At 37.8% G+C, this 115343-nt stretch carries 109 protein-coding genes, 6 tRNA genes, 4 rRNA genes and 1 other RNA gene (2 of these 120 cut by a window edge); 105 read left to right on the forward strand and 15 right to left on the reverse strand.

Annotation, left to right across the window (positions count from 1 at the left end; all coding sequences use genetic code 11):
* The 5 genes from QBE53_00515 to QBE53_00535 all read left to right on the forward strand — a co-directional run.
* Positions 1 to 974 carry the 3' portion of a diguanylate cyclase gene (locus QBE53_00515; protein WZL81624.1) on the forward strand. It extends 478 nt beyond the left edge of the window, so only the last 974 of its 1452 coding nucleotides appear in the window; its start codon lies off the left edge, out of view; the stop codon is at positions 972 to 974.
* A gap of 93 nt (positions 975 to 1067) precedes the next feature.
* Positions 1068 to 1985: a TerB family tellurite resistance protein gene (locus QBE53_00520; protein WZL81625.1), complete on the forward strand. Its 918-nt coding sequence runs from the start codon at positions 1068 to 1070 to the stop codon at positions 1983 to 1985.
* Between the two features lie 8 nt (positions 1986 to 1993).
* The gene (locus QBE53_00525) at positions 1994 to 2974 is read left to right on the forward strand and encodes a DMT family transporter (GenBank protein ID WZL81626.1); all 981 of its coding nucleotides are present in this window, start codon (positions 1994 to 1996) and stop codon (positions 2972 to 2974) included.
* On the forward strand, positions 2946 to 4007 hold the full coding sequence (pdaA, locus tag QBE53_00530) for a delta-lactam-biosynthetic de-N-acetylase (protein WZL81627.1): 1062 nt from the start codon (positions 2946 to 2948) through the stop codon (positions 4005 to 4007). Before QBE53_00525 ends, pdaA begins: the two co-directional genes overlap by 29 nt.
* A gap of 101 nt (positions 4008 to 4108) precedes the next feature.
* Positions 4109 to 5524 (forward strand): glucose-6-phosphate isomerase, encoded by a 1416-nt coding sequence (locus QBE53_00535; protein WZL81628.1) that lies wholly within the window; start codon positions 4109 to 4111, stop codon positions 5522 to 5524.
* A 114-nt stretch (positions 5525 to 5638) separates the two neighbouring features.
* Here QBE53_00535 and QBE53_00540 read toward each other — a convergent pair whose 3' ends face one another.
* On the reverse strand, positions 5639 to 5917 hold the full coding sequence (locus QBE53_00540) for a hypothetical protein (protein ID WZL81629.1): 279 nt from the start codon (positions 5915 to 5917) through the stop codon (positions 5639 to 5641).
* Positions 5918 to 6160: 243 nt separating this feature from the next.
* Here QBE53_00540 and QBE53_00545 point away from each other — a divergent pair, with 243 nt between their 5' ends.
* Positions 6161 to 7081 carry a hypothetical protein gene (locus QBE53_00545; protein WZL81630.1) on the forward strand — a complete coding sequence of 307 codons (921 nt, stop codon included), beginning with the start codon at positions 6161 to 6163 and terminating at the stop codon, positions 7079 to 7081.
* Positions 7082 to 7132: 51 nt separating this feature from the next.
* Here the strand turns inward: QBE53_00545 and QBE53_00550 are convergent, their stop codons facing one another.
* The gene (locus tag QBE53_00550; protein WZL81631.1) at positions 7133 to 8005 is read right to left on the reverse strand and encodes an aldose 1-epimerase family protein; all 873 of its coding nucleotides are present in this window, start codon (positions 8003 to 8005) and stop codon (positions 7133 to 7135) included.
* Positions 8006 to 8147: 142 nt separating this feature from the next.
* Here QBE53_00550 and QBE53_00555 point away from each other — a divergent pair, with 142 nt between their 5' ends.
* The 12 genes from QBE53_00555 to QBE53_00610 all read left to right on the forward strand — a co-directional run bounded on the left by QBE53_00555 (position 8148) and on the right by QBE53_00610 (position 22350).
* A complete protein-coding gene (locus QBE53_00555; protein WZL81632.1) occupies positions 8148 to 9158 on the forward strand; it encodes a LacI family DNA-binding transcriptional regulator in 1011 nt (336 codons plus the stop codon).
* 53 nt (positions 9159 to 9211) lie between these two features.
* Complete coding sequence (locus tag QBE53_00560; GenBank protein ID WZL81633.1) at positions 9212 to 10822, forward strand: alpha-glucosidase; 1611 nt, start codon at positions 9212 to 9214, stop codon at positions 10820 to 10822.
* 33 nt (positions 10823 to 10855) lie between these two features.
* Positions 10856 to 12163 (forward strand): sugar ABC transporter substrate-binding protein, encoded by a 1308-nt coding sequence (locus QBE53_00565; protein ID WZL81634.1) that lies wholly within the window; start codon positions 10856 to 10858, stop codon positions 12161 to 12163.
* 66 nt (positions 12164 to 12229) lie between these two features.
* On the forward strand, positions 12230 to 13111 hold the full coding sequence (locus QBE53_00570) for a sugar ABC transporter permease (GenBank protein ID WZL81635.1): 882 nt from the start codon (positions 12230 to 12232) through the stop codon (positions 13109 to 13111).
* Complete coding sequence (locus QBE53_00575; GenBank protein WZL81636.1) at positions 13104 to 13928, forward strand: carbohydrate ABC transporter permease; 825 nt, start codon at positions 13104 to 13106, stop codon at positions 13926 to 13928. The genes QBE53_00570 and QBE53_00575 overlap by 8 nt, the downstream gene beginning before the upstream one ends.
* Positions 13928 to 15766 (forward strand): hypothetical protein, encoded by a 1839-nt coding sequence (locus QBE53_00580; protein WZL81637.1) that lies wholly within the window; start codon positions 13928 to 13930, stop codon positions 15764 to 15766. Before QBE53_00575 ends, QBE53_00580 begins: the two co-directional genes overlap by 1 nt.
* Positions 15756 to 17678 (forward strand): glycoside hydrolase family 31 protein, encoded by a 1923-nt coding sequence (locus QBE53_00585; protein ID WZL81638.1) that lies wholly within the window; start codon positions 15756 to 15758, stop codon positions 17676 to 17678. The genes QBE53_00580 and QBE53_00585 overlap by 11 nt, the downstream gene beginning before the upstream one ends.
* Positions 17679 to 17811: 133 nt before the next feature.
* Positions 17812 to 18291, forward strand: coding sequence for a winged helix DNA-binding protein (locus tag QBE53_00590; GenBank protein ID WZL81639.1), 480 nt, complete (start codon positions 17812 to 17814; stop codon positions 18289 to 18291).
* A complete protein-coding gene (locus QBE53_00595) occupies positions 18281 to 19063 on the forward strand; it encodes a hypothetical protein (GenBank protein WZL81640.1) in 783 nt (260 codons plus the stop codon). The genes QBE53_00590 and QBE53_00595 overlap by 11 nt, the downstream gene beginning before the upstream one ends.
* A gap of 96 nt (positions 19064 to 19159) precedes the next feature.
* Positions 19160 to 20377 (forward strand): stalk domain-containing protein, encoded by a 1218-nt coding sequence (locus QBE53_00600; protein ID WZL81641.1) that lies wholly within the window; start codon positions 19160 to 19162, stop codon positions 20375 to 20377.
* A 30-nt stretch (positions 20378 to 20407) separates the two neighbouring features.
* Entirely contained in the window at positions 20408 to 21058 is a 651-nt protein-coding gene (locus QBE53_00605) for a sigma factor (protein WZL81642.1), read from the forward strand.
* A 14-nt stretch (positions 21059 to 21072) separates the two neighbouring features.
* Entirely contained in the window at positions 21073 to 22350 is a 1278-nt protein-coding gene (locus QBE53_00610; GenBank protein WZL81643.1) for a hypothetical protein, read from the forward strand.
* On the opposite strand, the gene msrB is transcribed toward QBE53_00610, so the two are convergent.
* On the reverse strand, positions 22347 to 22802 hold the full coding sequence (gene msrB / locus QBE53_00615) for a peptide-methionine (R)-S-oxide reductase MsrB (GenBank protein WZL81644.1): 456 nt from the start codon (positions 22800 to 22802) through the stop codon (positions 22347 to 22349). The genes QBE53_00610 and msrB overlap by 4 nt on opposite strands.
* 164 nt (positions 22803 to 22966) lie before the next feature.
* On the opposite strand from msrB, the gene QBE53_00620 reads away from it, so the two are divergent.
* Both QBE53_00620 and QBE53_00625 read left to right on the forward strand, forming a co-directional pair.
* Positions 22967 to 23461, forward strand: coding sequence for an N-acetyltransferase (locus QBE53_00620; GenBank protein WZL81645.1), 495 nt, complete (start codon positions 22967 to 22969; stop codon positions 23459 to 23461).
* A 17-nt stretch (positions 23462 to 23478) separates the two neighbouring features.
* Positions 23479 to 24186 (forward strand): SprT family zinc-dependent metalloprotease, encoded by a 708-nt coding sequence (locus QBE53_00625; protein ID WZL81646.1) that lies wholly within the window; start codon positions 23479 to 23481, stop codon positions 24184 to 24186.
* On the opposite strand, the gene QBE53_00630 is transcribed toward QBE53_00625, so the two are convergent.
* From QBE53_00630 to QBE53_00665, 8 genes are read right to left on the reverse strand one after another with little or no spacing between them, the layout of a single operon-like run.
* The gene (locus QBE53_00630; GenBank protein WZL81647.1) at positions 24183 to 25781 is read right to left on the reverse strand and encodes a proton-conducting transporter membrane subunit; all 1599 of its coding nucleotides are present in this window, start codon (positions 25779 to 25781) and stop codon (positions 24183 to 24185) included. The genes QBE53_00625 and QBE53_00630 overlap by 4 nt on opposite strands.
* The gene (locus tag QBE53_00635; protein WZL81648.1) at positions 25781 to 26131 is read right to left on the reverse strand and encodes a cation:proton antiporter subunit C; all 351 of its coding nucleotides are present in this window, start codon (positions 26129 to 26131) and stop codon (positions 25781 to 25783) included. Before QBE53_00635 ends, QBE53_00630 begins: the two co-directional genes overlap by 1 nt.
* A gap of 4 nt (positions 26132 to 26135) precedes the next feature.
* Entirely contained in the window at positions 26136 to 26522 is a 387-nt protein-coding gene (locus tag QBE53_00640) for an MnhB domain-containing protein (protein ID WZL81649.1), read from the reverse strand.
* On the reverse strand, positions 26522 to 26785 hold the full coding sequence (locus QBE53_00645) for a hypothetical protein (protein ID WZL81650.1): 264 nt from the start codon (positions 26783 to 26785) through the stop codon (positions 26522 to 26524). The genes QBE53_00640 and QBE53_00645 overlap by 1 nt, the downstream gene beginning before the upstream one ends.
* Positions 26772 to 27353 carry a DUF4040 domain-containing protein gene (locus QBE53_00650; GenBank protein ID WZL81651.1) on the reverse strand — a complete coding sequence of 194 codons (582 nt, stop codon included), beginning with the start codon at positions 27351 to 27353 and terminating at the stop codon, positions 26772 to 26774. Before QBE53_00650 ends, QBE53_00645 begins: the two co-directional genes overlap by 14 nt.
* Positions 27350 to 27658: a monovalent cation/H(+) antiporter subunit G gene (gene mnhG, locus QBE53_00655; protein ID WZL81652.1), complete on the reverse strand. Its 309-nt coding sequence runs from the start codon at positions 27656 to 27658 to the stop codon at positions 27350 to 27352. Before mnhG ends, QBE53_00650 begins: the two co-directional genes overlap by 4 nt.
* Positions 27658 to 27912 carry a monovalent cation/H+ antiporter complex subunit F gene (locus QBE53_00660; GenBank protein WZL81653.1) on the reverse strand — a complete coding sequence of 85 codons (255 nt, stop codon included), beginning with the start codon at positions 27910 to 27912 and terminating at the stop codon, positions 27658 to 27660. The genes mnhG and QBE53_00660 overlap by 1 nt, the downstream gene beginning before the upstream one ends.
* Positions 27905 to 28402: a Na+/H+ antiporter subunit E gene (locus tag QBE53_00665; GenBank protein ID WZL81654.1), complete on the reverse strand. Its 498-nt coding sequence runs from the start codon at positions 28400 to 28402 to the stop codon at positions 27905 to 27907. The genes QBE53_00660 and QBE53_00665 overlap by 8 nt, the downstream gene beginning before the upstream one ends.
* A gap of 131 nt (positions 28403 to 28533) precedes the next feature.
* On the opposite strand from QBE53_00665, the gene QBE53_00670 reads away from it, so the two are divergent.
* From QBE53_00670 to hydE, 4 genes are read left to right on the forward strand one after another with little or no spacing between them, the layout of a single operon-like run.
* Entirely contained in the window at positions 28534 to 29208 is a 675-nt protein-coding gene (locus QBE53_00670) for a response regulator transcription factor (GenBank protein WZL81655.1), read from the forward strand.
* On the forward strand, positions 29209 to 30618 hold the full coding sequence (locus QBE53_00675; GenBank protein WZL81656.1) for a HAMP domain-containing sensor histidine kinase: 1410 nt from the start codon (positions 29209 to 29211) through the stop codon (positions 30616 to 30618).
* Between the two features lie 5 nt (positions 30619 to 30623).
* The gene (locus QBE53_00680; protein ID WZL81657.1) at positions 30624 to 31169 is read left to right on the forward strand and encodes a transcription repressor NadR; all 546 of its coding nucleotides are present in this window, start codon (positions 30624 to 30626) and stop codon (positions 31167 to 31169) included.
* Complete coding sequence (gene hydE, locus QBE53_00685) at positions 31153 to 32217, forward strand: [FeFe] hydrogenase H-cluster radical SAM maturase HydE (GenBank protein ID WZL81658.1); 1065 nt, start codon at positions 31153 to 31155, stop codon at positions 32215 to 32217. Before QBE53_00680 ends, hydE begins: the two co-directional genes overlap by 17 nt.
* 2 nt (positions 32218 to 32219) lie before the next feature.
* Here the strand turns inward: hydE and pepF are convergent, their stop codons facing one another.
* Positions 32220 to 34019 (reverse strand): oligoendopeptidase F, encoded by a 1800-nt coding sequence (pepF, locus tag QBE53_00690; protein WZL81659.1) that lies wholly within the window; start codon positions 34017 to 34019, stop codon positions 32220 to 32222.
* A 152-nt stretch (positions 34020 to 34171) separates the two neighbouring features.
* Here pepF and glgA point away from each other — a divergent pair, with 152 nt between their 5' ends.
* From glgA to atpC, 51 genes are all read left to right on the forward strand, one after another.
* On the forward strand, positions 34172 to 35593 hold the full coding sequence (gene glgA / locus QBE53_00695; protein ID WZL81660.1) for a glycogen synthase GlgA: 1422 nt from the start codon (positions 34172 to 34174) through the stop codon (positions 35591 to 35593).
* A 103-nt stretch (positions 35594 to 35696) separates the two neighbouring features.
* Positions 35697 to 36836: a DUF5711 family protein gene (locus tag QBE53_00700; GenBank protein ID WZL81661.1), complete on the forward strand. Its 1140-nt coding sequence runs from the start codon at positions 35697 to 35699 to the stop codon at positions 36834 to 36836.
* A gap of 5 nt (positions 36837 to 36841) precedes the next feature.
* Complete coding sequence (locus tag QBE53_00705) at positions 36842 to 37549, forward strand: CvpA family protein (GenBank protein ID WZL81662.1); 708 nt, start codon at positions 36842 to 36844, stop codon at positions 37547 to 37549.
* A 322-nt stretch (positions 37550 to 37871) separates the two neighbouring features.
* Positions 37872 to 39398 (forward strand): 16S ribosomal RNA (locus QBE53_00710).
* A gap of 281 nt (positions 39399 to 39679) precedes the next feature.
* Positions 39680 to 39797 (forward strand): 5S ribosomal RNA (rrf, locus tag QBE53_00715).
* A gap of 60 nt (positions 39798 to 39857) precedes the next feature.
* Positions 39858 to 39931: transfer RNA gene (locus QBE53_00720), tRNA-Ile, on the forward strand.
* An 18-nt stretch (positions 39932 to 39949) separates the two neighbouring features.
* Positions 39950 to 40022 (forward strand) — tRNA-Ala (locus QBE53_00725).
* Positions 40023 to 40197: 175 nt separating this feature from the next.
* Positions 40198 to 43095: ribosomal RNA gene (locus tag QBE53_00730) — 23S ribosomal RNA — on the forward strand.
* Positions 43096 to 43173: 78 nt separating this feature from the next.
* A tRNA-Asn gene (locus tag QBE53_00735) sits at positions 43174 to 43245 on the forward strand.
* 8 nt (positions 43246 to 43253) lie between these two features.
* Positions 43254 to 43325: transfer RNA gene (locus QBE53_00740), tRNA-Glu, on the forward strand.
* A 1-nt stretch (position 43326) separates the two neighbouring features.
* Positions 43327 to 43444, forward strand: a 5S ribosomal RNA gene (rrf, locus tag QBE53_00745).
* The 16S, 23S and 5S rRNA genes sit together here with 6 tRNA genes alongside, the layout of an rRNA operon.
* 29 nt (positions 43445 to 43473) lie before the next feature.
* A tRNA-Cys gene (locus QBE53_00750) sits at positions 43474 to 43544 on the forward strand.
* 10 nt (positions 43545 to 43554) lie between these two features.
* A tRNA-Met gene (locus tag QBE53_00755) sits at positions 43555 to 43628 on the forward strand.
* 76 nt (positions 43629 to 43704) lie between these two features.
* Positions 43705 to 43890, forward strand: a complete 186-nt coding sequence (locus QBE53_00760) for a DUF951 domain-containing protein (GenBank protein ID WZL83248.1) — start codon at positions 43705 to 43707, stop codon at positions 43888 to 43890.
* A 114-nt stretch (positions 43891 to 44004) separates the two neighbouring features.
* Positions 44005 to 44292: a 30S ribosomal protein S6 gene (gene rpsF, locus QBE53_00765; GenBank protein WZL81663.1), complete on the forward strand. Its 288-nt coding sequence runs from the start codon at positions 44005 to 44007 to the stop codon at positions 44290 to 44292.
* A 21-nt stretch (positions 44293 to 44313) separates the two neighbouring features.
* Positions 44314 to 44772 (forward strand): single-stranded DNA-binding protein, encoded by a 459-nt coding sequence (locus QBE53_00770; GenBank protein ID WZL81664.1) that lies wholly within the window; start codon positions 44314 to 44316, stop codon positions 44770 to 44772.
* A gap of 36 nt (positions 44773 to 44808) precedes the next feature.
* Entirely contained in the window at positions 44809 to 45048 is a 240-nt protein-coding gene (gene rpsR, locus QBE53_00775; GenBank protein ID WZL81665.1) for a 30S ribosomal protein S18, read from the forward strand.
* A 153-nt stretch (positions 45049 to 45201) separates the two neighbouring features.
* Positions 45202 to 47241: a DHH family phosphoesterase gene (locus QBE53_00780; protein WZL81666.1), complete on the forward strand. Its 2040-nt coding sequence runs from the start codon at positions 45202 to 45204 to the stop codon at positions 47239 to 47241.
* Positions 47238 to 47684, forward strand: a complete 447-nt coding sequence (gene rplI / locus QBE53_00785; protein ID WZL81667.1) for a 50S ribosomal protein L9 — start codon at positions 47238 to 47240, stop codon at positions 47682 to 47684. Before QBE53_00780 ends, rplI begins: the two co-directional genes overlap by 4 nt.
* Positions 47685 to 47705: 21 nt before the next feature.
* Positions 47706 to 49043, forward strand: coding sequence for a replicative DNA helicase (gene dnaB, locus QBE53_00790; GenBank protein WZL81668.1), 1338 nt, complete (start codon positions 47706 to 47708; stop codon positions 49041 to 49043).
* 154 nt (positions 49044 to 49197) lie between these two features.
* Positions 49198 to 50235: a hypothetical protein gene (locus tag QBE53_00795; GenBank protein WZL81669.1), complete on the forward strand. Its 1038-nt coding sequence runs from the start codon at positions 49198 to 49200 to the stop codon at positions 50233 to 50235.
* Positions 50222 to 51385, forward strand: coding sequence for an ATPase, T2SS/T4P/T4SS family (locus QBE53_00800; protein ID WZL81670.1), 1164 nt, complete (start codon positions 50222 to 50224; stop codon positions 51383 to 51385). Before QBE53_00795 ends, QBE53_00800 begins: the two co-directional genes overlap by 14 nt.
* Positions 51386 to 51421: 36 nt before the next feature.
* Positions 51422 to 52162, forward strand: a complete 741-nt coding sequence (locus tag QBE53_00805; protein WZL81671.1) for a hypothetical protein — start codon at positions 51422 to 51424, stop codon at positions 52160 to 52162.
* Between the two features lie 8 nt (positions 52163 to 52170).
* The gene (locus QBE53_00810; protein ID WZL81672.1) at positions 52171 to 53418 is read left to right on the forward strand and encodes a hypothetical protein; all 1248 of its coding nucleotides are present in this window, start codon (positions 52171 to 52173) and stop codon (positions 53416 to 53418) included.
* Positions 53419 to 53447: 29 nt separating this feature from the next.
* The gene (locus QBE53_00815; protein ID WZL81673.1) at positions 53448 to 53648 is read left to right on the forward strand and encodes a Flp1 family type IVb pilin; all 201 of its coding nucleotides are present in this window, start codon (positions 53448 to 53450) and stop codon (positions 53646 to 53648) included.
* Between the two features lie 20 nt (positions 53649 to 53668).
* Positions 53669 to 54229: a DUF6382 domain-containing protein gene (locus QBE53_00820; GenBank protein WZL81674.1), complete on the forward strand. Its 561-nt coding sequence runs from the start codon at positions 53669 to 53671 to the stop codon at positions 54227 to 54229.
* An 82-nt stretch (positions 54230 to 54311) separates the two neighbouring features.
* The gene (locus QBE53_00825) at positions 54312 to 55064 is read left to right on the forward strand and encodes an ABC transporter ATP-binding protein (GenBank protein WZL81675.1); all 753 of its coding nucleotides are present in this window, start codon (positions 54312 to 54314) and stop codon (positions 55062 to 55064) included.
* Between the two features lie 238 nt (positions 55065 to 55302).
* Positions 55303 to 56655, forward strand: a complete 1353-nt coding sequence (locus tag QBE53_00830; GenBank protein ID WZL81676.1) for a histidine kinase N-terminal 7TM domain-containing protein — start codon at positions 55303 to 55305, stop codon at positions 56653 to 56655.
* Positions 56652 to 57302, forward strand: coding sequence for a response regulator transcription factor (locus tag QBE53_00835; GenBank protein WZL81677.1), 651 nt, complete (start codon positions 56652 to 56654; stop codon positions 57300 to 57302). The genes QBE53_00830 and QBE53_00835 overlap by 4 nt, the downstream gene beginning before the upstream one ends.
* 10 nt (positions 57303 to 57312) lie before the next feature.
* The gene (locus tag QBE53_00840) at positions 57313 to 59022 is read left to right on the forward strand and encodes a histidine kinase N-terminal 7TM domain-containing protein (protein ID WZL81678.1); all 1710 of its coding nucleotides are present in this window, start codon (positions 57313 to 57315) and stop codon (positions 59020 to 59022) included.
* Between the two features lie 137 nt (positions 59023 to 59159).
* Positions 59160 to 59612 carry an Hsp20/alpha crystallin family protein gene (locus QBE53_00845; protein WZL81679.1) on the forward strand — a complete coding sequence of 151 codons (453 nt, stop codon included), beginning with the start codon at positions 59160 to 59162 and terminating at the stop codon, positions 59610 to 59612.
* Between the two features lie 135 nt (positions 59613 to 59747).
* Positions 59748 to 60374, forward strand: a complete 627-nt coding sequence (locus tag QBE53_00850; GenBank protein WZL81680.1) for a hypothetical protein — start codon at positions 59748 to 59750, stop codon at positions 60372 to 60374.
* A 15-nt stretch (positions 60375 to 60389) separates the two neighbouring features.
* Positions 60390 to 62138 (forward strand): glycosyl hydrolase family 18 protein, encoded by a 1749-nt coding sequence (locus QBE53_00855; GenBank protein WZL81681.1) that lies wholly within the window; start codon positions 60390 to 60392, stop codon positions 62136 to 62138.
* A gap of 66 nt (positions 62139 to 62204) precedes the next feature.
* Positions 62205 to 63260: an L-threonylcarbamoyladenylate synthase gene (locus QBE53_00860; protein WZL81682.1), complete on the forward strand. Its 1056-nt coding sequence runs from the start codon at positions 62205 to 62207 to the stop codon at positions 63258 to 63260.
* 14 nt (positions 63261 to 63274) lie between these two features.
* The gene (locus QBE53_00865) at positions 63275 to 63715 is read left to right on the forward strand and encodes a low molecular weight protein arginine phosphatase (GenBank protein WZL81683.1); all 441 of its coding nucleotides are present in this window, start codon (positions 63275 to 63277) and stop codon (positions 63713 to 63715) included.
* On the forward strand, positions 63712 to 64140 hold the full coding sequence (gene rpiB / locus QBE53_00870) for a ribose 5-phosphate isomerase B (protein ID WZL81684.1): 429 nt from the start codon (positions 63712 to 63714) through the stop codon (positions 64138 to 64140). The genes QBE53_00865 and rpiB overlap by 4 nt, the downstream gene beginning before the upstream one ends.
* Positions 64141 to 64169: 29 nt before the next feature.
* Positions 64170 to 64799: a uracil phosphoribosyltransferase gene (upp, locus tag QBE53_00875; GenBank protein ID WZL81685.1), complete on the forward strand. Its 630-nt coding sequence runs from the start codon at positions 64170 to 64172 to the stop codon at positions 64797 to 64799.
* A 9-nt stretch (positions 64800 to 64808) separates the two neighbouring features.
* Entirely contained in the window at positions 64809 to 65270 is a 462-nt protein-coding gene (locus QBE53_00880) for a cytidine/deoxycytidylate deaminase family protein (GenBank protein WZL81686.1), read from the forward strand.
* A 13-nt stretch (positions 65271 to 65283) separates the two neighbouring features.
* The gene (locus QBE53_00885) at positions 65284 to 66363 is read left to right on the forward strand and encodes an MraY family glycosyltransferase (protein ID WZL81687.1); all 1080 of its coding nucleotides are present in this window, start codon (positions 65284 to 65286) and stop codon (positions 66361 to 66363) included.
* 57 nt (positions 66364 to 66420) lie between these two features.
* Positions 66421 to 67527, forward strand: coding sequence for a UDP-N-acetylglucosamine 2-epimerase (non-hydrolyzing) (gene wecB / locus QBE53_00890; protein WZL81688.1), 1107 nt, complete (start codon positions 66421 to 66423; stop codon positions 67525 to 67527).
* Positions 67528 to 67579: 52 nt separating this feature from the next.
* The gene (locus tag QBE53_00895) at positions 67580 to 67816 is read left to right on the forward strand and encodes an AtpZ/AtpI family protein (GenBank protein ID WZL81689.1); all 237 of its coding nucleotides are present in this window, start codon (positions 67580 to 67582) and stop codon (positions 67814 to 67816) included.
* Positions 67813 to 68253 (forward strand): ATP synthase subunit I, encoded by a 441-nt coding sequence (locus QBE53_00900; GenBank protein ID WZL81690.1) that lies wholly within the window; start codon positions 67813 to 67815, stop codon positions 68251 to 68253. Before QBE53_00895 ends, QBE53_00900 begins: the two co-directional genes overlap by 4 nt.
* A gap of 78 nt (positions 68254 to 68331) precedes the next feature.
* The gene (gene atpB, locus QBE53_00905; GenBank protein ID WZL81691.1) at positions 68332 to 69060 is read left to right on the forward strand and encodes a F0F1 ATP synthase subunit A; all 729 of its coding nucleotides are present in this window, start codon (positions 68332 to 68334) and stop codon (positions 69058 to 69060) included.
* A 23-nt stretch (positions 69061 to 69083) separates the two neighbouring features.
* Positions 69084 to 69653 carry an ATP synthase F0 subunit C gene (atpE, locus tag QBE53_00910; protein WZL81692.1) on the forward strand — a complete coding sequence of 190 codons (570 nt, stop codon included), beginning with the start codon at positions 69084 to 69086 and terminating at the stop codon, positions 69651 to 69653.
* Between the two features lie 37 nt (positions 69654 to 69690).
* Positions 69691 to 69960 (forward strand): ATP synthase F0 subunit C, encoded by a 270-nt coding sequence (gene atpE, locus QBE53_00915; GenBank protein WZL81693.1) that lies wholly within the window; start codon positions 69691 to 69693, stop codon positions 69958 to 69960.
* A 44-nt stretch (positions 69961 to 70004) separates the two neighbouring features.
* A complete protein-coding gene (atpF, locus tag QBE53_00920; protein ID WZL81694.1) occupies positions 70005 to 70598 on the forward strand; it encodes a F0F1 ATP synthase subunit B in 594 nt (197 codons plus the stop codon).
* A complete protein-coding gene (gene atpH / locus QBE53_00925) occupies positions 70586 to 71122 on the forward strand; it encodes an ATP synthase F1 subunit delta (GenBank protein ID WZL81695.1) in 537 nt (178 codons plus the stop codon). The genes atpF and atpH overlap by 13 nt, the downstream gene beginning before the upstream one ends.
* Before the next feature lie 39 nt (positions 71123 to 71161).
* Positions 71162 to 72679, forward strand: coding sequence for a F0F1 ATP synthase subunit alpha (gene atpA / locus QBE53_00930; GenBank protein ID WZL81696.1), 1518 nt, complete (start codon positions 71162 to 71164; stop codon positions 72677 to 72679).
* A gap of 10 nt (positions 72680 to 72689) precedes the next feature.
* A complete protein-coding gene (gene atpG / locus QBE53_00935) occupies positions 72690 to 73559 on the forward strand; it encodes an ATP synthase F1 subunit gamma (GenBank protein ID WZL81697.1) in 870 nt (289 codons plus the stop codon).
* A gap of 45 nt (positions 73560 to 73604) precedes the next feature.
* Positions 73605 to 74993 carry a F0F1 ATP synthase subunit beta gene (gene atpD / locus QBE53_00940; GenBank protein ID WZL81698.1) on the forward strand — a complete coding sequence of 463 codons (1389 nt, stop codon included), beginning with the start codon at positions 73605 to 73607 and terminating at the stop codon, positions 74991 to 74993.
* An 11-nt stretch (positions 74994 to 75004) separates the two neighbouring features.
* On the forward strand, positions 75005 to 75415 hold the full coding sequence (atpC, locus tag QBE53_00945) for an ATP synthase F1 subunit epsilon (GenBank protein ID WZL81699.1): 411 nt from the start codon (positions 75005 to 75007) through the stop codon (positions 75413 to 75415).
* A gap of 102 nt (positions 75416 to 75517) precedes the next feature.
* Here atpC and QBE53_00950 read toward each other — a convergent pair whose 3' ends face one another.
* Genes QBE53_00950 through QBE53_00960 form a run of 3 tightly spaced genes read right to left on the reverse strand, consistent with a single transcriptional unit; the run spans position 75518 to position 77618 of the window.
* Positions 75518 to 76900, reverse strand: a complete 1383-nt coding sequence (locus QBE53_00950; protein ID WZL81700.1) for a DUF4173 domain-containing protein — start codon at positions 76898 to 76900, stop codon at positions 75518 to 75520.
* Positions 76897 to 77112: a helix-turn-helix transcriptional regulator gene (locus QBE53_00955; GenBank protein ID WZL81701.1), complete on the reverse strand. Its 216-nt coding sequence runs from the start codon at positions 77110 to 77112 to the stop codon at positions 76897 to 76899. The genes QBE53_00950 and QBE53_00955 overlap by 4 nt, the downstream gene beginning before the upstream one ends.
* A gap of 11 nt (positions 77113 to 77123) precedes the next feature.
* The gene (locus tag QBE53_00960; GenBank protein ID WZL81702.1) at positions 77124 to 77618 is read right to left on the reverse strand and encodes a DUF2975 domain-containing protein; all 495 of its coding nucleotides are present in this window, start codon (positions 77616 to 77618) and stop codon (positions 77124 to 77126) included.
* A gap of 216 nt (positions 77619 to 77834) precedes the next feature.
* On the opposite strand from QBE53_00960, the gene QBE53_00965 reads away from it, so the two are divergent.
* From QBE53_00965 to dnaX, 30 genes are all read left to right on the forward strand, one after another.
* Positions 77835 to 80138, forward strand: coding sequence for a helix-turn-helix domain-containing protein (locus QBE53_00965; GenBank protein WZL81703.1), 2304 nt, complete (start codon positions 77835 to 77837; stop codon positions 80136 to 80138).
* 211 nt (positions 80139 to 80349) lie between these two features.
* Positions 80350 to 81321, forward strand: a complete 972-nt coding sequence (locus QBE53_00970; protein ID WZL81704.1) for a sugar ABC transporter permease — start codon at positions 80350 to 80352, stop codon at positions 81319 to 81321.
* 16 nt (positions 81322 to 81337) lie between these two features.
* Positions 81338 to 82240 (forward strand): carbohydrate ABC transporter permease, encoded by a 903-nt coding sequence (locus tag QBE53_00975; GenBank protein ID WZL81705.1) that lies wholly within the window; start codon positions 81338 to 81340, stop codon positions 82238 to 82240.
* A gap of 59 nt (positions 82241 to 82299) precedes the next feature.
* Positions 82300 to 83853: an extracellular solute-binding protein gene (locus tag QBE53_00980; protein ID WZL81706.1), complete on the forward strand. Its 1554-nt coding sequence runs from the start codon at positions 82300 to 82302 to the stop codon at positions 83851 to 83853.
* 241 nt (positions 83854 to 84094) lie between these two features.
* The gene (locus QBE53_00985) at positions 84095 to 86527 is read left to right on the forward strand and encodes a rhamnogalacturonan lyase (GenBank protein WZL81707.1); all 2433 of its coding nucleotides are present in this window, start codon (positions 84095 to 84097) and stop codon (positions 86525 to 86527) included.
* Complete coding sequence (locus QBE53_00990; GenBank protein ID WZL81708.1) at positions 86520 to 87329, forward strand: polysaccharide deacetylase family protein; 810 nt, start codon at positions 86520 to 86522, stop codon at positions 87327 to 87329. The genes QBE53_00985 and QBE53_00990 overlap by 8 nt, the downstream gene beginning before the upstream one ends.
* Positions 87330 to 87339: 10 nt before the next feature.
* Positions 87340 to 90123, forward strand: coding sequence for a glycosyl hydrolase (locus tag QBE53_00995; protein ID WZL81709.1), 2784 nt, complete (start codon positions 87340 to 87342; stop codon positions 90121 to 90123).
* Positions 90120 to 91241 (forward strand): glycoside hydrolase family 88 protein, encoded by a 1122-nt coding sequence (locus QBE53_01000; GenBank protein WZL81710.1) that lies wholly within the window; start codon positions 90120 to 90122, stop codon positions 91239 to 91241. The genes QBE53_00995 and QBE53_01000 overlap by 4 nt, the downstream gene beginning before the upstream one ends.
* Before the next feature lie 106 nt (positions 91242 to 91347).
* Positions 91348 to 92211 carry a pirin family protein gene (locus QBE53_01005; GenBank protein WZL81711.1) on the forward strand — a complete coding sequence of 288 codons (864 nt, stop codon included), beginning with the start codon at positions 91348 to 91350 and terminating at the stop codon, positions 92209 to 92211.
* Positions 92212 to 92273: 62 nt separating this feature from the next.
* Positions 92274 to 92816 (forward strand): signal peptidase I, encoded by a 543-nt coding sequence (gene lepB, locus QBE53_01010; GenBank protein WZL81712.1) that lies wholly within the window; start codon positions 92274 to 92276, stop codon positions 92814 to 92816.
* An 84-nt stretch (positions 92817 to 92900) separates the two neighbouring features.
* A complete protein-coding gene (locus QBE53_01015) occupies positions 92901 to 94376 on the forward strand; it encodes an alpha-L-arabinofuranosidase C-terminal domain-containing protein (GenBank protein ID WZL81713.1) in 1476 nt (491 codons plus the stop codon).
* Entirely contained in the window at positions 94376 to 94627 is a 252-nt protein-coding gene (locus QBE53_01020; GenBank protein WZL81714.1) for a DUF6171 family protein, read from the forward strand. Before QBE53_01015 ends, QBE53_01020 begins: the two co-directional genes overlap by 1 nt.
* Positions 94628 to 95033: 406 nt before the next feature.
* Complete coding sequence (locus QBE53_01025; GenBank protein WZL81715.1) at positions 95034 to 96371, forward strand: HD-GYP domain-containing protein; 1338 nt, start codon at positions 95034 to 95036, stop codon at positions 96369 to 96371.
* Positions 96368 to 96886, forward strand: coding sequence for a DUF5317 domain-containing protein (locus tag QBE53_01030; GenBank protein WZL81716.1), 519 nt, complete (start codon positions 96368 to 96370; stop codon positions 96884 to 96886). The genes QBE53_01025 and QBE53_01030 overlap by 4 nt, the downstream gene beginning before the upstream one ends.
* A 127-nt stretch (positions 96887 to 97013) precedes the next feature.
* Positions 97014 to 98792, forward strand: coding sequence for a histidine kinase (locus QBE53_01035; protein ID WZL81717.1), 1779 nt, complete (start codon positions 97014 to 97016; stop codon positions 98790 to 98792).
* A gap of 9 nt (positions 98793 to 98801) precedes the next feature.
* Positions 98802 to 99665 (forward strand): response regulator, encoded by an 864-nt coding sequence (locus QBE53_01040; GenBank protein ID WZL81718.1) that lies wholly within the window; start codon positions 98802 to 98804, stop codon positions 99663 to 99665.
* A gap of 171 nt (positions 99666 to 99836) precedes the next feature.
* Positions 99837 to 101195 (forward strand): extracellular solute-binding protein, encoded by a 1359-nt coding sequence (locus QBE53_01045; GenBank protein WZL81719.1) that lies wholly within the window; start codon positions 99837 to 99839, stop codon positions 101193 to 101195.
* An 88-nt stretch (positions 101196 to 101283) separates the two neighbouring features.
* Positions 101284 to 102153: a sugar ABC transporter permease gene (locus QBE53_01050; GenBank protein ID WZL81720.1), complete on the forward strand. Its 870-nt coding sequence runs from the start codon at positions 101284 to 101286 to the stop codon at positions 102151 to 102153.
* A gap of 17 nt (positions 102154 to 102170) precedes the next feature.
* On the forward strand, positions 102171 to 102995 hold the full coding sequence (locus tag QBE53_01055; GenBank protein WZL81721.1) for a carbohydrate ABC transporter permease: 825 nt from the start codon (positions 102171 to 102173) through the stop codon (positions 102993 to 102995).
* Between the two features lie 8 nt (positions 102996 to 103003).
* Positions 103004 to 104416, forward strand: coding sequence for a phosphoglucomutase/phosphomannomutase family protein (locus QBE53_01060; GenBank protein WZL81722.1), 1413 nt, complete (start codon positions 103004 to 103006; stop codon positions 104414 to 104416).
* A 9-nt stretch (positions 104417 to 104425) separates the two neighbouring features.
* A complete protein-coding gene (locus tag QBE53_01065) occupies positions 104426 to 106003 on the forward strand; it encodes a glycoside hydrolase family 3 N-terminal domain-containing protein (GenBank protein ID WZL81723.1) in 1578 nt (525 codons plus the stop codon).
* Between the two features lie 6 nt (positions 106004 to 106009).
* Positions 106010 to 108574: a hypothetical protein gene (locus QBE53_01070; protein ID WZL81724.1), complete on the forward strand. Its 2565-nt coding sequence runs from the start codon at positions 106010 to 106012 to the stop codon at positions 108572 to 108574.
* 86 nt (positions 108575 to 108660) lie between these two features.
* Positions 108661 to 109797: an ROK family transcriptional regulator gene (locus tag QBE53_01075; GenBank protein WZL81725.1), complete on the forward strand. Its 1137-nt coding sequence runs from the start codon at positions 108661 to 108663 to the stop codon at positions 109795 to 109797.
* A gap of 49 nt (positions 109798 to 109846) precedes the next feature.
* Entirely contained in the window at positions 109847 to 111001 is a 1155-nt protein-coding gene (nagA, locus tag QBE53_01080; protein ID WZL81726.1) for an N-acetylglucosamine-6-phosphate deacetylase, read from the forward strand.
* A gap of 10 nt (positions 111002 to 111011) precedes the next feature.
* Positions 111012 to 111737 carry a glucosamine-6-phosphate deaminase gene (gene nagB, locus QBE53_01085; GenBank protein ID WZL83249.1) on the forward strand — a complete coding sequence of 242 codons (726 nt, stop codon included), beginning with the start codon at positions 111012 to 111014 and terminating at the stop codon, positions 111735 to 111737.
* Positions 111738 to 111967: 230 nt separating this feature from the next.
* Positions 111968 to 112255 (forward strand): DUF2325 domain-containing protein, encoded by a 288-nt coding sequence (locus QBE53_01090; GenBank protein ID WZL81727.1) that lies wholly within the window; start codon positions 111968 to 111970, stop codon positions 112253 to 112255.
* A 2-nt stretch (positions 112256 to 112257) separates the two neighbouring features.
* Positions 112258 to 112680, forward strand: coding sequence for a flavodoxin (locus QBE53_01095; protein ID WZL81728.1), 423 nt, complete (start codon positions 112258 to 112260; stop codon positions 112678 to 112680).
* Positions 112681 to 112699: 19 nt separating this feature from the next.
* Positions 112700 to 113326 (forward strand): DUF3793 family protein, encoded by a 627-nt coding sequence (locus QBE53_01100; protein ID WZL81729.1) that lies wholly within the window; start codon positions 112700 to 112702, stop codon positions 113324 to 113326.
* 110 nt (positions 113327 to 113436) lie between these two features.
* Positions 113437 to 113698: signal recognition particle sRNA large type (gene ffs / locus QBE53_01105), an RNA gene on the forward strand.
* 85 nt (positions 113699 to 113783) lie between these two features.
* Positions 113784 to 115343, forward strand: the 5' portion of a protein-coding gene (gene dnaX / locus QBE53_01110; GenBank protein ID WZL81730.1) for a DNA polymerase III subunit gamma/tau. The gene runs 57 nt beyond the window's last position; 1560 of the gene's 1617 nt are visible here — the first part of the coding sequence; its start codon is at positions 113784 to 113786; the stop codon falls past the right edge of the window.

Consider the following 115343-nt stretch of genomic DNA (forward strand, 5'->3'; position numbering starts at 1 on the left):
GGTCCTTTGAAGAAAAGATGGAAAAGTATCACGAAAAAAATGAATCGAATTTTGGGCTTCTGGTTTTAGATATTGATGGACTCAAGTTTATTAATGATACATTAGGACACTTTCATGGTGATGAAGTCATAAAAAAAGTTAGTCGTATGATGCACAAGATTTTGGGCGAGGGTGCCTATATTGCCCGAATCGGTGGGGATGAATTTGGTGTCTTAATTAACAATGTCCAAAAAAAAGAATTAGAACAGGCACTATCAGATATCTATGGGGAAATTGGGCAGATGAATCAAAAAGAAGGTGCTATTCAAATAAGTGTATCGGTAGGATATGCTCTTCATGAAGAGGGATATATAGATGGCGTTAGCTTATATCAGGAAGCAGATAACAACATGTATCAGAATAAATTGTTGAAGACTTCAAGTTATCGCAGTAATCTTGTCAAATCCCTCATGAAGGCTTTGCAAGCCAGAGATTTCATTACGGAGGGACATGCAGATCGTATGGATGAGCTTGCAGAGGCGATAGGACGGCGTATGGGACTTTCTTCAGTTGAGTTGGACCGTATTGCATTACTTTGCAAATTCCACGATATTGGAAAGGTAGGGATTCCGGATTCTATCCTCAAGAAGCCGGGAAAACTGACGGAAGAAGAATATAAAATCATGAAGAATCATGCAGCTATAGGTGAGCGTATTGCACTGGCTTCAGGAGAGCTAAAAGAAATTGCACATCTTATTATGAAGCATCATGAACGTCATGATGGTAAAGGATATCCAATAGGACTTAAAGAGATGGAGATACCGATTGAATGTCAAATTCTTTCAGTGGTGGATACCTACGATGCCATGACAAATGATCGACCTTATCGCAAGGCGCTTAGTAGAGAGACGGCTATCAAAGAAATTGTCGCTTATCGCGGGACGCAATTTTCTCCAAAGGTTGTCGATGCTTTCTTAGAGGTAATGCAACGATAAAGGCAGTGCTAAAGCTTTAATGAAATTTTAATAAAGTTTATATGAATATCTCCTTGTTCAAGGGTATAATATGAGAAGAAGGAGTGGATGACGATGCAAATTATAGAAGCATTATTTTCGTTGTTTTTTACATTATTTACAGGTGTGTTGAATATAGCTTTTCGATTAATCGCGGCAGTTGTTGCAGGAATTGTAGCAGCTATTAAAGGGCGCAATCCTTTGTTTTGGGGGGCGTTGACCTTGATTTTTCCTTTAACGATATTGATAGTCTTTTTCTTACCAACAAAAGAGTATCGCGTTAAATCCTATTTAACGAATAAGCGGGAATTTCAACAAGGGAATATAGTTGTTAGTGCACTGATGGCATTAACCGCAACAGTAGCCAAAGCTGACGGACAGGTAACAAAGGAAGAAGTGACAATTATTCGCCAATTTGTCATGCAAAATTTTCGAATGTCCAAAATGGAACTTAATCAATATGAAGAAGCTTTTAACTATGGAAAAGACCATCCTGAGGAAATGAATGAGTATATCCGCATCTTAAAAAGTTACCATCATCAACGCGATTTTATTATGTCGATTAGTTATTTATTGGTGATGATAGCAGCCAAAAGCGGTGTGGTATCGGAGAAGGAAGATCAGCTTGTTCGACGCATTACTCTTGAATTAGGATTAACGGCATACGAATACGAAAGTATCAAACGATATATTGTTGGACATATGTCAGGTGCAAATGCAGGATATGGTCAATCCGGTTCAACAAATTATAATCAATATACCCAGAGTGTATCAAAAGAAGCGCTCGTTGAAAAATATACAAAAGTATTAGGTGTTCCACAAAATGCCGATGAAGGCACAATAAAAAAGGCGTACAGAAAATTAGCAAAAGAGTACCATCCGGATAAAGTAATGTCTGAAGGCATGCCGGATGAATATGTTGAATATGCAAATAAGCGTTTTTCAGAGATTAGCCATGCCTATGACCAGCTTAAGACGCTTGTATTTGAATAGGAGTTATTATGAACAAGAAAAGAATTATTAACCAATTGGCACTAATTTTACCTGCGGCACTGAGTTGCTTTTTGTGGGCAACGGCTATTCCGACCTTGAAGATCAGTTATGAACTGCTTGATATTCCGGCAGATGATATCTTTAATCGGTTTGTGCTTGCAGGTATTCGTTTTTTATTGGCAGGTGTATTGATTGGAGTATATCTTCTCGTTAAAGAGAAGAAGATTCCAATGCTAAAGGCGGCCCAATGGAAGACAATTATGGTCTTTGGGTTACTCAATACCACGCTACAATATATGTTTTTTTATACGGGAGTAGGTAATACAGGAGCAATCAAAGGTGTTCTTATAGATACATCAAAGCCTTTGATTGTTGTCATTTTAGCACATCTATTAACACAAGATGATAAAATTAACGTAAACAAGATTATTGGACTTATTATTGGGTTTGCAGGAATCATCCTGGCAAATCTTGAAAGTGCAGTAGGTGGAGGAATCAACCTTGAAGTGACATGGATGGGAGAAGGCGCCCTTGTGCTTGCTTCTTTGGTCTATGGTTTGGCGGTTCTTTATGGCAAGAAGGCGATGAAAACGATATCATCTGTTGTGCTCAACATGTATCAGATGATTTTTGGGTCGATTATTTTACTTGGTGTGGGTCTTATTGGAGCTGGAGGCTTTAATCTTGTCTTTAATATGCATGCACTTTTACTGTTGATATATTCAGCCTTTTTATCGGCGATTGCTTTTGTGGTTTGGTATGGACTGATTCACAAATATAACGCATCATCAGTGACAATATATATATTTTTGATTCCGGTTTTTGGATCCATTATCTCTTCCATTATTTTTCCGGAAGAGAACTTATCCATTTTTGTGCTTATCAGTCTTTTATTAATGACCATAAGCATTAACCTTGTGAATCGAAAAGGACAGACGAAAAAAGAGAGGATGACTTACTATGAAATTGAAGAAAATTCTACACCTTAGTGTAGTGGCAAGCTTGATGCTGGTACTGTTAACAGCTTGCCAAGGAGAGCTATATACACCAGATTCAGCCTCGGGGCAAGAGACGGATGATTATGTCGAAGTAAGAGTGGAAGCCCCTGAAAGTGAAACTGAGGAAACACAAGATACTCAAGATACAACGCAGGAAGTTGTGGATGTGGAAGAAGTGGATGAGGCTCCAGTGGAGACGCCGGAAGAAGAGCCCGAGACAGAAGCGTTGGAAGAAGAATCAGAGCAAAAACCAGAGCAAGGCATTACAGTCGAATTTGCAAATCAGTTTGACACGGAGGATACATATGACTTGGAGCTAGATCCCAGCACGTTGGACAATACGGATACGAGTTGGTCCTTTAGACGTAACAAAGATCATAGTCCGGTTACAGGCTATTATGACCTAGACTTAGAGCGCTATGGGGCCTATTTTATCAATCAGGAGGCATCAGAAGAAAAAGTAATGTATCTGACCTTTGACGAAGGCTATGAATATGGGTTCACACCGAAGATATTAGATGTATTGAAAGAAAATGACGTTCAGGCAGCTTTTTTTGTAACGAAGTATTTTATAGATAAAGAGCCGGAATTGATTCAGCGTATGGTCGATGAAGGACATATTGTTGCTAATCATTCCAATACCCATCCGGCCTTTCCATCGTTGACGGGCGACGAGATTTATGATGAGTTAAAGACGACCAATGACCGCTTTAAAGAGGTGACGGGACAAGATATGGATCCGTTCTTTAGACCACCTATGGGAAAATATAGCGAGCGAAGCCTTTACCTTGTTCGCAAACTGGGATATCGAAGTATTTTTTGGAGTATGGCATATGCAGATTGGGATGTCAACAAACAACCGGGGAAAGAGGTTGCCTACAATCATGTCATGGATAACTACCATAATGGAGCAATTATCTTATTGCATGCGGTGTCAGAATCAAATACACAGGCTCTTGATGATATTTTAAAATCGATGAAAGAAAAAGGCTATCGTTTTGGAAGTTTATATGAATTAGAATAGCATTTTATTGGCGGCTAATCCTTTACACCAAGGTTAATTTTATATATAATCATAAGGAATCGAGTAAAGAGCGTTTAGAGTTTATAGGAGGAATAAAATCAATGAATAAAGAAGCAATGAAGCTACGGTTGGATTTTAACAACATGATGGCAAACTTGATTGGCGAGCACGGTATTAGCGAAGAGGATTTTGCAAAACTTGAAGCTAAGATTGAAGCGGCTGAAAAAGGGATGGTCGAAAAACGCGCCAATGGTGGAATGGACTGGAGAGACTTACCTTATAATCAGGATGCTATTGTTGAAGATATTGTCAATTATGTAGAGGAAAATAAAGACTGGGTTGAATCCTTTGTTGTTCTAGGTATTGGTGGGTCAGCACTAGGACCAATTGCTGTTCAACAAGCAATCAATCACCCCCATTGGAATGAATTATCCAAAAAAAAACGTAAAGGATATCCAAAACTTTATGTTGTCGACAATGTGGATCCGGAAAAATTGGTTGCATTGTTTGATGTTATTGATTTAGAGACTTCTCTATTTAACGTTATCTCAAAATCAGGTGGAACCAGTGAGACCATGTCTCAATTTATGATTATCAAAGAAATGATTGAAAAAGAGCTTGGAAAAGATGCAATCAAAAAGCATATTGTTGCAACAACAGATGCGTCCAAAGGAACCCTTCGTCCAATAGCCGATGAAGAAGGTCTTAAAAGCTATATCATCCCAGCAGGTGTAGGGGGAAGATTCTCCGAGTTGACACCTGTAGGATTGCTACCGGCAGCTATGTGTGGCATTGATATTAAAACACTGCTCGAAGGTGCAGCTTACATGGATGAGCTATGTAAAACAGACGATACGTTCAAAAATCCGGCACATATGTATGGATTATTACAATATATCTCCATGCAACAAGGGAAAAACATCTCGATTGTTATGGCATATGCAGATGGATTAAAATATATTGCTGACTGGTATGCGCAGTTGTGGGCAGAATCTTTAGGGAAAAAATTCGACCTTGATGGTAAGGTGGTTAATGTAGGACAAACTCCGGTTAAAGCACTCGGAGCGACGGATCAACATTCACAGGTTCAACTTTATGCAGAAGGTCCACATGACAAAGTGGTTCTCTTTATGGGCGTTGATAACTATCGTTCAGAGATTACCATTCCAGAGATTTATGGTGATGTGCCTAACCTTGGATTCTTAGGCGGAGCAACCCATAATAAGCTTATTCAAACAGAACAAATGGCGACAGAGTATGCTTTGTTTAAAGCAGAACAAACCAACATGACATTAACGGTTCCTCAGATTAATGAGTTTACAGTAGGACAGATTCTTTACATGTTCGAGGTGGCTACAGGGTTTGCTGGAGAACTGATGAACATCAATGCTTTTGATCAACCAGGCGTTGAAGAAGGTAAAAACGCAACATATGCTATGTTTGGACGACCAGGTTATGAAGAGAAGAAAAAAGAGCTGGATGCTCGCCCAGAGAAAAAAGAAAAGTACATTATTTAAGGGCTCTTTGGATTAAGTAAAGTTATATATGTCAGAATAAAAGCTGATACGAACGAAAAAAAACGTTTGTATCAGCTTTATTATGTTCTTAGCAAATTCGACTTTAGCATTTTGCTATATCTTTTTGTCCTCTTCAATGATTTCGATTTCAAAGTAATCAAAATCGATGCTCTCAATAAATTGGTCATCGTGAAAGCTTGTCTTGGAAAACATGATGAGTTCTTTGGTGTTTTTATCAAACCAGTGTGGACGTTCCAAATCGAAATACTCACAAAATTGCTTAATGGCTTCATGTATTTTCTGATCTTTTGATAGGTCGCTATCTTCAATGGCTACGACATAGTCCTTAACAAAGCGCGTGTCTTTAATGATTTTTCCCCAAATACGGAACATAGTTTTATACCTCGTTGAATTTATGATTTTGCAACTTATACGACAATAATGCATGCTGTATAAATAGAGTATACGTGTAGAGCGAAAAAATGTAAAGGTGTGATCATTGATTTTTCATTCGAAATAGTTTGTCGATTGTCAGCTGTCAGCGGACCAAAAGGTAAAATTATTGTGCTATGCTAGATTCATGTTGTATGGATACATGATAGATTAATAAATACAAAGGAGAGTATAGGAGAGATTATGAAGGCAAGTACAATTTATTTTAGTACAATGAAGTTTGTGTGGATGAAATTATTATTAGGTTTGGTTGTCGTAATAGTAGCCGCAGTTTTATTTGTTCCATTTCTTCTGATTGGGACGATGTTTGATTTTACAGGACTTATGATGGTAATGATTGCATGGTTGGCATGCGTATATGGAATCAGACACCTTGTTATGCAGTATTTTGGATATATGGTAAAAGCCGGACATGTTGCCGTGATTACGGAGAGTATGATTCAACAAAAGATACCAACAAATTATTTTGAATTTGGGCTTCAGCAAGTGAAGGAAAAGTTTGTATCATCTAATGCTTTTTTTATTGTCGATAAGCTCATCTCAGGAGCAGTACGACAAATTCAAGGGAAGATGGAACGTATTGGGAATTGGCTAAATCATATTCCGGGAATAGGCGTTATTGTTCAAGTCCTTAATTTGTTTATATCTATTTCCTTAAATTATATTGATGAATGTTGTTTAGGCTATACTTTTTATCAAAAAGATGAAAATACATTTAAGAGTGCCGCAAAAGGCATCGTTGTGTATGCGCAAAATTGGAAAAAGATTTTAAAAAGTGCTGCAGTCACAACAGGGGTCGTTCTTTTGGTCATGTTTGGTACGGTGATTAGTTTATTCTTTGGATTTAGTATTTTACTATCTGCTTTTAATATTCAATCAGGATTTGCAATTATTCCGGCAATCTTTTTAACGTTAGCGATTAAGTCTTCGTTTATTGATAGCTGGATTCTAGTTAAGACAATGTGTACATATATGGAGATTGTTCCCGAAACAACGGTTTCCTTTGATTTATATGGAAAATTATCCAAGATGTCATCGCATTTTAGAGATTTATTGCATCAAGGAGATGTCTATGAAGAGCCATTAAGTGAAGCCCAAATATAAATATACTTAAAAAAATAACCGATATGCTTAAGCATATCGGTTATTTTATATCTATTCAATAGCGATACTTAATTGAGCTTCGAATGTTTTACCCGGTTCCAGCAAGACAATGCCCGGCTTTTTGGAGATGTCCCCCGTAAAGCCTAGCGGATCCCCATGACCTTGCCAGGGTTCAATACAGATAAACGGTGCATCGGCAGGTTGCCAGATGCCTAAGTCTGGTAAGTTGTCCCAGCTTACCGTGATACGTTCAGGTGTGGCATCAGAGACGAGACGAATGGAGTTAGAACGTACGTCCTTAAAGACGATGGCTCCAGTGTAATAATCTTTGGTCACTAAGGGAAGTACAGAGGAGTTTTTCATCCAAGGGGTGCGGTCGTTGAGGTCAATGAGATTGCCATTGAGTCCGATGCGCTCAAGCGTTTCAGCATGACTAAACTCTAGACGCCACTGTTCCAGGCGGTCAGTATTACCCGTAGGGCAGATAAACGCAGGATGGGTACCCAGTGAAAAAGGTAAGACGTCTGTACCTGTATTGTTAACAAGGTAGTCAATGGTAATACAGTTGTCTTTTAAGGTATAGATAAGCTCCAAGACAAAAGTAAAAGGATAAACCTTTAATGTATCTGAGTTTTGCGTCAAGCGAAATACAGCGCGATTCGCGCTGGACTCGGTGAGTTCAAACTCTGAGCGTCGTGCAAAACCATGGTTTCCCATGGAGTAGTAGTGTCCGTTAATAAGTATCTTATCTTCGTTAAGGCTCCCGATAAGTGGAAAAAGAACTGGAGAGCGTCCGGTCCAAAAGGCAGGATCTCCTGACCACATATAGTTAGCATTACTTTCGTTTAAAAAAAAGTGTGTTAATTCGGCGCCTAAGCTGTTAATGGTAGCGGTTACCTTTGCATTTTGTAGTGTGATTTCCATGTTTACCTCCTCGATTGCTTTGTTTTATAATACCATACTTAATAAAAGAATAATATTGAAAAACAGATTATTGATTGACAAAGGAAAAAAATCGTTGTATCATATAGGTATAACGTTAAACCAAATGATGGAAGTGAACACTATGGCGACAATAAAAGAAATAGCAAAATTATCGGGCGTAAGCCCAATGACTGTATCCAATGTCATTAATAAGAAACACAGTAAGGTTTCTCAAAAAACAATTGAAAAAGTAGAAAAAATTATTAAAGAGTTGGACTATGTACCCAATATGTCGGCAAGGTCTCTTGTAGCGAAGCATTCGAATATTATCGTTTTGATTATTCCACAGACACTAGAAGATGACCCGGACAAAGACTATGCGATGAAAAACCCTTTTTATGGAGAATTTATTAATAGTATTGAATATAATCTTAGAAAAAAAGGATGTTATATGATGTTAAGGTTTGTCTCAGAAGATGAAGAATACCATCAATCGCTGAAGGTGTGGAATGCCGATGGTGTGATTGTCTTGGGAACAGACCAGCAACAATTTGACCTTAACTTAGCTCGAATCGATATCCCCTTAGTTATGGTTGACTCTTATGTCAACGAGCAAGACAGTTATTGCACAGTTGTCAGTAATGACCGGGATGGGGGAAGAATCGCTGCAAGTTACTTATTAGAGCGGCAATGCAAGAAGTTTGGCGTAGCCTGTACCGATATTTCACAAAAAGGGGTTTCCCAAGAACGTTTTAACGGTTTTGTGGATTGCTTAAGTAGTCATGAGATTCAGATGGAATCTAAGCATATCTTTCAAGGATATCCTTCTTATGAGTATGGATTGCAGATCGCTGAAAAAATTAGTGCATCTCATATTGACGGGGTTTTTGCAACCTCGGATATGTTGGCCTTTGGGATTATGGAGGGACTGCAAAAATTAGGGCTGAACGTACCGGAAGATGTATCAGTCATAGGATTTGATGGATTATTTGTCAGTGAGTTAAGTAGTCCAAAATTAACAACAATCAAGCAAAATATTCAAGAAAAAGGTCGAGAAGCCGTGGACTTAATATTAAAGGTGAGACAAGACAATGCTTTTAGGGCAAGGGTGGTATTGCCGGTGAGCCTATTAAAAAAAGAATCAGTAAAATGATTTTTTTTTACCAAAAGAGTATAACGTTAAACCTGAAAAGGATTTAAGGAGAAATGAAGATGAAATGGTGGCAAGAAGCAGTTGTATATCAAGTGTATCCGAGAAGTTTTAAAGATAGCAATAATGATGGTATCGGGGATTTGCAGGGAATTATTTCAAAGTTGGATTATATCGCATACTTGGGCGTTGATGTGATATGGCTATCGCCGGTATATCAATCCCCTAATGATGATAATGGCTATGATATTAGTGATTATTATGGGATTATGGAAGAGTTTGGAACGATGGAGGATATGGAATTACTTATCCATGAAGCATCCTTAAGAGGAATTAAAATTATTATGGATCTAGTAGCCAATCATACATCAACATCCCATGAATGGTTTGTGCAAGCGACCAAGGACCCAAGTTCAAAATACCATGACTACTATTATTTTCGAGAGAATAATGGTCAAGTTCCCAATGATTTGCAATCCGTTTTTTTAGGTAGCGCATGGACATTACATGAAGACTTAGATGCGTACTATCTACATATGTTTGCAAAGACACAAGCAGATTTGAACTGGCATAACCCAGAGGTACGCCTTGAACTTTATAAGATGATTAATTGGTGGTTGGAAAAAGGGATTGGAGGATTCCGATTAGATGTTATTGACTATGTAGCCAAGGATATTGACAATAAAATTATTACCGATGGCCCTCTTTTGCATAGCTACATACAAGAAATGACACGTCACACCTTTAATAATTATGATGTGTTAACAGTCGGTGAGACATGGGGAGCGGATACCCAAAAAGCCATTGCATATTCAAACTTAGATGGATCAGAGTTATCAATGATTTTTAATTTTTCACATATTTTACTGGATCAAGAAGGTGAAGAAAAATGGGATTATAAGGAAGTAGACCTCATAGAGCTTAAGAGAAATTTTGAAGAGCGCCAAAGAGGATTGTACCAAAAAGGATGGGATGCCTTGTTTTGGTGTAATCATGATTTGCCAAGAATTGTTTCAAGATGGGGCAACGATCAAAAGTATCGCACAGAGTCGGCAAAAATGTTGGCGACTATTTTGCACCTGATGCAAGGAACACCGTATATATACCAAGGAGAAGAACTTGGTATGACTAATGTATGCTTTGATTCGATTGAGGATTATCGTGACATTGAAAGTATTAATATGTATGCAGATAGACGCCAAAAAGGCTATAGTCATGAAGCGATTATGGATTCGATATATCATATAGGAAGAGATAATGCAAGAACACCTATGCAATGGGATGATAGTTCATATGGAGGATTTTCAGAGGTTAAACCTTGGATCGGGGTCAATGCGAACTATCAAGAGATTAATGTATCTAGGCAGCAAGCGGATACAAGTTCAGTATTGTCTTACTATCGACGATTAATTGAACTTCGTAAAAAAAGTCAATATCGTACATTGATTCGCGAAGGTAGTTTTGAGTTAGTCGAGGCACAACATCCTGATGTTTTTGCATATAAACGTCAGTACAAGCAAGAAGAAGTATTGGTGGTATGTAACTTTAGAGATTATCCGGTGGAATTCTTAGAAAAAGGAGAGAAAGTCATTCTTTCCAATTATGATACATTGGGTGAAGGTAACTTTTTGAGACCGTATGAAGCCATTATCTATGGTCTTAATTAAATCATATAAGTTATAATAAAAGGAGAAGAGCATATGAAAAAAATGAAGGTAGTAGTTGTAGCACTATTGGTAGTGATGATTATGGTATCTAGTTGTGCTGGGGAGACGCAACAGACAAACCAAGAAAACGGGACACAGGACAATATGGAGGCGTCAACAGAATCTTCGACAGATGGTACAGATGGAGAAGCAAAGGATGTGGAGATTGTCTTTATGAATTACTCATCATCAGGAGCTAATGAAGAGGTACTAGGACAAATGGTTGAGGCTTTTGAAGCTAAGAATCCATCAATTAAAGTAGATGTCCGTACGTATGGATTTGAAGATTATTTTCAACAACTAGCAACATCTATAGCCGGCGGCATGACACCGGATGTTTTTGAACTCAATATTGAAAACTTTAGAGCTTATGCAAGCAAAGGGGTTTTAGCAAAAATCGATGGCATAGATACATCCAATATACATCCGACAACGCTAGAAGCATTTGCAATTGATGGTCAGCAGTATGGCTTGCCTACAAAATTTTCCAATATTGTTATGATCTATAATAAAGACTTATTTGACCAAGCGGGAGTGGACTATCCGACGAATGAGTGGACATGGGAAGAAGAACTTCAAGCGGCCACTAAGATACGTGCCATGGGGGAAAATTATTTTGGTGTGTATCGACCGATTCAGACATGGGAGTTTTATAAAACAGTGGTGCAAAATGGTGGAAGTATGATGAACGAAGATCAAACTGAATTTACCCTTAACTCGCCGGAAAATGTAGAAGCACTACAGATGATGATTGATCGCGTGAATACATATAATGTAACGCCGAATATGGATCAAATGGGCGGTATGGGAGATTGGGACCTCTTTAAATCCGGTCGCTTAGGAATGCTGGTGACAGGTATTTGGGCATTTTCTGATTTTAAAGATTCCATTGATTTTAATTGGGATATTGTCATTGAACCAGGAATTAAACAAAAGGCAACACACTTCTTTTCAGATGCTATTGTAGTAAGTGAAAATACAGATAAAAAAGCAGCAGCCATTGAATTTGCATCCTTTATTTCTGGAAGTCCAGAAGCAGCGGCCATTCGCTTAGAAGCGAATTGGGATTTACCTGTAGCACTTACGGATGAAGTGACACAAGAATATCTTGCCATCACTCCACCTGAGAATAAGCAAGCTGTGATTGATTCCCTAGACTATCTTGTTATGGCGCCATCGCTTGAGGACTTTAACGCAATTGCAGATACGTTAAATGATTACTTGGAGCAGGCCGTTATGGAAGTATTAACACCACAAGAAGCTCTAGATCAAGCGCAAGAAGAAATATCAGCACAATACTAAGTGGTCGTTCAAGATCCTTGAATCATCAAGGATCTTGAAACACTTTCTTCAAAGCAGGAGGTCAACATGAAATTATTATTAATGCGGAATAAAAAGTGGATTGTACTTTTTTTGATTCCAAGTGTCATAGGATATATGATTTTTTCACTTATTCCAATGATTGCTACAGTCTATCTTGGGTTTAGTTCATGGGATATAATCAGCGGCAAACCAGAAATGATAGGTCTAAGCAATTATATTAAGATTTTCACAACAAAAGAGTTTTATCAAGTTATGTTAAATACATTAAAGTATATTGTAATTTATATTCCACTGATGGTGGTAACATCGATGTTTATCGCCGGATTATTTAATACTGATGTTAAATCTGTAGGTGTTTTTAGAGTCCTATTGTTTATTCCTGTATTAACCTCATGGGTGGCAGGTGCGATGATCTGGAGAACGGTTTTAAGCTCTCAATATGGTTTAGTCAATAACTTTCTAGCGGTTTTTGGAATTGCAGGACCTGGATGGTTAACGGATCCGAAGTGGTCTATGGTTTCGATTGCCCTTGTGAGCGTTTGGAAGGATATCGGATTTTTTTCTTTGATAATTTTTGGAGGACTTCGAAATATTAATCCTTCAATTATTGAAGCGGCAAGAGTAGATGGTGCCAATCGGGTCAATGTATTTAGATATATCACCTTTCCCATGGTAACACCAACTTTATTTTTTGTCCTTGTAACGGCTATTATTAACTCATTTCAGCTTTTTCCACAGGTCATGGTAATGACTCAAGGAGGGCCATTAGGATCAACACAAGTGATGGTGGAACGTATATATACCTATGGGTTTAAGTATTATCAAATGGGATATGCGGCGGCTTTAGCACTTATGCTATTTGCTATGATTATGTTAATCACCTTGATACAGATGAAATTACAGAAAAAGTGGGTGTACTATGAATAAAAAAATAAAACTAAGAAGCCTATCCATCGTTATCTTTTTACTTTTTTTTACCACGATAAGCTTAATACCGTTTTTTTGGATGATATCTACATCGCTTAAAAATAGTGGAGCCTTGATGGCAATTCCTATAGAATGGATTCCAAAAGAGGTCTCGTATGATGCCTATATAAAAATTTTTACCAAGATTCCTTTTTTACAATCTTTGGCAAACAGTGTGTTAATTACACTTTTTTCGACCATGATTACGTTGACATCTGCAAGTATGGCAGCATTTATCTTTGCAAAGTTTGATTTTAAATACAAAAAAATACTCTTCACACTTTTTTTGGCCAGTTTGATGATTCCAATTCAAGTGACAGGCATTCCGATGTTTATCATCCTTACAAAGTTTCAATTAACCAATACATACTTAGGTGTCATTGCACCATCGATTTTTAATGTATTTGCAGTATTTTTGCTTAAACAGCACATGACTAATATTCCTAATGCATATATTGAAGCCGCTGTTTTAGACGGAGCCGGCTTTGTAAAAATATTTTTAAAGATTGTGGTTCCAATGAGTATTATTCCTTTAACGACACTTTTTGTCATTAATTTTATGAATTATTGGAATGATTATTTTTGGCCTTTAATCATTTTAACGGATCCCAACAAGATGACCTTGCCAGTTATACTAAGTAAGATGAATTCTCAATATGCAACAGAATATAATACACTAATGGCCGGAGCCCTAATTTCATTGCTTCCTATATTAGTGGTATATGCCTTTGCGCAAAAGTATTTCATCAGTGGAATTCAAGAAGGAGGAATCAAATAATGCGATATCCAGGACTTGCATATGTGGGCAATGGTCAGTTGGTGGGCTTATATGGCTTAAACGAGACAATACATGATCAAAAATCCATAGGGCTTCAGCATTTATATGTAGAGAACTATGAAACAGATTATATATATTCAGCATTATCCGTAGTGCAAGTAGATGATTGTTGCTATTATGGCGATCGCATAAAACCGCTTGCAGGACATCCTCAAAAACAGAAAAGTGCACAAAGTACATCTGAAAAAGGCTTTGTTTTCACCGATACCTTTGCGTATGAAGCGTTTGAGAAAAAAGATCGGATGTACTGTGCCAATGATACGTCCCTCGTGTTTGAGTGCCAAGTGAAAAATACAAGTCAAAAAGAGCTCAAAATGCAAATATCTAGTCTCATTGTTACAACTAATCATGAGAATCAGCTGTATAAAAAAGAAGATGAGGTTCGCCTGACCCACGATAATCAATGCCTCTATGTCCAGACTCAAGATGAGCAGCTGGTTTGTCGAGCATCCAAAGAATCACCGAGTGGCTTTATGTATCGAGGTATTCAAAATCTTTTGTATAAGGAAAAGCTTTTTGAGGAAGGGACCATAATAAGTCAGCAATCACTCGTTGTATCCTTGACAAAGACGATTCACTTAAAACCTTTTGAAAGCCATACATTTAAGTGGGCAATTACCACGCAAAAAAAGAGGGTGGATTTTGAAAAAAGCGAACAAACTGCGGTAACATATTGGCAACAATGGTTAGCGAAGACGCGTCATAAAGTTATCGAAACAAGTATTCCCAATCTTATTGCGCTCAAAGCGGTAAATATGAATGGGTTTATTCCGGCGGACTTAACAGGGCACTATTTTGCAAGCGATAATGTGAGCTTTTATGTACGAGATGCTTTACATGCGGCGAGAGCCTTTTTATACAGTGGATATTATGATGAATGCAAGCAGATTATTGAATGTGTAGACCAACTGCAACGAAGAGAAAATCATGAAATCTATCAGCGCTATAATGCACGACGCTTACCGGATGAAGGGGCTAACAACAATGTGTTTTCCCAGATTGACTTTATAGGCTATCTTTTGCGGGTTGTTGCAGATTTCTATCATCTTACACAAGAGCTTATTCTTCCGCTGCCCCAGTTAATAGAGGATGTGCATATATTGGAAAACATTCCGCAAAAAAACGGTCTATACGGCCCTGAAGGCGGTGTTAATGAAGGGGTTTACGGGCCTGCGTATATTACATCAACCAACATATTTATAACCGGCGGTATCATTGGTCTGGTCGAAATCATCCAAAAAGAGCAGGACCCAGTGTACAGCCAATACCTACCCGGGCTGGTGCAAACAATCCAAAGCCTTATTACATCCATTAATCGGACGTATTTAGAGGAGGGATATTTTGCCTATGGCTATGTTGAATATGATGAACAACTCGTTAAGCGCTATGATACACCCCAATTGTTCGGAGCCAGTTTAGGATATCCAATGGATACAAAGTATATCCAAAACTTTTATACCTTGTCGAAGATAGCGCTATATTATGACTATGGCTATGGATATAGCGAACAGCAGTATCATGATGGACCTTGGCTTTTTAATACAGCATTTGCAGCTCAAAATGCTTACTTACTTAAAGATAAAGCGCGCTACGATAAAATTATGCAGTGGATAGATGCGCATAAAAATGCTTATGGTTTGTTGCCAGAAGCTATTGATGCACGTGATGAGAATAACAGTTTTATAAATCCGCTTATGTGGGCCAATGCGGAATATATATGTGCCCAATATAGTCATATTATTCAAAAAATTCGAAATGAGGTGTCCTATGATCGCTGAAACATTAAGTATACAAGGTAATGATATATACAGAGATGAACACATTACGGTTCGATATGTTTCTGGAGAGGTTACTATAGAATGTACCTATAATCATGTTTATGGATTGGGAGAGCGTTATAACCACATCAACCATAAGGGGAAAAAGGTAGAAAATGTTGTGGAGGAACAGTTTTGCCATCAAGGGGAGAAGACATATTTCCCATTACCCTTTTTTATGCTGGATAATGGCTATGGCTTTTTTGTTGAATCGAAAAAAGAACTTAGCTTTGATTTAGATATGCCAATGCATATAAAAAATTTGGATGTTAAAAAAGATAGACTTGTTATCTTTAAGGGAAGTTATAAAGAATGTATCAAAGACTTTTTGACGTTGACGGGAGCGACCAAAAAAGCACCCGATTGGGTCTTTGGTCCTTGGATATCTGCACATCGATGGAATTCACAAAAAATGGTTGAAGCGGTTCAAGAAAAACTACGTACGATGGACTTCCCCATCACAGCCCTTGTCTTAGAACAATGGTCCGATGAAGCAACCTTCTATATTTTTAACGGTGCAACCTATCCAGACAAAGAGGTGCTCGCATATGAAGATTTTTCTTTTGAGCATAGCCCTTGGCCAGATCCAAAGGCAATGATAGATAAATTACATGACGATGGCATCAAGTTGCTATTGTGGCAATGTCCTGTCGTTAAATATATTCCAGAAGAAGAACCCTATAACCTACGCCATGCGAAAGAATGGGAAAGGGCTCAAAAGGAACGCCTTGTGTTATGGGCAGAAGATAAGCCGTACTTTATTCCAAAAGGGCATTGGTTTAATGGATCCATGGTTCCGGATTTTACCAATCCCCAGGCAAATCAATGGTGGTTTAATAATCGGCAGTATTTATTGGATATTGGAGTCGATGGCTTTAAGACTGATGGAGGAGAATTCATCTATAGCGAAGTGACAAATCATGTACAAGAAAATCAACAAGAGCTTAAGAATAATTATTCCTTGGAATATGTGCGCGCCTATTCTCAATTTTTAGGAGACAATCGCGTGGCCTTTAGTCGCGCGGGTTATGTTGGTCAGCAGACATACTCCTTACAGTGGGCGGGGGATCAAAAATCGACCTATGATGAACTGAAGGCAATTTATCGAGCTGGGATTAATGCAAGTCTATGTGGACAAATGCATTGGGGATTTGATATCGGTGGATTCGCAGGAGAATTACCTTCCCTCGATCTGTACTACCGTGCAAATCAGCTGGCGCTTTTTTCACCAATTATGCAGGTACATTCTGAACCGGTTGGAGGGCAGTTTTCTGCAACAGATCCTACACGCGCCTTTAATAATGAACGTACGCCTTGGAATATGGCTGGAAATGATGGAGAAGTTCTAGATGATATTCGCAGGATATATAACATGCGTATGAACTTATTGCCCTATATTTACTGTGAATATTTAAAAGCCTTGGAACAAAAAACTACTTTGATGAAGCATATGAATATTGATTATGTAGGCGTTTTTCCAGAAGAGCAATTTCTCTTTGGCGATTTAATCATTGCGCCGATACTTAGTAAAGATCAATCTAAAGTTCAGGTGGTATTACCAGAAGGTGACTATTACGACCTTTTTACACAGAAAAAGGTTAGCGATAAGGTTTTCATGGATCACTTATCCATAAAAGACATGGCAGCTTTTGTTCCTGAGGGAACAGCTATCGTTACACAAAAATCAACATTGATGCCTGAATCCATGACCAATGCCCTAGAGATGGACACCTTATATTTTCACTTGTATGGAGAAACGGGAACCTATAATTATAAGGACAAAAACAATGCACTAACCATAACCTGGACATCCTCAGAGGTCAATATTGAAGGTGACCAAACAAGTCAAATAAACTGGCAGCGTGTGCTATAAAGGTATAACATCACAAGATACGGTCACATTCATATGAATGTGACCGTTTTAATTGAATAAATATTGACATGCTTCTTAATACGTAATATATTACTTATAAAGAGTCAGACATTACGTATTTGGAGGATTAGCTATGGATGAGCATCGTATTGAAGTAGAACGTGAAGTTTTAGTATATTTTTTTCAATTATCAAACAGACTACAGGTTCTTCTAGACCAGCAACTTAAACCGGATCATTTAACAGCCAAGCAATTATTCATGATGATTGTTGTGGACTCGTTTGAGACCGCACCAGGTTTTTCACAAATAAGCGAACGCTTTGGAACAAGCAGGCAAAATGTAAAACAGCTGCTCTTAAAGCTGGAAAAAAATAGGTATGTAAAAATATATACAGATCAAGAGGATGCAAGGTATAAACGGGTACAACTTACACCGAAAGCAAAGAAGTATTGGAAACAAAGAGATCAACGAGATCTTTTTATGCTTAATAATATGTTTCAGAATATACGGATGCAAGAGATGCAAAAAGTTCAAGAAACCTTAAAAAAAGTAGACGAAAATATACAGGTGCTAAGTGGAGAAGGAAGGGAGCGTGAACTCCATGAAAACTAAGAAAAGATATCTTGAGCTCGTAAAATCAGCCAGTGACAATCAAGAGCAGCGACCGAATAACCAACGACCGGAAAAGATAACACAAGCAGATATACTAAAGCTTCCCCAACCTATCCAAAAGTACTTAAATTATGTAGGGGTGGTTGGGACAGAAAAAGTGGTAAACTTTAAAGCGCAGATTGAAGGAACATTAACCTTAAAACCTAAAGCTGAGCCGTTGCCATACATAGGAGAACAGTCGAATTTTATTGTGCAAGGGATTCGATTGTTCTATATGGAGGTATCGATGAAAAAGATAAAGCTCTATGGGCTCCACCACTTTGATCAAGAAGACGCACGTATGCAAATCAAGGTGTTTGACCTTTTTCAGGTAGTCAATGAAAATGGACAGCATATGCGTGAGGCTGAGACGGTAACTTTTTTTAATGATATGGTACTCTTTGTCCCCCAAACTTTGATTAGTGATCAAATCCAATGGAAGGAACTGGATGATTTTCATGTGGAAGCAACCTTCACCCACAATAATATTTGCATAAAGGCTATACTCATCTTTGACGCGCTAGGGCGTATTATAGATTTCACCTCAGACGATCGTTGGGTACGTGAAAAAGGAGGCGTTATGAAGCAAGTTCCATGGTCAACACCGATTTCAAAATACCAAACGATTAATGGGTTACACCTGCCTGCATATGGAGAGGCTGTTTGGCATTATCCAGAAGGAAAATTTAGTTACATAACACTGTTCATAAAAAATATTATATATAATTTTTGATAATTAATTTAAAAAAGGTATCGAAAAATGTATTTACCTGCGTATAGTATAGTGAAACATAATGAAGATGTATTTTACGAAATGGAGAGTGGAATAATGAAAAACAAAGTTACAAAGGTATTATCATTGGTTTTAATGTTTGCACTGTTACTATCGCAGGTGGCATATGCCAAGCCTCAAGGCAATGGACGTGAGTTTGCGCCAGGGCAACTTAAAAAGATGGAAGGCTATACAAACTTTTCACAAAGCCGAATTCGTGTGCGCGATCAATGGATGAACTATGATGAAATGCCGGTATTAAAACATAACCGTACGTTGATTCCGGTAAGAGCGATTACGGAAGCATTAGGATGTGAAGTTTTATGGTTTAACCCATATGCAGTCATCGTAAATCCAGAAGAAGATATGCTAATTATCTTTGATTTAGCAACCAATATTAAGCACGAAGATGGAAAAACTTATGTGTTTGATGATGAAGACAACAATTTTGAAGAACTATTACAACATGTTCAAGAATTTGATGCTCGACTAGCAGATGAAGAAGATATCGAAGCGTTCTATGAAGAACTAGAGGATATGTTAGATGAAGATAATCTTGTTGCCCTTGACGTAGCACCGGGTTTGATTAATAATAGAACATATGTACCATTACGTTTTATTGCAGAGACATTTGGTCTTCGCGTTCGCTACAATGATGAGACAAAAGAAATTGATATTGATGATGAATTTGATACTCCGGTATTAGATCCAGATGAAGAAAAACTAGATGAACCAGAGGATGTTGTTATTCGTATCGATTTAAATGGTCATCGTTTTGAAGGTATTACATATGAAGATAAATTCTTAAAAGAAGACGTTGATTATACTACGACAACGTCAAGTGCCTTTATAGTTCGACTTCAAGAAGAATTTATTGAAGAACTTGAGGAAGAAAAAGTGACACTTGAATTTGTTTTTAAAAATGATGAAGATGAGGAAATTACAGTAGAGTTTGAATTAGTACTTGACTATATGGACCAAACACCAACAATTAGTGTTATGAGTATTGAATTTGATGAAGATGCATTTGAAGAGAGTTCATATGCGAACAAATATGGAAACCTTGTCATTGAGCTTGAATCAAATGGCTGGGATTTTGAAGGTATCTCTGGACTAGATGAAGACGATGAATACTATTTAAGTGCAAAAGAAGATGAAGTCATGATTACAAAAGAATACCTTAATGATCTGGATGACGGAGACTATGCACTTCAATTTGTTTTTGAAATGGATGATCTTGTTCATGTAGAATATCTGGAAATTGAGGTAAACTAGAAAGAAAAAAACATACCTAGGGTGAATTCGATGAGTAAAAAACTCGATAGTAAAATTATGCAATTAAAGAATACAGATAATCAAGAGCAGATTAATCAGCTCATCATAGACTATCAACCGTTTGTGTTGAATGTTATTACTGAGCTAAAAAAGAGCTATGTGGATATTGATAATGATGATGAATTTTCTGTAGGTTTAATGGCATTTTATGAAGCTCTAGAAAAATACAACGAGGCGCGTGGAGACTTTTTGAGCTTCGCTCGCCTCGTTATTGATAGTCGAATAAAAGATTACTGGGCACAGCAAAAGTCGGAAGCATCTATCGAAGAACTCGAAAGGCTAAGTACACACCAGGATGTTGAGGAAGAGGTATTGCTTCGAAAAGAAATCGAGGATTTTGAAAAAGTACTGAGACTTTTTGGCTTATCTTTTGAAAAATTGGTCGCCAGTTCTCCGAAGCATCAAGATACCAGAAAAAGAGCAAAAGAGATTGGGTTACGTGCATCCGAAGAACAAGACCTGATGACACACTTATATAACAAAAAAAGACTTCCTGTCACACAAATCTCACGAAGATTTCAAGTGAGTTTAGTTATCATTAAACGCAGTAAGATAATGATTACATCGATTATGATTATTGCTAAAGAAAAATTTGGTCGGATAATGGAATGGATTCAATGATAGAGGTGTTAAAAATGATCAAAAAAGGTCTTGTTGTAAAATTAGGAAAAGATTATATTATTGTTATGACCAATGAAGGAGAATATGAGAACATTGTTTTGCGGGAAAGGGTCACCTTAGGTTCAAAAATAATGTATACAGACAAGGATGTCCTTATTAATCCAACAACTACGTCGTACACAACAAAATACTATAGATATGCAGTCGCAGCAAGTATAGTCTTAATACTACTCGTTAGTTTGTTCGTTCGCTCAGCAGTTCTTTATCAAGAACAGCCACCGATGGAACAAACAGTCGCAACAATTATTGCAGTAGATATTAACCCGAGCTTTCAATTAATGGCTAATCCAGAAGATGTTATTATTCAAGTAAGAGCAATGAATAAAGATGCCAAGACAATAGATGGGGAAAGTGTCATAGGTTTAAATATAGAGGAAGCCATTGAGCAGATTGTATACTTGGCAGATGAGGCCCACTTTATCAATATCTCTGATGAAGATGAAGACTATATTCTTGTCACGGTAGTTTCTGCTGCAAATGGAGAAGCCATCATTCCAGAAGATGAGGCCATAGAACTTGATGCAGAGACCACTCAAATCAAAGTTGCTGAAATTAGAGAAAAAATCAATAGCAGTGCGATTTTAAACAAAGTGAATTTTGCAGTTATTTCTGCAACACAAAAACAGCTTGAAGAAGCTACACAAAAAGCAATACCTGCGGGACTATATGTTGCAGGTGTTCGTGAAGAAGTAACAGTAAAAGAGTATTTTTCTAAAGAAGAAAAAAAAGAAGCATTTAAAACGAATGGAAAAGTAATTGACAAAGAGGCGCTAAAAGAAGCGCTCAAAGAGGCGAAATCCACAGACAACAATGCGTTAAGAAGTGAAGAAAAACCAGGTCAAGACAAACGCCAAGACAAAGACAAGAATCAAGATAAAAATAAAGACAAGGACCAAGTCCAAGACAAAGACAAGGACCAAGTCCAAGATCAAGACAAGGACCAAGTCCAAGATCAGGATAAGGATAAAGTCCAAGATCAAGACAAGGACCAAGTCCAAGATCAGGACAAGGACCAAGTCCAAGATCAGGACAAGGATAAAGTCCAAGATCAAGACAAGGATAAAGTCCAAGATCAGGACAAGGACCAAGTCCAAGATCAGGATAAGGATAAAGTCCAAGATCAGGACAAGGACCAAGTCCAAGATCAGGACAAAGACCAAGTTCAAGATCAAACACAAGATGAGAAAAATAATGGAAAGCAAAATAATGGAAATGGAAATGCAAAGAATTAATGCTCAAATAAAGAGAGCCATTCACCATATCCTTCTTTTTCCATATCTTCAAGTGGGATAAAACGTAGGGCCGCACTATTGATACAGTAGCGCAAGCCTCCTCGATCAATGGGGCCGTCGTCAAAGACGTGCCCCAGATGGCTATCCCCAAGTTGTGAACGGACTTCGGTACGTTGCATATGATGACTATAGTCTTTTTTAAAATTTATGACTTCGGTTTCAATCGGTTGAGTAAAACTTGGCCAACCGCAACCGGAGTCATATTTATCTAGAGAAGTAAATAGAGGCTCACCACTTACAACATCCACATAGATTCCAGGAGCATCAGTATTATAGTAGGCATTGTTAAATGGGGGTTCTGTTTTATTTTGTTGTGTAATGGCATATTGCTCTTTGGTTAACATCTTTTTTAAGATATCATCACTAGGTTTTTTAAAATTATTGGAACGCATTTTATCACCTCTTCTAAGACACATAACGACCAAGTTACACTTCTTATTATATCGGACAACCACATTTTCGTAAAGAAAATAGGTGCTAGTGTGTATATGAAAAACCATGATATAATAAAGCGGTGAGAAAGTTTCATAGAACATGTAATAAAAGGAGATTGAAAATGCAAATACGTTTAGCTAAGTATGAGGATATAGAGACTATTATGGAAATATATGCATATGCCCGCGGCATCATGCAGCAGACAAAGAATCCAACCCAGTGGAAGGATAGCTATCCTTCGAAGCAATTAATTGAATCGGATATTAAAAATCAATACTGCTATGTAGGCGTCGATGATGCGAAGAAGCTTCGCTTTGTTTTTGCGTTCATCTGTGATGTGGATCCGACATATGGATATATTGAAGAAGGGCAGTGGCTCAATGATGAGCCCTATGGAACAATTCATCGAATTGCAAGCGATGGTCAAGTCAAGGGCGTGTTCAATCAATGCGTAGAATTTTGTCGTGAGCAGAAGGATAATATTCGTATAGATACTCATGCAGACAACAAAATCATGCAACATCAGATTCAAAAAAATGGATTTGTTAAGTGTGGAATTATATATGTAGAGGATAAGAGCCCGCGCTTAGCATATCAATGGACACGACTTCAATGAAAGCGGTAGGAGACATAATGACACGAACAATGAAAAAAAATGGCGAGAGCATAGATATTCAAGTTATACATAAAAAGCGTAAAACCCTAGGAATCTATATTGACGTATATGGAAATATAGAAGTACGAATCCCAAATCAAACGACGGAGAGTCAACTAGATGCATTTATTGAAAGTAAATGGACATGGATACAAAAAACTGCAAATGAGATGCGGGAAAAAACAAAGGGGTTCCAGAAAAAAGAATATATAGAAGGAGAGCGGTTTTTATATTTAGGTAAAGAATATCCTATACAAATCTTTAGCTCAGAAAATTATGCAGGTGTGGTGTTTGAAGAGAATGGATTTAATATTTATACGTTGCAACATGATGATGCGGTCATAAAAAAGCTCATGACCAAGTTCTATAAACAAGAATGTAAAAAAATTATAGAAAAACGGATTGCATTTTATCAGAAGTTTTTTTCGGTTAAACCAAGAAGCATAAAAATCTCAGCAAACAAAAAAACATGGGGGACATGCAACAGTCAACGAGAACTGACCTTTAATTGGAAATTGGCGATGGCTCCCATCGAGATTATTGATTATGTCGTTGTCCATGAAATGTGCCATATGATTCACTTAAATCATGACCGTTCATTTTGGCGGCTTGTAGGCAAGTATATAGCCGAATATGAAGCGTGCCAAGAGTGGCTAAGACAATCCCATTGGAAAATGGTTGTCTAGCCAAACTGAATCATCATCATAGAGAGAAAACCAGTAAAGAAGATGACGATTGCCATAATGATTTGATTAAAGGTAAGTTCCAACTCTTGTATTTTTGTAAATAAGCGCATGCGTAGGTAGACATATCGATAAAACAAAAATCCTACAAGCAAGGTGGCAAGGTAGATGAAGAACTTGCTAAAATAGTTTGAAGCTGAGACATATACATCAAAATCAAACATTACGCTCATAATCATTGGACCAAAGACTCCACCTAAAAAGCAGGTTGCTGCTAAAAGGAGAATAACAATCTTTTGATTCCAGGCAATATGAAAGCGCTTTTTAGAATGGCCGCCAAGCATCTGTGCATATTTGATGAAAATCAAAACCGTACCCATGTTTATTATAAAAAAGGCAAGTTCAAACAAAAACGAATCTCGCATACCGGCGTGTATCAGGTTTTTTGAAAAGTTTCCGTTAAATAAAGGCGCACCTGTGATTCCAAGGATTGCAAAAATGGACGCAATGGAGACATAAGGCATGCGCTTAAAGACGCCGCGGATCTCCCGAATATCACGCGTATGATATTCGTCAACAATAATACCCGCAGTTAAAAACAATGTTGACTTAAAAATAGCATGATTTAGTATGTGGTAGATGGCACCCCAATAACCGTATGTCGAATCAAGTGATAGACCAAAGACAATAACACCGATTTGACTCACGGTGCTGTAGGCAAGAATCAACTTGATGTCTGTTTGGCTAAGAGCAAAAACCCACCCGATAACCGCCGTTAAAAATCCAAAAATCATAAAAATCAGCATCTCATCAAAAACAGGATGAAAGAGATTGGTAATACGTATAAAGAGATATACGCCACCTTTAACATATAAACCTGAAAGGATGGCAGAGATAATGGAAGGTGCACTTGCAGTACCGTGAGCCTTTGGAAGCCAGCTAAATAAAGGCATAATTGCTGATTTTAAGTCAACCGCCGTAATCAGCAAGACAAAGGGGAGGATAAGGGTACGTGAATCTTCTACTAGAGGCAAGCGTTCGCTTAATAAGGTTAAATCTGTTGTGCCAAATATTTTATAAATGTATCCAATACCAAATAAAAATAATGTCATGGACGCGAGGTTTGTAAACAAATAGACAATACCGTCATAGATCGACTTAGAGTCTTTTTTAAAGACGATAAGAATCGTTACAACAATGGTTGATACCTCAATCATGACATAGATGTTAAACAGGTCATTTGATAAAAAGATGCCTGAGATTAAGCCTTGAAGTGCAATAAATAAAAACAAGAAGAGATGATTAACATAACTTTTTTTATAGTTATACAAAAGCATACATGAAAATAAAAAAATAGTCAGTGAAACCATAACGCTACTAAATAAATCCGCTTTTAGGGCAATACCAATTCCCATATCATATCCGCCGACGACTTCAAGCTTTGTTCCATGAAAGCGTACATCAATAAAATTTACAATCGAGAGGATAAAAAAAGCTACTTGAATCAATAGGACAATGATTTTAGTTTGCCGTGAATGTGACAGGTATGAAACAAGAGCGATAATTAGAGGAAGAACAACAAACCAATATAATGCCATTAATCTTCCTCCTTTCGCATACGAACAATTTTTGACCAGTTAGTTGAACCATAGTGATGGTACAAGCTGATAAACATGGTAAGGCCAACAGCCGTCACGGCAACCCCGATGACAATGGCTGTAATCATAAGTGCCTGAGGAAAAGGATCCGTCATTAATGCGGCGTCTCCAATAGGTGGCTCTGCGGCGGCATCGTAATTAATATTGAGAAAAAACAAAATGAGGGCTGCTTGTATAATACCAAAAGACATGACGGTCTTGATAATATTTCGGCGAGCCAACAGGCCATAAATGCCAATGCCGAATAATCCAATTGCAATTATTGATCCATCTAATATTCCGGTTGTCATAGATTCACCTGCTTTCAAAAAGTACAAATCGGTAAAAAACCACACTAAGACCGCAAGCGACTTTTATACCGATAAGAATATTCATCGCAATAAGGTAATAGGGTTTTAAGTACAATGGAATGCTGTCGCGAAAGGCAAAGATAAAAATCGTTGCAAAAATCAGCAATGCCAAATAAAGTATTTTTTCCAATTTATTTAATGCGGAAATGCTTATAGTTTTTTCATAGGTTGTAAAATATTGAATAATAAAAACGGAAGACAGTATGGCGCCGCCTTGAAATCCACCACCAGGTGATAGGTGTCCATTTAGAATGATGTATATTCCAAAAACAATGATGAATGGATAGATTGCGCCCATGGTGACCTTTAATAGCATGGAATGTTTTGGCATCAATAATCCCCCTTATGTCGTGAAAAATAAATAATTCCAATAACACTAACAAGTAACAGCAATGTCTCAAAAAGCGTATCAAACATGCGATAATCAAGATAGATTGCTGTCACGGCATTCAGTGAGCCCGTCTGTGCCTGAAAGTTGGTTGTAATATAGGCGTATAAATCCTTGGTTGAAGCAATCGGTTGAATCTCAATGGATGCCATTAATAGTACAACACATAGTATCCATGCCGCTATAATCTTTCTACGTAGCATCACGGGTATCCTCCTCGTTAAGTTCAGATGACCACTCAATATCTTCATGAATGAATTTTGCATGGTATTTACGTGAGCATTCTTTTTCAAAGAAATTCAGCATTTCATTATATTGATAGCTGTTTTTTAATCCATGAAGCCAAAGTCCTTTGGCACTATGGAAGATAATGACATCATAGGAAGCACTTTCTTTTAATTTGGTAAAACTTGCCGATGTGTTGATAAGGTCAAGCTGAAGCTCCTGAGCTGTGGAAAAGTGCTTTAAAATAGTTTGAATCTCTTCCTTTTCATATTGTAGACCATCAAGCTGGCGGTCATCTTTGACATGACAGTTATAATACACAGTAAAAATACGGTATTTTTTTAAGGCTACAAGGTATAAAATCGTTGATAACGTACAGCCAATAGTTGCTTCGGCAATGGCGACATCCGGGGCTCCCAGTAAGAGATAAACAATGGAGCAGATAAGGGAGAAAACCGATAAATAGATAACCGCATTACGAAGAACTCTCGATTGAATGGCAATAATGGCAAAGACAATAAGCGAGATGTAAAAAAGATCAAGAATCATTTTTTGCTCCTCCTTTCCGGATGGTAGTTGCTCATATAAGCACCGCGACCAAGAATATGGTTGGAAAGAGGATTTAAGAGCAACATTAAAAACAAGATAAAGCCGATTTTTAATGAAGCTATGGACCAGCCTGAAAAGATAATAAGTCCAATAAGAATGGTGATTAATCCGGCAGAATCAATAAGGGATGAACTAGAGAGACGGACATAAAAGTGCTCGTATCGCTGCAACCCATAAATTCCGAAAAGTTGAAAAATCAGTCCAATTGCAATGAGTACCGATCCAATAAGTTGATGGGTTTCCATTAGATTTTCCCCTTTCGTTGAATAAAGCGTGCCATAAATACAATACCAATAAAACCAAGTAAGGCATATACAATGGCGATGTCGAGTAGATAATCCAAGTTTTCCATTAAAGCATAGATAATCATCACGATAATCATAGTGACAGAAAATAAATTAAAAGCCAGCAATCGATCCCAAACAGAGGGTCCTTTAATTAATAGGAAAAGATAATATAGGGTCATTAGTGAAAAAATAACAAAAAAGATACTAAGCATGACGATCCCCCTTTTTAATGAGGTCTTCAAAATCTTTAAAAATATGTTGTTTGATGCCTTTTTGGCGAATCGTTGTTGGATATAACCATAAAATCGTATAGGTATTGTCGGCCATATGGACAGTGACAGTTCCTGGTGTTAGGGTAATGGCATTAGCAATTAGGGACTGAAGCCATAAGCGATTTATTGTTGTATCCGCAGAGACAAACTGAGGATTGATTTCTCCTTTTATAAGATGTATGATGGTTTTATATGCAGAGACATAGATATTTTTAAATAGAAGAATTAAAAAGAGAAAAAGACGGATAGGTGATATGCTATAATCATATTGATCGTTTTGGTGGGGTTGAATAATATTTAAAATATAGAGTGTTGTTAAAGACACTAAAACGCCAACCAAAAGCGTAGGCACTCGAAAATTGCCATTAAGGATTGACCAAATAAAGGTCAGTAAAAAAATTAATATACCATGTTTTCTTAGTGTATTCATAATACCTCCAACTAGGTAAATCAGAAAAAAATTACTGCAACTTTTTTTGTAGGGTCATTGTAACACAACTTAACATCATTTTGCCACATAAATATGGTAATATTTATAAAAAATTGAATGAAGGTGATTAAATGTTAGCAAATCGAATTCTCATCGCTGAAGATGAAGAAAAACTGCGTAAGATTATTAAAAAGTATTTGACCAATGAAGGCTATGACGTCTATGAGGCAACGAATGGACAAGAAGCTGTAGATATGTATCTAGAATATGACGTTGATTTGATTATTCTTGATGTCATGATGCCGGTTATGGACGGATGGATGGCATTAAAACTAATTCGAAAAGACAGTAAGGTTCCCGTAATGATGTTAACGGCTCGAACAAGTGAGGAAGATACAGTCTTTGGATTTGAGCTTGGAGCCGATGATTATATTGCAAAGCCGTTTCGTGCCAGAGAACTTGTTGCCAGAGTAAAAGCCTTGCTTCATCGAAGCGGGAAAATGGCGGCAACGGATAAGGTGCAGTTGGGGGATTTATCAATTGACCTTTTGGGGATGCACGTCGAAGTGAACCAACGACCCATTGAACTGAGCCCGAAAGAATATGAGTTGCTGATTTATTTTTTAAATAATCGCAATCAAGCCTTATCAAGAGAACAAATCCTCAATCGTATATGGGGTTATGACTTTGTGGGAGACGATCGTACCGTTGATACTGTTATTAAGCGCCTGCGTAAAAAATTAGAACATGAAGGAGAGCGTATTATTACAGTTCGAGGTGTTGGATACCGTTTTGAGGAGGAATAGATGAAGTCGATACTTGTGCGTATTTTAAGTTCTTTTATGATACTAATCGTGATTATTGCGTTGATTTTTAGCATCGGTATCAATAACTTTATTCAACGCTATTATTATGGAAACAAAATTATGGATATGAAGGAAGTCGCCAAGACGATAGATGCTATCTATAACACAAGCCACAGTGAAGATGAAGCCTTAAATCGTATTGAATACTTGGGGTATTTATTTGAAGGGAAAATTCAAATCTTTGACGCAAGTACGAATAAAATTGTTTATGAAAACAAGCGACTTCAATACACGGAAGGGGTTATTATCCAAGAGATTGTATATAAAGATCAAGTTGGATTGATATATGAAACCTCCTTTCCGGTAGAAGGCGCAAGATGGCTGATTTTTATTGATAAACTCGAGAGTGAAAAATATGCAGCACTACAAATCCCCATTGTGGCAATTGAAGAGACGATTAGTACCATTCAGGCATTTTCAAATATTTTGCTGGCCATTGCAACGGCTGTAGCCCTTTTCTTATCGATTATTTTGTCAATGAATATTACGCGACCCATTAAAGAGTTGCACCAAGTCGCTAGAAATATTGGAAATCTTAAGTTTAATCATTACTATCAAGGAAGTCGCCAAGACGAATTAGGTGAACTGGGACAGGAACTTAATAGCATCAGCAATAAGCTTGAGAGTACAATTAATGATTTATATATAGAAATACAAAAAGAAAAAAATATTGACCTGATGCGGCGGCGTTTTGTGGCACAAGTATCCCATGAACTGCAGACGCCTATTTCTATTATCTCAAGTTATACCGAAGCGCTCACCGATAATATTGTTGACGAAGAGGAGATTAGCGAGTATTATCAAGTGATTGAAGAAGAAGCAGATAAAATGAGCCATATTATTAAAGATTTGTTGGAACTTTCCCAGCTTGAGGCAAATACATTATCCTTTGAATTTAAGGCGATTGAATTACGAGTATTCTTGTCCAACTTATTGGAACGTTATCGTCGTGTTATTGAAGCTAAAGAACTTCGCCTTTTGTTTTCAGATCAGTGTGAGCGTGATATTGTAATTCACGGGGATAGACTGCGTTTAGAACAAGCGATAACCAATATTTTAAATAACGCAATGAAAAATTCTGATGACTTCATAGCAGTTGATGTGTATAATAAACAAGAAGCCACGGTTATCTCTATTATGAATTCGGGAGAGCCTATCGATGAAAATGACTTGAAGCATTTATTTGAAAGTTTTTACAAAGGAAAAAACAGAGGGAAAAAAGAGGGGACAGGATTGGGATTAGCCATTGCATCGCAAATATTTGATAAACATCAAATGCAATACAGTGTTGAAAATTTGGAGCATGGTGTCCGCTTTACGATAACTATAGAAGATTTAAAGAGAGGATGAGAAGAATGTTGAAAGGAAATGAACGCCGAGAATGTATTCGAAAAGACTTAATGAAGTCGTTAAAAGCCATGAAAGGCGCAGAACTTGCGGAAAAATATGGTGTAAGTCGTCAAGTGATTGTTCAAGATATTGCGCTTTTAAGAGCTGTCGGTGAGCAAATCGTCTCAACTGCAGATGGATATATTTATTTTTCGTTTCATATGAATATGCCAAAACGCGTTTTTGCAGTAAAACATGATCATAGCGAAATTGAAAAAGAATTGACAACCATACTTGACCTAGGGGGAAGTCTGCTCAATGTCTTTATTCATCATCCGATTTATGGCGATTTGGTGGCCGATATGAATATTGACAACAAAGCGCAAATGGAAAAGTACATTATACAATGCCAAGCAGAAGATTTTAAACCGTTGATGTTTTTAACAGACAATGTACATTATCATACGATTGAAGCTAATAGTGAAAAAGAGCTTGACCTTATAGAGGCAGCGCTCAGTGATTTAGGGTACTTATATGAAGACGAAGGAGATTATAATGGAACAACGAATTGACCGCCTTTTCCAAGAACATGATTTGTCAGACTTGGAGTTGGTAAAACTAATAGACGGCCTAGATGATGACACCATGGAATATCTTTTTAAAAAAGCAGATGCTTGTAGACAATCCGTCTATGGAAAAGACGTATATATGCGGGGGCTGATTGAATTTACGAACTATTGTAAAAACGACTGCATTTATTGCGGTATTCGCCGATCCAACAAACTTGCAGAGCGCTATCGCTTATCAATCGAAGAGATTTTAGAGTGTTGTGAAGTTGGATATACCTTGGGATATCGTACGTTTGTGCTCCAAGGAGGAGAAGATAATCACTATTTAGATGAAGATATTGTTGAGATAGTTCGAAAAATCAAAGCAACGTATGCAGATGTTGCAATCACGCTGTCTATTGGAGAAAAGCCAAAAGCGTCCTATCAAAAATACTATGAAGCAGGTGCAGACCGCTATTTGCTTCGTCATGAAACAAGCTCAAGACAATTATATGAAGCGCTACATCCAAAGATGAGTTTTGATGAGCGAAGACAGTGCTTATATGATTTAAAAGATATCGGATTTCAGATTGGGGCTGGATTTATGGTTGGATTGCCGGGGCAGACGACCCAAGATTTGGTCAAAGATTTACGTTTTTTAAAAGAGCTACAACCTCAAATGGTTGGCATTGGTCCTTTTATTGCCCATAAGGATACGCCTCTTGCTCAGGAAGAAGGCGGAGATTTACGAATGACAACGATCTTATTAGCTATCATTCGTTTGATGTTGCCAACGGTTTTGTTGCCGGCGACAACAGCATTAGGAAGTATCAGTCCTTTGGGGCGTGAAAAAGGATTAAAGGCAGGAGCCAATGTGGTGATGCCCAATCTTTCCCCGACAACAGTACGAGATAAGTACTTGTTGTATGATGGAAAGATTTGTACAGGAGATGAAGCGGCTCACTGCCGTGGATGTATTGAACGACGTATTAATAATGCGGGATTTCAAGTAGATATGTCCCGTGGGGATCACATTGATTTTATCACTGAAGCCTCCAAGGACATATCATAAATCTAAAGTAACGATTCCATTTCATCTAACAGACTTTCAAAGACGGAAAGTGCATTTTTGATAGGAGTGGTTTTCGTCATATCAACACCGGCTTCTTTAAGTGTATCGATTGGATACTTAGAGGAGCCGCTTTTTAAAAAGTTTTTGTAATGATTGGCGGCATCTTGACCACCGTCAAGAATATTCTTAGATAAGGCAACAGCCGCTGAAAAACCGGTGGCATACTGATACACATAAAATGCTGTGTAAAAATGTGGAATCCTTGACCATTCATAACCAATTAAATCATCAACAATGATGTCATCACCATAGTATGTCGCATTTAATGCTTTATACATCTGATATAAGCTATCTGAAGTGACTGGCTCTGCGTTTTCAAGCATTTCATGAGCTTTTTTTTCAAATTCAGCGAACATGACTTGGCGATATAGGGTCGTACGGAAGCTTTCCATATAATAATTTAACAAATAAAGTTTCTCTTTTTTTTCTTTGGCCTTCCCAAGCAAATGATGAATAAGTAAAGATTCATTTACAGTTGATGCTACCTCTGCCAAAAAAATAGGATATGAATGATAGAGATAGGGTTGATGAGCGTTTGAGTAATAAGAATGTAAGGCATGCCCCATTTCGTGGGTTAAGGTAAAGGTGCTGTTTAATGTATCTTGATGGTTCAAAAGAATATAGGGATGACAATCGTATGTACCCCAAGAATATGCACCGCTACGCTTTCCTTTGTTTTCATATACATCAATCCAACGTTCTTCAAATCCTTTGTTAACTAGAGCTAAGTAATCCTCTCCTAGAGGTTTTAGACTTTCAAGAACGATTTCTTTTGCTTCGTCGTATTCAATGGTTTGGTCCATATCATGTACAAGCGGTGTATATAAATCATACATATGGAGCGTCGGCAGCTGAAGCATTTTTTTACGTAGTCGAACATAGCGGTGTAGCAAAGGCAAGTGTTCATGTACTGTTTGAATCAAATTATCATAGACAGCAACATCAATATTTTTGCTACTAAGAGAAGCTTCACATGAACTTGTATAGTTGCGAGCACGCATTTCAAAGACATCTTTTTTTAAGCTGGAAAGATAAATACTGGTTAGGGTATTGGTATGATCTTTCATCTTCTGATGCAGACTGTCAAAAGCGTTTTTACGTAAAATAGGGTCATTGCTTTTAATATATCGTTGATAAGAACCTAAAGATAGAGGATGGCTTTCGCCTTTTCCATCCGCAATATCAGGAAGCACTAAATCTGCATTCATAAACATAGAAAAAATTTCGCTGGGTGACCCGGTAAAATCACTGGCAAGTGCAAGTAATTCTTCATGTTCTTTTGGAAGAATATGCTGTTTTTGTCTAAAAAGATTGTCAAAAAAGTGATTATACATTGATAAAGGTTCATATGAATCCAGGTAGTTTTGGATAACCATTGTATCTGCCGCCATTAGTTCCGGCTCAAAAAAAGCGAATGCCGAATTTAAAGTAACCTCTAGATTGTTAACCTTTTGAACGGCTTCTTGCGAGCGGGAGTTGCCTGTGTCTTCGTGAAGCTTCATATTTGAATAAACATAAATACGATGAAACATCATAAAAACCTTGGAGCGAAGCTCTAAAGCGTCATAAAGTGTTTGGGCATTTTTTAGTAGCTGATTTTTATAAGCGGATACCTGCTGTATCTGGCTGTTAATGTCTTGATAGAGCTGGTTCCACACTTTATCTGATGGGACTAAGTGGGTTAAGTCCCATGTGTATTCGGGAAGAATTTCGTTTCGATTTGTGTATGTTTTACTTCGCATAGTAACCTCCTCATTTTCAATAAAAGATACACTTAGTATATCATATCCTAGATATTTTGGTGAAAAGGATAATATATATATGACAGAGTGATTTACAATATGTTATAATAAGTATGATAGTGACCACAAAATGATTTTTGAGAGGTAAAAACATGAAAATTCTATTTGTATCGTCAGAGACTGTACCATATGCTGCCTCAGGTGGATTGGCAGACGTGGCTGAAGCATTGCCAATAGCTTTAAAAGAAGAAGGCGTTGACATTATTCGTGTTATGCCAAAATATAGAGCCGTAGAGGATAACTATGCATTAAAGCGAGAATTTAGTTTCATTGTAGAAGCAGGTGGGCAGGCAAAAGTTGCGGATGTATATGCGCTTAATTACGATGGAGTTTTAACATATTTTATTGGAAACACAGATTATTTTGAACGCGATGGACTCTATGGATATACAGATGATGATGAGCGGTTTGGATTTTTTTGCAAGGCAACATTAGAGATGCTAATGTTTCTAGACTTGAAACCGGACGTAATTCATTTGAATGACTGGCAGTCGGCTTTGATTGCCCTATTTATGAAAAAAGAATATTACCATTTGGATTTTTATCACAATATTCGTTTAATGTTTACTATACATAACCTTCAGTATCAAGGTGTATTTGATAAGAGTGTGTTGGATGACTTGAACTTGCCGACAAAATACTTTAACATGGATGCAATTGAGTACCATGGGAAGGTATGTTATATGAAGGCTGGAATTGTGTATGCAGACTTGGTAACGACGGTCAGTAAAACCTATGCACGTGAAATTCAGACACCATGGTATGGATATGGACTTGACGGTTTACTTCGAAAATATACCGATAAAATATATGGAATCGTTAATGGAATCTATTATGACAAATATGACCCGGCTGTAGATGAAGCGCTTGAATATAATTTTAATGTTGAGAATTTTATTCAGATGAAACCAAAGCAAAAGGCAAGCTTTCAGAGGGAGCTGGGACTTCCGGAACGTGACGTTCCTTTATTAGGAGTGGTAACGCGTTTAGCAGAACAAAAAGGTGTTGACCTTATTATCCAAGCGATGGAACGCTTACTTAATCAAGATGTACAGTTTGTCATTCTTGGTTCGGGAGATTATTTCTATGAAAGTCGATTGAAAAAATTAGAAAGCGAGCACCCAGATAAAGTGAGCGCTAATATTTTATTTAATCAAGGCTTGGCACGACGTATATATGGCTCTGTAGATATCTTCTTAATGCCATCACTGTTTGAACCATGCGGACTATCACAACTATATAGTCTAAGATATGGAACAGTTCCAGTGGTAAGGCGTACTGGAGGATTGGGAGATACGATTATCGATTATAATGAAAATCGAGAGCAAAGTACAGGGTTTTTATTTAAAAATTATAATAGTGATGAGTTTGTTCAAGCGATACAAGAAGCAATGACATTGTACGAGAATAAAGATGCATGGAATGCACTGGTTGAACGTGGAATGCGTACAAGATTCTCATGGAATAAAGCAGCAAAAGAGTATATTGAACAATATGAACGTATCATGGAATAAAAAGTGATGCAATGTATAAGCTCCATCAAATGAAGTGGTGATTCATCAGAGAGTTTGAGAATCACTGCTTTTTTTATACTAGAGAGACTAAAGTTGGTGAATAATGAAAAATAAGAGTATATATGTATTTGGAATATTAGTGTTTATCGTGATGACGAGCTTAATCTATACGTTTGTCATCCGCCCCCAGTACTACCGCTTTAATGGCGGTGAAGTTTATTTTAAAACGATTGATACCCAGGTTTTTGAAGATGTATATATTCAGATGGCAGTTATTGATGATGCTATTTTTTTGTGTAGCAAAAACGGGCTGATTAAAAAGAATCTTGAAAATAAAAATGTTTGGAGCAAAAGCTTCTATATTGAAACACCATATATGGTTCATTCTGGAAATTATATTGCAGTAGCAGATATTATGAAGAAGTCGGCATATGTATTTAATGATAAAGGCTTTTTGTTTGAGGTCAAAGAAGATTGGCCGATTATTGATATTAACATTAACAGTGAAGGATTCTTAACAACAGTGATGGAGGGAAAGTCTCAACACTTCATTAATTATTATAATGATCAAGGAGAACTTACAGTCGGTAGAGGGACGCGTTTTATTGAGGATGGATACCCTATTGCAGTAGATACGTCCAATGATTTAAACAAAATGGTTGCATCATATTTAAATATAGGAAATAATCGATTACAGACACAAATCGCCTTTTTCAATTTTGAAGAGCAATATGACCAGATGGGAGAAAAAATTGTTGGTGGATTCACGTATGAAAACACCCTGCCGGTAGAAGTCTTTTGGGTTGATAATGAAACGGTGATTTCTATTTTAGACGAATCCATTCAGATTTTTGATGCTCTTAACGAACCAAAACAAATCGCAGAAATTCCTCTCGAAGCGGAAATTCTTGAAGTCGAAGTTACAGATGATGAGTTGATTGTATTGTTTGGTAAGGCGAATCAATACAGTGAAAGTGATTATGCAAAGAGTGTATGTGTCTTTGACTTTCAAGGCAACTTGCTGATTAAGCATCAATTTGAAGAAGAGATTAAGGGGATTACAAGTAACCCTGAACATTATTTTATCATAACACAATCAAAAATTATCAAATTAGATAGAAAAAAACGCATATGGTTTACGTCGACATACTCAGAATTTTATAAGTTTTATGAAGTCAACAAAACAACATATATTGCACAAAGTGATTATGGATATACAATTTTAAAAATTAAGGAAAGGTGAAACAAATGAATACACTTGATATTATTTTGCTCATTATCCTTGCCGGTTCTATATTATATGGATTTGGCAAAGGGTTTATAAAAACACTATATAGTGCGCTCTCTTTAATTATTGCATTCGGGATTACATACTATTTGTATCCGGTGATAACCAAGTTTGTAATGACAAAAACAACAATCCACGAAAATTTATCTTTGAAAATTGCAGATTCGTTTAATTTCGGAGAGATTTTCATGGGGCTATCTGGAAAAGAAGAACAATATGATGCAATCAATTTATTGAATATTCCGGATGTGCTTAAGATGATGCTCAAAGAAAATAATAATATTGAAGGCTTTGGACGTGTGGGCGCCACAACATTTAATGAATATGTCAGTGGCATGCTGGCAAATGTTGTATTAAATATTTTAATATTTATTATTTTACTTATTGTAGTTATTATTGTTCTTGCTGTTGTCGTTAATATATTGGACCTTGTAGCAAAGTTACCATTCTTAAATATGACAAATAAATTGGCGGGAAGTTTGTTGGGATTTGGACTAGGGTGCGTAATTGTTATTATATTTATAGGGATTATTTCTTTGATGATTACGGTTACCAACAATCAAGAACTAGTACAGTTAATGGAGGAATCCGTTATTGCAGGATATGTTTATGAATATAATCCAATCATACATTACCTAGACCAAGCAAGTATTTTGATAAAAAAATAAAAAAAGATTAAATATAGTATTGACACAAGTATACAGCGATGCTATAATACATTTCGCTGGTCAAGTGAGCCACACAAACAAATGAGGCAAACACAACAGCGAAAGAACATTTAAAAAAAAGAAATTAAAAAAGCTGTTGACAATCGAGAGAAGATATGATATTATAATCTTCGCTGACAAAAACAGCGAAACGCAAAAAAAATACCAAATGAACATTTGATAATTGAATAGTGAAGTAAACCAAGTTATACCAAACAATTCTTGAGAGATCAAGTAACAGTAATAGCGAACAGCTAGTGTTTAAGCGAGGATAAAAAACTTTTAATTTGAGAGTTTGATCCTGGCTCAGGATGAACGCTGGCGGCGTGCCTAACACATGCAAGTCGAGCGAGAAGGCTTTGACGGAATCTTCGGATGACGGATGAGCTGGAGAGCGGCGGACGGGTGAGTAACGCGTGGGTAACCTGCCCTATGGAGGGGGATAACTAAGAGAAATCTTAGCTAATACCGCATAAGCGCACAGTATCGCATGATACAGTGTGAAAAACTCCGGTGCCATAGGATGGACCCGCGTCAGATTAGCTAGTTGGTGAGATAAAAGCTCACCAAGGCGACGATCTGTAGCCGACCTGAGAGGGTGATCGGCCACATTGGGACTGAGACACGGCCCAAACTCCTACGGGAGGCAGCAGTGGGGGATATTGCACAATGGGCGAAAGCCTGATGCAGCAACGCCGCGTGAAGGAAGACGGTTTTCGGATTGTAAACTTCTATCAGCAGGGAAGAAAATGACGGTACCTGACTAAGAAGCCCCGGCTAACTACGTGCCAGCAGCCGCGGTAATACGTAGGGGGCAAGCGTTATCCGGAATTACTGGGTGTAAAGGGTACGTAGGCGGCCCATTAAGTCAGATGTGAAAGCCCGGAGCTCAACTCCGGGATTGCATTTGAAACTGGTGGGCTAGAGTACAGGAGAGGAAAGTGGAATTCCTAGTGTAGCGGTGAAATGCGTAGATATTAGGAAGAACACCAGTGGCGAAGGCGGCTTTCTGGACTGTAACTGACGCTGAGGTACGAAAGCGTGGGGAGCGAACAGGATTAGATACCCTGGTAGTCCACGCCGTAAACGATGAATGCTAGGTGTCGGGAGTCGAATCTCGGTGCCGCAGTTAACGCAATAAGCATTCCACCTGGGGAGTACGGTCGCAAGACTGAAACTCAAAGGAATTGACGGGGGCCCGCACAAGCGGTGGAGCATGTGGTTTAATTCGAAGCAACGCGAAGAACCTTACCAAATCTTGACATCCTTCTGACCGTCTTTTAATCGAGACTTTCCTTCGGGACAGAAGTGACAGGTGGTGCATGGTTGTCGTCAGCTCGTGTCGTGAGATGTTGGGTTAAGTCCCGCAACGAGCGCAACCCTTATCTTTAGTAGCCAGCATTTCGGATGGGAACTCTAGAGAGACTGCCGGGGATAACTCGGAGGAAGGTGGGGATGACGTCAAATCATCATGCCCCTTATGATTTGGGCTACACACGTGCTACAATGGCGGATACAAAGAGAAGCGACAGGGTGACCTTAAGCAAACCTCATAAAGTCCGTCCCAGTTCGGATTGTAGTCTGCAACTCGACTACATGAAGTTGGAATCGCTAGTAATCGCAGATCAGAATGCTGCGGTGAATACGTTCCCGGGCCTTGTACACACCGCCCGTCACACCATGGAAGTTGGAAGCGCCCAACGCCAGTGACCCAACCGTAAGGAGGGAGCTGTCTAAGGCGAAATCAATGACTAGGGTGAAGTCGTAACAAGGTAGCCGTATCGGAAGGTGCGGCTGGATCACCTCCTTTCTAAGGAAGAACTTAGACCTGAGGGTTTAAGATGAGCAGCAGAGACTGCCGTCGTGGTAACGACGTCAAAAAACATACAACAAGCCGAAAGGCAACTCGCAAACACGGTAGAGCGAGATTTACTTCACTATTGAGTTATTAAAAGTAACTTACAATTTAATAACATCTAAGAGAAAACTTGGAAGCTTTCCTCTCGATGTATGCAAGCATACATCTGCCGGAAAGAATAAACTAGAAGTTCATGAAGAACTGAAAGTTCTAAGTTTTTCATAGAAAAACTCTTAGGTGGCGATGCGTCCTCGGGAAACACCCGTTCCCATACCGAACACGATGGTTAAGCCTTGGACGGCCGATGGTACTTGGTTGGTAACGACCTGGGAGAGTAGGTGGCTGCCTATTTATAAAAAAATAAACATGAATTATATACATTCACTTTGTTTAAAAAAGACATTCTAACTGGGGCGCATAGCTCAGCCGGTTAGAGCGCACGCCTGATAAGCGTGAGGTCGGTGGTTCGAGTCCACTTGTGCCCACTCGGAAACAATGTGTATGGGGGTATAGCTCAGTTGGGAGAGCACCTGCCTTGCAAGCAGGGGGTCAGGAGTTCGAATCTCCTTATCTCCATTCGACAGGGAACTGTCGTATGAAAGTAGTGAATGAACATTGAAAACTACATATCGAAAAGTCAAAATAAACAAACCTATTTATTTAATAACGAAGGTTTATACGTAAACCGAAATTAAGAATAGAAAAGAACCAAAGAGCATACACAATTGTATTAAACTCTTAAGCAAGCTACGTTCAAGCTAATAAGAGCATAGGGTGGATGCCTTGGCACTAGGAGCCGAAGAAGGTCGTGATAAGCTGCGAAAAGCTTTGGGGAGGCGCAAATAGCCATTGATCCAGAGATTACCGAATGGGGAAACCTGGCTGGGAAGATCCCAGTTACTACTGAGTGAATACATAGCTTAGTAGGGGGAACCCGGGGAACTGAAACATCTAAGTACCCGGAGGAAGAGAAAGAAACATCGATTTCCTAAGTAGCGGCGAGCGAAAGGGAAAGAGGCCAAACCTGTGAACCTAGTTCATAGGGGTTCGGACTGCAGACGGTATTAACAAAGATTAGTCGAAATGTTTTGGAAGAGCATGTCAAAGAGGGTGAGAACCCCGTAGACGAAAGTTTGAGTTAGCCAGCAGGATCCAGAGTAGCGCGAGACACGAGAAACCTTGCGTGAATGAGCGGGGACCACCCCGTAAGCCTAAATACTACCTAGTGACCGATAGCGCATAGTACTGTGAAGGAAAGGTGAAAAGAACCCCGGGAGGGGAGTGAAAGAGAACCTGAAACCCTATGTTTACAAGCAGTCGAAGCACGTTAAAGTGCGACGGCGTACTTTTTGTAGAACGGTCCGGCGAGTTACGATTGCAGGCAAGGTTAAGCATTAAAGATGTGGAGCCGAAGGGAAACCAAGTCTTAATAGGGCGTCAAGTCAGTAGTCGTAGACCCGAAACCGGGTGACCTATCCATGTGCAGGTTGAAGTTACCGTAAAAGGTAATGGAGGACCGAACTCACATCTGTTGAAAAAGGTGGAGATGACGTGTGGATAGCGGAGAAATTCCAATCGAACCCGGAGATAGCTGGTTCTCCTCGAAATAGCTTTAGGGCTAGCCTTGATTTAGTCTAATGGAGGTAGAGCACTGAATTGCCTAGGGGGCTTCACAGCTTACCGAAGCATATCAAACTCCGAATGCCATATAGATGATGATCAGGAGTCAGACTATCGGAGATAAGTTCGATAGTCAAAAGGGAAAGAGCCCAGACCACCAGCTAAGGTCCCAAAGTGCGTGTTAAGTGGAAAAGGATGTGAGATTTCGAAGACAACTAGGATGTTGGCTTAGAAGCAGCCATGCATTCAAAGAGTGCGTAATAGCTCACTAGTCGAGAGGTCTTGCGCCGAAAATGTCCGGGGCTAAAACACGCCACCGAAGCTGTGGATTGGTACGTAAGTATCAGTGGTAGAGGAGCATTCTTAGATTGGAGAAGCTGTACCGTAAGGAGCAGTGGAGAGCTAAGAAGAGAGAATGCCGGAATGAGTAGCGAGAGAGAAGTGAGAATCTTCTCGGCCGAATATCTAAGGTTTCCAGAGTAAAGCTGATCTTCTCTGGGTAAGTCGGGACCTAAGGTGAGGGCGAAAGCCGTAGCCGATGGACAACTAGTTGAAATTCTAGTACCGCATATAAACAGAACTGTGGGGACGCAGGAGGATAACAAGAGCCAGGAAAGGAAAAACTGGTGCAAGCACAAAGGCCGTTGGATAGGCAAATCCGTCCAACTTAAGGTTGAAGTGTGACGCGGATCGAATTAAAGTAGAGAAGCTTGTGAATCCATACTGCCAAGAAAAGCCGCTATTGTTTTATATGTGCCCGTACCGCAAACCGACACAGGTAGATGAGGAGAGAATCCTAAGGCCGACGGGAGAAGCGTTGTTAAGGAACTCGGCAAAATGACCCCGTAACTTCGGGAGAAGGGGTGCCATCTTCGGATGGCCGCAGAGAATAGGCCCAAGCGACTGTTTAGCAAAAACACAGGTCTCTGCAAAACCGAAAGGTGAAGTATAGGGGCTGACGCCTGCCCGGTGCTGGAAGGTTAAGGGGAAGGATTAGCGTAAGCGAAGTCTAGAACTTAAGCCCCAGTAAACGGCGGCCGTAACTATAACGGTCCTAAGGTAGCGAAATTCCTTGTCGGGTAAGTTCCGACCCGCACGAAAGGCGTAACGATTTGGGCACTGTCTCGACAACGCGCCCGGTGAAGTTGTAGTACCGGTGAAGATGCCGGTTACCCGCGACAGGACGGAAAGACCCCATGGAGCTTTACTCTAGCTTGATATTGGGATTCGATGTTACATGTACAGGATAGGAGGGAGGCTTTGAAGCGAGGACGCCAGTCTTCGTGGAGCCACTGTTGGGATACCTCTCTTGTAATATTGGATTTCTAACCTAGCACCCTAAACGGGTGTGGGGACACTGTCAGGTGGGGAGTTTGACTGGGGCGGTCGCCTCCGAAAGTGTATCGGAGGCGCTCAAAGGTCTTCTCAGAATGGTTGGAAATCATTCGCAGAGTGCAAAGGCATAAGAAGGCTTGACTGTGACACCGACGGGTGGAGCAGGTAGGAAACTAGGACTTAGTGATCCGGTGGTATGAAAGTGGGATTGCCATCGCTCAACGGATAAAAGCTACCCTGGGGATAACAGGCTTATCACTCCCAAGAGTTCACATCGACGGAGTGGTTTGGCACCTCGATGTCGGCTCATCGCATCCTGGGGCTGTATTCGGTCCCAAGGGTTGGGCTGTTCGCCCATTAAAGCGGTACGCGAGCTGGGTTCAGAACGTCGTGAGACAGTTCGGTCCCTATCCGTCGTGGGCGCAAGATATTTGAGAGGAGCTGTCCTTAGTACGAGAGGACCGGGATGGACTGACCGCTGGTGTATCTGTTGTCTTACCAAAGGCATAGCAGAGTAGCCAAGTCGGGAAGGGATAAACGCTGAAGGCATCTAAGCGTGAAGCCCCCCTCAAGATAAGATATCTCATCCTTAATGGAGTAAGATCCCTGGAAGACGACCAGGTTGATAGGCTAGGTGTGTAAGCATGGTAACATGTTCAGCTGACTAGTACTAATAGATCGAGGGCTTGAACCAAAGCGAGCTTAAGAGTTTTAATAGAGTTGTGTATGAAGTGAAGTTTGACTTTAGAATGTAGAAGATTTTAGATAATAGTCCTCAATAGCTCAATGGTAGAGCACTCGGCTGTTAACCGAGGGGTTGTTGGTTCGAGTCCAACTTGGGGAGTTTAATAAGGCCCGTTGGTCAAGCGGTTAAGACACCGCCCTTTCACGGCGGTAACAGGGGTTCGATTCCCCTACGGGTCATTTTGGTGGCGATGCGTCCTTGGGAAACACCCGTTCCCATCCCGAACACGATGGTTAAGCCTTGGACGGCCGATGGTACTTGGTTGGTAACGACCTGGGAGAGTAGGTGGCTGCCAATTTTACATATAATCATTTATGAAAAACATATGGCGCCATAGCCAAGTGGTAAGGCAGAGGTCTGCAACACCTTCATCACCAGTTCAAATCTGGTTGGCGCCTTAACAACTAACGCGGAGTGGAGCAGTCTGGAAGCTCGTCGGGCTCATAACCCGAAGGTCAGAGGTTCAAATCCTCTCTCCGCAACTACTTTTAAGATTGTTGTCCTAGCATGAGCTAGTCAACAGTCTTTTTTTGAAATTTTGTGAGAAAGGAGCATATTATTATGGAGATTGAAATCGGAGATATTTTAACGCTAAAGAAAAAGCACCCATGTGGATCTAATGAATGGAAAGTTTTACGTGTGGGCATGGACTTAAGAATTAAATGTCTTGGTTGTGATCATATGGTAATGGTTCCAAGAAATAAAATTACAAAAAATATTAAAAGTATACGAAAAGAACAATAATTTTAGTTGTACAAGTATTGCTTATTATATAAAGATATGATAGAATATATACTTGTGACAATATCCTTGCTTTTATGTATATGTAAAGGCCAAAGACCATAAGGAGGTGTAAGAATGAACCAATACGAATTAGCATTAGTCATTAACGGAAAAGTTACAGAAGAAGTCAGAGATGAAGCTCTTGAGACTGTTAAGTCTACAATTGAACGTTTCGGCGGTAAAATTGCTAAAGTTGACGATTGGGGAAAGAGAAGATTAGCTTATGAAATCCAAAAGATTCGTGAAGGATTTTATTACTTCATTACTTTTGATGCAGAAGCTGACTCTCCGGCTCAAATTGAACAACGTGTTCGCATTATGGAAACGGTACTACGTTTCTTAATTGTAAAAGTTGAAGAATAATCCAAAAAAGGGGGAAACTCGATGAATAAAGTTATATTAATGGGAAGATTGACACGCGATCCTGAAGTAAGGTATTCGCAAGGGGCAGAGCCACTTGCAATTGCTAGATATTCATTAGCAGTTAATCGACGCTTTAAACGAGATGGTGAACCCGATGCGGATTTTATCAACATTGTTGCTTTTGGAAGAAATGCTGAGTTTGCTGAAAAGTTTTTCCAAAAGGGACAACAAGTATCTGTAGTAGGACATATTCAGACAGGAAGCTATGAAAAAGATGGCGTTCGTCGTTATACGACAGATATTGTTGTTGAAGAACAGCATTTTGCTGAGTCTAAGCGAAGTTTTGAAGAACGAATGGGTGGTCAAAGCTCAAATAATTCATACAATGAAGCACCAATGTCAAAGCCCCAATCAAATGGGAATGTTGATGGTTTTGTTTCAGTGGATGACGACTTTGATGATGATGATATACCATTCTAAACAGTCAATATAGAATAAGAATAAGGAGGTTTCATTATGGCTTTTGATCGACGTAATAATCCTAGACGTAGAAGAAAAAAAGTTTGCGCATTTTGCCAAGACAAATCAACTACAATAGATTATAAAGATATTAATAAGTTAAGAAGATTTGTATCTGAACGTGGAAAAATTTTACCTCGTAGAATTACAGGTACATGTGCAAAGCACCAACGTGCTTTAACTGTTGCAATCAAGAGAGCAAGACATATTGCTTTATTGGCTTATACAGTCGAATAATATATTAGATTATTATTAGGGTAATCTTATCATAAAAAGCTGATAGCGTATGCTGTCAGCTTTTTTAATATAGACAACATCATTCTTGGTAATTTATTCAATTAATGCTATAATAGGATAGGTTGTATAATTTACGTGATGGAAAGGAAAAATATGAGTAGAAAAAAAGTGAAGCTAGGATTTCGAATGCATATTTTTATTATTTGGCCATTATTGAGCTGTTTAATTTTATTTATACTATCTGCACATGCGATTAAGGTTGAACGATCCTTCGGTGTGGTGGCATTGGTCGCCGCCTTTTTCAATTTGATTGTATTTAGCATTATGTATTTTTTTACACGGAGACATTTAGTTAAAGAAACATTTGAATTGTCAACACAGATAAGTGATATTCAAAAAGAGCATTTGATACATTTTGAGATTCCACATTGCTTATTAGATCCTGAAGGAAACATCGCATGGTCAAATGATGCATTTTATGATTTGGTAGAAGACCCAAAAAATATCGGAAAATCGATATCAGAGTACTTTGAAGCGATAAAAGATCAAGAGTATCCGACGTATGAGCAGCCGGTTGAGTTTGAACTGACATATAATAAAAGAACGCTTCGCTTCTCCATGCATCAACACCATATGGAGACGGAACATTCAGCCTTACTACAAAAACCTGTTAATTTTTCGTATTATAGTGTGTATATATATGATATAACTGTGCAAAAAAGATTAGAGTTGATTAATAATCAGCAAAAAACAGTCATTAGCTATATATATGTGGATAATTACGAAGAAATTCTGCAAAGTATTGAAGAAGTTCGTCGCCCATTGCTGGTTGCTTTGATTGATCGTAACTTAAATGCAATGGCAAAAGATGTCTCAGGTATTTTAAGTAAAATTGAAAAAGATAAATATATTTTTATTTTTCAAAAGAAGTATGTGCGAAAATTAGCAGAAGAAAAATACAAAATTTTAGATGATATTCGTGAGATAAGTATAGGCAATGAGTTACCTGTTACCATAAGTATTGGTGTTGGTATTCATGAGCATAGTTACACAACAGCACAAGAATATGCAAGGACAGCTATTGATTTAGCCCTAGGACGAGGTGGGGATCAAGCCGTCATCAAAAACAATGATAAATTTTCATTTTATGGCGGACGAACTCGAGGCGTTGAAACGAATACGCGCGTTAAGGCACGGATTAAATCTTACGCATTTCGTGAACTCATTACGGAAGCCGATAACGTTATTGTTATGGGGCATCAACTAGGCGATTTAGATTCACTTGGGGCCGCTATGGGTGTGTATGCATGTGCAAGACTTTTAGATAAAAAGGTTAACATTGTATTAAATACAGTTACAACGGCCATTAAAGTATTACACGATCAGATTAAAGCAAGTGATCATTTTCCAGATGATATTTTTGTGACAGGACCTAAAAGTATTGAATTATGTGGATCCAATACATTGGTGGTTATTGTTGATGTTAATCGACCCAGTTATTTAGAGTATCCAGATTTAATTAAATATACGAATAATGTTGTGGTCTTTGACCATCATCGCGTCAGTACAGAATATATCGAACCCAGTGTACTAAGTTATATTGAGCCATATGCTTCTTCAACATCAGAGATGATCACAGAGATTTTAAGATATATTACGGATAAGGTAAAATTAGATCCGTTAGAAGCAGATGCCCTTTTTGCAGGGATATCAGTAGATACAAAAAATTTCATTATTAAAACAGGGGTTAAGACTTTTGAGGCTGCGGCTTTCTTAAAGCGTAATGGGGCGGACTTAATACGTGTACGAAAGTTTTTCCAAAATGATATGGAAACATATAAGGCAAAAGCCAGTGCAGTGAAAGATGCCATCATATACCGAGAAAAGATAGCCATATCTCAAAGTCCGGCGAGTGGATCAAATCCAACCCTAGCTGCGGCACAAGCAGCCGATGAGTTATTAAATATCTCTGGAATTAAAGCTTCTTTTGTACTAACGCAGATGAATGATATTATCTATATAAGTGCACGATCGTTTGATGCTGTCAATGTACAATTAATTATGGAAAAACTTGGCGGTGGTGGACATTTAAGTGTTGCTGGCGCTCAATTAGAAAATATATCGCTTGATGAAGCTGTCATCGTGCTTCAAAAAGCTATTGATGAATTTTTAGAGGAAGGTGTAGAAGAATGAAAGTAATTTTATTAGAAGATGTTAGAAAAGTTGGTAAAAAAGGTGAACTTATCGAAGTGAAGGATGGTTTTGCGCGCAATGTCTTATTTAGAAAAAATCAAGCAGTTGAAGCAACCAATGACGCGATTAACCAACTAGAACTAAAGAAAAAAGCCGATAAAAAACGTCGACAAGAAGAGTTAGAAGAAGCTAAAGCATTAGGACAAAAAATAAAAGATATGACGGTGACTATTCCGATAAAAACAGGTGAAGGAGGACGGGTATTTGGATCCGTATCTTCAAAAGAAATCATAAAAGCAGTTAAGGAACAACATGCTTTAGAAGTGGATAAGAAAAAATTAGTCTTAAAAGAACCACTTAAATCATTAGGAACTCATGTTATACCGATTAAGTTACATCCAAAAGTGACAACTGAAATTAATGTCAAAGTTGTCGAAGAATAGAAATGACTTGAGGTGAACTCAGTGGATGAAGTGATAAAGCGAATACCGCCACATAGTTTAGAGGCAGAACAATCTGTGATTGGATCAATGATTATGGATGCAGAGGCGATTGCAATTGCATTAGAGCATATCGATCAACATGATTTTTACCATCCTGATTTAAAACTTATCTTTAATAGTATTGTGGACTTGCATAATCGTAATCAACCGGTGGACTTGGTTACGCTTCAAAATGCCATGCAAACTAATGCACAATTAGATCAGGTCGGTGGTATAGAATACCTCTCCAAATTGGCTCTGTCTGTGCCTTCATCGGCGCATATTAAGAACTATGCTTCAATTGTAAAGGAAAAATCTGTCTTGCGTCGATTGATCAAAACAGGTCAAGATATTATTACAGATAGTTATGAAGCCAAAGAAGAGCTTGAAAGTATCTTAAATACAGCAGAAGAAAAAATCTTTAATATTATGCAAAATCGTAAAACAGAAGAGTTTTCAGATATTAAAGAGTTGATTACACCGACATTAAATATGATCGTTTCGGCACATGATAGTGGCGGAAGTGTTACAGGAATTCCCAGTGGATTCCTTGATTTAGATACCAAAACAGCTGGATTACAGCCAGCAGACCTTATATTAGTTGCGGCAAGACCCTCAATGGGAAAAACAGCATTTGCGCTTAACGTGGCTCAACATGCTGCAGTTAAAGAAAAAGCATCAACAGCTATATTTTCTTTGGAGATGTCCAAGGAACAGCTGGTCAACCGTATGCTATGTTCGGAAGCTATGGTTGATGCCCAAAAAGTCAGAACAGGACATCTAGAAGACGATGAGTGGTCAAACCTGCTAAATGGTGCAGCAATTCTTAATGATTCGCCGATTTATATCGATGATACACCGGGAATCACAGTTGGAGAGATGAAGGCAAAGTGTCGAAAACTAAAACTTGAGAAGGGATTAGACCTCATCTTAATTGATTATCTTCAATTAATGAGCGGAAATGGAAATGGCGAATCTCGTCAACAAGAAATATCTGAAATTTCAAGATCATTAAAAGCCCTTGCAAGAGAGATGCAGGCACCCGTTATTGCTTTGTCACAGTTGTCAAGAGCCTGTGAAGCACGTGCAGATCATCGCCCCATGCTTAGTGACTTGCGTGAATCGGGAGCCATTGAACAGGATGCGGACGTCGTTATGTTCTTATATCGAGATGAGTATTACGACCCAAATTCTGAGATGAAAGGTTTGGCAGAACTCATTATAGCAAAGCAAAGAAATGGTCCTACGGGAACCGTTGAATTAGCATGGTTTGGTGAATATACAAAGTTTATGAATTCAACAAGATCGCATGATATGTAAAGAAAATAGCACGAAGTTATCCACAAGTTATACACACAAATGACGCTTAAATAAGAAAAAAGCGACGTTTGTGTGTATTTTTTGTGCTTTACAAAATGATGGACAATGCATAGAATATAGATGTTGACAGAAGCATTAAAGAGGGGAGACAATAATGCAACTTATTCTATTCGATAATGATATACACTATATTCAGCAACTTGAACACACATTGTGCACGTATCAGTATCCCTATGGTGGAGGGTTAGAATGTATACGTATAGATAGCTTAGAAGAATTAGAAATTATGCATCAAGAAAAGAAAATAAGCTATGAGCGAGGGATTTTTGCTTTTAATGAAGAGTGGATTAGAGGTGTATTCGAAACAACGAATCCATTGGTTCAGTACTACCTTCAACATCAGCAGTGGTGTATTCTTTCAGAAGGTATTTGGACAGACGAAAGTACAGAGCATATCCAAGCCTATTATAAAAAACAAAAAATACCGATGAGACCTTTATCGGATCAGGTGATACATAAATATCAATCAGCTAGTGAGATTTACCATCAAATAAAATCAAATTTCATTCAAAACATGAATAGTGAAATTGTATCCCAAAAAATAAAAACAGCATTTATCACTCTATACAAACCTTATGGAACATATTCTTTTTCAGATGAGATTCTGGATCAAATAAAGTCATTACACTTTTCCCTTAAAAATAAAAAAATACTTATTATACATTATGATAGCTTTTTTCATAATGAAAAAAATCCGAAAAGCAACTTATCCTATGTATATATGCAAATCCGCAATAAAAAAACGAATTTTCGCTTGATTCTAAATGAAATTGTTCAAAAACCTTATCGTAATATTGATGTCCTTGAAGGGGCACTAAACATGAGAGACTATGATTTTTTAACAGAGCAGGAGGAAGCGATGTGGCTTACATGGTTAAAGGAACAAAGCGGTTATGATGTGGTGGTTTTCACTTTAAATGGAGTACATATCAATCAAAAGCTACATACGTTGATCTGTCGATCAGAACGTAATATCCTATTTTCAGCGGAGGAGCGAATACAACAAAGTGTCTTTGAACAGATTGATGGAAAATGGCATATTGGTGAAAGTAACAATACATCTCTTGTGAGTGTCTCTATTGAGAAGATGCTTCAAGAAAAAGAGGAGGTTTATTCAAATGAAGGAAGTTAAGGCAAAAGTGCTTTCTAGAATGAATGAATTTCAAGAAGTTGATGATATAACCGTTAAACAGATTATTGAAGAAGAAGTTCAAAATCAATTACCTTTTGATAGCCTGGAAAACAAAATGCTTCTTATGGAAAATATTTTTAACCAGTTTCGCAAATTGGGGGTGATACAGCCACTCATTGATTCAACGTCAATTACTGAGATTATGATCAATGGGTACAAGGAAATATTTATCGAAGAAGAGGGCGTTATCAAAAAATGTGAGACATGTTTTGAAGATTTAGAAACCTTAATGCAACTCGTTCAAAAGATTGTAGGATTAATGGATAGAAAGGTTAATGAAAGGTATCCCATTTGTGATGTAAGACTTAAAGACGGTTCAAGGGTTAATGTGGTATTGCCTCCGATTGCTATTGGAGGACCTTATGTTACAATTCGTAAGTTCCCGGTAAAGCGTTTTATCAAAGATGATCTTATCAACAATCAAACGGTGTCAGAGGAAGCGATGAATTTTTTAGAGTTATGCGTACAAAAAAGATTTAATATATTTGTCTCAGGCGGTACAAGTTCTGGAAAAACGACGCTCTTAAATGTATTATCGGATGCTATTGGAAAAAAAGAACGTGTGATAACCATAGAAGATTCAGCAGAGTTACAACTACAAGATATTGATAACCTTGTCCGCCTTGAGACGCGTATAGGGGATGATGAATATGTTAACCATATAACAATTCGTGATTTGATTAAATCTTCACTCCGTATGCGACCAGATCGTATTATTGTGGGAGAGGTCAGAGGGGAAGAGACGATAGATATGCTCCAATGTATGAATACTGGACATGACGGATCCCTTAGTACAGGTCATGGCAATTCAACCATGGAGATGTTGATTCGCCTTGAGACAATGGTTTTATCTGCAATAGATTTACCACTTATCGCGATTCGCCAACAGATTGCATCTGCAATAGATTTAATGGTACATATACAAAAAATTGAAGGAAAAGGACGACGAATTATGGAGATATCTGAAGTCCTACCGGTTGAGTCGGAGCGAATTCAACTAAATCCAATCTTTATTTATGACAGTCAAAAAGATACACTTGTTCGAACGAACAATGTCATCATTAATCACCTCAAGATAGAGCACAACTAAAAACAAGAGTAAATACAAAAGAGGAGGCATTGTGTAATGAAGTGGCAGCACTTGAATGAATATGCTATACGCTATCGGTGGATTTTTCAGTTACCTATTTTAATGATAGTGGCATTTGTTTTAGGACAAATATTTTTTGACGCATTTATTTTTTCAATAGTACTTAGTGGGAGTTGTTTATTTTTCATAAAATATTTAAAAAGAAATAGCCAATCAGCAGTTAAGAAGAAAGTTGAAGAAGAATTCAAAGCATTTATATATTCTATTGCTTCATCTATGAGTATTGGAAAGAGTTTTGAAAATTCAGTCAAAGAAAGTTATAGTGAACTTAAAAAAGAATTAGAGGTTTTTTTGCTCGAAGCAGAAATTTTAAAAATTGTCATGGCTTTTGAGACGAATATGAATATTAATACTGCATTTGAGCAATTAGCAAAAATATATGATATTGAATCGATTCATCAATTTTCAAAAGTCATTCAAATAACGGTTCGTCAAGGAGGTTCCGTTCAAGCGGTAGTAGAAAAAACCGTGCGAATGATTGATGAAAAAAATAATGTGGAAAAGGAACTGGAAGTTATTATTACCCAAAAAAAATTTGAACTTTATATGTTGCTTTCATTTGTTCCCCTTATGGTTTTATACCTACGAAGCGTATCGGACAATTTTGCACCATTAATGTATGGGACACTTCAGGGGAGATGTATCATGTTCGTTGGGGTTTTATTGTATGTTATGAGTGCACTTATTGGAAGACGTATTGTCAATATTACAATTTAGGAGGGAACATGAAACGAATTGAAAAAACAATATGGATGAAAATTTTTCCGACATACACCAAGCAGATCTTCATTGCAATAGGAGTGCTGACCATTCTTCTTGGAATACAAATGTTAAAAGGAGATCAAATCGAACCTGTTGATATGATTGAGCGCCCTGATTTTTATGAAGCGGGGACAAAATATAAATTGTATTATCAAACGGGTGATGAGACGATTGAGTCAATTGACGTAAATGTACGTTCCAAAAAAGCCTCGCTTGAAGAAATGGAAAAATATCTGACAGAAAATCAGATAAGCTTTGAAGAGGAATTTCGTCAAAGATATAATCAAAAAGAGGCAGAAGACGTACAGGAGTTGGAAACTATTGATGGGGCTATCGAGCTAACAAATACTTATAAAAAATGTGAGCTCAAGTTCTTTACAGAAGAAATTAAGGAAATAGATGATCAAGGATGGGTTGCTCCTGAATATTTGGATAAAACGGTAGTATTACCCTATAGTATTAAATATCAGAAGGCTGAAAAAAAAGGAACAGTTCAAATTTATATTCGTAGTTCACATGTAAGTGAAGACTATATGAAAAAGTATGAAAAATATCAATTGGCTATGATGATCCAATTGTTAGAATTAGATAACTCAGAGGAACGCATCATTTTACCTGAAGAGGAGATAAAATTTTATAAAACTTATTTTCCGGTTGAAAAAGGAAAATATATTGCTTATATTTTTTTATTCATATTAAGTTTTTCTATGCTTTCACATTACGAAGTGCGCCATCAAAGCGAAGTTTTTGAAAAAGAAAAGCGTATACAGCTTATGTATTTTTTGAATAATTTTATTTTAATGTTTCACTCTGGACTGACGATTCAAAAAAGTTTTTATCTATCAGTAGATAATCGAGTGCAAACATTAGAACAAGGAAATAAGATGAAGGAATATTTTGAGAAGTGGCAAATAATGATTCAACAGGAACGAGAATTTCATGAAATTATCTCGGATTTTCAAAAATGTTTTTCCATTATAGAAGGGAGGAGATTTTGCCGTCTGATTTTGCAAAATCTAAGACAAGGTGATCATCACTTAACTATTCAGTTAGCAACACTTTCAGAGACTATGTGGGATCAACGAATTCGGCACGCACGAAAAGAGAGTGAAAAAGCCAGCTCAAAGTTAGTTTTTCCGATGCTTATTATCTTTATTGTCATTTTAATCATTACAATCGTTCCATCATTTATGGAAGTCAATATGATGTAGTCAATAATTTAAAATAAAGGAGACGTATTATGAACAAATTATTAGTAACAACATATGTAAAAGGTAAATTATTTATGGACAGAATCATCCACGATGAAGAAGGGATGGGGATGGTTGAACTTGCACTGATTATTATCATTTTAATCGGTTTGGCAATTATATTTCAAAAGGAAATTGAACTTTTTATGACGAATATTTTTGAAGAGTTCAATATCGACGAATTGAAATAATGGGAGGGATTGACAGTAGTATGCTAGAAATTCAAAATGATCAGTTTCTAATTTTAGAGTGTGAAACAAAAAATATAGAAATGTATCAAATGAAAATTTTCTATTATCGAACGATTGCGGGGATTAAGTCCTTTCGGTTTAGTATGACAGAAAAGAAAAGTTATCTGTATTATCCAGATAAAAACAAATGCTCACTAAATGAGCTGGCACAACAGCAGTTGTCATGTCAAGAATTACTTCGAATTCTTGAGCAAATCAGGTTGATCCTTATTGAAAGTAAGAATAATCTCCTCTATGACAATAATTTTTCTTTGCGCCCAGAATGGATATATATTGATAAGCAAGGGGAGCAAATAAAAGTGGAGTTGGTGTATTTGCCTCTTAAATCAAAGGTTCAAACAGGATTAAAAGAAAATTATATCAGTTTTATTCGTTTTGTTGCAAAACTATTTAATGAAATGAATGCAATGGAATATTTCTACTATTTTAAACGTTTGGACGACGTCGAAGAAAAGGAGGATTACATAAAGGCATTTATTAAAGTTTTAGATCAACTGTCAAAAGAGCGTGTATTAAACTAGGGTTTTGACTATGTCCTTTTTGATTCAAATCAGTTATAATACATATAGAATGTCATAAGGATATGTTATTGAGGGAGGTGCCATGGATCTAATACACGTACAAAACATAAAAAAAAAATATAAGAAGGTACAAGCGGTTGCTGGAATTGATTTTAAGGTGCAACAAGGCGAAATTATTGGCTTGCTTGGCCCCAATGGCGCCGGAAAATCAACTACAATCAGTATGATTGCAACACTATTAAAACCCGATGAAGGAGAGATATTTTTTAAGGGAAAATCAATTTTAAAACATCCCCGGTACATTCAGAAGAAATTAGGCTATGTCCCACAAGAAATAGCACTTTATCCAATGCTTACAGGTCAAGAAAACCTTAGTTTTTGGGGAAGAGCCTATGGACTAAAAGGGCAAGAGTTGAAAAAGGCTATTATAGAAACCGCACAGATTATTGGTATAAGTGAACGGTTAAATGATCGAGTGAAGCATTATTCGGGGGGAATGAAGCGACGGTTAAATATTGGCGTAGCCTTGTTGCATAGTCCGGAACTCATTATTATGGATGAACCTACAGTGGGCATTGATCCACAAACGCGAAAGCATATTTTAGATACGGTACTTAGGCTAAATCAAGAAAAAAATATGACGGTGATTTATACAAGTCACTACATGGAAGAAGTGGAATATGTGTGTAAGCATATTTGTATTATGGATCATGGAAAGATCATTGCTCAAGGAACAAAAGATTCTTTGATTGAAAAATACGCTTCTTCTCATCATGAACATCCAAGTTTAGAGCAAGTTTTTTTAGAGTTAACAGGTGGAGCGCTTCGTGATTAATGTCAATGAGATTTACATAAGTGACGAAAGTCATTGCATAGAGTTACTTAAGATACTAGAAATGTTCTTCGAATCATTGTAAAATAATAGATGAGAGAGAAGTTCAAAGTACGATGTGTTATGTAAAGGAAAGAGAAATATTTTAGGGGTTAAGAAGCGATTCGGATGAATCGCTTCTTGCATTGTATGGAATAATTCGATATGATAAATGCATAATCTAAAAACAATGGAGATGGTTATGAATACAGTAGATTATTTAAGACAAATCATTGGATTGTTATTGTTTTCTGCATTTATTTCAAGTGTATTGTGTGTCTATATATACATTAAAAGTAAAAATGCAAAAAATAGCTTTTTTCTTATTATTGGGCAGATTCTAGGTATTACTTGGAATGTTTTATATATTTTTGAACTAACAGCGCCAACGCTTGAAATACGTTGGATTATTATCGTGTTAGAATATATTCCAATCTGTTTTTTAGGTGTTGTCTTATTTCACTTTGCTTATTGTTATACTCAAAATAAACAGATGCAAAGGACACTTTTTATCATTACGTTCATTCCACCCGTCATTGGGTATCTCAGCGTTCTTACAAATACATATCATTACCAATTTTATAAAGAGATTGATTATCATATGATCAAATTTGGTGTTTTCACATATTATATTATTGGTTTTACGGCAATTTATTTGTTGCTAGGGGTTGCCCTGTTTTTATTTAGAAAAGGAGACAAAAACCCGGTATATAGAACACAAGGAATCTATTACTCCATTGCAATATTACTGCCCCTAGGAGTGCATTTACTCCAGATAGCTGGGATTATGACGTTTGAGATTATGGTTACCCTGTTTTTTTTGCCTATTTCCATGTTCATTTTAACAGTCTTAATATTACGATATCAATTCTTAGACATTATTCCAAGTGCAATCTATCGTGTGATTGATAATACGATGGATGGGATGCTCGTTGTTAATAATAATGGGAACATAATCGATTATAATACTAGTTTTTTTGAAAAGAAATTTGACATGTATGATATGAAAGTGATTTCAACAATTTATGATTTTTCAAAGCGCTTAGCAACATTTTCCGTAGAATATCAATCTATTTTTGATTTAAATATAAGTATTAAAGCAAATCAATATAAGATAAAAAAAGGAATGTTAAAAACAGATGAAAACATAAGCATCTATTTTACGGCAAAGCCATTGTTAGATTACCGAAAGCAAAAAGTTGCCACATTGATTACTTTTTTTGACATGACAGAAATTTATATGCTGCATAATGAATTAGAAATAAAAAACAATGAGCTTGATGCGGCAAACCGTAAGTTGACAAAGTATCTAGAAACCGTTGAAAAATTAACGGTTGAAGAGGAAATCAACCGAATAATGACAGAGATTCATGATACGCTGGGGCACTCAATGACCGAATTATTGGCTTTGATTGAAGTGGCAGACATACTGGTTGATGTCAATGATGCGGAGGCATTAAAAACAATTCAAGAAGCGATTCGAAGAGCAAGAAATAGTATGGACGAGATACGTTTAGCTGTTATACGTTATAAAAAAATGGGAGGATTTGTATGATAAAAGTTATGGTCGTTGATGATCAAATTCTTTTGAAACAGACATTGCTGTTTATGTTAAAACAAGACAAAGAAATTATTGCCATTGATGGTGGAGAAGATGGCTATATGGCTATAGAAAATTGTAAAATAGAACAGCCGAATATTATTTTAATGGATTTACGTATGCCAAGAATGGGTGGATTAGAAGCGATGGAGGTACTTAAGGAGCTTTACCCTTCTGTAAAAATTATGGTATTGACCACATTTGAAGATGACAAGAGTCTATTTACATCATTAAAAAATGGTGCGGATGGATATATTGTTAAAGATATTCGACCGGAAGAATTGATTTTAGCGGTTAAAAGCGTTGCACACAATTTGTATGTAATGCACGGAAATGTTCTTGAGGTTTTTAAAGACGAGTTAAAGAAAATGCGGCAAAAATCGGAGAATAATAATGACATGATTGATCAATATGATTTAACACGGATAGAGATACGCATTATCCAAGAATTGGTTAATGGAAAGAGTAATCGTGAGATTGCGCAGATGCTAAACTTTACTGAAGGAACGGTGAAAAATAAGGTTTCTAAGTTGCTTACAAAGCTTGATTTAAAAGATAGGACACAAATGGCTGTTTTTGCAGTAAAAAATAATTTGATATAGAAGGTGTATAATGGGTGTTTTGGATTACCAAGATTTTAGTCAAATTACAATTTATACATTAACGTTAATGGGGACCATTATCGCGAATGCTTTTTTGTATCTGCGCAGCCGTAAAATTCGACTGGTGGCTGCTTTTTTTCGCATGCAGCTTTTAATCTTTTTTTGGCTCATTGGAAATATTTTCAAGGTGCTTGCCGATGATGCAGGGCAATTAAAGCTTTGGATTAATATTGAATATTTGGGTATTTGCTTTTTTGGATTTGCATTGTTATATTTTGCTTACCTGTATTATCAAAACAGACCCCTTCATCCAGCAATTCAAATGGTATGTATAATTTTATCCATCATTAACTATTCTTTTTTATTGACTAATGACTCCCACTATCTGTTCTTTAGACAAATAGGGACATACACTAGCATCAAAGGGCCCTATTTTTATATACATACAATTTTTTCGTATGTCTTAATTGCAGTAAGCATTTATTGTATGGTCATGAGTCCAGCCAATAAAGGGCTAAAGAGAAAAGATTATTTTTTAATTACAGTGAGTCTCATTATACCGGTTATTCTTAATGTACTGTATGTTTTTAACATACTTGCAATTGTGATGGATGTCACCCCTATTTTGATGAATGTTGTTTTTTTAAATTTTGCATTTATCGCATTTAGAGAAAACCAATATGATATTCAGATGATGACAAAATACCGAATATTTGATAATTTGGATGAAGCAATTATTATTCTCAATGAAAGCAATCGCGTGGTTGAATATAATAAGAAGACGGAAGAAATGTTTGAAGGATACACAAGCTTACATAAATATATAGCTTTTCAAGAGATGCTTCCAGAATTTCATCAGACAATACAACACTTTATTGCATCAGAAGCTGTGACAGATCAGATTGAGGTACATATTTCTATATTAAAACAAGATAGATACTTTATACTAAGTATGGAAAAAATCCTGTTAAGACAACAAGAAAATAATGGTATGATTATTAAGTTTATCGAGATTACTGAACAACATCAGTTGCTCATAGAGCTTGAAAATAAAAACAGAACACTAAAGAATATTAATCGTACGTTAAGTGAGAATATTTCGGTGAGTAAGCGACTGATTCTTGAACAGGAACGTAATTATGTGTCAAAAGAACTTCATGATATTTTGGGACATTCAATTACACTTGTGATTTCATTACTTGAGACGGTGAATCAAACCTATGGGAAAAATACAGAAGAAACCAAAGAGAAGCTAGCTTTAGCAGTAGAAATTACACGTGGAAGCTTGGTCAATTTACGAAAAGCATTAACGCGTAAACGTGCCTCCAACATAAGCAATCAACAGTTGATTGAAGAGTTGGAAACATTAATCCAAGAGTTTCGTGTATCCAATGTAGAGGTGGAATTCATAACCAGTAACTATAAAATTGATTTGAACCCACAATACTACGATACCATTTATCGGATTTGTCAGGAAAGTATGACGAATGCATTGCGACATGGGAAGGCGACTCAAATTATGATTGCCGTGCGCTTTTCTAAAGAAATGACAGATATTATTATTGTTGACAATGGAAAAGGGTGCAAGCAAATTAAAAAAGGATACGGAATTAAAGGGATGGAACAAAGAGTACAGGAGATGGACGGAGTATTTACATGTAGCTCACCGGATGGGGAAGGATTTCATGTTCATGTCATCTTACCGGTTCGAACACTGTGACAATAATATAGAGGGCAAAAAAAAGTAAAAAACATATAAAAAAGGTTGACATAACTTTGGAAATGCGCTATATTATATGTGTAATCAGCACTCGACAATGAAGAGTGCTAACAATAAAATTATAAGGAGGAATTCATATGTTTAGATTAGTACCTTATGGAAGAAATCAAGCAGCAAAAAACAGTGACAACTTTTTCAATCTCATGGACGACTTTTTTAGTGACGACTTTTTTGGCAATGGATTCGTCCCAACAAAATTTGGGAAATTCGATTCCTTTAAAATTGATGTAAAAGACCTTGAGACAGAGTATCTAATTGAAGCAGACTTGCCAGGAGTTAAGAAAGAAGATGTAACCGTTGACTATAGAGATAACAAGCTTGTCATTCGCGTAAGTAGCAATGAAGAAGTGAACGAAGAAAAAGAGCATTATATCCATAGAGAACGACGCCAAAGTCAGATGGAACGTTCATTTTACATGAAAGATGTAAAAGCCGATGAAATCACGGCAAAACTTGAAGAAGGTGTATTGGCCATTCATGCACCAAAACTTGCTGAAGTGGATGATACACATAAGATAGAAATACAATAAACCCATAGGATATTAAAAACTGCTTCGAAAGAAGCAGTTTTTTCTTGTGAATACATAGGAAGTGTACTATAATTTAAAGTGTATGGATATATCAAGTGGATGTAAAGAAATCGGTACAACAATAGGGGGAATAAGATGACAACACATATTGAAGATTTTTTAATGAAGATACAATCGGTCATTGGTTCAAAGGTTGTAATGAATCAAAATGGTCAAATTGAAGAGATTCATATTGTTTCAGATTTACGCCGAAGCCCTAAGCAAATATTAAGGGATGTTGAAGCGGTTCTTTTATCACAGTTTAATCAAGCGATTGATTATAAGAAAGTATCCATTGCACAGATAAAAGGCGGAGTCATTCGCAATGAGCAAGATCCGCGTATTAAATTAAAGTCCATCGAATATAGCAACATGGGAAATACCATTGATGTTACGGTAACTTTAGAAAAAGGCAATGAAGAATACACAAAAACAAAGTCCGGTATAAAAACAACGGCAAATGTCATGCGTCTATCGGGAAAAGCGGTGCTTGATGCAATTGAACAATACCTAGGAATATATGATGTGTTTGTATTTGAAGATTGTAAAGAGATTAAACTATCAGATACTTTAGTGATAGCAGTAAGCATTACTTCTATTTATCATCACCGGGAAGAGATGTTTATTGGAACGGCTAAAGTAGGAACAGATGTTAACGAGGCTGTGACTCGAGCGACACTAGATGCGATTAATCGACATATTTTGCAACTTGAAAATGCGTAAAAATGGAGAGATAAAATGAAAACATATATAAAACCCTTATTTATTGGTCTGATTGGTCTAGTTATTTTAGGGCTATTAAGTTTTTTCGTGATCAATATATATAAAGACTTTAAAGCGGCACAACAAATACAAAAAGAAGTACAGGTAGACTTTACGACAGTATATGAAGGTGCAAATTCAGAAGCATTAGCGACGATATATGATGGCAAGCTTATTGACAATGGAATAAAACCTAAGTTCTTAGGAGGTATCTTATATCTTCCGGTTGGACTTGTTAGTGAATATATTAATGATCAATTTCACTACGACGCACAAGAAAAAATTTTAACGTACACAACCCAAGAAGATGTTATTCGTATGCGGACAGATGAATTGACCTATACAGTTAATGATGAACCTATACGTATTGAGATTGGTATGACAGAGTTTGATGGAGAGGCGTATCTTCCCCTATCTCTTGTACAAAAATTTTCCCATCATGATTTCATACATAATGAGGAGTATCATGTGTTGCAAATCAAAGATTGGTATAGTGAAGAAACTACTGGGGAAGTTTATTATGAAGGTGAACAGAAGGTTTATATTCGGATTTTACCTTATGAAGAAGCGGCATACCTTCATGTAGCATATGTAGGGATGGATGTAGTGATTGTTGGGGAAGAAGACAATTATTACCAGGTTTTAACCAAAGAAGGCTTCTTAGGATATATACAAAAGGAAAATGTGCGATCGGTTGTTACTTCTCATTCAGTAAAAGAGAAAGTGTATTCGTACAAACAGTTTCCCGGCACACAATTTGATGAAAAAATAAATCTTGTATGGCATCAAGTCTTTAATACAACGGCGAATCAGTATGTTCAAGAACGGCTTGAAAATGTAACAGGGGCGAATGTTATTTCGCCAACATGGTTTGAACTTAAAGGGACAGAAGGCGAAGTAAAGTCGATTGCAGATTTGAATTATGTAAGATGGGCTCATGACAATGGATATCAGGTCTGGGCTCTTTTTGCCAATTTGGGCGAAGGTTATACAAGATCAATGACGCATGAAGTCTTAAGCAGTACAACAAAACGTATGGAAGTGATTCGACAACTCCTGGCGTTGGCTTCGGTCTATGAGTTAGATGGAATAAATATTGATTTGGAAAATATAGGTGAAGAGACAGGACCATATTATGTACAGTTTGTGAAAGAGCTAAGCATCTATTCAAAACAACAAGGCTTAATTGTATCAGCAGATTTACCTGTGCCAAAGCCTTGGACAGAGCATATGGGGCGTGAAGAAATTGCAAAATATCTTGATTATTTTATTATCATGGGATATGATGAACATTGGTCAACATCACCTGTAAGCGGCTCGGTTGCTTCGATTGGTTTTGTTGAAGAAGGCATTGTTGATACACTAAAATCAGTTCCAAAAGAAAAAGTAATTCTTGGCGTTCCTTTCTATACAAGATTGTGGAAAGAAGAAACGGTTGACGGAGAAGTCAAGGTTTCGTCAAAGGCCTATGGTATGGATGGCGGACAAACCATTGTTGATGAAAATAATATTGAGCTGGAATGGGATGAGCAAGTGGGTCAATATTATGGAGAATATTATGAGGGTGATATTCGCTACAGAATATGGCTTGAGGATGACCGTGCAATGGATTTGCGTATGCAGCTTATTGATGAATATGAACTTGGCGGTGTTGCAGGATGGAAATTAGGTCTTGAAAGTGATAGCGTCTGGGAAGTTATTCGTCCATATCTAAAAAAAGAATAAACAGATGACTTAACAAATGAGCATTTTGTGATATAATAAGATGCGAAAGATAAGAAATGGTGTAAAATGATGAATAAAAAGACGAAGATTGTAGTCCTTACAGAAAATGACCCAAAGTATGCACAAGTTGTTCAAGAAGCTGGGAAAATTCTCCGTGAGGGCGGTCTTGTTGCGTTTCCAACTGAAACTGTGTACGGAATTGGAGCTAACGCACTGGATGAACAGGCAGTAAAAAAAATATATGTGGCAAAGGGACGCCCGTCGGATAATCCATTGATTATGCATGTTAGTGATGTTCATATACTTAAAGATTATGTACAGCATATTGATGACAAATCAAAACGATTGATTGCCAAATTTTGGCCGGGACCGTTAACACTTATCTTTCAGAAAAAAGATACAGTTCCGGACATTATAACTGGCGGATTAGATACAGTTGCCGTTCGAATGCCAAAGCATCCTATAGCCCATGATATTATTCACAGCGCAGGTATACCCATTGCGGCACCGAGTGCCAATATATCTGGAAAGCCAAGTCCAACAAGAGGAAGACATGTTGTTGAAGACTTAAATGGGCGTGTAGATATGATTATTGATGGTGGAAAAACAACACATGGACTAGAATCAACCGTACTGGATATGACCGGTGATATACCCTCAATCTTACGACCAGGGAGTATTACATATTCAATGATTAAAGCGGTTATTGGAGATGTCTCTTATGACAACCACTTGGAAGATGTGACACAAGCCCCTAAGGCGCCGGGAATGAAATACAAACATTATGCACCCAAAGCGCCAATTAAAATTGTGATGGGAGCAGATGAGAAGGTCACCGAGTATATCAATGCACAGTCAGCACTTCATCGAGTAGAAGGATTAAAAGTAGGTGTGATATCTCCTGTGCATCGCGTTCACCTATTGGAAGGGGATGTGGTCTTAAGTATTGGAGCCATAGACAATCCAGAGGAGATTGGGAGCAATTTATTTAAGATATTGCGCCAGTTTGATGATATGAATGTAGATATAATTTATTCGGTAGATTTTCAAGGTGAAGAACTCAATGTTGCGATTATGAATCGCCTCATAAAAGCTGCTGGACACGAAATAATTAATGTGTAAGTGATAGGAGTATCATGAAGAAATATAAAGAAATAGTTTTTGTTTGTACAGGCAATACCTGTCGCAGTCCAATGGCTGAAGCGCTGTTTTGCAAGACATACCCTACAGCGGATTTATTATCTCGATCACGGGGATTAATGGTTTTTGAACCGATGCCCGCAACTGAATATGCAGTCCAAGTCATGCGTGAAAAAGGGGTTGATATTTCTATGCATCAATCCCACTATTTCAGTAAAACGTCATGCAATTCGACTGTATTAGCATTAACGATGACCCAAAGACATAAGACAGTATTGGTGCAGCACAATTATCCGTGCGATGTATACAGCATCAAAGAGTTTGTTGGAGAGGCTGGAGATATTGAGGATCCGTACGGTGGAGATATAGACGATTATCGACGATGTGCTGAGGAGTTAGAGCGCGTCATAAAAAAATTAGGAGGAAAATTATTGTGATAGGAATAGGAAGTGACCATGGAGGTTACGCATTAAAGCAAGAAATTATTGCGCTTCTAGAAGAAAAAGGATTTGCATATAAAGATTTTGGAGGATATGACGCCCAAGCCATTGATTATCCAGACGTTGCAAAACCCGTAGCCCAAGCCGTGCTTGATGGGACATGCGAGACAGGGATTTTAATTTGTGGAACGGGAATTGGAATTTCCATTACTGCAAATAAAATCAAAGGTATTCGCTGTGCATTATGTAGTGACCACTTCACAGCAATGGCAACACGTGAACACAATAATGCAAATATGTTAGCACTCGGAGGAAGAAATACAGGACCAGAAGTTGCAAAGGATATTGTTATGGCATTTCTTACAACGGAATTTTCCAATGATGAAAGACATATTCGTAGAATTAATAAAATTGAAGACTAAAGACAAAAATTAAAATCAAGGAGGCTATTATGGCAGAATTAAAAGTAATGGATCACCCGCTAATTCAACATAAAATGGGGGTATTACGACGCGTAGAAACTGGCTCAAAAGAATTTAGAGAATTGGTCAATGAGATATCAATGTTGATGTGTTATGAAGCGACAAGAAATTTGCCGCTTATGGACGTTGAAATAGAGACGCCTGTATCCAAAACAACAGTAAAACAAATTGCAGGACGTACATTGGGGATTGTTCCAATACTCAGAGCAGGACTTGGCATGGTTGATGCAATGCTTAATTTAATGCCTACTGCAAAAGTGGGACATGTAGGTCTTTATCGTGATCCGGATACCTTAAATCCAGTAGAATATTATTGTAAGTTGCCATACGATGCTCCAGAACGAGATATATTTGTATTAGATCCAATGCTTGCAACAGGTGGGTCTGCATCAGCTGCGATTCAATTCATTAAAGATAAAGGCGTTGAAAGCATAACTTTATTGTGCTTAATTGCAGCACCAGAAGGTGTGGCACGTGTACAAAAGGACCATCCAGATGTAGATATTTTATTAGCAGCACTCGATGAAAAATTAAATGACCATGGATATATTGTTCCTGGGCTTGGAGATGCAGGCGACAGATTGTTTGGAACAAAATAGGAGAGAATAATGAAAACGCATACGCGCCCCAAATGGGATGATTACTTTATGGACATCGTAGATATTGTAAAAAACAGATCAACATGTTTACGACGTCATGTAGGCTCTGTTATTGTAAAAGACACACGAATTCTTGCGACAGGATATAATGGTGCGCCATCGGGATGCAAGCATTGTGTGGATACAGGTTGCTTACGTGAAGCAATGAAAATTCCTTCAGGGGAGCGCCATGAGTTATGTAGAGCATCCCACGCAGAGCAAAATGCGATTGTACAGGCAGCAAAACACGGAGTGTCGATAGAAGGTGGTACAATTTATGTAACCGCACAACCTTGCGTGATTTGCTCCAAATTAATTATTAATGCGGGAATTAAGCGTGTTGTATATAGCGGGGATTACCCTGATGAACTATCTAGACAACTATTGACAGAAGCCAATGTTGAGCTAGTTCAATATAACCGTTTAAATTAAGAGAGGAATCTTTATGAACATCATAAATAGCCTTGAAGAATATATATATTATATTTTGGCCTTTGTATTAGCATTTTTTATTGCAAGTATTGCTACACCTATAAGTCGCAAGATTGCTTTTAAAATCGGTGCCGTAGACCACCCAAAAGAGAGAGGTATGCATAATAAAGTGATGCCCTTAGCTGGAGGATTGGCCATTTATGCCGGATTTACTATAACACTATTGATTATGGTACCCACTATCGTTAACCAACGCGTGGAGCAACTGACAGGACTAATTATTGGGGCAACCTTGATTACAACGGTTGGGCTAGTTGATGATATTTATGGACTATCGCCTAAAATTCGTATCATATTTCAAGTCTTAAGTGCACTGATTGTCATACACACAGGGACATCGATTCAATCGATTTCTATGCCGTTTATACCAGGTGGACAAATAGACTTTGGATTTATGAGTAATTTTATAACAATATTTTGGATTGTTGGTATCACCAATGCGGTGAATTTTATTGATGGACTCGATGGTTTGGCGACAGGCATTGCATCGATTGCATCGCTGATGTTAATGGTTATTGCGATTTTGTTTGGAGACCCTATGGTAGCAGGGTTGTCCATTATGCTGACAGCGACATTAGCAGGAGCTTGTATGGGATTTTTGCCCCATAACTTTAACCCGGCAAAAATATTTATGGGAGATACAGGTTCAACATTTTTAGGATTTACACTTGCAGTTATCTCAATACAAACGATGTTAAAAACATATACGGCATTGACACTGATTGTTGCTGTTCTTGTATTAGGCTTGCCTATCTTTGATACAACATTTGCAGTGCTACGTCGACTAATTAATAAAAAGCCGATTTCGCAAGGCGACAGAGGACATCTGCATCATCGACTGATTGACAAAGGACTTAGTCAAAAAAGAGCTGTGGTTACACTCTATGCTGTTAGTGGAGCTTTTGGAATTGCAGGGATTTTAGTGGTTATGAGTGACTTTAAACTTGCGCTTTTGATTGTCGGTTTTATCCTATCGATATGGTTACTTGACATGGGAAGAACGCATTTTAAAAAAGATAAATTTAGTGAATAATTACAAAAGACTCAAGTAATTGGGTCTTTTGTTATAGAATGAGAGAAGGGATTAGCGATGAAGATATTAAGTATATTTGGAACACGTCCTGAAGCCATCAAGATGGGACCTGTTGTAAAAGCAATTGAAGAAACAGAAGGATTAACCAGTTTAGTTTGTGTTACAGCGCAACATCGTGAAATGTTAGATCAAGTTCTTGAGGTTTTTGAGATCACACCGGATTATGATTTGAATATAATGCAGGCTGGTCAGACGTTAACAGAAATTACAACGCGAGCTATTCAAGGGCTTGAAGAAGTGCTTATAAAAGCACGTCCGGATATGGTGTTGGTTCATGGTGATACCACAACAACATTTGCAGGTGCATTGGCAGCGTTCTATCAAAAAATCCCTGTCGGACATGTCGAAGCAGGTCTTCGAACATTTGATAAATATCAACCATTTCCAGAGGAGATGAATCGATTATTGACAGGTCGACTTGCTGAAGTGCATTTTGCACCAACACAAACGGCAAGACAACATTTACTGGATGAAGGGATTGCAGATACATCCATTTTGGTTACAGGCAATACTGTTATCGATGCATTAAAGTCAACCGTTTCAGATGCTTATAGCTTCTCTTTAGAAACCCTAAATAGTATTGACTATGAAAAGTATAAAGTCATTACAATGACAGCGCATCGACGAGAAAATTTAGGCAAGCCATTAGAAGACATCTGTGAAGCCATCTTAGCGACCGTCCAAGCCAATGAAGACGTGGTGGTGGTCTATTCGGTACATTTAAATCCAAAGGTGCAAGAGGTTGCGCAACGTATCTTGGGTAATCATGAGCGTATACACCTTGTAGCGCCGCTTGAACTCAAAGATATGCATAATTTGCTTAACCGTTCTTATCTTGTTCTGACAGATTCAGGTGGACTTCAAGAAGAGGTTCCTTCAATGGGAAAACCTGTCCTTGTCCTTCGAAATGTAACTGAACGACCAGAGGGGGTTGAAGCGGGAACGCTTAAGCTTGTAGGGACAAATAAAGAGAAAATCATTCAAACGACTCAGCAGCTGTTGTCAGACAAGTCGGAATATGATAAAATGGCAACTGCGGTCAATCCTTATGGAGATGGGAACGCATCAGCGCGAATTGCTGAATATATCTTCAATAAGGCATAGACATTCGTTTTATTTATCGGTATAATGTGTCTAGGAAGATAAGAGGTCGATTATGAAAACAGATTTTAAAACATTAAAGTACTTATCTTTGATTTCACAAGTGGGATTAATCATGGCAATTCCCATTTTTGGAAGTGTCTTTTTAGGGCATTGGATTGATACGAAGGTAGGAACTAATGGCATCTTTTTGATTATTTTCATTCTTATGGGCATTTATATCGCCTTTCGAAATCTATTTGTCATTATACTTAAAAAATCAGACTTTGGAAAGAAGGATAAGCATCGATGAATGAACGTAAGTCAATGGTATATGAGTTGACGCGAAATGTGTTAATCATAATTGCAATAGCACTTTTTATCGGATTATTGATAGTTGAAAATCGTATAAGCTATGCATTGGGGCTAGGGCTTGGAGCGGTTGTATCCATTTTGAAGATTCACCTGATGGAACATAGCTTTCGAAAAGCCATGTACAAAGCACCACATGCAGCGACAAATTATGTTCGAGCGCATTATTTTTTGCGCTATTTTATAACTTTTTTAGTATTATTTATTGGTGTATATACATCATCCATTCACTTTATCGGCCTTGTTATAGGAGTGTTGGCACTAAAACCAGCGGCTTACATACAAGGATTATTCGAACCGGAAGTTCCCAAAGATGGAAGTGTAGAATTTCTTGAGTGGGAAGACGAAGATGAAGATGAAAAGTCCGACTTCTGGTGACACATGGAGAGTGTATTCATATATATTTTTTAGCAACATATAAATACAAGGTATGCATAAAAAGGAGTTGATTTTCAAATGGATATTGGAATTCATGTAGCCAAAGTGTTTAAAATTGGCGGCGTTGAGATTTGGATTACAGAAACAATGATCAATACATGGATTATTTGTGGCGTTTTAATTCTCATTGCGTTACTCATTAATCGATCCATTAAGAATCCTAAAAAAATACCTAGTGGTGTTCAAAATGTGGTGGAATTTATTGTCCATGCAGGCGATAATTTCATCGAATCAGTTATGGGAAAACATGCCAAACAATTTTCATCATTTTATATCGGTATGTTTTTGTTTATTCTCGTCGCAAATCTTTCAGGATTACTCCCGGGACCCGGAATGTATTTTTACGGAGATCCCAACGGACCGTGGATTGATTTTATGCGACCACCAACAGCTGATATTGCAACAACTTTTGCATTGGCCTTCATTACGTTTTTTATGACGCAAGGGCTAGGGATGATGTCAAAAGGACTAGGTAGATGGGCAAAGGATTTAACGGAGCCAATGTGGCCCTTAACACCTCTAAATGTCATTGGAGAGATTGCAAACCCAATATCTTTAAGCTTTCGTTTGTTTGGGAATATTCTTGGCGGAACGATTATCATGGGATTATATTATAACTTGCCATGGTTTTTAATGTTAGGGATACCTTCAGCATTGCATGGATATTTTGATGTGTTCGCAGGTGTATTACAAGCGTTCATCTTTGTAATGTTAAGTATGACATTTGTATCGAGTGCAATGGATTAAGCTAAAAGTGAGGTGAATGTAGTATGGAATTTTTTGAATTCCTTTTTGGTTGGATTGAAGACGCAGACCCTAAGGCCTTGATTTTAGGCTTTTCTGCTATAGGAGCAGGCTTTGCAATGATTGCAGGAATCGGTCCTGGAATCGGACAAGGATTTGCTGCAGGAAAGGCAGCTGAGGCTGTTGGAAATAATCCGAAGCATGGAGGAAAACCAGCGACACTAGTAATGTTATTAGGCGCAGCTGTTGCAGAAACATCAGGGATTTTTTCCCTTGTTGTCGCTATTTTGATGCTTTTTGCAAACCCACTTGTGGGACGATTAGGAGAAGCTGTTGGAGCTTCAAACGAAATTGGAACTGCATTAATTTTGGCATCATGTGGACTTGGAGCAGGCCTAGCAATGATTGCAGGTATTGGTCCGGGTATTGGTCAAGGCTATGCAGCTGGAAAAGGTGCAGAGTCTGTAGGTAAACGACCGAAATTACAAAGTACGATTATTCGAACAATGTTACTCGGTCAAGCAGTTGCCCAAACAACAGGTATTTATGCCCTGATTGTGGCACTATTGTTATTGTTTGTAAATATCTTTGCGTAAACGTAGAATTATTTTAGAATTTTAAGGAGGAAATACAATGATTGATGGAAGAGCGTTAATTTTAGCATGTTCGGCAATAGGAGCAGGTTTAGCAATGATCGCAGGTATCGGACCAGGTATTGGACAGGGTTTTGCAGCTGGAAAAGGTGCAGAAGCAGTAGGTAGACAACCGGGCGCACAAGCAGACGTTGTAAGAACAATGTTACTTGGAGCAGCAGTCGCAGAGACAACAGGTATCTATGGTTTGATTATTGCGATTATTTTATTGTTTGCCAATCCACTTATTAGTACATACGAAAAATTATAAGTTGTCGGCACTTTGACATCTTAAAGTGAAAGGAGGCAAACAGTTTGAACAATATACTTCAGTCGCTGACGTCACTAGGTGACTTGACTTTTTTAATGGAAGCAACGACGGATTTAAGTGATAAAACGAGAGTGTTGGGATTTGACCTACAGACTATTATGCAAATAGGTTTCCAAGCCATTGCAATTTTACTATTGTTTTATTTTCTTGGAAGACTCGTCTTTAATCCGGTTCGTGAGATTTTACAAAAACGTCAGGAAGACATTGAAGCATCGTTTGATAAAATTGAACGAGAAACCAAAGAAGTCAATGCGTTAAAAGAAGACTATGAAAATCGAATTAAAAATATAAAAGCTGAAGCAGATAAAATTTTATCTCATGCACATACAAAAGCAATTGCACGCGAGGATGAAATTGTCAAAGAAGCACATGAAGAAGCCGGTCGTATTATGCAAAGGGCGCATGTAGAGATTGAGCGAGAGCATGAGCAAATGAAAGATGATATTCGAAAAGAAATCATTGAAGTAGCAACGCTTATGGCAAGTAAATTTATCGAGGCAACATTGGATGAAGAGCAACAGCGTGTGTTAATCAATGAAGCATTAAGTGAAATGGGTGATGATACATGGAAGAACTAGTTGTAAAACGCTATGGACAAGCCCTATTTGAAATTGTCAAGGAATCAACAGATTTTGAAGCATATGAAGAAGAAATTCGACAAATGCATATGATTTTCCAAGAGGATTCAGAGTTCATTGATGTATTGTGTCATCCAAAGATATCAAGTGAAGAAAAGATGCATATTATTGAGACCACCTTTGGTGGAAAAGTGCATCAAGAATTTGTCGGATTTTTAATTTTAACCATTAATAAATCAAGACAAAAAAATATTCTTGATATTTTACATTATACCATCGATAAAATCGATGAATATAATGGATATGTGAAGGCATATGTGACGAGTGCAATTGAGTTGACAGAACAAAATAAACTTGACATCACGAAAAAACTCGAAGCGCAGACACAAAAGAAAATCAATTTGATAACACAGTTAGATCATACAATTATCGGTGGAATACAGATTCGTATCAAGGATCGAATTGTGGACAACAGCATTAAGACATCACTGCATCGTATGTCCCAAACCGTGTATGAAGCATAAAGGAACAAATATATTTAAGAAAGGCGGTAGATTCTCGGTATGAATTTAAAACCAGAAGAGATCAGTTCTGTTATTAAAGAACAGATTAAACGATATAAAACTGAGCTTGAAGTAGCCGATGTAGGTACTGTAATTCAAGTAGCCGATGGAATCGCCCGTATCCATGGATTAGAAAAAGCAATGGCAGGTGAGTTGCTCGAATTTCCAGGAGACGTATTTGGTATGGTACTTAACCTTGAAGAAGATAATGTGGGTGCCGTACTTATGGGTGATGACAAAAATATCAGCGAAGGCGATATAGTAAAAGCAACAGGTAGAGTAGTTGAAGTACCCGTTGGTGACGGACTAAAAGGTCGAGTTGTTAATGCACTTGGACAACCGATTGATGGAAAAGGTCCAATTAAATCGAACAAGTTTCGTCCTACAGAAAAAGTTGCACATGGAGTTATTTCTAGAAAATCAGTAACAACACCATTGCAGACAGGAATTAAGTCAATCGACTCGATGATTCCAATTGGTCGTGGACAACGTGAGTTGATTATCGGAGATAAGCAAACAGGAAAAACAGCGATTGCCATCGATACGATTATCAACCAAAAGAAAGAAAATGTTCTTTGTATATATGTAGCTATAGGACAAAAGGCTTCCACAGTAGCAGGGATTGTTAAAACCCTTGAAGCCAACGGCGCTATGGATTACACTACAATAGTAGCTGCAACAGCAGCAGAACTCGCACCACTTCAATATCTTGCACCTTATTCAGGATGTGCGATTGGTGAAGAATGGATGGAAGAAGGAAAAGACGTCTTAATCATCTATGACGATTTATCAAAACATGCTGTCGCTTATCGTGCGATGTCACTACTTCTTCGTAGACCACCAGGACGTGAAGCATACCCTGGAGACGTATTCTACTTACATTCACGTTTGTTAGAACGTGCAGCGCGTCTTAACGAAAGTCTGGGCGGAGGTTCTCTAACAGCACTTCCGATTGTTGAAACACAAGCCGGAGATATCTCAGCATATGTTCCAACCAATGTTATCTCAATTACTGATGGACAGATTTTCTTAGAGACTGAATTATTTAATGCTGGATTTAGACCTGCGATTAATGCAGGGTTGTCTGTATCCCGTGTAGGTGGTGCAGCACAAATTAAAGCCATGAAAAAAATCGCAGGACCAATTCGTGTTGAGCTTGCGCAATATCGTGAATTGGCAGCATTTGCTCAATTTGGATCTGACTTAGATAAAGACACACGTGACCGATTAGTACAAGGGGAACGTATTATGGAAGTGCTTAAGCAAACACAATATGCGCCTATGTCTGTTTCGGAACAAGTGTTAATCTTATATGCGGTTACTCGTAAATATCTGATGGAATTTGATGTTAGTCAAATCAAAGCATATGAACAACAATTTCTTGAGTATGTGGATAGTCACTATCCTGAAGTTAAGAAGGATGTTCTTGGAAAAGACGGATTAACAGATGAATTGGATAAAAAATTAACGTCAATTTGTGATGAATTTCAAGAGGAGTTCAAAAAATCACTAGAATAGGAATGATGATATGGCTTCAATAAGAGAAATCAAGCGCCGTAAAGTCAGTATTACAAGTACTCAGCAGATTACAAAGGCTATGAAACTTGTTGCGACCGCAAAGCTGCAAAAAGCAAAGGCGGCAGCAGAGTCGACACGCCCATATTTTCAGACAATTCATCAAACGATTTCCTCCATTTTGGCACAAAGTGAAGGGCTTACGCATTCGATACTTGAAGGCCGAGATGGGAAAAAAACCTTATATCTTGTAATGACATCGAATCGAGGTCTAGCAGGAGGATATAACAGTAATATTGGAAAAATTGTGATGAATCATCGCGAAGAAAATGATATTCAGGTCGATGAAGAAAAAATTTATGCGATAGGTAAGCGTGGAGCAGAATACCTTCGAAAGCGTGGAGCAAACATTACAGAAACTTTTCATGATGTTCTTGAAGAGCCAACATATGATAAAGCGATGGAATTGAGTAAAATGATTTTGGAACTTTATATGAATAAGGAAATAGACCAAGTCTATATTGCTTATACACATTTCCAGTCAACATTAACTCAAGAACCAAAGCTGATGAAAGTCATACCGGTTCAACCGGAAGAGTTTAATGATCAAGAAGAAAAGACGACATCTGTGATGAATTTTGAACCTTCACCAGAAGAGGTGTTAAAGCAGATTATGCCTAAGTATTTGAGTAGTGTTATTTATGGTGCTTTAAAAGAATCAGTAGCAAGTGAACATGGTGCGCGTATGACTGCCATGGATTCTGCAACGAATAACGCGAATGAAATGATTGATAAATTAGCATTACAATACAATCGAGCTCGACAAGCATCTATTACTCAAGAAATTACAGAGATTGTTGGTGGAGCCGAAGCACTTCAATAGGGAGTGCACAAATTTTGAACAAGATAATTAAGGAGTGAGATTAAAATGGAAAAGAAAAACATAGGTAAAATCACTCAAATTATTGGTGCCGTTTTAGATATTAAGTTTGACGCTGAATCAATGCCGAATTTGTACAATGCCATTAAGATTCAACGTCAAAATGGAGAAGAATTAATTGTTGAAGTTGCACAGCACTTAGGAGATGACGTTGTACGTTGTATCTCCATGGGTGCGACAGAAGGTTTAGTCCGTGGAATGGAAGCAGTTGATACAGGAAATCCAATATCCGTACCGGTTGGAGAAAAGACGCTTGGACGTATGTTTAATGTGTCTGGTGATCCCATCGATGAAAAAGAGGCTCCAGAAGGTGCGCCGTTATGGTCAATTCATCGCCAAGCGCCAAAATTTGAGGAACAGTCAACAGAGACAGAGATCCTTGAAACAGGAATAAAGGTTGTTGATTTATTATGTCCTTACCAAAAAGGTGGAAAAATCGGATTGTTCGGTGGAGCTGGTGTTGGTAAGACGGTATTAATTCAAGAGTTAATTCGTAACATTGCAACAGAACATGGTGGTTTCTCAGTATTTACAGGCGTTGGAGAACGTACACGTGAAGGTAATGACTTATACCATGAGATGCGTGAATCCGGCGTTATTGATAAGACAACGATGGTATTTGGACAGATGAATGAGCCACCAGGTGCAAGAATGCGTGTAGGACTTACTGGACTTACAATGGCAGAATACTTTAGAGATGAAAGTGGAAAAGACGTTCTTCTTTTCATTGATAATATTTTCCGTTTTACCCAAGCAGGTTCTGAGGTATCAGCGCTTCTTGGACGTATCCCAAGTGCCGTAGGTTATCAACCAACCTTAGCAACAGAGATGGGTGCATTGCAAGAGCGAATCACATCAACAAAAAAAGGATCCATTACTTCGGTTCAAGCGGTATATGTTCCGGCCGATGACTTAACAGACCCGGCACCGGCAACAACATTTGCCCATTTGGATGCTACAACGGTTCTTTCAAGATCTATCGTTGAAAAAGGGATTTATCCTGCGGTAGACCCATTAGATTCTTCATCTAGAATTCTAGATCCGCATATCGTTGGAGAAGAACATTATTCTGTAGCCAGAGGCGTTCAACAGGTATTGCAAAAATATAAAGAATTGCAAGATATCATTGCTATCTTAGGTATGGACGAGCTTTCGGACGAAGACCGAATTACGGTTGCACGTGCAAGAAAGATTGAACGTTTCTTGTCACAACCATTCTTCGTTGCAGAGACGTTTACTGGACTTGATGGAAAGTATGTATCATTAAGTGAAACTATTCAAGGCTTTAGAGAAATCCTTGACGGAAAGCATGATGATATTCCAGAGAGTGCTTTTCTTATGGCAGGTAGCATCAGCGACGTCTTAGCACGAGTTTAGAAGGTGATAACATGGATAATGGAATGATCAAATTAAAAATCATTACACCAGATGGCGAATTCTATGATGGTGAAGTGAAGCGAGTTGTCATTCGAACGACAGAAGGCGAAATGGGAATCTTAGATGATCATGCGCCGACGACCGTAGCACTTTCAACGGGAACGTGCACCATTTTAACCGATGAACAAGAAATCAAAGGTCTAGTTCATGGTGGCTTTACTGAGATAAAAGAAAATGCGGTGACATTGTTGCCAGATGCAGCAGAGTGGCCCAATGAAATCGATATTGAACGTGCAAAGCAAGCAAAGAAACGTGCAGAAGAAAAATTGGCCCAAGATAAGGACCATGTAGAAGCAAAGCTTGCATTAGAACGAGCAATTACACGATTAGATGTTATGGAATGGTATGATGGACATAACTAAACCATAAAAAAGAGGCTTGAATGTATGGGACTTTCCCACATTCAAGCCTTTTTCTATTTTGATTGCGATGGAAAAAGTATAACACTGCTCTTTAAGCTAAGCTTAAGGCAATATAGTAAACTCTTGCCAAGGGCGTTCTTTAGCTTCTTTGACATTATCTTCAAAACGCTCATAATAATATGCATAATAAGGAAGTTCTTTTTTCTCAGGATGATCATCGAAGTATTTTTCAATGACAGGATAAGCGTCTGGAGATAGGCTAAGTAGATAATCAAAATCAAAGTCATCACTTTCTCCATCACGTTCAATATTTTTTTCTGCAATATGTCCTTCAACATTATAATAGGCTGAACCAATATAAAATACTATACTATAAGCGATAATAAGTAGCATGACTTTAGGGTTATATGTAATCAGGTAGATGCTCACCAGTAGAATAAATCCCATTAAAAAAATTAAAAACATATAAACCAGTAAACGCAGTACGGTAAAGCCATATATATTTTCATAGAGTGACATGCGGTAAAACGCGGAGATACTCATAACAAATGTGCAGATGAGCGTGATTTCTTCTAGTGCACGCTGTAGCTTTCTTTTTTCGGCGTTTAAAAGTTCTAAACCAATAATGGCAAGAATGTTAAGAATAGCAACGGTTAATAATTCAAAAAAACCTTCACGTGCATACTCAGCATAGCTGATACCCTCAGGTAGAGAGCCTGCTTGAATAAAAAGGTAACGCAGTTGGATATAGACATAGAAAGCATAAACGCCATTAATGATTATCAGAAACGTAGTAATAACCAAGTGGGATTTTGTAGGAGGTGAAGGCTCTTTTCCTATGGATGTCGAGTCAGCCAAAGGAGTGTTTAAGTGATTTTTGATTTTCTCTGCAACAAAATGTCCATAGATAAAACTTGAAAGCGCTAGAACAAAAATATATCGGAAAATTAAACCTCCGGAAATCGATATGTCCTCCACAAATCGAGTAAACATATCTAAAACGATAAGATCCGATGAAATAAGTAAAGGAACAACAACTAATAAAAAAGGAAAGGCAATTAAAACGCCATAGACAATATACTTGATTTCTTCTCTTCCCTTAGTTATCTTTTTAATAGCATCTTGTACAAAGTGGTGAATATATCCAAATGGACGAAAAAGTACAATAAATAAGTGGGACACTATATGCACAGGCTGTGTCATGTTAAAAGGTACATATAAGCTTGCAAATAAAAAAGGGAATAAAAATATAGTTAACACCTTAAACACCATAAAATTACGCACGATATAGATTCCCGATAATAATACGATAATCGCTAATTTTATAAATGCTGAACGATCAAACTGACGCTTTCCTAATTTCATGGTGTATAAGACAAATCCTAAATTAATGAAGATAGCCAAGGTAAAACCAAGACCTGGTTCGTAGTAAAGTATAAAAAGATTGGTTAAGACACCAACAATAAATGCAAATAATAATATCATTGTTCATCCTCCTCATATGCGATAATATCTCCTGGTTGACATTCCAAGATTTCACATAATTTTTCAAGTGTAGAAAAGCGAATAGCTTTTGCTTTATTTGTTTTTAAGATAGAGAGATTGGCATTGGTGATGCCGATAGCATCAGCAAGATCTTTGAGAGCGATTTTTCGCTGTGCCATTACAACATCTAGATTAATGACTATTCGTCCCATGTGTGCCTCCTTTATATGGTTAAATCATTTTCTTCTTTAATTTGAATGGCTTGATTGAATAATAGTGTAAGTACAAGACAAAAGACAGAAGCCATAAAAAAAACAAATACAATAACAACAGTCATTACTGAATTGACGACAAAAACCTTGCTAAAAAAAACAAGGGAAATCACAAAAGTTAAAATAGCAAGACGTAAAAGTCTGGAAACATTTTTGTGAATGAATACATCTTCTAAAATACAGCTCTTAAAAATCTTGCGCAATTCATCCAGCACCAAAAAGGCTAAAATTCCTGAAATATAAAGCAATACTAAAAAATACATATATAGTGGATGCTCAGGACCTAACATTGCATATCCAGAACCGATTTCATAACGTAGAACCGTTTTTACAATGGGAGGGAGAAAAACAAGTGTAACTAAAGCGGTAAACTCTAATAATAGAATCAAAATGTGTGTAAGCTTTGCGACAAATGTCATGGGTATTTTTTCAACAAGACGTAACATAAGAACCTCCTTAATTTTGTATTCGATACTCTTGCTTTTTTTGTATAATAACACATAGTATATCATTAATCAATATATATTTATCGAAAAACAATAAAAAGTAATTGAAAAAGGATAAATAAAGAGGCGTATACAAATGAGTTGTGAAAAAATGAAAAACATGGTACTATTTCATTAAGTAGTATAGTAATATCAAAACTATTTTAGGAGTTAGTGATGGAAAGAACAAAACATCTAAGTTATCGTGCAAAAGTTTTTTTGCTTTTAATGATTAGTGCTGTAATACCCATTTTTATTCTAGGGATTTATTCATACAATACATATCGCATTGGGATTAATAAAGAAGTCAATCTGACCATAGAATCTTCAGCAAAACAATTAAAAATCCGTATGGATTCAACGATGAATAGCATTCGAAAATATTACCTTGAGTCGGTGCAGACAGATGAAATTCAATGGTTGATGAATGAAGATATTTGGTATTCGGATTATAGTAAGCTTATAAAGGCACAAGATAAATTAAAAAGCACATACTATCTATCGGATTATATTACCGGATATACATTTATAAACTGGGATACAGGGTGGGTTCTTAGTAATCGGGGACTTTATCCTTTCTCATTAAGTTTAAATCCAGAACAAGTCCAAGCGTTAAAAGGTAACGGACAAGGTTGGATTAATAATATGGACCTAGTGACGCATCAACATCTGCGCCGCGAGGAAGTTGACTTGGAAGGTGTTTTGTTTTATGTGAATCTTCCGGTGACTCAAAATGAAAAAAATGCACTTCTAACGGTTAACGTTGATTTGAATCGAATCAATTCTGTTGTTCTTGATGAACAGGCTAATGTTGAGATTATCATTATTGATGGTCAAGGAAAAGTCGTGTATAGTACCCACTCTGAGATTTCTGATGCGTTACTTTCAAACGCTGATACACGCAAAGATCAAACACAGATTAGGATCAATGGAAAGGAAAAATATCAGATTGGAAGTCTACAGTCAGATGTTATCGATTGGACGTATTATGTAGCCTGGGGAACAAAGAGGGCGGATGCTGGAGCGGCCAACATCGTTCTTATGACAGGAATTGTTTTATTGGGATTTGCATTGGTGATTGTTCTGGCACTTTTATTTACACGAGCAATCTATCGTCCGGTGCATGACTTAAGTGATTATGTAACAGAAGCGACGGAGATGCTTGAACAAGAAGTACTTGATCAAGAGCCAGTAGAAGAGTATAGGGATGATTTTAGTCGAATATCCGGGAAGATCGATCGCTTAGTTGACAATACAACAGCATTGGAAAAGACGATTGAGAACCAAAAATCACAATTATGCGAGTTTTTTGTGACCCGATTGATTAATGGGACACTGTATTCGGAGCAAATTGACATGTATGTTAAACAATTAGGCATTCAAATGCAGGCGCATTATTTGGTTATGACCATAGGCTTAAAAAATCTAATGAATGAAGATTATGATGAGATGAAGCAAGATGCACTTCGCCTTCAGGTGATGGAAACCATACCCGAAGAAATTCGAAAGCGTCTTGCCATGCCACCGGCAAGTAACTCGCGGGTGATAACAGCAGTCGTTACCGATAATGATATTAAAGACTTGGAGAAAAAAGCCATTGAAGTATATAAAGGCATTGATATTTTTGTTCAAATGGAATATCAATTTGCTATTAAAGTTGGGGTGAGCTCGGTATATTCTGACTTGAAGCAATTTAGAAATGCACACAGCGAAGGGATTGAAGCACTTAAAAATAATGAAGTGCTCCACGAGAAAAACACATCGGCGGACTTTGAAGGTGTGATGTTCTACACAGATATTGATCGAAAATATGAAACACGCGTATATGATCGTCTCATGGAAAGAGAAATTCGTGTAGCTGTAGACAGTGGCGATGAAAAAAAGGCGTTTGAGATTATTGATCAGTTTATTCAACATCTATTGAATCATCAAGTGGCGAAGATGGAGCAACAATTTTATATCCATCATTTTATGGATGAAATACTTATGGTTATTATCGAAGCCGGTATTTCACTGGATGATATTTTTATAGGTGGACGTATGAGCGTCTATCAAAGTATCCATCAGATTTATGATATAGAACGGCTGGGAAATTTTTATAAATATGGCTTGATTGTTCCGATTATTGAACAGTTAAATCAGCTACGGACTAGTAAATCCTCTGAGATTATTCAAGAAATAATTGCCTTGATTGAAGCAACGGGTGGCGATATAACTTTAAGTGAATGTGCAGAGCAGTTGAATTATCATACCACTTATATTTGGAAAGTCATGAAAGTTGAAAAGAACACGACATTTACTGAGTATGTAGCACAATATAAAGTGAAAGCGGCTAAAGAATTATTGCTTACCACATCAAAAACCATTGCAGTGATTGCCAAGGAACTAAATTATACCAATGCACAAAACTTTATACGCTTTTTTAATCGAATGGAAGGAATCACACCTGGAAAATACCGAAAAAAGAATAAAGAAAGATAATGAACCCCAAAATACACATAATCATTTTATTGATTATGTGTATTTTTGTTGTCAGGATGTTGATTATTCTCCCAAAAAAACAGGTCTAAACGAAGGTTTTCTTAAAAAAAGACATATTTTTGAACAAGTGTCAACATAATGAGTATAGATGTAACATGCGATGGATGATACTCTTAATGTAGATGAAACACGAACATAAAAGGAGGATATCATGGATCAAAATGGCGTGGCTGTGACCAAGGCAAACGTATTGCCAAAGCGTAGTAAAAAAGAAAAATATCAGGAGACAATAAAATATTTAAAACAACATAAATGGTTGTATTTAATGTTAATCCCGGGATTGGTATACTTAATTGTTTTTCGTTATATACCAATGGGAGGTATTATCATTGCCTTTCAAAAATATAATCCATATTCAGGCATATCCGGAAGCGAGTGGGTTGGACTGTATTACTTTAAGATGCTTTTTACCAGTCCGGATTTTCCAAGGATTTTGGTCAATACGCTAAGTATTTCCCTGCTGAGCCTTATCTTCTTTTTTCCGGCACCGATTATACTAGCACTACTATTAAATGAGATAAAACATGAACGCTATAAACGAACGGTTCAGACATTTATCTATATTCCCCATTTTATTTCGTTGGTTATTGTGGCTAGTTTAACCTATCAACTTCTTAATATTAATGACGGGATTATAAATCAAGTGATTGAGATGTTTGTTGGAGAAAAAATTAACTTTTTGGGTAAACCGGAGTACTTTAGGGGGCTTATTGTTGGACAAAATATTTGGAAAGAGACAGGATATGGAACCATCATATTCTTGGCAGCACTAGCGGGAGTTGACGTTAGCCTCTATGAAGCGGCGCGAGTCGATGGTGCTGGACGGTGGAAGATGATGTGGCATGTAACGCTTCCAGCTATTCGAGGGACAATCATTATCATGCTGATTTTACGTGTAGGATCCATCTTAAATACTGGGTTTGAGCAAATCTTTTTGATGAAAAATGCTCTAAATAGTTCCGTTGCAGAAGTGTTTGATACGTATGTGTACACCAAAGGTATTATTAATGCACAATATTCTTACAGTACTGCAACCGGTTTGTTCAAATCTATCGTTGGTATGATTATGGTTCTTGGTGCCAATAAATTAGCTAAAAAAGCCGGAGAGTCGGGAATTTACTAGAAAGGAGATCGATATTGTGGCAAAAAAAACAGTGAAAAAAAATAAGATCAAAGGGTCAAAAGCAGACCGTATAACCAATATTATTATTTACATCTTTGTGGGACTGGCAGGAATAGGAACATTACTTCCTTTTTTATATGTACTGGCCGGGTCTTTTGCAACAGAAAAAGAGTTAACGGAAAAAGCCTTTTTCATTTTTCCGACAGTGATATCAACCAATGCATATAAGTATATTTTTGAAACGGGAGAGATATTTAATGGCTTGAAAAACTCTATTTATCTTACAGTTGTTGGAACAACCGTCAATATGTTCTTTACCACGACTTTTGCTTATCCATTGGCAAAGACCCATCTTAAAGGAAGAAACTTTTTCCTAAAAATGGTCGTGATTACGATGCTCTTTAGCGGAGGGATGATTCCAACCTTTTTATGGGTTAAGGAGCTAGGACTTTATAATAGCTTTGCTGGATTAATTTTGTTGGGGGCGATTAACCCATTTAATATGATTATTGTAAAAAACTTTTTTCAAGAATTACCGGCAGAACTTGAAGAAGCGGCGCGAATTGACGGATGTAATGACCTGCAGATTTTTTCGAAAATTGTACTTCCATTGTCAAAGCCAGTTATTGCATCTATTTCATTATTCTACGCGGTAGGGCATTGGAACAACTATTTTGGACCAATGATTTATCTAAAAGATACAAGTAAAGAAACGGTGCAGATTGTACTTCGACGCATAGTGCTACTAGCTGGTGGCGTACAGGCTGATGGAATGGACTTTGATATTTTAGGGACACCGCCAGACAAAGCGGTGAAAATGGCAGCAACGGTAGTAGCGACGGTTCCGATTCTAATGATTTATCCATTTGTTCAAAAATATTTTACTAAAGGCGTAATGGTAGGGGCCGTCAAAGGCTAATACCTTGCACATATTTGTGCCGGACTTGGCACGAGCATTTAAAATTTAAGGAGGAAGTTATGAAGAAGTTCAAAAAACCGATTACACTAATTTTAACACTAGCACTTGTCGTATCGCTATTTGCAGGATGCGCAAAAAATGACGAAAGCAGTACAGGTTCAAATTCAGGTGCACAAGAAAAGGATGAAAATGGATTAGCACAGATTTCGATGATGACCTTTGACTTTGAAGGAAGCCCTCTTTCCGGTGAACATTCAGAAGAAGTTATATCAACAATGGAAGAATATACACAAACAAAAGTAGATTTTACATGGGTTCCTGGGGATAACTATGAAGAGCGCCTAGGATTGACATTGGCTTCGCCAGATGATATGCCGATGATTATTGCAGTGGGCAGTATGACTTCAGCGATTACAAGTGCTGCTGAAGCGGGAGCGTTTTGGGACTTAAATGATTTTATGTTTGATGCAGAAAAATATCCAAATCTATCTCAAGCAAATCCCAATGTCAACAAAAGTCTGACGGTGAACGATCAGTTAATCGGAGTCTATCGTGCACGACCTATTGGACGCCTAGGCATGGGATATAGAGCAGATTGGGCAGAAGCCTTAGGGATAGAAGAACCAAAGACAATTGAAGACTTATACGATATGATGTATCAGTTCACATATAATGATCCGGATGGTAATGGAATTGATGACACATATGGTTTGTCCTTATGTAAATATACAGGACCGCTAGATGTCATTCAGACATATTTTGGCGTTGGAAATGCTTGGGCAGAAGTTGGAGGACAACTTGTACCGATACATCAAACACCGGAATATATGGAAGCACTTAACTGGTTGAAAAAAATGTATGATGATGGACTTGTCTATGCAGACTGGGCTGTTCGAGATACATCAACGTGGAGAGAAGATATTCAAACAGGTGAATGTGGTATTTATATTGATGTACTTGACAGTTCAAGACGTATCTGGGATTACTTTATAAATAATGAGATTCCGGCTGTTGAGGGAACATCCTATGAATATGCGACGATGAATTTGGTTGGAACAATTAATGATAAAACATTGGCTACTTCTGGATATAATGGATTTTTTGTTATTACTAAAGCCGCAAAAACTGAGGAAGATGTGGCCGCATGCTTAAACTTCTTAGATAAGATGTCGGATGATGCAATGATTACACTTTCATCATATGGACTTGAAGGCAAACATTGGGTAAAAGATGAAAATGGATATTTAGAAAGTTTGATTTTAGGAGATGCAGTTGCGGCAAAAGCGTTCTCAGCACTTAATCAAACGGTGGCGTATATCCCGAATATGAAAGCAACAGATATCGGACCAGAAATGACAGACCGCCTCTTAATTGAAGAAGAGATTAAAGCGGCCAATGTAGACTACGCTGTATTTAACCCGGCAGCAGCCTATATCGTCAACTCTGAGACGTACTCCCTAAGTGGGGCAAACTTAGATGAAATTATTGATAATGCTAGAACACAATATATCTGTGGTGAAATTGATGAGGAAGGATTAAAAGCAGCTTGGGAAAACTGGGAACGTCAAGGTGGACAAGCGGTTATAGAGGAAATAAATGCACAACACAATTAATCAAAGTGTATAGAAAAAGGGCTATCTTTTGATGGCCCTTTTTGTCCTTGAACAATATCTCTTCGAGATAGCGCGACAGAGTCGCTTTGTGCATCTCTAGGAAAGTCCTACTTTAGCTTTCTGCTTTAAAACTTAGCAGAAAGCGTCAAGGATCTTTCCCGCCACGAACAATATCTCTTCGAGATAACGCGACAGAGTCGCTTTGTTCTAGTTAAGCATGCTGATATGAAAGGGTAGAAGAATGTTAGATATTTGGATTAATGAAATATTAGATGAAACCATCACCTTGTCATGGGAAAAATTAACTCAAGCAACAAGTTATCACATATATTGGGCGGACTATCCTCATGATACGATGCAATATGTATGTCTTGGTACAACCTCCGCATTAAGCTATAGCGTAAAAAAGTCAACGCATGTACCGCATTATTTTAAAATAATAGGAGTCGATGAAAAGGGTGAAGTGGTGGCGACGAGTAAAGTCCTTAAGACACCAATATATCGACAGTTAGATGAGCAACTTGAAAAACTTAATCGTGGACTTATTGCAGTAAAATGTCATGAAGGTGTCTTTTTAAGTTGGCGGCTTATGCGCGATGAAGTTCATGGATATACGGACACGGGATTGTCAGGGGTAGATTTTTATATCTATAAAAATGAAGAAAAGCTGGTGTTGATTACAGAATCAACGAACTATATAGATGTAAAAGGGGTGCAGACAGATAGCTATGCGGTTCAACCTGTTTTTAAAGGTAAGCTAGGCAAAATGAGCCAAGAAGTGAAGCCATTTGCATCTGGAAACGAATACATTGATATACCGATGGAGCCGCCAGAATCAGGGATAACGCCAAAGGGCGAAAGGTATTTTTACCGGATTAATGATATGAGTGTTGGAGATGTTGATGGGGATGGCGACTACGAATATATCGTCAAATGGGATCCGAGTAATTCACAAGACGTATCAATAAAAGGTTACACAGGAAAGTGCTATATCGATTGTTACAAATTGGATGGACGTCTTCTTTGGCGCTTGGATATGGGGGTGAATATTCGGGCTGGGGCCCACTATACCCAGTTTATGGTCTATGATTTTGATGGAGATCAAAAAGCTGAAATCTCGGTAAAGACCGCACCGGGAACTTGTATGACACGTTATCATGAAGACGGGTCAATAAAGTCTGTTGACTATATCTCGATACCTAAGCGCGATATACTAGCAGGGGTTACTCATGAGGACAATTATGTATGTAGTGCAGAGGATTATTATAACCACTTGGTACAGGTTTTTATGGATTGGCACAAGCACCCTGAGGTATGTAAGGGGCGTTGGCCACAGACGCTTGAAGCGTGCTTTGGCATAAAAGAACAGTATAGCTATCCACTCACACGTGAAGATGCAAAAGCTCTCGTCGATTATTTTATTGGAGTCTATGCACCAATGCGTAGTGAAAAAAATCATCTAGAGACCTTTGAAGGATTTATTTATGAAGGGCCTGAGTATCTCACGATGTTTGCTGGAGATGGTAGAGAATTAGAGACGATAGCGTTTAAATTTGTACGAGAAGATGATGGATTGATGTGGGGAGATTATGCGATGGCCCGTATTGAGCCATGTAACCGTGTTGACCGGTTTTTATCCGGAGTTGGGTATTTGGATGGAAAAAACCCATATCTAATTATTGCGCGTGGATACTATACTCGAACAACCCTTGTAGCTTATCGTTTTATAGGTGACCATCACGAAGAATATTTTTCCATTGATTCGGGACATGTACCGATGGATAATCCGTTTAATGATCAGGCACACCTACATGAAGGAAGCGACCCGGTGTATGGCTGTTTGGCGGGGCAGGGAAATCATAGCTTAGCGACAGCAGATGTTGATCAAGATGGCTATCAAGAGATTATCTATGGTGCAGCCGTCATTGATCATGATGGCTCTGTCCTTTATAGCAGTTATGATGCGCTACCTAATGGACAGCGGGCTAAACTTGGGCATGGTGATGCTTTACATGTGGCCAACATTAATCCTGACAAACCGGGACTGGAGATTTTTAGTGTGTTTGAGGGGGCTGAGTATGCGCCGTATGGTTTTGCCCTACGGGATGCTCAAACCGGTGAAGTGATTTTTGGAGAATATGCCTTGACAGATCTAGGACGATGTATGATTGGCGATATTGATGCTAAAACGCGTGGGTTACAAGTTTGGGTGAATGAAACGTTTGACTGTTATGGAAATCCTTTAAAGGTTAATCTACTTGGAACGAATCAATCTATTCGATGGGCAAAAGATTTGTCAACACAGATCTTAGATGGTGTAGATTATATACATGAGACCCATTCGGGTGTGATTAATGATAATGAACATGGTGTCTACTTAGCACCCAAAAACATGGCGACAAATAATGGCACCAAAGGAAATCCGTGCCTTGTAGCAGACTTGTTTGGTGACTTTAGAGAGGAACTTGTCCTAAGAAAAGAAGACAATACAGGGGTGCGCATATATACGAATACGGAATTGACAACACATAAACTTTATACACTGATGCATGACATACAGTATCGTACAGGGATTGCGTGGCAGAATAATTGCTATAATCAACCTTGCTATACATCGTTTTATTATGCACGTGATATGGAATGGAAAAACATATGGGAGAGATTAAATGGATAAGAAATCGATGCGAAAAGTATATTATTGCTTTCCACAAGGAAAACACAAAGTATTTACACTTAGTTATGATGATGGACGTTGTGCAGACCGACGATTAATAGAAATTATGAATCGTCATGGAATTCGCGGAACCTTTCACTTAAATGCTGGATTAATGGGAAGTCATGACCGCATTCCCAAAGAAGAAGTAAGCACTTTATATCAAGGACATGAAGTGGCAGCCCATACCTATAACCATCCGACGATTGCCCGTTCGCCTAGAGAAGAATTAATCGATCAGGTCATGCAAGATCGAAAAGAGCTAGAGGCACTGGTAGGATATCCTGTTCGAGGCATGTCCTATCCGAATGGATCATACAATCAACGCATTATTGAAGCATTGCCGCACCTAGGAATTGAGTACTCACGTGTGGTCGGAGGACATCAAACCTATCAACTGCCAGATAATTTTTACACTTGGCAGGCAACGTGCCATCATAATCGTCAAGGTATTGAACGTGCCAAAGAGTTTGTTGAGTTACATAAGACGCAGTATTTATATATGTTGTACATATGGGGACATAGTTATGAGTTTGATAATGACGATAATTGGGAGACCATTGAAGAAATATGTCGAATTGTTGGAAACCAAGAAGATATTTGGTATGCGACCAATATTGAGATTGTAGATTATTTAAAGGCGCTTGATCGTTTGCAGTTTAATACAGAACGCACGCAAGTGTTAAATGCGTCCCATCTGACACTTTGGCTAGATGTAGATGGGAAAAAGACGATGATTCAACCCGGTTTGAACGTGTTGTAAAAGAGGTGATATGATGAGTTGTGGAATACATCCTTTTTGGTTTTGGAACGCAGATATGGATGAGGCAACGATTTGCGAACAGATACGGATGATGCATGAACAAGAGATAAGTGGATTTGTGTTATGTGCAAGGCAAGGATTAACGATTCCCTATTTATCGCAAAAGTGGTTTGACCTTGTTCGATGTGCGGTTGAAGAAGCCAAAAAATATGAAATGGTGGTATGGTTGTATGATGAGCAGCCCTATCCAAGTGGCATTAGTGGAGGAAAGGTTGTGCTGGACCATCCCGAGTTTGAAGCTAAGCGACTAGCACCCCATATTATTTATGAGGAAATTATATCCCATGAGCAGGAGATACAGATAGAATTAGAATGGGGGAAGCCGCTCTATGCTAAGGCTTTTCCGGTAATGTCTCAAGAGCAACACATTCTCCTAAATCAGGGCATTGATCTTAAAGAAAATATCGGGAGTATATTTCGTGAAGAGGTCTATCATGAGTCGGGCTTGACGGCATATAATCGTAAACGCTTCTTAGCATGTGATCCTTATTATAGATTGGAAGTAAACTTACCGCCCGGCTGCTATAAAATCATTGTGTTCATGGAAGTGCCGGTGCGTGGACATAAATACTTTGACTATTTTGTGGATCCGCTAAATGCAAATGCGGTAGATTATTTTATTGAAACAACACATACACAATACAAAAAACACCTAGGTGAATTTTTTGGAGAAACCATTAAAGGTTTCTTTACAGATGAGATTCATCCGACAGGATATGAAGATCAAGTTTTGCCTTGGTCACCTCAGATGCCAAGAATTTATCATGAAACAACAGGACGTAACCTATTGGATGAACTTCCGGCACTTTTTCTTGATGGTGTTGGCGATGTAGAGAGGATACGTCAAGACTTTTATACAAGTTTAGTGGATGAATTTATAGAAAGCTATGATAAGAAAATGTTAGCGTGGTGCCATGAGAATCATTTGCAATATATTGGAGAAAAACCGATTTTAAGAAGTGAACAACTGGCATATATGGATATTCCGGGTATTGATGCCGGACATCAAAAAGTAGGGACAACACCTGAGATGTTTAGTCAACGATATCGTGCCAATGGAAAAATCGTTGCGTCAGCCGCACATTTTTATCATAAAGAATATGCCCTATGTGAAGCTTTTCATAGTATCGGTTGGGGGCTGGAGATACAAGATATGAAGTGGACCTATGATTGGCTCTTGCTTCAGGGGGTGACGATGTTTGTAAACCATGCATATTATAGTAATGCGCAAGGGCTTGCCAAACATGATGCGCCACCTTCGGGATTTTTTCAGATGCCTTGGTATCAACATCAAAAACAATTGTCTCAATATGTGAAAACGATAACTTCGGCTATGGATGGTGGCAAACGCCCTATAGAGGTGCTTTTGGTGGATCCAATTGTATCCACGTGGAAGTATCGGACGAAGCAAATGCGAGAAAAACGTCTATCTCAATTTGAGCAAATGCAACAAGCATTGTTTTTGGCCGGCTATGATTTTTATATTATGGATCCACGTTTGCTAGAATATTGCACCAAGGAAGAGGACGGACTGCGTTATGAAGAGCAGTTGTTCAAAGTTGTCGTTGGTCCAGATGAAATAAATGTAAAAAAGGTTCTAGAGCAATGTCAACTAAAACACATTCCAAGATATGAAGTGCTTCAACAGGGAATGAAAATTGATGGCATCTATGCGATTGCCTGGGAGAAAGAAGGTGACCACTATCATTTTGTTGTCAATACAGCTGATTTTAGAGGACAAGTTGAACTGGTGAATCAAGACAGACAAGAGTTGAGTACATTTTACATTCGGGCCTTTGAAAGTGTGTTGATCATTAACCAAAGCGTTAAGCAAGCTTATGCACCCCAAGACAAAAGGACATGGACGCTTGATCTTGAACAAGCCTGTGCCATTAAGCGGTTAAAAGAAAATGCACTCCGAATAGATACGTGGGAGTTAACATTAGAAGGGCAGTCCCATACAGTCAAGGCAAAACCGATTATTGATCAGCTTGCCGATGGAGGATTTATGTTGCCACTAAAACGCCAGGATCGTTTTGGAACACCAAAACAATTGCTGTTTCCAACAGTATACATGAAATATGGGACGTATTTTTTTCTTGAGGTTTGTAATCCAATTAAACTGCGTGTTGAAAAAAAAGGTATATGTGGACAATGGAGTATGCTTATTAATGGGCATGGTCTAACATCGGAAAACATTTTGCAAGAGAAAAATTATACAAAGGATGGGTATGAAGTTGATATTACATCGTATTTATGCCAAGGGTTAAACACGATTGAGGTTTTGCTTGAAGCAAAAAAATCGTGGGAAGGTATACGAACACCTATATATCTTCTGGGAGATTTTTCAGTGCATACAAAAAATGGGCGTTTTGTACTGTGTGAAAAAAGAACAAGAGGAAAGCTAGGTCAATACCAGGCAATGGGAATCCCCTACTATGTCGGTGATATTCAATATAGTTATACAGTAACGGGAGCAAAGGATATAGATTGGCTGTCTATTGACGATCCAAAGTTCCAACAAAGTGCCATGCTTATCGTTAACGGACAAAATGTAGGTGTAAGGACATTTTCGCCATATGTATGGAATGTAGAGAATATATGGAAAAAAGGGGAAAATCGGGTTGAGATTATTGCATCTACAACGCGATTAGGGTATTATGAAGATCAGCATTATATAGCAAATCACACTCCTTATGGAGCATACGTAACATATGAAAGGGATTTTGAATGAATAAACAAGAAATTATTAAAAAAATTGATGCTGTTGTAGAACGGCTTATGACATTAGGTGCGGCGGATAATGAAAAGGACAAGACCACTTCAGCAGAGGCGCACAAAAAAGGAATCATTGAACGTGATTTTGGTATTAAAGAATGGGATTGGCCTCAAGGGGTCGGCTTATTTGGATTAACAAAGCTACAAAGCTATTATGGAGATACACGGTATGATGACTTTTTAAATCAATGGTATTTGGATAATATTGTCCTTGGTCTTCCGTCACAAAATATTAATACAACGGCACCGTTTCTAACATTAAACGGACTTGCACAGCGTATAGATGACCAGGGGTTTGAGCAATTGTGCATTCAAAGAACAGAATGGTTAATGCAGCATTTGCCAAAAACAAAAGAAGGTGGATTCCAGCATGTCACAAGCGCCATTGGCGATCGCATGGGCGTGCGCCTCAACGAAGGAGAGCTTTGGATAGATACCTTATTTATGGCAGTGCTATTTTTAAATGCGATGGGTCATCGTCATAATCGTGTGGAATGGCGAGAAGAAGCGCTAAAACAAGTGCTTATACATATAAAATATTTATATGATAAAAAAACAGGGTTATTTTATCATGGATGGAGTTTTTTGCGCAATGATAATTTTGGTGAAATATATTGGGGACGAGGCAATGCATGGTTTACCTTTGGAATTATTGAATACTTAGAAGCCGCCAAGACGACCCTACCTAGAGCGACGCAAGAATATATTCAAGAGACCTATGTTGCACAAGTAGAGCGTCTTATTCAGTTGCAAGACCCAACTACAGGTTTATGGCATACTGTCTTGGATGATCCGACCAGCTATTTAGAAGTATCAGGTTCATCAGGAATCGCAGCGGGTATATTGCAGGGGATTCGTTGCGGATATTTGGATGCATCTTATCAAGCCTATGCAATGAAAGCCATTGATGCTATCGCAAAAGCAGTCGATGAATCAGGGACGGTTACAGGCGTTTCAGCAGGAACCGGGATTGGTATGGATGCTCAGCATTATAAAGATATTATTATTGCACCAATGGCCTATGGGCAATCATTGGGGTTACTTGCATTAACAGAAAGTTTGTATTTTATATAGTGTAATATTAAAAAGCTGTCCTATGCATTAATTTTTGATGCATAGGACAGCTCTTTGCTTTTCAATCGAGATAATAACACGTATAATAGGAGGAGGAGGTGTTTATATGGAACAAAAAATTCGTAGTATAAAAAGAATAACAAAAGGTCAACGAGCGGTTGATGGTGCAGGAGTACATCTTGTTCGCGTTCTTGGATATCATGACACAAAGGAATTTGATCCGTTTTTGATGCTTGATGCATTTGACTCAAAAAATCCAGAAGATTACATAAAAGGATTTCCATGGCATCCACACCGAGGCATAGAGACAATAACATATTTGATTGAAGGGCGTATTGAACATGGGGACAGCTTGGGTAATCATGGAAGTATCTTAGCTGGCGAATGTCAATGGATGACAGCAGGATCCGGAATTATTCATCAGGAGATGCCAAAGGCTTCAAAACGTATGTTGGGAGCGCAATTGTGGCTTAATCTTCCGGCAAAAGACAAGATGACAACGCCAAGGTATGGAGATATCAAGCAAGACCAAGTACCGATTCTTAAAGAAGATAATCATACAGTACGTATTATATCGGGTCAGTATTTAGGGCATCAAGGTGCATTTCAAGGACAGTATATTCAAGCGACGTATCTTGACGTTACAGTTGAGCCTAATTCAACATGGTCCTACACAACACCTAAAGATGAGAACTTATTTGTATACATTGTTGAAGGTGAGGCTGGGTTTGGTGATGCGTTAGATCAGCTTATTGAAGAAAAACATGCGGTTTTGTTCACACAAGGAGAGCAATTCTTACTACAAACCAAAGAAAAAAGTATACGATGCCTGCTTTTCATGGGAAAACCCCTGCATGAACCGATTGCTTGGGGCGGTCCGATTGTTATGAATACTCGAGAGGAGCTTGATTTAGCCTTTCGAGAGTTGGATGAAAATACATTTGTAAAACATAGAGAAAAAAGTAATTAGGGAACATTGGATGAAGTTCTATCGTCAGATATAGATGATATTTTTTAACGGGAGACGAACATATGAGCAAGGAAAAAATTAAAGAAGAACTAATAAGCTGGACAAAAGTCATTGTATTTGCAATGACACTGGCATATGTGATCAACCATCTGGTGATTATCAATGCCTATGTTCCTTCACAATCCATGGAAAATACCCTGCAAGTGAAGGATCGATTAATCGCTAATCGATTGGCCTATCTTTTTAATGAACCCAAACGTGGAGATGTTGTTATCTTTGAGTTTGATCAAGATGGGGAAGAAAAACACTACGTGAAGCGCTTAATCGGCTTGCCGGGAGACATAGTCAATATCCGAGAAGGCAATGTTTATGTCAATGACCAGCTGCTTAAGGAACCTTACTTGAAGGAAGCGATGGATAATAATGAAGATGGTAACTTTGAGGTTCCAAAAGGATATTATTTCTTCTTAGGAGACAATCGTAATAAAAGTATTGATGGGCGTTTTTGGGTAAAACCATATATTTCCAAGAAAGCTGTTTTGGGCAAAGTCGTCTTAAGTTACTATCCGAACTTTCGACTGATAACAGGACAAAAGGACAAATAAAAAGAAGGTTATGACATTTTATCCATGGAGTAAGTTGGTATAATAGTCTTATAAATCAAGTGTTTTACTTGGAAGGAGATTATTATGCAAACGTATATTGTTGATACAAAAAAGCAAAAAGCACAAATTAACCGAAATATTTATGGGCATTTTTCTGAACATCTGGGACGATGTATCTATGAAGGCCTATATGTGGGGGAAGATTCTCATATTCCCAATATCGACGGCATGCGTACAGACGTTATAGAAGCTTTAAAAGCCATGGGATTACCCTTGCTTCGGTGGCCTGGAGGCTGTTTTGCGGATGAGTATCATTGGAAAGATGGAATAGGACCAAAAGAACAACGTAAAAAAATGATTAACACCCATTGGGGTGGAGTGGTCGAAGATAATAGCTTTGGAACCCACGAGTTCTTACGCCTATGTGAACTACTGGAATGCGAACCTTACATCAATGGAAATGTTGGTAGCGGAACCGTACAGGAAATGTCGGAGTGGGTAGAGTATATGACGTTTGACGGATTGTCTCCCATGGCTAAACTGCGTGAAGAAAATGGACAAAAAAAACCGTGGAAGGTAAAATACTTCGGTGTTGGTAATGAAAACTGGGGCTGTGGGGGGAACATGCGTGCAGAGTACTATGCAGACCTTTATCGTCGATATTCCACCTATACAAGAAACTATGGTGATAATCAATTGTTTAAAATAGCAGGCGGACCCAATGTCGATGACTATCACTGGACAAAAGTTTTGATGGAAGTTGCCGGACCTTTTATGGACGGCCTAAGCTTACATTATTATTCCTTTGTCAATAATTGGGATAATAAAGGCTCGGCAACACAGATGAGCGAAATGGATTATTATCGTGTCTTGAAAAATACATGGAAAATGGAAGAATTGGTGACTAAACACAGTCAGATCATGGATCAATATGATCCTCAAAGACGTGTGGCACTTATAGTTGACGAATGGGGAACATGGTATGATGTTGAACCAGGAACTAATCCTGGGTTTTTGTACCAGCAAAACAGTATGCGAGATGCACTCGTTGCCGGCATTAATCTGAATATTTTTAACAAGCATGCACAGCGGGTACGAATGGCCAATATTGCACAATTAGTCAATGTGTTGCAATCGGTGATTTTGACGGAAGGTGAAAAGATGATAAAGACACCTACTTATCATGTTTTTGACATGTACCAAGCACATCAAGATAACCAATTGCTTGAAAGTTATATTTCAACACCTGATCTTTTGATAGATGATGTTACAATTCCAGCCATTACCGAGTCGGCGTCTATCAATCCTTTAGGACAGGTTGTTTTGACCTTGTGTAATTTGGATTTAAGCCAAGAACAGCATATAGATGTACATACTTTAGGGTATCAGCCAAAAAAAGTGGAGGGGCATATTCTTCACGGTGCTATGGATGCGCACAATACCTTTGAAGCACCCAAGAATCTTACAAAACAAGAATTTGACCAAGTTGTGTTAAATGACAAAGGCTGCCATATTACACTTCCGGCATGCTCCGTTGTTCGCTTGATTCTTGAAGCATAATGGGACCCTGTAAACGATGTTATGCCTTTGTCGATGGAAGTGCTGATCTTTATACAGCGATGCAAAAGCATATGAAAAATCTGCCGCCTGAGATGAAGTGTACCCAAGAAGTCTATGAACGACGCTTGGCCCAGTGTGAGGCGTGTGAAAAACTTCAAAATGGCATGTGTGCATATTGTGGCTGTTTTGTCATCTTGCGAGCGCGTAAAAAAAATCAATATTGTCCATATCCAAAGACCCCTAAATGGTAGGGGTCTTTTAGTGCATTATGTCAAAGATGAGGGCAAGAAAATAGGACGTATCTAGGACGAAAGGATGCAAAATAAGGAGATATACCTATGAAAAAAGCCTTGTGAACATGGGTAGAATATACTATAATTTAGTTTATGGTATACGTTTTTTGTAAACTTTGCCATAAGCCGGCATATAATATTAGTTTACATTGAGTTTGGAATCATTTTTCGACACATAAAGATTAGAGAAGCGGATATAGCCTGTTTTATTAGCGGAACGAAGCAGAGAAAATATACAGGAGGCTATATCGATGAAAAAAGTTCTAAGTATTCTTATGAGTTTAGCAATGGCTTTATTAGCATCAGGTGCAGCACATAAAGTAATATAATATTAACATGCCGGCTTAACAAAGGAGCGTGGCTGATGAAACAAAAACATAAAAAGACGATTATTTTAAATAGTATATTAGGAATTATATATTTTATAGTAGCTTTTATTTTTTACCAGCAATTTGGTATAAGCGACTGGAAGCAACTTTTGTTTTGGAGTGTCCTTGCCATTGTTGCAGAATCCTTTGTCGTGGTATCTTCGGCGGGAACATCCACATCGGTGGGGACAGCAATCTATCTGTATGCTGCAGTTCTTGGAACACCACTGGATGTTATGCTGGTCGTAACCTTAGGGGTGCTGCTTTGCTTTCCGGAGATTAATGACAAACGACGCCATATATTGAATACTCCGCTGTATAAAATGTTGTTTAATGTCTTTAATATATCCCTTTCCATGGGACTTGCCAGTGTGTTCTTCAAATTTTACCAAGGAGACTTTAACATTGTTGTCTATGCGCTTGTAATGTTTGTTGTTCTTGCGGCAGAAGAACTCATTAACGGGTTTATCTTATATCAATATTTTTCGATTCAGCTAGATGATATTAAGGCGCGAGATATTTTGAAGGATATTTTAGGATCATATCTTAATTCCATTGCAATAGGTACACTCGGAATATTTTTAGTATTTGCAGACTATACTTATGGCAAATCCATTGTTATCATATTGTTTATTCCAATTTTATTGGCTAGATATTCGTTCAAATTATATTATGATTCTCAACGAATGGCAATTGATACCATACATGCGCTTAATGAAGCACTTCATGCAAAGGATGCCTATACCGGGGGGCATACAGGGCGGGTTCAACAATATGCCATGGATATAGCTAAGGCATATAAATTGACGAGCCACCAGATTGACACCATTGATAAGGCGGCGTTATTACATGATATTGGCAAAATCGGTATTCCGGATGATATACTCAATAAAAACGGTAAGTTAACGGCTGAAGAGTATCGACGGATACAAGAACATGCAACAATTGGCGGGCATATTATAGGAAGTGTACATTCCTTGAGAAAGATATCGTTGATTATTATTCAGCATCATGAACGTTATGATGGTAAGGGATATCCCAATCAGCTGTCGGGAGATCAGATAAGCATTGAAGCGGCAATCCTTATGATTGCAGACAGTTTTGATGCCATGACATCGGATCGCCCATACCGTAAAGCATATACAAAAGAGTATGCAATTAAGGAATTAATAGAAAATGCTGGGATTCAGTTTCATCCCAAAGTGGTCAAATGCTTCGTTGAAGAAGTGCTGTCACAGCCTGGATATAATGTAGGGGACGCTACGGCGGAGATTGTTGAAATTGACCAAGTACTGGAGGCACAAAATACTTCGGAAAGGGCAAAAGAGGCATGATATTTGAGGGGATTGTTTTAGCCGTTATTTTTGGATATCTTCGAAAAGGGCGAATAAAAAATTTGGAAAATATCACTATACAATACTGGGGAGCATTTATTTTTGCATTTGGGATGCAAACGATAGCCTTTGTGATTGAATCGATACCGGAAGTGGGATTTTATTTATTGCATATTGGAAGTTATGTTCTTATTGTGTTTGTCTGTATAAGAAACCATCGCTTCATAGGAATGTGGCTTATGGGTATAGGAACTTTCTTAAATGGCTTGGTTATTGCACTAAATCATGGTATGATGCCTGTTAAGCTCCCAATAGGAGCGGAACCGATTTTTGACCGAGGGCACATGCTCCTAACACATACAACGCAATTGGGATTTTTAGCCGATATTTTTGTTATAGAGATTCCAAAACTATCCACTCGAGTGATGAGCGTTGGAGACTTTATAATTGTTGTAGGTGTGTTTCATCTTGTACAACAGGGCATGCAAGCAAAAAGGGAAAATAATACGGTTTAAAATAGAATGGACTTTACTGCTAGGTATAGTCTTTTTTTCATATGTCAAGGCAAGCTTCCTGATGTAAATAATATTTTGGCAAAATAAGGCGCTATAGTCGCGTTGCAGATAGTGTAAGGAGAAGGAAATGAAAGCAAAAAACGCCATATCACTTAAATCAAAAATTATTGTACTTATCGTATGTGTGTCAATACTACCGATGGTTGTTTTGGCAATTATGGTGTCATATAACTATAATAATATCATTAAAGAGCGTTTTGTATCTTATGCCCAAGGTAATATGAGCCATGTGACGGCAACCATTAATAATGAGCTGGAGGGCATGCAAGAGTCAGTGCGCTATATGCTTCAGGACCCAACATTTAATGATGTCATCGTAAAGCAACCCAACGTGGAAGAAAATTCACTTGAGATGTTTGACCTTATCCGAGATATTAAATCGTATCTAAGTACGATTGTCTTTGGTAAGAAAAACTATGATGTAGGGGGGATTTTCTTCTATAAAACAGACCAACATGTCTACTATCCAAAAGAGGTTGGGTTAATCGATCGAAATGAGATTCCTGTTGAAGAAATGGCTAATCTAGCAAGAAGCAGCGTTAAAACCCAGTTTTATGAAACTTATGTCGATGGTCAACTCAACGTATACTTGACGCAGTTATTGTTGCACAAGGATAGTTTCAAGCCAATTGCCATGATGTATTACCGCATTGACCCGGAGTACTTAGAGCATATTTTAGAAAATATAAATATTCAGTCGGATGAGTCCATATATTTATATGCTGATGAGGCGCGTGTCATTGCATCCAAAGGAACCGTGCGTAATGACCACAAGATTTTAAGTGAGGAATTTAGAGAAAAAGAGCCGGGCTTATATATCCAAACAATGGATCAAGAGGAATATTACATCATTACAGATCGTATTCCGACGCTAAACTTATCTTTGATTACCCTCGTTTCATCGAAAATGTTAATGCAAGACTCTGAAAAAATTATACGCCTAGGGATTATATTGTACTTGGCAATGGTACCTTTTTTTATATTGATGGCATATGTTCTTTTTCGTGTAATATTAAAACCGATGCGAGAACTCACATCAAAAATGAAGGCGTTTGAACGAGGGGAGCTGGATGTTAAGGTGCCTGAAACGCGAACGGACGAGTTCGGCGTTGTTTATAATGCATTCAACAGGATGACCCAAAATATTAATCGACTTGTGAGCGATGTGTATGTAAAAGAGCTGGCAAAAAAAGATGCTGAAATATCGGCACTTCAAGAACAAATCAATCCGCATTTTTTATATAATACGTTGGAATCTATTAATTGGCGCGCTCAACTTGCAGGCGAAGAAGAAATTGCACTCATGATACAAGCCCTTTCAAAGCTGATGGACGCATCCACAAACCGTTCCAAACGTAAGGTTATTACAGTCAAGGAAGAAGTCGGATACTTAAATCAATATATGTATTTGATTCAGATGCGCTATTCAGATAGTCTAAAATACAAGCAGACTATTGATGCATCAATTCAGGATGCACTAGTCCCCAAGCTTCTTTTGCAACCGTTAATCGAAAATGCGGTTAAGCATGGTATAGAACCGATTGGTGAAGGGTGCATCGAATTGATTGGAAGACGAGATGGTGAACGATTAGAATTTATTGTACGCGATAATGGCAGTGGAATGGATGAAGAACAGTACAAGAAAATACAATGCATGATTACCGAAGAAAAAGGAATTATGGATATGAAAAAAGGCGAAGGTGCAAGTGTTGGGCTTCAAAATGTATTCAGACGAATACAGTTAATATATGGCAATGATGCAAAAATATGGATTGAAAGCAGTCAAAATGAAGGAACATCCATTATGATTAGCTTTCCGGCGACTCTAGAAACGATGACAGAATAAGGAGACAGTATGGGAAAATATAAGATTTTTATTATTGATGATGAACCGATGGTAATCAAAGGGCTTAAAGAACTTGTTCCCTGGGAGGAAATCAATTGTGAGATTTGTGGCACAGCAAAAAATGGTGTAGAAGGATTACAGTTGATTGGAGAATTAAAGCCGGATATCGTTGTTAGTGATATTCGAATGCCGAAGTTAAATGGATTGCAGATGATTGAAAAGCTAAGGGCGGTAACGAAAGAGACAAAGTTTATTGTATTGACAAGTTATCGTGAGTTTGACTATGCACAAAAAGCCATTGAACTAGGCGTTATAAAATATTTATTGAAGCCGACGAATATAGAAGATATAAAATCTGCTGTAATCGAAGCAATGATGCAATTAGATGATGAGCGTTCCAAGGAAGACGATGTTAAACGCTTAAGGAAAAAATTAATTGAGACCATCAATGTCTTTGATGAAGAAGCAGTTGAAGAAGCGGTGAATGAGCCGATTAAAAAACAAAAGGACCAGATAACATCCTCAAAAGAGGAAGAAAATGAATCAAGAATTAAGTATTTAGCGGTTCAAGCAATTAACTATATGAAAGAAAATTATAGCCACAAACTGGATCTTCAAGAAGTTGCAGACCATCTTCTTATTAGCACATGGTATTTGTGCAAAATACTCAAACAGGAACTGGATAATTCTTTTGTGCAGCTGCTTAATGAGATTCGCGTTCAAGAAGCGAAACGGCTTCTTGTTGAGACGCAATATAAGGTTTATGAGATAGGAGAGCTTGTAGGATATACAGACACACCGTATTTTACGAAGACTTTTAAAAAGTACACAGGTGTAACTCCTAACCAATATAGAAACACAAATTATGTCTAGGTAATATAAGAATAAGACAATAAAATGGGTATCGATTGGACAAAATTGTGCAATTGTACAAGAATAGACAAGAAACAACAAGATTGACTTCTTAAATATTACCAAATGAAGTGTTAATATATAGGTACAGTAAATGTTACAAAATATTATATCTGTAAAGGGAGGAACACAATGAAAAAACTTTTATCACTAGTACTTATGGTAGCACTTATGGCATCTTTGTTTGTAGGATGTGGTCCAAAAGAAACGGACACTAGCACAGACGCAGGTAGCTCAAGTGAAGCAACAACAGACGATGCAGGCGCAGCAGATGAAACTGAAGACGCAGGCGAAACAGAAGAAGTAGCACAAGACGTAGAACTTCGAGTTGTAACAATGTTTGGTGGTACAGACCCATCAACAGAAACATTCGAACAACAAATCAAAGATTTCATGGCAGCAAATCCACATGTAACAATTATTAACGAATCAATGACATCTGTCGGAGATGAGTATAGAACAGCTGTAAAAACTGACTTCTCAACAGGAAACGAAGCAGACGTTACATTCTTCTACACAGGAGCTGACGTAAAAGGAATTATTGAAAGTAATAGCGTAGTACCTTTGTCAGAAGTTCGTGAAACATTCCCAGAAGTTGGAACAGCTATTTCAGAAGGTATCCTGGATTCAGTTAGAGAATTTGATGGTGAAGTATATGCGTTACCATTAACTGGTTTCTATGAAGGATTATTTATCAACAAAGGACTTTTTGATGAATATGGCCTTGAATACCCAACAACTTGGGAAAACATGGTTAAAGCGATTGAAGTATTCAACGAAAATGGAATAACTCCATTTGCAGGTCCTGTAGCACAATCACATTACATGATTGAGCACTTCATTCTTGCACAAGCAGGTGTTACTGAGCACCAAAACATGTTAGACGGCGACGTTCCTCAATCATGGGTTGATGGATTAACACTTATTAAAGACTTCTATGACATGAAAGCGTTCAGTCCTGATGCGATTTCAATGGAAATCGAAGCAGCACAAAACCTTTTCCGTCAAGAAAAAGCAGCTATGATCTTAGAAGGTTCTTGGTTCATCGGTGGATGTGATGAAGCACTTCAAGAGAAAATGACAGTTATTCCAATGCCTACAGCGCCAGGTGGAGCAAAAGATCCTTCATCTATCGTTGCTGGATATTCAAGTGGATACTATATCTCAAGAAGATCATATGAAGACGAAGCGAAGCAACAAGTTGTTATTGACTTAATCAACTATTTAACATCAGCAGATGCAATTAAAGCGATTGCAACAGCAAATGGTGGAACACCAAGTGCGGCTGTAACAGTTGAAGGTCTTTCACAAGTTGCATTAGATGGACATAAGATTGCAGCAGCAGCTAGTGGTCTTACAATGCCAATCGACTCTCGTTTAAAACCAGAAGCATTTAACTATATTGTTAAAGAAGGTGTTCCATTCATCGCATTTGGTGAAAGAACAGCAGAAGAAGTTTTAGCAGAAGTTAAAAATATTCAGAATCGTTAAAAAAACTATAGCAGCATATCGATATCTATCGCCGTGCTGCTATATTTATACCCAAATAACGCAATAAACTATAAAAAGAGGTAATAAAATGAAGCTATATGAAAATAAAAAAACAATTTTTCTTTTTTTGTTTCCGGCGTTGCTTTTTATGACAGTGTTCTTATTTTATCCATTTTTCATGAATATCATAAAAAGCTTTTATGCATCGGATGGGTACTATAATTCAACATTTATTGGTATTGACAACTATACACGAATGCTGAACGACAAAACTATGCACGTGGCAGTCAAAAATACATTTATCTTAATGGCATATATCATTATTTTTGAACTTGGTATAGCCCTTATATTAGCAGTACTGGTTAATGGTATTTCAAAAGGAGATCGTTTCTTCCAAACTGTTTTCTTTTTCCCAATCGTTATTTCTGCAACAGCTATCGGTATGATGTTTAACTTGTTTTACGCATATGATGGTGGTCTGTTAAATAATATAATTGTTAACCTTGGCGGAGAGCCCAAAGTGTGGAAAACGGTTGAAACAGCTCTGGAAATTATTGCCGTCCCGACCGTTTGGCAGTATGTCGGTTTCTATTTTGTCCTTATGCTAACAGCGATTAAGCAAATTCCAAAGTCATTATATGAATCAGCCATGCTAGATGGAGTGACAGGGTTTAAAAAATTGATTTATATCACTATTCCACTGATTCGAAATGTTCTGATTACATGTCTTGTATTGGCAATTACAGGAACCTTAAAAGTATTTGACCTTGTTCTTGTCATTACCAATGGGGGCCCAATGAACTCGTCGCAGGTTCTGGGATTATATATGTATCAAAAGACATTCATTGATGAAGCCTTTGGCTATGGCGCTTCCATTTCAGTTGTTATCGTTGTCATCGGATTAGGTGTTTCATTCATAGTGAATCGAATATTTAGACAGGAAGAATTTACGTATTAAGAGAAAAGAGGATTAACATGAAGAAAAGTAGAATTTTGTCAAAAATTATGTATATCGTTCTAGCTTTTTGGGCGTTGACAACAATCTATCCACTTGTTTGGGTTATAATCAACTCATTCAAAGATACACAAGAGATTGTTATGAATTCATTTTCGCTTCCCCAACGCTTTTTTTTAGAGAACTATCAAATAGCACTTGAAAACAATATACTTCAAGGATATGCAAACTCGCTTATTATTTCTGTAACGGTTGTATTTTTTGTATTACTGTTTGGATCTTTAGCAGCATATACATTGGCACGTTTTCGATTTAAAAGCAAGATGGTTATACAAGGGTTGGTTATATCATCACTGATGATTCCTATCTTTGCAACAATCGTACCTGTATTTGGAATTCTGTTAAAAATGAATTTGTTTAATAACTATTTGGGGCTTATCCTTCCACAGATTGCTGGAAACTTAGCTTTTACAATTTCAACGTTGGCAGCATATATGACAACGATTCCGATTGAGATGGAAGAAGCAGCATTTATAGAAGGATGTTCAGCGTATCAGGTTTTCAAAAAGATAGTACTACCGATTACAAAACCATCATTAGCAGCTGTAGGAATATTCGTTTTCTTATGGTCATACAATGATTTGTTCTCGGCACTTATTATTCTTCGTACACGTGACAAAATGCCGATTAACGTATTGCTTACGGACATTAGTTCACAATATGGAACGGATTACGGATTAATGGCAGCGGTTATTGCAATTATCGTTGTTCCAATTGTAACTGTATATATCTTTGCACAACAATTTATTATCGAAGGTATGACCTCCGGAGCAGTGAAAGGCTAGGTGAGAACATGATTAAATTTGGAACAGGTGGCTGGAGAGCCATCATAGGTGATGAGTTCACACGTGAAAATGTTATTCGCATTGCACAAGCTGTTGTAGAGATGATGAAAGATGAAGAGGTGGCAGCACCGGGTATCGTTATCGGCTATGATCGACGGTTTTTATCAAGACGAGCTGCGCATTGGCTTAGTGAAGTCTTTGCAGGAAACGATATTCGTGTATGGTTAGTTGATACAGAGGCGCCAACGCCAATTATTATGTATGCAGTTGAAAAATATGAATGTGCATATGGAATGGCGGTAACAGCGAGTCATAACCCAGCAGAATATAATGGGATAAAAGTCTTTGTTCGTGAAGGACGTGACTCAGATGTAACGGTTACAGACCGTATCGAAATGAAAGCTAACAGTATAAATAAAGAAGAGGTAAAAACGCTCATCTATGAAGAGGGGCTTAGTGAAGGAAAAATACAATTAATCAGTCCGTTTAATGATTATATAGATACGATTCTTAGTATGCTTAATGTTGAAGCGATTCGTAACAAACATTTGAAGATTCTTCTTGATCCAATGTTTGGTGTATCAAAAACATCATTACAGACCATTTTAATGTCTGCACGTTGTGATGTAGATGTGATTCATGACCGACATGACACTATGTTTGGTGGACGATTGCCATCGCCAAGTGCTCAAACATTAACGCGATTAAGTGATTTTGTTGTCGAAAAAAAATACGACCTTGGTATTGGAACCGATGGAGATGCTGACCGTTTAGGTATTATTGACGAAACGGGAGAGTTTATTCATCCTAATAAGATTATGGCGTTACTCTATAATTACCTTCTTGAGTATAAACATTGGGAAGGTGGCGTCGTACGTAATATTGCAACGACGCATCTACTGGATGCCATTGCCAAAAAACATGGACAAATGTGCTATGAAGTGCCTGTTGGATTTAAATATGTATCAGCAAAAATGCAGGAGACAGATGCTATCATTGGTGGAGAAAGTAGTGGTGGTTTAACTCTTAAAGGGCATGTCAATGGAAAAGACGGGATTTTTGCTGCAGGTTTACTTGTAGAGATGATCTCTGTGACAGGAAAACGTCTAGGCGAAATGCTTAAAGTTATTGAAGATACTTATGGCTCTTTTGAGATGACAGAAGCCAACTTAGAGTTTCACCCGAAGGAGAAAAATCGCTTGTTAAACTTATTATATGAAGAAAGAAGCGTGCCTGACTTTGGGAAAGTGATTGATCATATTAGCTATGATGATGGTGTTAAAGTATACTTTGAAGATGGTGGATGGATTATTGCCAGATTTTCAGGAACAGAACCATTGCTTCGAATCTTTGCAGAAGATTCAAGTGTGGATATAGCAAATACATACATACAAAAAATGAAGGAGTTTTTGGAGATATAGGAGGCATATATGTTTATTGCAGATCAAGTATTTGAAAAAATGACATTGAAAGAAAAAATTGCTCAGATGTTTCTTCAATACTATCAAGGATATGACAAGATGCCGGAAAAATTTGTTGAAATGAATCGTAAGGACCAATTGGGCGGATTCATTTTTTTTTCTGGCAACAATGTCAAGAGTCTAAGTCAGTTAAAGAAAATGACTGAAGAAATCAACAGCCATGTTACTGAGAGCAAACATCAAATTCCGTTTTGGCTAACCATTGACCAAGAAGGAGGACAACTAACAGCAATCTTTAACGAAACAACAATTTTTCCAGGTAATATGACGTTAGGTTTTGCTAATGATAAAACCTTGGCATATCAACAAGGACGTTATGTTGCGAGAGAATTACGCTACGCCGGAATTAATCTATGCTATGCACCGGTTTTAGATGTAGATTATGATGCGAAAAATGGTGTGAGCATTGTCGATAACCGTAGATATTCAACAGAGCCACAAGTGGTTGCGGATATGGGAACAGCTTATATAGAAGGAATGCAAGAAGAAGCGATATTTGCCTGTGGAAAACATTTCCCAGGAATGCGTATTACAGAAGTTGATACACATTTTCAGGTGGATAGAAACCCAGAGTCAATGCAGCGCTTGGAGAACGTTGAGATTTTACCGTTTAAACAGGCGATTGAAAATGGTTTAAGTTGTATTATGACACACCATGGGATTTTTGAAGCCATGGATCCAGAACTACCTGCGTCGCTATCGCCTAAGGTTGTAGGCTATCTACGAGAACAACTTGGTTTCAAAGGATTAGTGGTGACCGATGATTTAGTGATGAAAGCGATTCTTAATGAATATGGAGAAAAAGAATCTATCAAATTAGCCATTAATGCAGGTTCAGACCTTATTATATCCACATGTGCATGTGATTGGTTTGTTGATTATGTGTATACATGTGTTGAAAATGGCGAGATTAGTGAAGAACGAATCAATGATTCGGTATATCGTATATTAAAGGCAAAAGAAGCCTTAACCCATGAACAAGCAAAGCCAGAGCATGATATCAAAGAAATTGATGCAGCGCAAGGAAAAAAATTATCAAAAGATATTGCGCAAAAAGGCATTATTCTTCACAAAGGAACACAGGAAGAGCTTCCAGTAGATATTCAAGGTAAAAAAGTGGGGATTGTTTTTGGAAATCCGGCACGACTTGTAATGAGTGATGCCACGAATCTGTATGATATATCACTAAAAGACATATTAAATAGAGTCACAGGACATCAAGAAATCAAAGAGGCAATTATGCCTTGGAATCCAACGGATGAAGAGATAATTAGTTTAGCAGATGTGGGAATTATCTCAGATGTTATTGTATTTAGTACAGTTAATGCATATCGTTTTACCCGTCAGCTAGATGTGTTAAAAGAAATCCGTAAATATTGTCCAAATAAACCTATTATTGCAATTGCTTCAAGAAGTCCGATGGATGCAGAACATCTAAGTGAGTATGCGGATATTGTCATTAAGACAGGGGGCATTATCGAGAGCACGTTTGAAGCTGTATTTGAAAAAGTGTTTAAAGGCAGGTAATCCATAATGAAAAAAAATGTAGAAAAGTATTTACGTATGTATCATGAAATTATGTCAGGCGACAGTGTGCTTTGTGAAGGTAAGATTCCGGGGGGGTATTTTATTGATAGAGATATAATGATGTTGCCAACAGATACAGGTGATACAAGATATCCATATGGAGCGGACGGATTTAACTATTGGACCTATGGATCTGGCTATATCCATTGTAATGAAGGGTTGTTTTCTCCTTTTTTACGTGCAAGTGAAGGAGCAGAACCAAAAATTGCTTTTTTTGCAGGCATACAAGGTGAAAACCACAAGTTCTCTTGTTTGTCAGTTCCCATTATGCAACAAGAGCCTCAAGAGCTTGTTCGCTTTACCGTATTTAGTAAAGATAAGACATACTATATTACAGATACGGATAAGCTGACAACGGCATTAATTACTTATGTTAAAGGTCGAAAAATTTATTATAAGTTGATGTTGATGAACAAAACGGGACAGCCGTTGACTGTTTTTTCGAGTGCTTACTTCAATCCTTTTTTGAAAAATGCATTGGTTGAAAATTCAACAGACCGATGGTTTAGACAAGTACGTTATCATGAAGATCAACAATTAGGCTACTTTAATATTGAGACATATGAAGAGCGTGATAGGGATTCAATGGCAACGAACTATGGAGTTATTTATACCGATGTAGATAAACCTGAAAAGGTATTAAGTGCAAGTCACACGACATCGCGTTATCAGTACGTTGGCGGGGCGAGATCTTCCTTGCATACGGCGAAAGTGTTTCAAGAGGAAGCGTTGGCAGATAATGTTCATGCGACGTCATTTACTGAAACAGGAATTTGTGGAGATTTTATAACATACCGTCTTGAGGATACGATTGAATATCATGTGGAGATGCGTTATGCGCGAACAGATGAAGAGTTTGCTGCATTGACACACACTCAAGTGCAAGAAAAACCATCAGAAGTAAAAGAGCAGTTCTTAGCACAAGTTGATGGTGGTAGAGATATTAATTCGGCAATTATGAATGGCTTTTTACATCATTTAAAAGAACAAGTAACATTTTGTTCTGAGATTAAAGGGTATATACAATTATCACATTTTTCTTTGATTGGAATTCGTGATATTTTCCAGGCGCTTGAAGGGTATCTATACTATGAGCCGGAAAAAGCAAAAAATAAAATGTTGGAAGCACTTGATTTTACAAGTCTAACAGGACAGCTTCCCCGTCAATATTCTTTGCCGGAGCATGAGAACAGTTTGCCGGCAATGGATTTACGTCCATTTATTGACCAAGGTGTATGGGTTGTCTCAACGATTATGACCTATCTGAGATTTACTAATGATTGGTCGCTCTTAAACGAGCAATGTGGGTACTATGATTTTGTTGATGTACATAAGCACATAGCTAAAAAGAACGATGTCAAGGAATCTGTACTTATGCACTTGGTGCGTATTATGGAATATCTTCTTGAAAATCGTGACCATGAACATACAAAATGTGTCTTAGCTCTATATGGTGACTGGAATGATGCGCTTGATGGACTGGGACGAAGCCAAGACCCGAACAAAGAGTATGGAACAGGCGTCTCTGTTATGGCAACGTTACAAGTGTATCAAAATCTCTGTGAAATGCTGGAAATAATGGGATATCTTAAGGATAAACCAGAATATAGCCATTTGTATGAGATTTTGCACGAACGAGAAGAAGGCTATCAGAAGGCAAAAGAAGAAATTATTGAAGGATTGCTTGCGCATGCAATCGATGGCGACCACATTATCCACGGTTGGGGCGACCAAAAATCATATCTAGTAGGTAGTCGCAATGATCCTGATGGAGTGGCGCGTGATGGTTTGACAAGTCAAGCGTTTTGGATTCTTTCAGAGTTCATGAAAATTGATGCGAATTATCCAAAGCATCGAGAATATATTTTAAAAGCGTATGAACGTTTAGACTCAAAATATGGCTATAAAACATTTGAACCGTACTTTGAAAAAGGCGTTAAAGGTGTTGGACGAATACCAAATCTTCCAAAAGGAACTGCGGAAAATGGCGCAACCTATATTCACGCGAGTATGTTTGGTGCGATGAGTTTGTTTGCGATTGGAGAAGGAAAGCAAGCTTGGGATCAACTTGAAAAGCTACTTCCATTTACGCATGATACAGTTTCAGTGTCTCCATTTGTTGTTCCAAACTCCTATGGAGATAATGAGGAGTTCCATATTGATGGAGAATCAATGCAAGATTGGCAAACAGGAAGTTCGAACGTACTTTTTAAATTATTGGTGCGCTTTGTATATGGATTCGAGCCAACCTTAGGTGGACTAAAAATTCAGCCAAGCCGCTATCAATATTTTGATAAACTATCACTTAAGATTAATTATCTAGGAAAGAAAATTCATCTTAAGTACTCGGGAAAAGCCAAAGAAGAAGCAACAAACCGAGAGTTCAAAATGAATGGAGAAGTACATAAAGGCAATGTAGACCCATATATGCAAATGGAGACATTGTTCATTCCGGATGAATGGATACAACGATCCAATGATGAGATTCTTATAGAAGTCATTGATAGATAAAAGAGGATTGACAAGAGAAATATCCCATGATATATTTAAGTTAATAAACTTTACTTATGTAATTGGCGGATGTTTTAGGAGTTGACATGGTGTATAAAGGAAGCACACAAACGGATGTAAAACGTGATAATCAAAAGATGATTTTTTCGCTTCTTTTTGAAAATGGACCGATGACTCGAGCTGAACTTTCTAAGGCGCTTGAGTCATCGAAGCCTACCGTGTCAAAAAATGTAGCGGAACTGCTTCAAACAAAACGTATTATTGAAGTGGGCAAAGAAAAAACCGCTGTAGGTAAAAAAGGTATTCTGATTGATGTGAATCCGAATTACCAATATGTCCTGGCAATTGATTTGGCAAAAGACAATTTTCATTTGGTTGTAGCTAATTTACGGGGACAATGGCTGCTTGACCAAAGTGTCTCAGTTGAAGAGGTTTATGATCCTGAACACGTTCATAATTATTTAAGGATTTATTTTGAACAGGCAAAAAGTGCGAATATTGATCTGACAAAGATCGCACAGGTAGTGATATCTTATCCAGGTGTTGTTGGGCAAAATGATGGCTACTATTTAACAAATGTTCAAGATAAGGAAGTTTTATTGCATGAAGTGAAAAAGTTTTTACGGGCGAAGAACTTTAATACTATTTTTGTTAAAAATGATATTAATTTAGCTGCTGTTGCAGAAAAGCGTTATGGAGTACTTCAAGATGAAGCAAACTTATATTTGCTAAGTGCACATATAGGTGTTGGGATTGGCATAATACTCAATCATCGTTTATATGAAGGCGAACGTAATGCAGCAGGGGAAATCGGCTTTATTCTTCCGAAAAAACAACAAGACGGACAATACTATACTCTTGAAGAGCGGGTAGGCTTACCTGCAATTATCCAACGTTTTCAGGAGCTAACAAGACGACAGGAATCCTTTAGTACCATTCAAAAACACTTGGCTGTCCAAACAGACTCTCAGTTGATGGACTTATATGATGAAATTCTTGAAGAATTTGCGGTAGCCATTACAAATGTTGCATTGGTCTTAGATATACAAAAAGTTGTCTTGACCGGACATGTTTTTGATTTAAAAGATACGATGATACTTGACTTACAAGAACGTGTGAACCGAATGACACCGATTGAGACCAACATCTATCGATCAATGACGAATCATGCTTCAATCAAAGGTGCAGTACTTGTGGGAATAGAACGAAGTATTGAGCAGTAAATTAATGCATACCCTATAAGTTAATAAAGTTTACTAATGGAGGTGTAACATGAAGGCGATAAAAAATGGAAAGCTATACTATGAAGGAAAATTTCAAAGTGAAAAAGTTCTCTTGTATTCAGATAAGATTGAAAGTGTTTTGTCCCAAAGTGCATATGAGGATATAAAACAACATATTGATGAAGAGATTGATGCAAAAGGTGACTTCATTGTTCCGGGATTTATTGATGTACATATTCATGGATATCAAGGGGTTGATGTTATGGATGGAACAGTGGCATCCCTTAATACGATGAAAAAAGGACTTGTCGAAAACGGAGTGACGTCCTTTTTAGCGACAACGATGACGATGTCTAAGCCCAAAATTACACAGGCGCTAGAGGCTGTACGCGATATAATGAAAGAACAGGAAGCGACAACCTATGGTGCAACAGTTGTTGGAGTACACTTGGAAGGTCCGTTTATCAATCCGGCAAAAAAAGGTGCTCAACCAGAAGAATATATTATTCGACCAGAAGAAGATCTGATTAAACCGTATTTAGAAATGATTAAAGTCGTAACGATTGCGCCAGAAGTAGAAGACAGTCTAGACTTTATAAAAAAATACCATAACACCATCAATTTTTCCTTAGGGCATACAAGTGCGACATATGAACAAGCGATGGAAGCTTTTGAATGTGGAGCCTGTGCAACAACACATACTTTTAATGCGATGACAGGAATGCATCACCGAAAACCAGGAGTTGTAACGGCTGCATTGACATCGGATTGCTATACAGAACTCATTGCAGATAAGTTCCATGTACATGAAGGGATTTTTCCTCTTTTTGTAAAGGCAAAAGGTCTACAAAAGATACTACTGGTTACAGACTGTATGCAAGCAGGTGGCTTAACGGATGGTGAGTATGAGCTTGGTGGACAAAAAGTAACAGTAAGTGACGGTAAATGCCTATTGGATTCAGGAACGATTGCCGGAAGTGTTCTTAAGCTGAATGACGGCTTAAAAAATTTCCATGATAATGTTACGCAACGTCTTGAGGAGATTATACCGGTTGTTACATTAAACCAAGCAAAATACCTTGGATTAGAGAATGTAATCGGCTCACTAGAAGAAGATAAACAAGCAGATATAGTCATTATGAATGACCAATTTGAAATTCAGAAAACAATCGTAAAGGGGACAACAGAATATGAAAACAATTGATATGAACAACATGAAGATCATCAAAGTAAAAGACTATGAAGAAATGAGTCAAAAAGCAGCAAAGCTAGTTGAAGCGCAAGTACTTGTTAAGAGAAATAGCGTATTAGGCTTAGCAACAGGTTCAACGCCAGAAGGTATGTATCAAGAATTGGCAAAAAAATATCGTAACGATGAAGTGGATTTTAAAGATGTGGTTGCATTTAACCTTGATGAGTATTATCCGATATCTGCAGATAATGATCAAAGCTATGCCCACTATATGCGAGAGCATTTTTTCCAACATGTTAACATCCAAGAAAACAACAGAAACATACCGGATGGGTTAAATAAAGATGTTCAAGCAAGCTGTCGTGCATATGACCGTGCATTAGAAGCCGCAGGGAATGTTGATTTGCAAATCCTTGGAATCGGAACAAATGGACATATTGGCTTTAATGAACCGGATGAGCACTTTGCAGTGGGGACACATTTAGTGGACTTGAATGAAAAAACCATTCAAGATAATGCAAGATTTTTCGAGCACATTGATGAAGTGCCAAAACAAGCTTTAAGTATGGGTGTAGGAAGTATCATGCATGCGAAGAAGATTGTTCTGTTAGCGAGTGGTAAAAACAAGGCAGAGGCGATAAGAGCTATGGTCAAAGGACCCGTAACGCCAGAACTTCCGGCATCAATTCTTCAGATGCATCAAGATGTTACACTAATTATTGATGAAGAGGCTGCATCTGAGCTATAAAAAATATACAATACTTTTAACGATAATGTAAAGAGTGGGTTGATAACAACAGTATGTGTTATCAACCCACTCTTTTTTTAATCTCTACAAGGCCTACTTTAGCTTTCTACTTTAAAACTTAGCAAAAAGCGTCAAGGACCTTTTTAGTTAAACTATTGACAAAAAAAGAAAAAAAGGTATAATAATAGATATTGATAATGAGAATCGATATCAAAGAGAGGAGCGTTACTATGAGTATTGTTTTAGTTGGCGGACATGATCGAATGCATCGTCAATATAAGGTTTTATCAAAAGAGTTTGGACATAAAATAAAAATCATGACACAAATGAAGACGGAATTTACAAAGCGTATAGGAAATCCCGATGGGATTATCGTCTTTACAAATACAGTATCGCATAAAATGGTAAAGCATGCATCCGAAGCGGCGAAGAAAAACAATGTACCTATTATTAAATGTCATACAAGTAGTCAAAATGCACTCAAAGCAGTTTTGGAAGAATTAGAAAGGATGATATAACAATGAAAACAGTGATTATATATTGGAGTGGAACAGGTAATACAGAGATGATGGCAGAGGCTTTGCATAAAGGGATACTAGAAAACGATTCCAGTGCCCAGTGTATACGTGTTGAGCAAGCAACACTAGATCAGGTTAAAGAGGCCGAGCTGGTCGTACTTGGGTGCCCTTCGATGGGAGCTGAAGTCTTGGAAGAAGATGAAATGGAGCCTTTTGTAGATTCGATTCAAGAGGTCATTGCCAATAAAAAAATCTTGCTTTTTGGTTCGTATGGCTGGGGAGACGGAGAATGGATGCGTGATTGGGAAGCGCGAATGGAAAGCTATCAAGGACATTTGATTGCTGAAAGCGTGATTATTAATGAAACACCGGGAACACAAGAACTGGAAACATGTACAGATATCGGAAGAAAAATATCCCAATAAAGCGAAGAGAGGAATGCTGATGCGCAATCAATTAGTGGTCGATTCATACTATACAATGGAAAGTTATGATGACTTAGAATACCTACTATGCAAAATCTTATTTCATAGCGCACCAACACTCTTTGGAGGAAAGGTTGCATCACTTATTAGCTTTAAACAGAATCGAAGAAGAAATGTTCTTCAATTATGGAATCAATATCGAAAAGAGATTAAAAAGTATATTCCATTAAATTTCTGTGAGTTATCGCGTGATGAAAAACATGTCGTGGTCTTATTTTACCATTCAAAACGACTAGGGAAGAATTTAAAAGAGACGAGTTGTCATTGCTTTTTGCAATCCTGTGGCTATACCAGTCCACATGATATCAAAAGTTCTCTTAAGTGCCTTAGACAACGTTTTGTGAAGTCATGCCCTCATGAAATAGGTGTGTTTTTAGGCTACCCCATTGAAGATGTCAAGTGCTTTGCCAGTGGTAAAAATGAAGAACCGATGGTGATTGGTTATTGGAAAGTGTATTCTAAAGTTCAAGAAGCGTTAAATATATTTGCACAATATGATCAAGCCCGCGAAGATGTATCAATATCTCTTCTTGAAGGGATACATCCAACGCAGGTCGTAGAGAAGCTCTACCAAGCAGTTTCTTAAAATCGACTAAAAAATATTGACATTGATGTCAAAAGGTTATATACTAAGTATTGCTGTACTTATGAATCAATGGGATACTAAGTATGGTAATTATATATGAGATAAAGTTTCCGTGCAGCCGGGGAGATAGCGGTGCCCTGTACCTGCAATCCGCTACAGCAGGGGTGATGCTAAACTGAGACTTTCATTTTGTAAGGCTGCCTCGTAAAAGTGGTGTTGACGGTTGGGTCTTACGCAACAGGAATCTGTGAACCGTGTCAGGTCTTGACGGAAGCAGCACTAAGCAGAACCTCCTGTGTGCCGTAAGGGTGCCTGATCAGAGCTAACTATATGAGTAACGCTTATGGGTGATTGGCGAAGGGCAGCGCACGGATTTAATTTTGCCTTTTACAAGTTTTGTTAAAAGTGGTATGCTATTTAATGAAACTTGTTTTGATATAAAAGTGAGGGATATTTTATGAGTTACCAAGCTCTATATCGTAAATGGCGACCGGATCATTTTGATGATCTTGTAGGCCAAAATCATATTGTTAGAACGTTGACAAATCAAGTCGAAGCAGGGCGTACGTCCCATGCTTATCTTTTTTGTGGAACAAGAGGAACCGGAAAGACATCAACAGCAAAAATCTTTGCACGTGCCGTTAACTGTGAAAATCCTATACAGGGAAGTCCATGTAATTCTTGTCCGACATGTCAACATATGCTTCATCATCAAAATATGAATGTCATAGAGATTGATGCGGCAAGTAATAATGGAGTAGACAATATTCGAGAAATACGTGAAGAAGTGCGCTATACCCCGACAGAAGGAAAATACAAAGTCTACATTATTGATGAGGTGCATATGCTAAGTGCAGGTGCCTTTAATGCGCTGTTAAAAACGCTAGAAGAGCCACCGGAACATGTGAAGTTTATCTTGGCAACAACAGAACCTCATAAAATACCCGCAACCATTTTATCCAGATGTCAACGATATGACTTTAAACGGATATCTACAGAAACCATTGCAGCAACACTAAAACATTATTTGGAAGAAGAAGCGATTGAAGCGACAGATCGTGCGATTCATTATATTGCAAAAGTGGCCGATGGTTCCATGCGTGACGGTCTTAGTGTATTGGACCAATGTATTGCGTTTTATTTAGGAGAAGAGATTACTTTAGATAAAGTATTGGATGTGCTTGGAGCTGTGGACACGGACGTGTTTTATGAGCTTACAGAAGGTATTATTTTGCGAAGCACAAAGACGGCAATGGAGGTTATTGAACGCATCGTCATGCAGGGACGTGATTTGAGCCAGTTTTTACTGGACGAAATTGCGTACTTAAGAAATCTGCTTGTGGTCAATACCATTGCAGATTCCAAAGAATTATTGGATGTATCAGATGATGTCTATGATGCCTTAAAAAAACAAAGTGACCAGGTAGAGGAAAATCTAATTATACATCTTATTAAATCATTTTCGAATCTAGAATCACAGATAAAATACATGACGGGAAAGCGAACATTGATTGAAATTGAATTAATTAAGCTTTGTCAGCCAGAATTAAACACAGAGCAAGAGGCAGTGTTATCAAGACTCCATACCGTAGAGCAACAGATACATGCCGGAATGCTTAATGCAGAGCGCTATGCACAGATGCATCCGAGTGATATGGGAGCCCATACACAAGGAGAACATCAACAACAGCCTCAGCAGGTTAAACAAAAAGTCGAGATTAATACGGATGCATTTCCTGAGGACATTCAAGTGGCGATTAAGGGATGGGCAAAAGTGGTTACAAGTACAACCGGATTATTAAAAGCAACCTTAAAGGAAGTATTGCCCTTTTATATGAATGACCAAAAACTAACCCTTGTGTGTAAGAATAGTGTCCAGAAAAACACCTTGTCAGAAGAGCAATATTTGAGTAAAATAATAGATGTACTTGAGTCTTTATATAAAAAGCGGTTTGAACTGAATGTCATTGAAGAAACAGAATATAGTGCATCCGGTGAAGGAAACTTTGAAGATATT

The sequence above is a fragment of the Vallitaleaceae bacterium 9-2 genome (assembly GCA_038396585.1).
Classification (GTDB): Bacteria; Bacillota; Clostridia; order Lachnospirales; family Vallitaleaceae; genus UBA1351.

What these genes read in the sequence shown, in the direction of transcription:
- QBE53_00520 (WZL81625.1), top strand. Translation starts at nt 1,068, where the DNA reads ATGCAAATTATAGAAGCATTATTTTCGTTGTTTTTTACATTATTTACA.
- QBE53_00525 (WZL81626.1), top strand. Translation starts at nt 1,994, where the DNA reads ATGAACAAGAAAAGAATTATTAACCAATTGGCACTAATTTTACCTGCG.
- pdaA (WZL81627.1), top strand. Translation starts at nt 2,946, where the DNA reads ATGAAATTGAAGAAAATTCTACACCTTAGTGTAGTGGCAAGCTTGATG.
- QBE53_00535 (WZL81628.1), top strand. Translation starts at nt 4,109, where the DNA reads ATGAATAAAGAAGCAATGAAGCTACGGTTGGATTTTAACAACATGATG.
- QBE53_00540 (WZL81629.1), bottom strand. Translation starts at nt 5,917, where the DNA reads ATGTTCCGTATTTGGGGAAAAATCATTAAAGACACGCGCTTTGTTAAG.
- QBE53_00545 (WZL81630.1), top strand. Translation starts at nt 6,161, where the DNA reads ATGAAGGCAAGTACAATTTATTTTAGTACAATGAAGTTTGTGTGGATG.
- QBE53_00550 (WZL81631.1), bottom strand. Translation starts at nt 8,005, where the DNA reads ATGGAAATCACACTACAAAATGCAAAGGTAACCGCTACCATTAACAGC.
- QBE53_00555 (WZL81632.1), top strand. Translation starts at nt 8,148, where the DNA reads ATGGCGACAATAAAAGAAATAGCAAAATTATCGGGCGTAAGCCCAATG.
- QBE53_00560 (WZL81633.1), top strand. Translation starts at nt 9,212, where the DNA reads ATGAAGATGAAATGGTGGCAAGAAGCAGTTGTATATCAAGTGTATCCG.
- QBE53_00565 (WZL81634.1), top strand. Translation starts at nt 10,856, where the DNA reads ATGAAAAAAATGAAGGTAGTAGTTGTAGCACTATTGGTAGTGATGATT.
- QBE53_00570 (WZL81635.1), top strand. Translation starts at nt 12,230, where the DNA reads ATGAAATTATTATTAATGCGGAATAAAAAGTGGATTGTACTTTTTTTG.
- QBE53_00575 (WZL81636.1), top strand. Translation starts at nt 13,104, where the DNA reads ATGAATAAAAAAATAAAACTAAGAAGCCTATCCATCGTTATCTTTTTA.
- QBE53_00580 (WZL81637.1), top strand. Translation starts at nt 13,928, where the DNA reads ATGCGATATCCAGGACTTGCATATGTGGGCAATGGTCAGTTGGTGGGC.
- QBE53_00585 (WZL81638.1), top strand. Translation starts at nt 15,756, where the DNA reads ATGATCGCTGAAACATTAAGTATACAAGGTAATGATATATACAGAGAT.
- QBE53_00590 (WZL81639.1), top strand. Translation starts at nt 17,812, where the DNA reads ATGGATGAGCATCGTATTGAAGTAGAACGTGAAGTTTTAGTATATTTT.
- QBE53_00595 (WZL81640.1), top strand. Translation starts at nt 18,281, where the DNA reads ATGAAAACTAAGAAAAGATATCTTGAGCTCGTAAAATCAGCCAGTGAC.
- QBE53_00600 (WZL81641.1), top strand. Translation starts at nt 19,160, where the DNA reads ATGAAAAACAAAGTTACAAAGGTATTATCATTGGTTTTAATGTTTGCA.
- QBE53_00605 (WZL81642.1), top strand. Translation starts at nt 20,408, where the DNA reads ATGAGTAAAAAACTCGATAGTAAAATTATGCAATTAAAGAATACAGAT.
- QBE53_00610 (WZL81643.1), top strand. Translation starts at nt 21,073, where the DNA reads ATGATCAAAAAAGGTCTTGTTGTAAAATTAGGAAAAGATTATATTATT.
- msrB (WZL81644.1), bottom strand. Translation starts at nt 22,802, where the DNA reads ATGCGTTCCAATAATTTTAAAAAACCTAGTGATGATATCTTAAAAAAG.
- QBE53_00620 (WZL81645.1), top strand. Translation starts at nt 22,967, where the DNA reads ATGCAAATACGTTTAGCTAAGTATGAGGATATAGAGACTATTATGGAA.
- QBE53_00625 (WZL81646.1), top strand. Translation starts at nt 23,479, where the DNA reads ATGACACGAACAATGAAAAAAAATGGCGAGAGCATAGATATTCAAGTT.
- QBE53_00630 (WZL81647.1), bottom strand. Translation starts at nt 25,781, where the DNA reads ATGGCATTATATTGGTTTGTTGTTCTTCCTCTAATTATCGCTCTTGTT.
- QBE53_00635 (WZL81648.1), bottom strand. Translation starts at nt 26,131, where the DNA reads ATGACAACCGGAATATTAGATGGATCAATAATTGCAATTGGATTATTC.
- QBE53_00640 (WZL81649.1), bottom strand. Translation starts at nt 26,522, where the DNA reads ATGCCAAAACATTCCATGCTATTAAAGGTCACCATGGGCGCAATCTAT.
- QBE53_00650 (WZL81651.1), bottom strand. Translation starts at nt 27,353, where the DNA reads ATGATTCTTGATCTTTTTTACATCTCGCTTATTGTCTTTGCCATTATT.
- mnhG (WZL81652.1), bottom strand. Translation starts at nt 27,658, where the DNA reads ATGGAAACCCATCAACTTATTGGATCGGTACTCATTGCAATTGGACTG.
- QBE53_00660 (WZL81653.1), bottom strand. Translation starts at nt 27,912, where the DNA reads ATGCTTAGTATCTTTTTTGTTATTTTTTCACTAATGACCCTATATTAT.
- QBE53_00665 (WZL81654.1), bottom strand. Translation starts at nt 28,402, where the DNA reads ATGAATACACTAAGAAAACATGGTATATTAATTTTTTTACTGACCTTT.
- QBE53_00670 (WZL81655.1), top strand. Translation starts at nt 28,534, where the DNA reads ATGTTAGCAAATCGAATTCTCATCGCTGAAGATGAAGAAAAACTGCGT.
- QBE53_00675 (WZL81656.1), top strand. Translation starts at nt 29,209, where the DNA reads ATGAAGTCGATACTTGTGCGTATTTTAAGTTCTTTTATGATACTAATC.
- QBE53_00680 (WZL81657.1), top strand. Translation starts at nt 30,624, where the DNA reads ATGTTGAAAGGAAATGAACGCCGAGAATGTATTCGAAAAGACTTAATG.
- hydE (WZL81658.1), top strand. Translation starts at nt 31,153, where the DNA reads ATGGAACAACGAATTGACCGCCTTTTCCAAGAACATGATTTGTCAGAC.
- pepF (WZL81659.1), bottom strand. Translation starts at nt 34,019, where the DNA reads ATGCGAAGTAAAACATACACAAATCGAAACGAAATTCTTCCCGAATAC.
- glgA (WZL81660.1), top strand. Translation starts at nt 34,172, where the DNA reads ATGAAAATTCTATTTGTATCGTCAGAGACTGTACCATATGCTGCCTCA.
- QBE53_00700 (WZL81661.1), top strand. Translation starts at nt 35,697, where the DNA reads ATGAAAAATAAGAGTATATATGTATTTGGAATATTAGTGTTTATCGTG.
- QBE53_00705 (WZL81662.1), top strand. Translation starts at nt 36,842, where the DNA reads ATGAATACACTTGATATTATTTTGCTCATTATCCTTGCCGGTTCTATA.
- rpsF (WZL81663.1), top strand. Translation starts at nt 44,005, where the DNA reads ATGAACCAATACGAATTAGCATTAGTCATTAACGGAAAAGTTACAGAA.
- QBE53_00770 (WZL81664.1), top strand. Translation starts at nt 44,314, where the DNA reads ATGAATAAAGTTATATTAATGGGAAGATTGACACGCGATCCTGAAGTA.
- rpsR (WZL81665.1), top strand. Translation starts at nt 44,809, where the DNA reads ATGGCTTTTGATCGACGTAATAATCCTAGACGTAGAAGAAAAAAAGTT.
- QBE53_00780 (WZL81666.1), top strand. Translation starts at nt 45,202, where the DNA reads ATGAGTAGAAAAAAAGTGAAGCTAGGATTTCGAATGCATATTTTTATT.
- rplI (WZL81667.1), top strand. Translation starts at nt 47,238, where the DNA reads ATGAAAGTAATTTTATTAGAAGATGTTAGAAAAGTTGGTAAAAAAGGT.
- QBE53_00795 (WZL81669.1), top strand. Translation starts at nt 49,198, where the DNA reads ATGCAACTTATTCTATTCGATAATGATATACACTATATTCAGCAACTT.
- QBE53_00800 (WZL81670.1), top strand. Translation starts at nt 50,222, where the DNA reads ATGAAGGAAGTTAAGGCAAAAGTGCTTTCTAGAATGAATGAATTTCAA.
- QBE53_00805 (WZL81671.1), top strand. Translation starts at nt 51,422, where the DNA reads ATGAAGTGGCAGCACTTGAATGAATATGCTATACGCTATCGGTGGATT.
- QBE53_00810 (WZL81672.1), top strand. Translation starts at nt 52,171, where the DNA reads ATGAAACGAATTGAAAAAACAATATGGATGAAAATTTTTCCGACATAC.
- QBE53_00815 (WZL81673.1), top strand. Translation starts at nt 53,448, where the DNA reads ATGAACAAATTATTAGTAACAACATATGTAAAAGGTAAATTATTTATG.
- QBE53_00820 (WZL81674.1), top strand. Translation starts at nt 53,669, where the DNA reads ATGCTAGAAATTCAAAATGATCAGTTTCTAATTTTAGAGTGTGAAACA.
- QBE53_00825 (WZL81675.1), top strand. Translation starts at nt 54,312, where the DNA reads ATGGATCTAATACACGTACAAAACATAAAAAAAAAATATAAGAAGGTA.
- QBE53_00830 (WZL81676.1), top strand. Translation starts at nt 55,303, where the DNA reads ATGAATACAGTAGATTATTTAAGACAAATCATTGGATTGTTATTGTTT.
- QBE53_00835 (WZL81677.1), top strand. Translation starts at nt 56,652, where the DNA reads ATGATAAAAGTTATGGTCGTTGATGATCAAATTCTTTTGAAACAGACA.
- QBE53_00840 (WZL81678.1), top strand. Translation starts at nt 57,313, where the DNA reads ATGGGTGTTTTGGATTACCAAGATTTTAGTCAAATTACAATTTATACA.
- QBE53_00845 (WZL81679.1), top strand. Translation starts at nt 59,160, where the DNA reads ATGTTTAGATTAGTACCTTATGGAAGAAATCAAGCAGCAAAAAACAGT.
- QBE53_00850 (WZL81680.1), top strand. Translation starts at nt 59,748, where the DNA reads ATGACAACACATATTGAAGATTTTTTAATGAAGATACAATCGGTCATT.
- QBE53_00855 (WZL81681.1), top strand. Translation starts at nt 60,390, where the DNA reads ATGAAAACATATATAAAACCCTTATTTATTGGTCTGATTGGTCTAGTT.
- QBE53_00860 (WZL81682.1), top strand. Translation starts at nt 62,205, where the DNA reads ATGATGAATAAAAAGACGAAGATTGTAGTCCTTACAGAAAATGACCCA.
- QBE53_00865 (WZL81683.1), top strand. Translation starts at nt 63,275, where the DNA reads ATGAAGAAATATAAAGAAATAGTTTTTGTTTGTACAGGCAATACCTGT.
- upp (WZL81685.1), top strand. Translation starts at nt 64,170, where the DNA reads ATGGCAGAATTAAAAGTAATGGATCACCCGCTAATTCAACATAAAATG.
- QBE53_00880 (WZL81686.1), top strand. Translation starts at nt 64,809, where the DNA reads ATGAAAACGCATACGCGCCCCAAATGGGATGATTACTTTATGGACATC.
- QBE53_00885 (WZL81687.1), top strand. Translation starts at nt 65,284, where the DNA reads ATGAACATCATAAATAGCCTTGAAGAATATATATATTATATTTTGGCC.
- wecB (WZL81688.1), top strand. Translation starts at nt 66,421, where the DNA reads ATGAAGATATTAAGTATATTTGGAACACGTCCTGAAGCCATCAAGATG.
- QBE53_00895 (WZL81689.1), top strand. Translation starts at nt 67,580, where the DNA reads ATGAAAACAGATTTTAAAACATTAAAGTACTTATCTTTGATTTCACAA.
- QBE53_00900 (WZL81690.1), top strand. Translation starts at nt 67,813, where the DNA reads ATGAATGAACGTAAGTCAATGGTATATGAGTTGACGCGAAATGTGTTA.
- atpB (WZL81691.1), top strand. Translation starts at nt 68,332, where the DNA reads ATGGATATTGGAATTCATGTAGCCAAAGTGTTTAAAATTGGCGGCGTT.
- atpE (WZL81692.1), top strand. Translation starts at nt 69,084, where the DNA reads ATGGAATTTTTTGAATTCCTTTTTGGTTGGATTGAAGACGCAGACCCT.
- atpE (WZL81693.1), top strand. Translation starts at nt 69,691, where the DNA reads ATGATTGATGGAAGAGCGTTAATTTTAGCATGTTCGGCAATAGGAGCA.
- atpH (WZL81695.1), top strand. Translation starts at nt 70,586, where the DNA reads ATGGAAGAACTAGTTGTAAAACGCTATGGACAAGCCCTATTTGAAATT.
- atpA (WZL81696.1), top strand. Translation starts at nt 71,162, where the DNA reads ATGAATTTAAAACCAGAAGAGATCAGTTCTGTTATTAAAGAACAGATT.
- atpG (WZL81697.1), top strand. Translation starts at nt 72,690, where the DNA reads ATGGCTTCAATAAGAGAAATCAAGCGCCGTAAAGTCAGTATTACAAGT.
- atpD (WZL81698.1), top strand. Translation starts at nt 73,605, where the DNA reads ATGGAAAAGAAAAACATAGGTAAAATCACTCAAATTATTGGTGCCGTT.
- atpC (WZL81699.1), top strand. Translation starts at nt 75,005, where the DNA reads ATGGATAATGGAATGATCAAATTAAAAATCATTACACCAGATGGCGAA.
- QBE53_00950 (WZL81700.1), bottom strand. Translation starts at nt 76,900, where the DNA reads ATGATATTATTATTTGCATTTATTGTTGGTGTCTTAACCAATCTTTTT.
- QBE53_00955 (WZL81701.1), bottom strand. Translation starts at nt 77,112, where the DNA reads ATGGGACGAATAGTCATTAATCTAGATGTTGTAATGGCACAGCGAAAA.
- QBE53_00960 (WZL81702.1), bottom strand. Translation starts at nt 77,618, where the DNA reads ATGTTACGTCTTGTTGAAAAAATACCCATGACATTTGTCGCAAAGCTT.
- QBE53_00965 (WZL81703.1), top strand. Translation starts at nt 77,835, where the DNA reads ATGGAAAGAACAAAACATCTAAGTTATCGTGCAAAAGTTTTTTTGCTT.
- QBE53_00970 (WZL81704.1), top strand. Translation starts at nt 80,350, where the DNA reads ATGGATCAAAATGGCGTGGCTGTGACCAAGGCAAACGTATTGCCAAAG.
- QBE53_00980 (WZL81706.1), top strand. Translation starts at nt 82,300, where the DNA reads ATGAAGAAGTTCAAAAAACCGATTACACTAATTTTAACACTAGCACTT.
- QBE53_00985 (WZL81707.1), top strand. Translation starts at nt 84,095, where the DNA reads ATGTTAGATATTTGGATTAATGAAATATTAGATGAAACCATCACCTTG.
- QBE53_00990 (WZL81708.1), top strand. Translation starts at nt 86,520, where the DNA reads ATGGATAAGAAATCGATGCGAAAAGTATATTATTGCTTTCCACAAGGA.
- QBE53_00995 (WZL81709.1), top strand. Translation starts at nt 87,340, where the DNA reads ATGATGAGTTGTGGAATACATCCTTTTTGGTTTTGGAACGCAGATATG.
- QBE53_01000 (WZL81710.1), top strand. Translation starts at nt 90,120, where the DNA reads ATGAATAAACAAGAAATTATTAAAAAAATTGATGCTGTTGTAGAACGG.
- QBE53_01005 (WZL81711.1), top strand. Translation starts at nt 91,348, where the DNA reads ATGGAACAAAAAATTCGTAGTATAAAAAGAATAACAAAAGGTCAACGA.
- lepB (WZL81712.1), top strand. Translation starts at nt 92,274, where the DNA reads ATGAGCAAGGAAAAAATTAAAGAAGAACTAATAAGCTGGACAAAAGTC.
- QBE53_01015 (WZL81713.1), top strand. Translation starts at nt 92,901, where the DNA reads ATGCAAACGTATATTGTTGATACAAAAAAGCAAAAAGCACAAATTAAC.
- QBE53_01020 (WZL81714.1), top strand. Translation starts at nt 94,376, where the DNA reads ATGGGACCCTGTAAACGATGTTATGCCTTTGTCGATGGAAGTGCTGAT.
- QBE53_01025 (WZL81715.1), top strand. Translation starts at nt 95,034, where the DNA reads ATGAAACAAAAACATAAAAAGACGATTATTTTAAATAGTATATTAGGA.
- QBE53_01030 (WZL81716.1), top strand. Translation starts at nt 96,368, where the DNA reads ATGATATTTGAGGGGATTGTTTTAGCCGTTATTTTTGGATATCTTCGA.
- QBE53_01035 (WZL81717.1), top strand. Translation starts at nt 97,014, where the DNA reads ATGAAAGCAAAAAACGCCATATCACTTAAATCAAAAATTATTGTACTT.
- QBE53_01040 (WZL81718.1), top strand. Translation starts at nt 98,802, where the DNA reads ATGGGAAAATATAAGATTTTTATTATTGATGATGAACCGATGGTAATC.
- QBE53_01045 (WZL81719.1), top strand. Translation starts at nt 99,837, where the DNA reads ATGAAAAAACTTTTATCACTAGTACTTATGGTAGCACTTATGGCATCT.
- QBE53_01050 (WZL81720.1), top strand. Translation starts at nt 101,284, where the DNA reads ATGAAGCTATATGAAAATAAAAAAACAATTTTTCTTTTTTTGTTTCCG.
- QBE53_01055 (WZL81721.1), top strand. Translation starts at nt 102,171, where the DNA reads ATGAAGAAAAGTAGAATTTTGTCAAAAATTATGTATATCGTTCTAGCT.
- QBE53_01060 (WZL81722.1), top strand. Translation starts at nt 103,004, where the DNA reads ATGATTAAATTTGGAACAGGTGGCTGGAGAGCCATCATAGGTGATGAG.
- QBE53_01065 (WZL81723.1), top strand. Translation starts at nt 104,426, where the DNA reads ATGTTTATTGCAGATCAAGTATTTGAAAAAATGACATTGAAAGAAAAA.
- QBE53_01070 (WZL81724.1), top strand. Translation starts at nt 106,010, where the DNA reads ATGAAAAAAAATGTAGAAAAGTATTTACGTATGTATCATGAAATTATG.
- QBE53_01075 (WZL81725.1), top strand. Translation starts at nt 108,661, where the DNA reads ATGGTGTATAAAGGAAGCACACAAACGGATGTAAAACGTGATAATCAA.
- nagA (WZL81726.1), top strand. Translation starts at nt 109,847, where the DNA reads ATGAAGGCGATAAAAAATGGAAAGCTATACTATGAAGGAAAATTTCAA.
- nagB (WZL83249.1), top strand. Translation starts at nt 111,012, where the DNA reads ATGAAGATCATCAAAGTAAAAGACTATGAAGAAATGAGTCAAAAAGCA.
- QBE53_01090 (WZL81727.1), top strand. Translation starts at nt 111,968, where the DNA reads ATGAGTATTGTTTTAGTTGGCGGACATGATCGAATGCATCGTCAATAT.
- QBE53_01095 (WZL81728.1), top strand. Translation starts at nt 112,258, where the DNA reads ATGAAAACAGTGATTATATATTGGAGTGGAACAGGTAATACAGAGATG.
- QBE53_01100 (WZL81729.1), top strand. Translation starts at nt 112,700, where the DNA reads ATGCGCAATCAATTAGTGGTCGATTCATACTATACAATGGAAAGTTAT.